The 115,343-nt window shown below is 63.9% G+C and carries 87 protein-coding genes, 4 tRNA genes, 2 other RNA genes and 1 pseudogene (2 of these 94 cut by a window edge); 25 read left to right on the forward strand and 69 right to left on the reverse strand.

The genetic code is table 11. The annotated features are described in order from the left end of the window. The 5 genes from FHY19_RS00890 to FHY19_RS00910 form a co-directional block, all read right to left on the reverse strand. A protein-coding gene (locus FHY19_RS00890) for a S9 family peptidase (protein WP_259160872.1) crosses the window boundary here: on the reverse strand, positions 1-1,118 show its beginning. Its footprint begins 1,177 nt before the window's first position; the window shows 1,118 of its 2,295 coding nt (coding positions 1-1,118); the start codon lies at positions 1,116-1,118; the stop codon falls past the left edge of the window. 169 nt (positions 1,119-1,287) lie between these two features. Further along, on the reverse strand, positions 1,288-2,871 hold the full coding sequence (locus tag FHY19_RS00895; protein ID WP_259160874.1) for a family 43 glycosylhydrolase: 1,584 nt from the start codon (positions 2,869-2,871) through the stop codon (positions 1,288-1,290). Beyond that, a complete protein-coding gene (locus FHY19_RS00900) occupies positions 2,868-7,202 on the reverse strand; it encodes an Ig-like domain-containing protein (protein ID WP_259163764.1) in 4,335 nt (1,444 codons plus the stop codon). The genes FHY19_RS00895 and FHY19_RS00900 overlap by 4 nt, the downstream gene beginning before the upstream one ends. Positions 7,203-7,554: 352 nt before the next feature. Continuing rightward, positions 7,555-10,374: a TonB-dependent receptor gene (locus FHY19_RS00905; RefSeq protein ID WP_259160876.1), complete on the reverse strand. Its 2,820-nt coding sequence runs from the start codon at positions 10,372-10,374 to the stop codon at positions 7,555-7,557. Between the two features lie 532 nt (positions 10,375-10,906). Continuing rightward, positions 10,907-13,270: a Tat pathway signal protein gene (locus FHY19_RS00910; protein ID WP_259160878.1), complete on the reverse strand. Its 2,364-nt coding sequence runs from the start codon at positions 13,268-13,270 to the stop codon at positions 10,907-10,909. A gap of 708 nt (positions 13,271-13,978) precedes the next feature. On the opposite strand from FHY19_RS00910, the gene FHY19_RS00915 reads away from it, so the two are divergent. Continuing rightward, positions 13,979-15,076 (forward strand): DUF5694 domain-containing protein, encoded by a 1,098-nt coding sequence (locus FHY19_RS00915; RefSeq protein ID WP_259160880.1) that lies wholly within the window; start codon positions 13,979-13,981, stop codon positions 15,074-15,076. Between the two features lie 1,106 nt (positions 15,077-16,182). Here FHY19_RS00915 and FHY19_RS00920 read toward each other — a convergent pair. The 13 genes from FHY19_RS00920 to FHY19_RS00980 all read right to left on the reverse strand — a co-directional run bounded on the left by FHY19_RS00920 (position 16,183) and on the right by FHY19_RS00980 (position 33,776). After that, on the reverse strand, positions 16,183-16,479 hold the full coding sequence (locus FHY19_RS00920; protein WP_259160883.1) for a hypothetical protein: 297 nt from the start codon (positions 16,477-16,479) through the stop codon (positions 16,183-16,185). A gap of 116 nt (positions 16,480-16,595) precedes the next feature. After that, positions 16,596-18,236 (reverse strand): DUF5597 domain-containing protein, encoded by a 1,641-nt coding sequence (locus FHY19_RS00925; RefSeq protein ID WP_259163772.1) that lies wholly within the window; start codon positions 18,234-18,236, stop codon positions 16,596-16,598. Then, a complete protein-coding gene (locus FHY19_RS00930; RefSeq protein ID WP_259160885.1) occupies positions 18,233-20,581 on the reverse strand; it encodes a S9 family peptidase in 2,349 nt (782 codons plus the stop codon). The genes FHY19_RS00925 and FHY19_RS00930 overlap by 4 nt, the downstream gene beginning before the upstream one ends. Next, positions 20,571-22,157, reverse strand: a complete 1,587-nt coding sequence (locus tag FHY19_RS00935; RefSeq protein WP_259160887.1) for an APC family permease — start codon at positions 22,155-22,157, stop codon at positions 20,571-20,573. Before FHY19_RS00935 ends, FHY19_RS00930 begins: the two co-directional genes overlap by 11 nt. A gap of 182 nt (positions 22,158-22,339) precedes the next feature. Further along, positions 22,340-24,211 carry a DUF885 family protein gene (locus tag FHY19_RS00940; RefSeq protein ID WP_259160888.1) on the reverse strand — a complete coding sequence of 624 codons (1,872 nt, stop codon included), beginning with the start codon at positions 24,209-24,211 and terminating at the stop codon, positions 22,340-22,342. Next, entirely contained in the window at positions 24,208-26,025 is a 1,818-nt protein-coding gene (locus FHY19_RS00945; RefSeq protein WP_259160891.1) for a DUF885 family protein, read from the reverse strand. The genes FHY19_RS00940 and FHY19_RS00945 overlap by 4 nt, the downstream gene beginning before the upstream one ends. Positions 26,026-26,176: 151 nt before the next feature. Next, a complete protein-coding gene (locus tag FHY19_RS00950) occupies positions 26,177-27,376 on the reverse strand; it encodes a Xaa-Pro peptidase family protein (RefSeq protein WP_259160893.1) in 1,200 nt (399 codons plus the stop codon). After that, complete coding sequence (locus FHY19_RS00955; protein ID WP_259160895.1) at positions 27,373-28,968, reverse strand: aldehyde dehydrogenase family protein; 1,596 nt, start codon at positions 28,966-28,968, stop codon at positions 27,373-27,375. Before FHY19_RS00955 ends, FHY19_RS00950 begins: the two co-directional genes overlap by 4 nt. A 190-nt stretch (positions 28,969-29,158) precedes the next feature. Beyond that, a complete protein-coding gene (locus FHY19_RS00960) occupies positions 29,159-30,067 on the reverse strand; it encodes a dihydrodipicolinate synthase family protein (protein ID WP_259150839.1) in 909 nt (302 codons plus the stop codon). Further along, positions 30,064-31,377 (reverse strand): FAD/NAD(P)-binding oxidoreductase, encoded by a 1,314-nt coding sequence (locus FHY19_RS00965; protein WP_259160897.1) that lies wholly within the window; start codon positions 31,375-31,377, stop codon positions 30,064-30,066. Before FHY19_RS00965 ends, FHY19_RS00960 begins: the two co-directional genes overlap by 4 nt. Beyond that, positions 31,370-31,615: a (2Fe-2S)-binding protein gene (locus FHY19_RS00970; protein ID WP_259150842.1), complete on the reverse strand. Its 246-nt coding sequence runs from the start codon at positions 31,613-31,615 to the stop codon at positions 31,370-31,372. The genes FHY19_RS00965 and FHY19_RS00970 overlap by 8 nt, the downstream gene beginning before the upstream one ends. Then, entirely contained in the window at positions 31,612-32,838 is a 1,227-nt protein-coding gene (locus FHY19_RS00975) for an FAD-dependent oxidoreductase (RefSeq protein WP_259160900.1), read from the reverse strand. Before FHY19_RS00975 ends, FHY19_RS00970 begins: the two co-directional genes overlap by 4 nt. Continuing rightward, positions 32,838-33,776 carry a proline racemase family protein gene (locus FHY19_RS00980; RefSeq protein ID WP_259160902.1) on the reverse strand — a complete coding sequence of 313 codons (939 nt, stop codon included), beginning with the start codon at positions 33,774-33,776 and terminating at the stop codon, positions 32,838-32,840. The genes FHY19_RS00975 and FHY19_RS00980 overlap by 1 nt, the downstream gene beginning before the upstream one ends. 160 nt (positions 33,777-33,936) lie before the next feature. Here FHY19_RS00980 and FHY19_RS00985 point away from each other — a divergent pair, with 160 nt between their 5' ends. The 9 genes from FHY19_RS00985 (at position 33,937) to FHY19_RS01025 (ending at position 40,151) form a co-directional block, all read left to right on the forward strand. Then, a complete protein-coding gene (locus FHY19_RS00985) occupies positions 33,937-34,653 on the forward strand; it encodes an AraC family transcriptional regulator (RefSeq protein ID WP_259150850.1) in 717 nt (238 codons plus the stop codon). A gap of 184 nt (positions 34,654-34,837) precedes the next feature. After that, the gene (gene ftsY / locus FHY19_RS00990; RefSeq protein WP_259160904.1) at positions 34,838-36,457 is read left to right on the forward strand and encodes a signal recognition particle-docking protein FtsY; all 1,620 of its coding nucleotides are present in this window, start codon (positions 34,838-34,840) and stop codon (positions 36,455-36,457) included. A 326-nt stretch (positions 36,458-36,783) separates the two neighbouring features. Beyond that, positions 36,784-37,857 (forward strand): A/G-specific adenine glycosylase, encoded by a 1,074-nt coding sequence (gene mutY, locus FHY19_RS00995; RefSeq protein ID WP_259160907.1) that lies wholly within the window; start codon positions 36,784-36,786, stop codon positions 37,855-37,857. Positions 37,858-37,878: 21 nt separating this feature from the next. After that, entirely contained in the window at positions 37,879-38,157 is a 279-nt protein-coding gene (locus tag FHY19_RS01000) for an oxidative damage protection protein (protein ID WP_259160910.1), read from the forward strand. Positions 38,158-38,277: 120 nt separating this feature from the next. Next, entirely contained in the window at positions 38,278-38,553 is a 276-nt protein-coding gene (locus FHY19_RS01005; protein WP_259160912.1) for a DUF3658 domain-containing protein, read from the forward strand. A 102-nt stretch (positions 38,554-38,655) separates the two neighbouring features. Next, positions 38,656-38,729: non-coding RNA, sX9 sRNA (locus FHY19_RS01010), on the forward strand. Between the two features lie 204 nt (positions 38,730-38,933). Further along, positions 38,934-39,290 (forward strand): metalloregulator ArsR/SmtB family transcription factor, encoded by a 357-nt coding sequence (locus tag FHY19_RS01015; RefSeq protein WP_259160913.1) that lies wholly within the window; start codon positions 38,934-38,936, stop codon positions 39,288-39,290. A gap of 1 nt (position 39,291) precedes the next feature. Further along, the gene (locus tag FHY19_RS01020; protein ID WP_259160917.1) at positions 39,292-39,732 is read left to right on the forward strand and encodes a YeeE/YedE thiosulfate transporter family protein; all 441 of its coding nucleotides are present in this window, start codon (positions 39,292-39,294) and stop codon (positions 39,730-39,732) included. After that, on the forward strand, positions 39,729-40,151 hold the full coding sequence (locus FHY19_RS01025; RefSeq protein WP_259160919.1) for a DUF6691 family protein: 423 nt from the start codon (positions 39,729-39,731) through the stop codon (positions 40,149-40,151). The genes FHY19_RS01020 and FHY19_RS01025 overlap by 4 nt, the downstream gene beginning before the upstream one ends. A 241-nt stretch (positions 40,152-40,392) precedes the next feature. Here the strand turns inward: FHY19_RS01025 and FHY19_RS01030 are convergent, their stop codons facing one another. Next, the gene (locus tag FHY19_RS01030) at positions 40,393-42,018 is read right to left on the reverse strand and encodes a hybrid sensor histidine kinase/response regulator (protein WP_259150861.1); all 1,626 of its coding nucleotides are present in this window, start codon (positions 42,016-42,018) and stop codon (positions 40,393-40,395) included. Positions 42,019-42,343: 325 nt separating this feature from the next. Between FHY19_RS01030 and FHY19_RS01035 the strand changes: the two genes are divergently transcribed. Continuing rightward, positions 42,344-43,003: a methyltransferase domain-containing protein gene (locus FHY19_RS01035; RefSeq protein WP_259160921.1), complete on the forward strand. Its 660-nt coding sequence runs from the start codon at positions 42,344-42,346 to the stop codon at positions 43,001-43,003. 27 nt (positions 43,004-43,030) lie between these two features. Here the strand turns inward: FHY19_RS01035 and FHY19_RS01040 are convergent, their stop codons facing one another. Further along, positions 43,031-43,630: a hypothetical protein gene (locus FHY19_RS01040; protein WP_259163774.1), complete on the reverse strand. Its 600-nt coding sequence runs from the start codon at positions 43,628-43,630 to the stop codon at positions 43,031-43,033. 372 nt (positions 43,631-44,002) lie between these two features. Between FHY19_RS01040 and FHY19_RS01045 the strand changes: the two genes are divergently transcribed. Beyond that, positions 44,003-45,466 (forward strand): S41 family peptidase, encoded by a 1,464-nt coding sequence (locus FHY19_RS01045; RefSeq protein WP_259160922.1) that lies wholly within the window; start codon positions 44,003-44,005, stop codon positions 45,464-45,466. Positions 45,467-46,075: 609 nt separating this feature from the next. On the opposite strand, the gene FHY19_RS01050 is transcribed toward FHY19_RS01045, so the two are convergent. Beyond that, positions 46,076-46,351, reverse strand: a complete 276-nt coding sequence (locus FHY19_RS01050; RefSeq protein ID WP_259150871.1) for a hypothetical protein — start codon at positions 46,349-46,351, stop codon at positions 46,076-46,078. A 270-nt stretch (positions 46,352-46,621) separates the two neighbouring features. After that, positions 46,622-46,697, reverse strand: a tRNA-Phe gene (locus tag FHY19_RS01055). A 180-nt stretch (positions 46,698-46,877) separates the two neighbouring features. On the opposite strand from FHY19_RS01055, the gene FHY19_RS01060 reads away from it, so the two are divergent. The 5 genes from FHY19_RS01060 to dxs all read left to right on the forward strand — a co-directional run bounded on the left by FHY19_RS01060 (position 46,878) and on the right by dxs (position 53,237). After that, the gene (locus tag FHY19_RS01060) at positions 46,878-47,414 is read left to right on the forward strand and encodes a lipocalin family protein (protein WP_259150872.1); all 537 of its coding nucleotides are present in this window, start codon (positions 46,878-46,880) and stop codon (positions 47,412-47,414) included. 108 nt (positions 47,415-47,522) lie between these two features. Beyond that, positions 47,523-47,996, forward strand: a complete 474-nt coding sequence (locus FHY19_RS01065; RefSeq protein ID WP_259150874.1) for an LEA type 2 family protein — start codon at positions 47,523-47,525, stop codon at positions 47,994-47,996. A 38-nt stretch (positions 47,997-48,034) separates the two neighbouring features. Continuing rightward, positions 48,035-49,828: an acyl-CoA dehydrogenase C-terminal domain-containing protein gene (locus tag FHY19_RS01070; protein ID WP_259160924.1), complete on the forward strand. Its 1,794-nt coding sequence runs from the start codon at positions 48,035-48,037 to the stop codon at positions 49,826-49,828. 355 nt (positions 49,829-50,183) lie between these two features. Then, on the forward strand, positions 50,184-50,840 hold the full coding sequence (locus FHY19_RS01075) for an HNH endonuclease (protein ID WP_259150877.1): 657 nt from the start codon (positions 50,184-50,186) through the stop codon (positions 50,838-50,840). Between the two features lie 480 nt (positions 50,841-51,320). After that, positions 51,321-53,237, forward strand: a complete 1,917-nt coding sequence (dxs, locus tag FHY19_RS01080) for a 1-deoxy-D-xylulose-5-phosphate synthase (protein WP_259152465.1) — start codon at positions 51,321-51,323, stop codon at positions 53,235-53,237. A gap of 375 nt (positions 53,238-53,612) precedes the next feature. Here the strand turns inward: dxs and FHY19_RS01085 are convergent, their stop codons facing one another. From FHY19_RS01085 to thrS, 29 genes are all read right to left on the reverse strand, one after another. Then, positions 53,613-54,887 carry a glycosyltransferase gene (locus tag FHY19_RS01085; protein ID WP_259160925.1) on the reverse strand — a complete coding sequence of 425 codons (1,275 nt, stop codon included), beginning with the start codon at positions 54,885-54,887 and terminating at the stop codon, positions 53,613-53,615. Then, entirely contained in the window at positions 54,877-55,488 is a 612-nt protein-coding gene (locus FHY19_RS01090) for a hypothetical protein (protein WP_259160926.1), read from the reverse strand. Before FHY19_RS01090 ends, FHY19_RS01085 begins: the two co-directional genes overlap by 11 nt. Next, positions 55,466-56,620: a glycosyltransferase gene (locus tag FHY19_RS01095; protein WP_259160928.1), complete on the reverse strand. Its 1,155-nt coding sequence runs from the start codon at positions 56,618-56,620 to the stop codon at positions 55,466-55,468. Before FHY19_RS01095 ends, FHY19_RS01090 begins: the two co-directional genes overlap by 23 nt. Beyond that, on the reverse strand, positions 56,611-57,570 hold the full coding sequence (locus FHY19_RS01100; protein ID WP_259160929.1) for an NAD(P)-dependent oxidoreductase: 960 nt from the start codon (positions 57,568-57,570) through the stop codon (positions 56,611-56,613). Before FHY19_RS01100 ends, FHY19_RS01095 begins: the two co-directional genes overlap by 10 nt. Further along, the gene (locus FHY19_RS01105; RefSeq protein ID WP_259160931.1) at positions 57,567-58,415 is read right to left on the reverse strand and encodes an MBL fold metallo-hydrolase; all 849 of its coding nucleotides are present in this window, start codon (positions 58,413-58,415) and stop codon (positions 57,567-57,569) included. Before FHY19_RS01105 ends, FHY19_RS01100 begins: the two co-directional genes overlap by 4 nt. Beyond that, positions 58,415-59,446 carry a 3-oxoacyl-[acyl-carrier-protein] synthase III C-terminal domain-containing protein gene (locus tag FHY19_RS01110; RefSeq protein ID WP_259163776.1) on the reverse strand — a complete coding sequence of 344 codons (1,032 nt, stop codon included), beginning with the start codon at positions 59,444-59,446 and terminating at the stop codon, positions 58,415-58,417. The genes FHY19_RS01105 and FHY19_RS01110 overlap by 1 nt, the downstream gene beginning before the upstream one ends. A gap of 219 nt (positions 59,447-59,665) precedes the next feature. Continuing rightward, positions 59,666-60,682: a TraB/GumN family protein gene (locus tag FHY19_RS01115; RefSeq protein ID WP_259160933.1), complete on the reverse strand. Its 1,017-nt coding sequence runs from the start codon at positions 60,680-60,682 to the stop codon at positions 59,666-59,668. Between the two features lie 95 nt (positions 60,683-60,777). Further along, positions 60,778-61,239, reverse strand: coding sequence for a cupin domain-containing protein (locus FHY19_RS01120; RefSeq protein WP_259160935.1), 462 nt, complete (start codon positions 61,237-61,239; stop codon positions 60,778-60,780). A gap of 36 nt (positions 61,240-61,275) precedes the next feature. Continuing rightward, positions 61,276-62,070 (reverse strand): WecB/TagA/CpsF family glycosyltransferase, encoded by a 795-nt coding sequence (locus tag FHY19_RS01125; protein WP_259160937.1) that lies wholly within the window; start codon positions 62,068-62,070, stop codon positions 61,276-61,278. Positions 62,071-62,074: 4 nt separating this feature from the next. Next, positions 62,075-62,869 carry a polysaccharide pyruvyl transferase family protein gene (locus tag FHY19_RS01130; RefSeq protein ID WP_259150900.1) on the reverse strand — a complete coding sequence of 265 codons (795 nt, stop codon included), beginning with the start codon at positions 62,867-62,869 and terminating at the stop codon, positions 62,075-62,077. Between the two features lie 41 nt (positions 62,870-62,910). Further along, complete coding sequence (locus tag FHY19_RS01135) at positions 62,911-64,116, reverse strand: glycosyltransferase family 1 protein (protein ID WP_259160938.1); 1,206 nt, start codon at positions 64,114-64,116, stop codon at positions 62,911-62,913. A 64-nt stretch (positions 64,117-64,180) separates the two neighbouring features. Next, positions 64,181-65,686: a lipopolysaccharide biosynthesis protein gene (locus tag FHY19_RS01140; protein WP_259150903.1), complete on the reverse strand. Its 1,506-nt coding sequence runs from the start codon at positions 65,684-65,686 to the stop codon at positions 64,181-64,183. After that, positions 65,683-66,732: a glycosyltransferase gene (locus FHY19_RS01145; RefSeq protein WP_259160940.1), complete on the reverse strand. Its 1,050-nt coding sequence runs from the start codon at positions 66,730-66,732 to the stop codon at positions 65,683-65,685. The genes FHY19_RS01140 and FHY19_RS01145 overlap by 4 nt, the downstream gene beginning before the upstream one ends. Beyond that, positions 66,729-67,871: a glycosyltransferase family 4 protein gene (locus FHY19_RS01150; RefSeq protein WP_259160942.1), complete on the reverse strand. Its 1,143-nt coding sequence runs from the start codon at positions 67,869-67,871 to the stop codon at positions 66,729-66,731. The genes FHY19_RS01145 and FHY19_RS01150 overlap by 4 nt, the downstream gene beginning before the upstream one ends. A gap of 67 nt (positions 67,872-67,938) precedes the next feature. After that, positions 67,939-69,063 carry an acyltransferase family protein gene (locus tag FHY19_RS01155; RefSeq protein WP_259160943.1) on the reverse strand — a complete coding sequence of 375 codons (1,125 nt, stop codon included), beginning with the start codon at positions 69,061-69,063 and terminating at the stop codon, positions 67,939-67,941. Next, complete coding sequence (locus FHY19_RS01160; protein ID WP_259160945.1) at positions 69,041-70,129, reverse strand: acyltransferase family protein; 1,089 nt, start codon at positions 70,127-70,129, stop codon at positions 69,041-69,043. Before FHY19_RS01160 ends, FHY19_RS01155 begins: the two co-directional genes overlap by 23 nt. Further along, the gene (locus FHY19_RS01165; RefSeq protein WP_259160946.1) at positions 70,126-71,415 is read right to left on the reverse strand and encodes a polysaccharide biosynthesis protein GumE; all 1,290 of its coding nucleotides are present in this window, start codon (positions 71,413-71,415) and stop codon (positions 70,126-70,128) included. The genes FHY19_RS01160 and FHY19_RS01165 overlap by 4 nt, the downstream gene beginning before the upstream one ends. Positions 71,416-71,509: 94 nt before the next feature. Further along, entirely contained in the window at positions 71,510-72,964 is a 1,455-nt protein-coding gene (locus FHY19_RS01170; RefSeq protein ID WP_259150914.1) for an undecaprenyl-phosphate glucose phosphotransferase, read from the reverse strand. 244 nt (positions 72,965-73,208) lie between these two features. Continuing rightward, a complete protein-coding gene (locus tag FHY19_RS01175; protein ID WP_259160948.1) occupies positions 73,209-74,648 on the reverse strand; it encodes a GumC family protein in 1,440 nt (479 codons plus the stop codon). Further along, complete coding sequence (locus FHY19_RS01180; protein WP_259150916.1) at positions 74,630-75,328, reverse strand: polysaccharide biosynthesis/export family protein; 699 nt, start codon at positions 75,326-75,328, stop codon at positions 74,630-74,632. Before FHY19_RS01180 ends, FHY19_RS01175 begins: the two co-directional genes overlap by 19 nt. 470 nt (positions 75,329-75,798) lie before the next feature. After that, a tRNA-Pro gene (locus FHY19_RS01185) sits at positions 75,799-75,875 on the reverse strand. 61 nt (positions 75,876-75,936) lie between these two features. Beyond that, the gene (locus FHY19_RS01190; RefSeq protein WP_005995911.1) at positions 75,937-76,293 is read right to left on the reverse strand and encodes a MerR family transcriptional regulator; all 357 of its coding nucleotides are present in this window, start codon (positions 76,291-76,293) and stop codon (positions 75,937-75,939) included. Next, positions 76,274-76,573, reverse strand: a complete 300-nt coding sequence (locus FHY19_RS01195) for an integration host factor subunit alpha (RefSeq protein ID WP_002811076.1) — start codon at positions 76,571-76,573, stop codon at positions 76,274-76,276. Before FHY19_RS01195 ends, FHY19_RS01190 begins: the two co-directional genes overlap by 20 nt. Before the next feature lie 21 nt (positions 76,574-76,594). Continuing rightward, positions 76,595-78,973 (reverse strand): phenylalanine--tRNA ligase subunit beta, encoded by a 2,379-nt coding sequence (gene pheT / locus FHY19_RS01200; protein ID WP_259160951.1) that lies wholly within the window; start codon positions 78,971-78,973, stop codon positions 76,595-76,597. A gap of 126 nt (positions 78,974-79,099) precedes the next feature. Beyond that, entirely contained in the window at positions 79,100-80,095 is a 996-nt protein-coding gene (gene pheS, locus FHY19_RS01205) for a phenylalanine--tRNA ligase subunit alpha (protein ID WP_259160954.1), read from the reverse strand. 262 nt (positions 80,096-80,357) lie between these two features. Then, entirely contained in the window at positions 80,358-80,717 is a 360-nt protein-coding gene (gene rplT, locus FHY19_RS01210) for a 50S ribosomal protein L20 (protein WP_003484828.1), read from the reverse strand. Between the two features lie 10 nt (positions 80,718-80,727). Further along, positions 80,728-80,925 (reverse strand): 50S ribosomal protein L35, encoded by a 198-nt coding sequence (gene rpmI, locus FHY19_RS01215; protein WP_002811096.1) that lies wholly within the window; start codon positions 80,923-80,925, stop codon positions 80,728-80,730. A gap of 238 nt (positions 80,926-81,163) precedes the next feature. Next, positions 81,164-81,691, reverse strand: coding sequence for a translation initiation factor IF-3 (gene infC / locus FHY19_RS01220; protein WP_074052463.1), 528 nt, complete (start codon positions 81,689-81,691; stop codon positions 81,164-81,166). Positions 81,692-81,754: 63 nt separating this feature from the next. Next, entirely contained in the window at positions 81,755-83,659 is a 1,905-nt protein-coding gene (gene thrS / locus FHY19_RS01225) for a threonine--tRNA ligase (RefSeq protein WP_259160956.1), read from the reverse strand. A 326-nt stretch (positions 83,660-83,985) separates the two neighbouring features. Between thrS and FHY19_RS01230 the strand changes: the two genes are divergently transcribed. After that, positions 83,986-85,110 carry a LacI family DNA-binding transcriptional regulator gene (locus FHY19_RS01230; protein WP_259160957.1) on the forward strand — a complete coding sequence of 375 codons (1,125 nt, stop codon included), beginning with the start codon at positions 83,986-83,988 and terminating at the stop codon, positions 85,108-85,110. Between the two features lie 368 nt (positions 85,111-85,478). Here FHY19_RS01230 and FHY19_RS01235 read toward each other — a convergent pair whose 3' ends face one another. Genes FHY19_RS01235 through FHY19_RS01245 form a run of 3 tightly spaced genes read right to left on the reverse strand, consistent with a single transcriptional unit; the run spans position 85,479 to position 90,813 of the window. Next, positions 85,479-87,152, reverse strand: a complete 1,674-nt coding sequence (locus FHY19_RS01235) for an alpha-amylase family glycosyl hydrolase (RefSeq protein ID WP_259160959.1) — start codon at positions 87,150-87,152, stop codon at positions 85,479-85,481. Continuing rightward, positions 87,152-88,630 carry an MFS transporter gene (locus tag FHY19_RS01240; RefSeq protein WP_259160961.1) on the reverse strand — a complete coding sequence of 493 codons (1,479 nt, stop codon included), beginning with the start codon at positions 88,628-88,630 and terminating at the stop codon, positions 87,152-87,154. The genes FHY19_RS01235 and FHY19_RS01240 overlap by 1 nt, the downstream gene beginning before the upstream one ends. Next, on the reverse strand, positions 88,627-90,813 hold the full coding sequence (locus FHY19_RS01245; RefSeq protein WP_259160963.1) for a Six-hairpin glycosidase-like protein: 2,187 nt from the start codon (positions 90,811-90,813) through the stop codon (positions 88,627-88,629). Before FHY19_RS01245 ends, FHY19_RS01240 begins: the two co-directional genes overlap by 4 nt. A 241-nt stretch (positions 90,814-91,054) precedes the next feature. Between FHY19_RS01245 and FHY19_RS01250 the strand changes: the two genes are divergently transcribed. The 3 genes from FHY19_RS01250 (at position 91,055) to FHY19_RS01260 (ending at position 96,641) form a co-directional block, all read left to right on the forward strand. After that, positions 91,055-93,178 (forward strand): glycoside hydrolase family 97 protein, encoded by a 2,124-nt coding sequence (locus FHY19_RS01250; protein WP_259160965.1) that lies wholly within the window; start codon positions 91,055-91,057, stop codon positions 93,176-93,178. A gap of 269 nt (positions 93,179-93,447) precedes the next feature. Continuing rightward, a complete protein-coding gene (locus FHY19_RS01255) occupies positions 93,448-96,222 on the forward strand; it encodes a TonB-dependent receptor (protein WP_259160968.1) in 2,775 nt (924 codons plus the stop codon). 343 nt (positions 96,223-96,565) lie between these two features. Continuing rightward, a non-coding RNA gene (locus tag FHY19_RS01260) (sX9 sRNA) lies at positions 96,566-96,641 on the forward strand. A 352-nt stretch (positions 96,642-96,993) separates the two neighbouring features. Here the strand turns inward: FHY19_RS01260 and FHY19_RS01265 are convergent. The 14 genes and pseudogenes from FHY19_RS01265 to uvrB form a co-directional block, all read right to left on the reverse strand. Next, a complete protein-coding gene (locus tag FHY19_RS01265; protein ID WP_259160970.1) occupies positions 96,994-98,613 on the reverse strand; it encodes an alpha-glucosidase in 1,620 nt (539 codons plus the stop codon). 302 nt (positions 98,614-98,915) lie between these two features. Further along, the gene (locus FHY19_RS01270; RefSeq protein ID WP_259160972.1) at positions 98,916-101,372 is read right to left on the reverse strand and encodes a VirB4 family type IV secretion/conjugal transfer ATPase; all 2,457 of its coding nucleotides are present in this window, start codon (positions 101,370-101,372) and stop codon (positions 98,916-98,918) included. A 99-nt stretch (positions 101,373-101,471) separates the two neighbouring features. Beyond that, positions 101,472-101,780, reverse strand: a complete 309-nt coding sequence (locus FHY19_RS01275; protein WP_259160974.1) for a VirB3 family type IV secretion system protein — start codon at positions 101,778-101,780, stop codon at positions 101,472-101,474. Beyond that, positions 101,773-102,177, reverse strand: a complete 405-nt coding sequence (locus tag FHY19_RS01280; RefSeq protein WP_259160975.1) for a TrbC/VirB2 family protein — start codon at positions 102,175-102,177, stop codon at positions 101,773-101,775. Before FHY19_RS01280 ends, FHY19_RS01275 begins: the two co-directional genes overlap by 8 nt. 166 nt (positions 102,178-102,343) lie before the next feature. After that, positions 102,344-103,060 (reverse strand): annotated as a pseudogene (locus FHY19_RS01285) (lytic transglycosylase domain-containing protein); the annotation flags it as partial. Between the two features lie 52 nt (positions 103,061-103,112). Continuing rightward, positions 103,113-104,153, reverse strand: a complete 1,041-nt coding sequence (gene virB11 / locus FHY19_RS01290; protein WP_259160976.1) for a P-type DNA transfer ATPase VirB11 — start codon at positions 104,151-104,153, stop codon at positions 103,113-103,115. A 14-nt stretch (positions 104,154-104,167) separates the two neighbouring features. Further along, the gene (locus FHY19_RS01295) at positions 104,168-105,349 is read right to left on the reverse strand and encodes a TrbI/VirB10 family protein (protein ID WP_326521098.1); all 1,182 of its coding nucleotides are present in this window, start codon (positions 105,347-105,349) and stop codon (positions 104,168-104,170) included. After that, the gene (locus FHY19_RS01300) at positions 105,346-106,113 is read right to left on the reverse strand and encodes a TrbG/VirB9 family P-type conjugative transfer protein (RefSeq protein ID WP_259160977.1); all 768 of its coding nucleotides are present in this window, start codon (positions 106,111-106,113) and stop codon (positions 105,346-105,348) included. The genes FHY19_RS01295 and FHY19_RS01300 overlap by 4 nt, the downstream gene beginning before the upstream one ends. Next, on the reverse strand, positions 106,110-107,123 hold the full coding sequence (locus FHY19_RS01305; RefSeq protein ID WP_259160979.1) for a type IV secretion system protein: 1,014 nt from the start codon (positions 107,121-107,123) through the stop codon (positions 106,110-106,112). Before FHY19_RS01305 ends, FHY19_RS01300 begins: the two co-directional genes overlap by 4 nt. Positions 107,124-107,251: 128 nt before the next feature. Then, positions 107,252-107,662 (reverse strand): toxin co-regulated pilus biosynthesis Q family protein, encoded by a 411-nt coding sequence (locus FHY19_RS01310; RefSeq protein WP_259163780.1) that lies wholly within the window; start codon positions 107,660-107,662, stop codon positions 107,252-107,254. 349 nt (positions 107,663-108,011) lie between these two features. Continuing rightward, on the reverse strand, positions 108,012-109,685 hold the full coding sequence (locus FHY19_RS01315) for a type IV secretory system conjugative DNA transfer family protein (RefSeq protein WP_259160981.1): 1,674 nt from the start codon (positions 109,683-109,685) through the stop codon (positions 108,012-108,014). 36 nt (positions 109,686-109,721) lie between these two features. Further along, entirely contained in the window at positions 109,722-109,964 is a 243-nt protein-coding gene (locus FHY19_RS01320; RefSeq protein WP_259160982.1) for a hypothetical protein, read from the reverse strand. 616 nt (positions 109,965-110,580) lie between these two features. Then, positions 110,581-110,655, reverse strand: a tRNA-Val gene (locus FHY19_RS01325). A gap of 95 nt (positions 110,656-110,750) precedes the next feature. Further along, positions 110,751-112,772 (reverse strand): excinuclease ABC subunit UvrB, encoded by a 2,022-nt coding sequence (gene uvrB, locus FHY19_RS01330; RefSeq protein ID WP_259160984.1) that lies wholly within the window; start codon positions 112,770-112,772, stop codon positions 110,751-110,753. Between the two features lie 149 nt (positions 112,773-112,921). Here uvrB and FHY19_RS01335 point away from each other — a divergent pair, with 149 nt between their 5' ends. From FHY19_RS01335 to FHY19_RS01350, 4 genes are all read left to right on the forward strand, one after another. After that, on the forward strand, positions 112,922-113,458 hold the full coding sequence (locus tag FHY19_RS01335; RefSeq protein WP_259160985.1) for a GspH/FimT family pseudopilin: 537 nt from the start codon (positions 112,922-112,924) through the stop codon (positions 113,456-113,458). A 55-nt stretch (positions 113,459-113,513) separates the two neighbouring features. Next, positions 113,514-113,590: transfer RNA gene (locus FHY19_RS01340), tRNA-Asn, on the forward strand. 238 nt (positions 113,591-113,828) lie between these two features. Next, positions 113,829-113,951 carry a transposase gene (locus FHY19_RS01345; protein WP_259160988.1) on the forward strand — a complete coding sequence of 41 codons (123 nt, stop codon included), beginning with the start codon at positions 113,829-113,831 and terminating at the stop codon, positions 113,949-113,951. A gap of 568 nt (positions 113,952-114,519) precedes the next feature. Continuing rightward, entirely contained in the window at positions 114,520-114,789 is a 270-nt protein-coding gene (locus FHY19_RS01350; protein WP_259160989.1) for a hypothetical protein, read from the forward strand. 264 nt (positions 114,790-115,053) lie between these two features. On the opposite strand, the gene FHY19_RS01355 is transcribed toward FHY19_RS01350, so the two are convergent. Next, on the reverse strand, positions 115,054-115,343 hold the 3' portion of the coding sequence (locus tag FHY19_RS01355) for a type IV pilin protein (RefSeq protein WP_326521099.1). The gene runs 151 nt beyond the window's last position; 290 of the gene's 441 nt are visible here — the last part of the coding sequence; the start codon falls outside the window, past its right edge — the gene reads right to left on this strand; the stop codon is at positions 115,054-115,056.

The following is a 115,343-nucleotide window of genomic DNA, read 5'->3' on the forward strand; positions in this document are numbered from 1 at the left end:
TACAGATGCTCCCAGCCATCGCGCTCGGAGGCCCATACGATCTGCGCGCCATCGGCCAGATCGCGCCGCGCATGCTTGCCGCCGTCCTCGTGCTCGCCGCTGAGCTCGGAGTATTCGATGAAGGTCGGCGAGGTTTCTTCGATCAGCGTGCGCGCGGCGGCGCTGCGTGCATCCACCTCGATGACGCGGTACAGCTGATGCCCGCGTGCGTTGTACTCGAAGGTGAGACCGCGGCTGTCCTTCCACCACACCATCTCGCTCAAGCTGAAGGCATCGGGCAGCAGCGTCATCGCCACCGGATGCGCCGCGCGCGTGGCGATGTCGAACAGTACCGGCTGCATCACCGGCAACACATCGCCGGGCTTGGGATAGACCTGCTGGTGCAACTTGGGCTGCACCTGATCGGCCGGTGCCGATTCGATGTAGTAGACCATGCGCGGCGGTGGCGCCTTGACCCGATAGACGGCCAGATGCTGCGAATCCGGCGACCACACCAGGCTGTCCAGCGCGTAGTAGTCCTGCGCACTGCCATCGCGACTGAGCACGCTGCGCTCGCCGCCGCTCGCCGGGGCGATCACCACGTTGGCCTGCTCCACCCAGGCACGCCAGCGCCCATCCGGCGACAGCTTGGCATCGCGCTCGCCCTGTTTGAGCGGAAGCCGCATATCCATCGACTCCGGCGGCGCATCGCGGTCGTGCAGATGCACGCAGGAATAACGCGACAACGTGCACTGCCAGCCGACGTCGGCGAGCTGGAACGCCAGACGGTCCTGCTGCAGGGTTGGTGCCTGCAGCGCCAGCGCTGCCGCATCCACCTTCTGCGCGCCGGCCTGGGTCAGTGCCGCCGCCAGGCGTGCATGGTCGAAGGCCAGCGTATTGCGGCCGCTGGCGGCCTCCACCATGCGGTACTCGATGGCCGGCGGCCGACCGCTGCGCGCAACCCCACGCCTATAAAGGAAGCGCCCGGCATCGACCCAGGTCGGCGCACTGGGCGCATGCTCGACCAGCGCGGCGTAGTGCTGCGACAGGCCGAGCGCACGCGTGTAGTCCGCGACAGTGGGAGCCGCTGCGGCTGAGGAGGTGGGACTGGCCGTCGACGTCGCTGCGGCAGCGGGCATCGCTGCGGATGCAGGCGCGGATGCTGCAGCCGCCGGCATGACCGATGCGGCAGCCAACGCCAACTGCAACGGCCAGCGCACGACGACAAGCCGCAACAGCGCGCGGCAACGGAGGGACAACGCGGGGTTCGTACGCACGACATGCCTCATTCTGGTTGGGTCACTACGCTCACGGCGCATCGCAGCGGCTGCTGTCGGTGTCGCCGGCAGCCGGCAAAGGTTGCGGGTGCGGTGCCAGCACTTCCCACTCCTGCACGGCCAGCGCGGCGTAACTGCCGGGTTGACCGGAGGCATCCATCAGCAGGCGCACGCAGCGCGTGCTGACTGCCGCAAACGACACCGCCTGGTAGCGATCGGTGCGGGTACCGTAGCGCTCGCGCGTCTGCACCGGATGCCATTGCCCGCCCTGGCGGTATTCCAGGTGCCAGCGCGCCGGCGGCGCCACACCGACCTGCGCGCCGGCCGGGTGATCGGCCCAGAACATCACGCGGCTGCTGTCCAGCGTGACCGGCTGCGCCCAGCTGTACTGGAGCCAGTGTCGTGGCGGATTGTCGGGCGTCCAGCTGCCCCACAGCTGCGGCGGCAGCGGATTGGCCTTGACCACCCCATCGTTGAGCGCGGCCATCCAGTACTGCAGCGGAATATCCGGGCCGTTGGACGCGGTGGCCACGGCGGACGGCGCCTGATTGCGCTGTGGCGGCAGCGCTGGCTGCGTGCGCTGGCTCGGGATGACGGTGCGGATGCCGGCCGGCTGGGTGCTGTCGTCCCACTGCAGCGGATCGATCGCCACGCTGCGGCGGAAATGCCCGCCGCCGCGCGCATCGGCGGTGTGGTAGACCAGATACCACTGCCCCTTGAAGGCGACGATGCCCGGATGCGAGGTGGTCGAGGACACCGGCGGCAGCACGATGCCGCGATAGGTCCACGGCCCCAGCGGCGTGGGTGCGCTCGCATAGGCGATGCACGCGTGATACAGCGTGGGCGTACACGCCGACTCGCGGCCGGCAGTGTTGGCCGCGTAGGCCAGGTAATAGACACCGTTGCGCTTGAACAGCCATGGCGCTTCGAAATAGCCCTTGAGCGTGTCCACCGCGACAGGCGTGCCCTTGAAGCTCACCATGTCGCGCTCCAGCTCCACCCCGAACAACGCACCGAAGGTGCCCCAGTACAGATACACGCGGCCATCGTCGTCGACCAGCACCGTGGGGTCGATGTTCTGGATGGTGTTGCAGTTGGGCACCGACTGCGACACCACCGGCCCTTGCGGATGCGCATCGGTCCACGGGCCGAGCGGGCTGTCGGCCACCGCCACGCCGATCGCGAAGGGATCCGGACTGGATGCGTTGCGCTGCTGCACCGGCGCATACAGGTAGTAGCGGCCATCCGGCCCGCGCACGATCTGCGCTGCGTAGGCATGGCGCTGGTCGGCCCAGGCGAACACCTGTTGCGGGCGCAGCAGATCACGGTAATGCGTCCACTGGCCGCCGGCCGGGTCGCTGCTGACGAACATCTGCCAGCCGGGCATGACGAAGGCGTTGCGATCCGGTGGCGCGGTGTCGCGCCCGGCCAGGATGTACAGCTTGCCATCGGCCACCAACGGCGCTGGGTCGGCCGAATAGGTGCTGCCATCGGCGAGGATCGGGTTGCCCGGCGCATGCAGCGGCACACCCCGCGGCGGCACCGCATAGGCGGCCAATGCGGCCAACCACAACCCGCCGGCCAGCGCCAAGGTGCGCGCCAGGCTGCCGATCACCGGGTCGATCCCTGGCGCCGGATCGGCGTGCTGGCTGGCTTGATCTGCACCTTGAGGGGAACCGACACCGTCCCGGTGGGCGCCCGCCCCTGCGCGGTGCCGGTCAGGCCGATCTGCCCGGGTTGCGCGTAACGCACCGGCGCCAGCGCCGGCCATTGCACCGGCAGGCGCTCGCGCGAGCCGTCGTTGTATTGCACGCTCACAAAGCCCGGCAGCGTGGGCGCCTGCCCTGCGACTGCGCTCACCTCGGGCAAGGCCTGCACGGTATTGATCTGCCCCGGCGGCGTGGCGCGTACCCAGACCATGGCCTTGACCGGAACCACGCCCTCCACCAGCCCCTGCACCTCCACCGTACCCTCGCTGCCCAACCGCTCGACCGCCAACTCCGGCCACTGCACCGCCACCGGCAGCACGCTGCCATCGGCGAAGAAGGCATCGACCTGCGGCGGGAACACCGGCAGCTGGCCGGGCGCGGTACGCAGGTCGATCGCTTCCACGCGCGTGGGCAACTCCGAGTGCACCTGCCATTCGTCTACGCCGATGGGCATGCGCCCGTCGGCGCCGGGCTGGGTGGCGAGCACCGCACGCACCGCGGTGGCGACCACCGGCGCAAAGCGGGCGGTGCTGGCGGCACTGCTGGCAGCGGCGGCAATCGGATAGCCGCCGTCGGCGACGATGTCCTGCCAGCGGCCGTCGTGCAGTGCCTGCAACGTCCAGCTGGCGGGCGCGGCCACCCCGCCGCGGGGCTGGTCGTTCCAGAAGTACAGCGTGCTGGACGACAGCCGCACCGGCCGCGGCCACTGGTACTGCAGCCAGAGCGTGGCCGGTTGTTCGCTCCCGTAACTGCCCCAGCGCCGGCTGCCCTTCGGCTGGCTGCCCGCTGCGGGAACGAACCCGTCGTTGAGCGCCTGCACGCGGTACTGCGAGCCGGTCAGTTGCGCGCTGACCGTGGCCAGCGCGTGCAGGGGCACGCTCTGCAGCGCTGGCGCGGCGGGCGCGAGCAGCTGCACGTCGGCGTGGCCGTCCAACGCACCGTCGTTGGCGGCCAGCCGCACCGTGTACGCGCCCGGACGCGTGAAGCGCACCGCCGTATGCACTGCGGCAGGATCTTCGAACACCGCATCGCCACCCTGCGGGCCTTGCAGCATCTGCCAGCGCACCTGCAACGCGCCGTTGGGCAAGCCGTCATCGCCCACCCGGCCGTTCACCATCACCGCGCCATCGGCACCGGGATCGTCCAGCTGCCATGCCTGCACCTGCGGCGGTGCATTGCCGGCAACCGCAGGCGCGGCCAGGCCACTGTCGAAGACCTGGAGTTCCTTGATGCCGGTGCGTGCACTGCCGGCATGGGTCACCACCACGCGCAGCGCCTGCGCACGCAGCGCCGGAAAGCGCACCCGGTTGCGGTTGCCCACCGCGATCGCCGCATCGCGCACCTGCCCGGGAACGGTCTTCCAGTTGCCGGCGCCGTCCTGGTATTGCACGGCATAGATCCACGGCGCGGCGTAGCCGGGATGGGTGCCCGACGGAAAACCATGCTGCACGCCTGCCGGGGCGGAGCTGCGGTAGAAATACAGCACCACCTGATCCACCTGCCGCGGCTGGCCCAGCTCCAGCGCGATCCAGTCGCTGGCAGACAGCGAACCGGCGGTGCCCCAGAACGGGGTATTCGCGGTACTGCCATCCACCGCCGCGGTGGCGGCAAACCCTGGGGTGGCAAAACTGGCGGTGACCTGTGCGCCTTCTGCCAGATTCGTGGTGGCGGTGGCCGGCAGCGTCGCATCCACGCCGGCCTTGTCCAGCAGTCGGGCAAGGCGCGAATCGGCAGCGATCGGCACCTGCGCCATCGACGCCAGTTGCGCCGGATGCGCCTCCAGCACCTGCACCGCGCCGTTACCATTGACCGCGTCCGGCGCTGCGCTCACCTGCCCGCTGGCCGGGTCGTAGATCACATGCGCAAGCCGGTCCACGCGAAACGCCAGCGTGCCATCCAGATACACGCTATAGCCCTGCGCGGCCCTGCCGTTGTAATGGCGCCCGTCGCGGTCCCAGACGATGCTCAGATTGCGATCGCGGTAGCGCAGGTTGTCGGCGGCGAAATGGTCCCAACCGATGTCGATGGGATACAGCTCGATCCTGTCGTCGTTGCGTGGGCGCAGGCCCATCGCGTCCTCGATCATCGTGAAGTTGGTCGCCCCCAGCTGGGTGTGGTGAATCCACGAGCGGTACCCGATCTTGCCGCCATCGCCGGCACTGCCCCTGGCCCAGAATTCGTTCTGGTCCGGGTAGCGGTTGTCGCCGTCGATATAGGGCGCCCATGCATTCCAGTACAGCAGCTTGCGGTAGCTGCGCGCGCTCAGGAACGGGCTGGGGTAATCGCGCAGCGCCTCGCCGAACAGGCGGAACGCCACGGTGGCGTTGATGGTGGAAAAGTTGTTACTGCCCGAATCGGCGCCGCTGCCGCGCGCCTGCAGATCGACCTGGTTGGCGGTATAGAACGGAAACAGCGGGTAATGCGCCGCATCGGCAAACAGCCGCAATGCGCGCACGTACTTGGGGTCGTAGTCCGGCTCCCCCTGCTTGGGCATCAGGCCCACGCTGAAAGGGTAATAGTTGTTGGTTTCCTTCCAGTCCACCGGCAGGCGCGGCCCTTTGGCCTGGCGATGCTTGAGCAGCTCGCCGTGCAAGCCCACCGAGTCGGCGCTGTCGCTGTGGTCCTGCCACAGCACGTCCAGCACCGCCTGGCGGATGCGTTTTGCGGTCGCCTGCATGCGCTGCGCGGTTGCGCTGTCGCCGGCCAGTTGCGCTGCCTGCGCCGCGGCCTGCGCATTGGCGTACACATAGGCGCTTTCGGTGCGATCCATGCGGATTTCGCCGTGCTTGGCCGCCCAGTCGAACGACACCGCATCGGCATCGTTGCCGGTCATCGCTGCCCAGTCGTATTCGATCAGGCCGTTGTGGTTGAGATCGTAGGCAGCCAGTACGCCGTCCACATCGCCGCTGCCGTAGCGGGCCAGTTTTGCGGCCAGTGCGCGCGGGCCGCCATGCAGCTGCATCGAGCGCCAGGCAGCGGCGGTGATGTATTGCGCGTAGGAGTTGGACCAGTTTTCCGGCGAACCGGGGTTGTCGGTGTACTTGCCGCCGCCCGCGGTCTCGCCTGCGCTGAGCCAGCTGCCGTAGGCGTAGCTCGGGTCTCGCAGGTATTTCAGATCGTCCAGGAACATCCCGGTGGTCAGCACGATGGCGTTGTTGTAGCCCAGTACGCCCTCGATGGCGACCGGAAACTGGTAGTCGTTGCCCGGCACGTTGGCATCGAGAAAGTTGAAGCGCAGCACCCACCAGCGATAGAACAGGCTCTTGGTGATGTTCTGCTCTGGCGTGTCCAGATACGGCACGTTGTCCACCCACCAGCGGTTGTAGCTGGCGACGTGCTGCCGGTAGGCCTGTTGCGGCGACTGCGCGGCGATGCGGGTGTACTCGGCCTGCGCCTGCGGCAGTTCGTGCGTGAGCAGGCCCAATTGCAGCTTCAGCGCTGGCGCCGGGCCGCTGGCAGGCACCGCCACCTCGCGTACCAGCTGGTTGCCGTCCACCCGGAAGCCATCGCCGGACAGGCGCGCAAACACCGTGGTGATGGCGTTGTAGGCATCGAACGCGCCGGTCAGCTCCGTGCCAGCGGCATGCGGGGCCAGCGGCGAGAGCGCCTGCACCGACAGCGTATGCGCCGCGCCGTCCAGGCTGGACAGCACAATGCTGGCCACCGCCACGTTCTGCTCGGTGATGTACTTGACCAGATGCATCCGTACGCCTGCCGCAGCATCCTCGAACACGGTGCTGAAATAGCTGGGCGTCTGGCGGCGCTGTTGCGGGCGCTCGGTCCATTGCACTGCACGGTCGCCTTGCTTGGAGAGGATGCGCAACAAGGCGTCGTAGTCGGTGGCATGCCAGTACGCCACCTGGCCGACGAAGCCGGGAATCTCGGGCTTGTGCGTGGCCAGAAAGGCCGCGCGGCCTCGGGTGAACAGCCAATCGTTCTTGTCATCGTAGCCGCCGCCGGTGCCTTCGCGGACCAGCATGCGGTCGATCCAGAAATCGTTGCCCGCAGCCTGCCCTGCCCCTCGCGCGAGATCGGCAGCGTAGATCCTGGCAAGTTGCCCACCGGGTGCGAAGGCCACGCCGCTGTCGGGCACCGGATGCGCCAGCCCATGGAAATGCGGGTAGCCGATGTCCGCATTGGCGACAGCCATGAGCGCGTCCTGTGCCGGCTTTGCGATCGCCACCGCCATCCCTGCCACCGCGCCGGCCCAGAGCAACCCGGCCAAACCCGCACGCATGCCGCGCCCGTTGCGACACGGCGACATCAACACACGCAACGTGCGCATGCAATGGCTTCGTAGAAGGCACTGTGCAACTGATTGGCCTGTCGTTGGGAACGCTGCGCTAACCACCACGCCCATGCGATGACCACCTGCCCGACCCTGCTTGCGCAGGGTCCTGGGCACGCAACCTCAGGCCCGATCTGGCGACGACGGCCCCGGCTAAAGTCGCGCGTACTCCCACGCTGGCCGGATGTCGGGCGTGGCAGCCACAAGCGCTGTCCGCAGGGCCACTGCCTGCGCTCGGCCTTGCGCACCAAAGCAGCACTGCTCGCCTTCCAGCATGCTCGGAATGCAGCTCCCATCCGGCTCAAAATTCCACCCGCAGCCGCGCCCAGAACGAGCGTCCCAGGGTGTCGTAGGTCGTGGCATCGGTATTGGCAGCGTTGGAGTAGCTGTAGAACCGCGGCGGCGCGCGATTGCCCAGGTTGTCCACGCCCATCGCCAGCGTGCTGTGCAGGGTTTCCAGCTTTCGGCTCAGCGACGCATCGTGATAGACCATCGAGCCGATCCGGAAATAGCGGCAGCTGCCGTCGGCATTGGTATCCAGGCAGAAATCCTCGTACTGGCTTCCGTTGACGGTGTGGCCCAGGTAACGGGTGCTCCAGCTTGCGTGCCACGGCCCCTGGTCCCAGGCAAGATTGGCCACCGCGCGCCAGCGCGGCATGTTGCCCCAGCTGGAATTTTCGCCGACGTAATTGTGCGCATCGCCAGCGAAGCGATAATCGGAAAAGAACGTCGCATCCAGACCGGCAGCGAAACTGCCCCACGCCGTGCCGGGCAGCGTGTAGTGGATGCCGGCATCGTAGCCGCGAATATCGACCTTGCCGGTGTTATAGGCGAACGGCACCGACACGCGCGTCAGCTGCCCGGTCGCATCGCGCTGGATCAGCGGACAAAACGCTGCTTCTCGCCCTTCGAAACAATCGCTGACCACTTGCTGCAGGCTCACGCCGGTCAGCATGTCCTCCAGCACCACGCGCCAGCTGTCCACGTTGAGCGACAGGCCGCGCACCTGGTCCGGGTCGTACACTGCCCCGACGTTGTAGGAGCGGCCACGCTCGGGCTTGAGCTGGAAGCCGACATTGTTGGCGCCGGAAGTCACCACGTTGAACTGCGCAGTGTTGCTGAAGCTGCCATCGTTGGGCACGTTGGCGCAGGCCGGATTGGGTGCAGCGCCGGCATAGCCGTTGCAGGGGTCCTCGAAATCGCCGGTGGTGTCGATCACCGCGTTATAGGGCGAGCCGTACAGATCGCCCAGCGCGGGGGCGCGGAAGACCTGCGAGCCGGTGGCGCGCACCAGCAGATTGGCGATCGGCCGCCACTCGATTGCCACCTTGCTATTGGTCGTGTTGCCCCAGGCATCGTATTTGGAATAACGCGAGCCCAGATTGAGATTCAAGCTGCTGGCAAACGGCACGTCCTTGAGCAACGGCACCAACAACTCGGCGTAGGCCTCGCGCACCGATTCGTCGCGTCCTTGCTTGAGGATGCAGCCATCGTTGTAATCGCAGTTGCCATCGGCGTCGGCGGCGGCCACCTCGCTGCTGGTGCCCTGCGCGAATTTGTTGCTGCGATAGACCAGACCCACCGCTGCCTGCACCGCGCCGGCAGGAAGCTTGAACAGATCGCCGTTGGCGCTGATGTCGACAAACCGCATCTGGCTCTCGTCGATCAGGTCCACCGGCCGCTGGGTGCCGCGCAGCGCGGCGATGGTGGCCGGGTCGTTGGGGTTGAAGATGTTGATCGGCGTGCAGCCGGCGATCACTGCGCCGGGCGTGCCGCACTTGACCACACCATCGCTGTCCAGGAACGAGGCACCGGTGGCGTTGTTCAATGCCGAGGTGATGGAGAAGCCGGTGCGCACCAGCGTGTCCTTGTAGCGTGCATACCCCGCCGCCGCATCCCACTGCCAACTGGTGCCTTGCACGCGCCCACGCAGGCCGGCCACGATGTTGGTCTGGAACATCGTGGCGGTATAGACGCGCGTGTTGGCCTGGGTGGAGCGCAGCACGTAGCGGTCTAGCTGATCGCCGAACGGGTTGTAGTAATTGTCGACCGCCCCCTCCATTTCCATGCCGAACGCAGGCAGCTGCGAGGTGGTCTTGCTGCGCGTCCAAAACACGTCGGTGTATGCCTGGATGTCCGGGGTGATGTCGAAGCTGCCGTGCAAGGATGCGTTGGTGCGCTTGATCGGCGTGATCAGATACTGCCCGTCGTAGGCGTTGTAGCTGTCGGTCGCCGGATCGTAGGGGCGGAACGCGGTTTGGTCGACCGGGCCGGGCGGCACCCCGTCGGCCGGCGTCACGCGACGCCCATCGTTGAGGAATGCACGGGTATTGCCGCCGCGGACCTCGCTGACCTGCCCGTTGAAGAACTCCACCAACTTGGCGGCGTAGCGGCGGTCGCCGTTGAACACCGGGTTCATCGAGTTTTGCGAGAGCCCCACGATCAGCCCGCCGCGGTCCCAGGTCTTGCCCCACTCCACGCCCAGCGTGCGGCTGTTGGCATCGCCGTGCGTGCTCTGCGCGTAATCGGCCGTCGCCGCAAAGCCGTCGTACTTGTCCTTGAGGATGATGTTGACCACCCCGCCGATCGCATCGGAGCCATACACCGACGAGGCACCGTCGGTGAGCACCTCCACCCGCTCCACCATCGCCACCGGGATCGCGTTGACATCCACGCCCGGTGCGGACGCCACGCTGCTGGCCGGCCCGGCCATGCGATGGCCGTTGACCAGCACCAGGGTGCGCTCGGGTCCCAGGTTGCGCAGCGACACCAGCGCGCGGCCATGGCTGAAGCCGGAGTTGAGCGCCGGGCCCGGCATGAAGCCGGACATCGCCGGGAGCTGCTGCAGCAACTGGCCGAGCGTGTTTTGCCCGCTGTCTTCGATGCGCTGGCGGTCGATCACGATGACCGGGCTGGCGGTTTCCGCATCCACACGACGCAGGTGGGTGCCGGTGACATTGACGCGGTCCAGCGTCTGGGTGGCATCGTCGTCGGTCTGGCCGACTTGCTGCGCGAACGCCGGCGCGGTAGCGATGGACAAGACCAGCACGATCGCATCGATCAACGGACGACGCCTGGAGACACGGCACTGCGACAACAGGGCGGAGCGGCGTGGCGACATCGGAATTCCTTGTGCTTTAGGGGAAAACGGCAACCTGCGCGCACGGTCACGCCGCACTGCAGCAGCGCAAGACCAGAGACGAATCACGACACGGACGACATCAGTGAATTGCCGCGCGACGCGGCAACCGGCAAGGCAGGACGACGATGCTGCTGCTCTCCCCCTGAGAGCACGTAACCAATGCAGCGCAAGCCACGCAAAAAAATCTTGCAGCAACGACGCGCCAGCGTCTTGACGAATTTATCCGGCACGCGTGCGGAAATTCACGTGCTTTTGCCACACTGTCGACATAAAGCGCGGCGACGCAGGGGAAGCGGTTGTCGCTTATAACCGACAACTGCCGGATCGACCATGCGCGCCTGATGGCAGCGCAGTGGCGGTATCGATCGCTACAGGGCGAGCGTTATGGCATGCCCCCTGCAGACACCATGAAAAGTAACCTTGTTACCGACCGCGCAGGATCCGGCATTCGATGCCGAGCGCCGCACTCAGCAAGCGCCGCGCCTGGATGTCGGCACGGCAACGCCGTGCATCACCCGTACCAGGCCTGCACCTGCACCTGCACCGCTGCAGCGCTGTGCGACAACCCAACCCGATCCGCATGCGGGCCCTGCAGACGGGCTGGTTGGCCATCGACCAGCACGCGTTGCAGCCGCGTACCGGCTGGCGCGCGCAGCGTCAGCCAGGTGCGCTCTGGAGCGCGCTCGGGCAGTTGCACCTGGGCATCGATGCGGCGTGCGGCGGTATCGGTGCGCAAGCGCAGCGTGACGGCACCCCAGCGCGTCGGTGCCGCCGTCATGCCCACCGCTTCGCCGCTAGCCAGCCATGCACGCGGCACGGCGCGCGCCAGAAACAATTGCTCGCCCGCGCTATCGTCGCTGACCAGCATCCAGCGCAACAGCAGCGGGATGGTCATCTGCGCCGGCATGCAGAACAGCGGCATGCCACCGGTGATACCGCTGACCTCGCCTGCCGTCCAACTGCCACGCGTATGCACCTGGTACCGGTGCGCGTAGACGAACAACAGATACTCTTCGATGCGATCCAGGCGCAACAGCTGCTGCGCATACCCGTAGGAAATGAAGCCCAGCAGATCGCGGCTGCCCGGCTCCGGTGGCGCGATGTTGGCCACCACGCCGATGCTGGTGCCGCCATGGCCGCGCAGGCAGTCGATCACCAGGTGAGCCAGATCGTCGGGCAGCACATCGGCCTGCAGCAACTCGGCATAGGCGCGATGCGGCCACTGCTGCTCGCTGGGTTTTTCCTGCAGCAACGATTGGCGAAACGTCAGTCGGGTGCCCGGCAACGGGCCGACATACGGTGGCGACATATCGCGCCGTACATTGGCGCGCAGGCTGGCGTGCAGCCGTGTGCGCAGTTGCTTTGCGCGGCGCTGCCATTGCGTTGCCACCGCCGCATCGCCACCCAGCGTGCCCCAGACCTGCGCGATGTCTTCCCACCCGCGAATGGTCAGCGCGCTGTTGGCGTAGTACGGCTTCCACCACAGCGACGGATCGGGGAACAGGCAGGCATCGGATTCGTTCCAGCCATGCAACAAGCCGTGACCATGCGCGTTGCGCGGCAACGCCAAGGCCTGGTCGTGCAACGTGCACAACACCTGCGCAGTGGCCGCGATCTTGGGCAGCAATCGACGCAAGCGCGCCGCATCGCCGGTGTAGCGCAGGTAGCGCGCCAACAGCGACAAGGTCAGGCCGAATTGCCCCACCTCCGGCCCACGCATGTTCGGCAGGCCGTCGTCCTGCACGAACGCATCGAAATAGTTGTCCAGCACCGCAGCGGCCTGGGCAAAACGGCCCCATTCCAGATTGGCGTAGAGCGAGCTGGTAAAGGTGTCCTGGAAGCCGTCGTACTCGTTGCCGTAATAGTCGCGCTCCACCGCACCGTACTTCGGGTAGTCGCCACCCGGGCGCACCACCAGTTCGCGCGCGAAGGCGAACTGCGCCATGGCGTTCCAGCTGGCATCGGGGAGTTGCGCCTGCACCGTGCCCTCCATGGCCTGCTGCCAATACGCGGCGAAATCGATCAACGCTGCGTAGAAGTGCTCGGCAGTGGCCGCGGTGCGCACGCCGCCGAATGCGGGATAGCTGTGCGTGTAGTGCACCGCCACGATCTGCCCGCTGCGGACCTGCATGGTGCGGTGCCAGGTCTGCACCACGAAGCGGTCGCTGGCACGCACATCGGCAAACACCAGCACGTCGTACCAGGCATCGCCCTCGCCTTCGCGACGCATCACCTTGCGCACCGCCGGCATCCAACCGCCCAACATGCCTTCTTCGCGCCGTTTGATCAGCGCCTCTTCGCCAAGTTCGGTGAAGGCATGTTCCGGCCGCGAAGTACGGCTACGGCCGTTGGGCAGGATCGGCATGGTGTCCAGGCTTTCGCGCGTGCCGACGAAGGTGGTCCACGGCCAGCGCCCGCCATTGTCCTTGGGGTCGAGCAACGAGGCCGGCGGTGGCGCGACATCGCGCACCTGCGCCTCGTCCGGGTCGCCATCGCGCAGCAAGCGATCGGCGAGCAGGTCGGCATCGGCCATCGCCACCTGTGCCAGCGGCATGCCGAAGTACGGCTTGCCCTCGGCCGGGTAGGCCGGCTCGGTGCGCTTGTCCAGGCGCAGCATGCCGCTGTCGGTCCATAGCGTCAGCTGGCCCTGCGGGTCGTCGAGATGCTCGTAGACGGTCCACTGCTGCTGCAGGTGTTCAAAACTGCACAGCTTGCTGCCCACGTGCGCGGCTGAAGGCAAGGCCTCCAGCCGCGGTCGCAATGCTGCGGGCGATGCGGCCACGTTGGCCGACACCGCATGACCCGCCAGCGCCGCGCCTGCACCCACGGCCGCGGTCGCTGCCATGCCCTGCCGCAGAAAGGTTCTCCGGTCCATCGTCGCGCCCTTGAATGGTCTTGACGCATCCTGCGCGCCCGCGCCCGCGACGTCTTGTGGCAGCGCTCCGACGCAGGTGCGGAAATCTGCATACCGACCAAGCCGTTGGCGGGTACTGGGGTGCCTGCTACGACCTTGCGGCATGCGGGCAACGTTGGCCTCAGTCACATGGTCTGAGGCGTGCATGGACGCCGCTGGACTGGCTACGTTGATGGGCTCACCGGCATCTCCCAATGCCGCACAGCCGCTGAGTTCGTACTGCAGTGCATGGCACATCGATCCTGCCTGCCGGCGATGGATGGACCTTGGCGGTCACTGCAAACAGCATGTGCTGCGTTGCCGTTCGCCCACATGCGCGATGCACGACGCACTAGCAGTCGGCACGTGGTTGGGAGCAAGTCATCCAGACTTGCCTGACGTAGCCACCGACCTGTTGCACGCGGTGCTTGAAGCGCGCCGCGGTCGATGCTCCGGCACCGGGCAGGCACGACCGAAGGATGCGCCCGCGCTATCCCTGCCATTTGGCTGCATGACTTTCCGGCCGGGTTCGGTGCGGCGGTATCGGCCACACTCGCCGCACGTTTACTGCCGCAGGGTGGGCCTGCGGCGGCGCAAATACGATTACCCGCAAGGACCGTCATGCAGCCCCGAGCACCCCGCAAGTCGAACCGCGTCGACGCGGCAGCGTCGCGTTCTGCTACAGCATCCATGTCGACCACGTTGCTGCACTCCCGCCGGTTGTGCATCGCGTTGCTGGCGCTCATCGCACCCGGTATCGCGCAAGCGCAGGTGGACCTGTCGCAGCTGGATGCCGAGATGGCCGCGCCACGCACCCAGGTGCTGGTCCTCGGCAGCGTGCACCTGTCGCAGTTGCCCGCCGGTAGCGACATCAGTGCAGCGCGGCTGCAACCGGTGCTGGACCGGTTGGCGGCCTACAAGCCGACCATCATCACCATCGAAAACCTGTCCGGGGAAACCTGCGACCTGATGCGACGGCATCCTGCGGTGTATCTGCCCGAGGACACCGCAAGCTATTGCCCGGACACCAGCGAGGCAGCGCACGCGACCGGGCTGGATGCTCCCGCCGCCATCGGCAAGGTGCGTGCAATGCTCAAGACCTGGCCGCGCCTGCCCACAGCGGCGCAACGCCGACAACTCACCGCGCTGTTCCTGGCCTCGGGCGACCCGGCGTCTGCGTTGGTGCAGTGGTTGCAGCTTGCGCAGGCCGAGCAGCGGGCCGGCGACGGATTGGATGTCGCGCTGGTGGCACAGCTGCGCAGCGCAGAGAAACGCCCAAACGAAAGTCAGCAGATTGCTGCACGCCTGGCGGCACGCCTTGGCCTGCAGCGCGTCTACCCGGTGGACGATCACACCGGCGACAACGTGGACCTGGATGATCCTGTCGCCTATGGCAAGGCGATCCAGGCCGCGTGGGACAAAGCTGCGCCGCGTGCGCAGGCCATGCGTGAGCGCGAAGACCAACTTGCCAGCGAAGGCAAGTTGCTGGAGCTCTATCGCGCAATCAACCTGCCGGCCAGTCAGCAGTTGGCGATTGCGGTGGATTTTCGCGCCGCATTGAGCGAAAACTCGCCGCAACACTACGGCTATCGCTACGTATCCGGCTGGGAAATCCGCAACCTGCGCATGGTGTCGAATATCCGCGCCAGCTTTGCCGAGCAACCCGGTGCGCGCGTGCGGGCAGTCGTCGGCGCCATGCACAAGCCCTGGTTAGACAATCTGCTGGGGCAACTGCAGGGCGTGGATACTGTCGACGCGGAAAAGGTACTGGGCACCGACGGGAAGTGACCGGCAGTGCGTACAACGAACACAGCGTGAGGCCCTGAATCAAGCACCTGGTCGGTAGAGCGTGCGCTGCCCTCGCCGCTTGCGGGAGCAGCGTGTCCCGTGACGGCGGGCGGGCAAGGGCCCGGCAGCCAAGCGCCAGATCGACTGCTCTACCGCTAATCCATCCGCACTTCCAAGCCCTCGATACACAACCCACAACGCAGGCGAGACCTGCAATGGTGGCGTTGTTTGGCCGCGCTCGGATGTTTGAATCAACAGCTCGGTGCGTCGAGTGCGCGGTGCCCTCGCCGCTCGCGGGACACGCCGTGAAACCGTCCCTGGGGGCTGTGTGGCGGCATCCATGCCGCCACACGGTCCCACAACCAGCAGGACACCGCAGCTAAGAGTCGCTTGGCTGCCTTGTTGGAAACCATGCACGCCGACCATCGTGACTGGTCCTTGCCCGCTCACCGTCGCGGGACCTTACGCGGCATGGATGCCGCGTAAGAGCTTACATGGACGTACTTGCAGCGTGTCCCGCGATTGTGGGCGGGCAAGGGCCCGGCAGCCAAGCACCAGATCGACTGCTCTACCGCTGATCCATCCGCACTTCCAAGCCCTCGATACGCAACCCACAACGCAGTCGAGACCTGGAATGGTGGCGTTGTTTGGCCGCGCTCGGATGTTTGAATCAACAGCTCGGTGCGGCGAGGACACCGCGCCAGACAGTTTGCTGGCTGCTTTACTGAAAACCATGCACACCGACCCTCTCGACTGGCCCTTGCCCGCCCACCGTCGCGGGACCTTACGCGGCATGGATGCCGCGTAAGAGCCTCCATGGACGGATTCATGGCGTGTCCCGCGATGGTGGGCGGGCAAGGGCCCTGCAGCCAGGTGACAGATCAGCCGCTCTACGTTTGCAGGCTATCCGCATAGTCCGTTCGTCCGCAGACAAGACAAGCGCACTATTGAGTCGTTTCTCGATACCCGCATCAGCAGCAGCCATCAATCTGCTGACTCAGACATGCAGAGCGTGCATCTAACCAGGTGTCACCAGGCGGGACTAGCTCGCCGGCCGTGTACCCCAAGCACCAGATCGACAACCGGCGTTTGTCCCATCCAGCTGCTCAGGTCAGCACGTCCAGCAGGCTGCCCAGCATCTGGTCGGAGCGCCGCAATACAGTGGCATTGGCCTGGAAATCGTTGCGCGCCGACAGCCCGTCGACCAGATCGGTGACCGGCGCCGACGGATCGGACGCGGCATCGACCACGCTGGCCGCCACACCGCCATTGGCCTGCGTGCTGGCGGTCACGGACTGACGCGGGCTGCCATCCACCGGTTGGCGGGCGACATTGCTGGCGGCCACCTGCTGACGCAACGCGGCGACCTGCATTCCGGAACTGGCGATGCTGCTGATGCTCATGGTGGCTCCGGTACGCAAGTGAGTGAGGGACCGCGGGAAATTCAATGGAGTGAGGCACTACGGGCAAGGGCATGCTGGCAAACCTACGAACGGAGTCGCCGTAGCGCCCGCATCCGTCAATAGGCTCCAACCCGCACCCGCAACACCACCGGTTCGGGACTGCTGGAACCACCGCGGCCGAAGTTGAGCCCGTAGTCGGTCTGGTCGCCGTTGAGCTGTTTTTCCGCCTGCCAGCGCCCGTCCACATACCGCCCCTGCTCCACCCGCAACAGTTGCCCATGACGGGTATCGGCTGCCTCGCGGAAAAATTCAATGCGCGCGGCCATGCCGGTGACCAGAAACTCCTCCGGCCCCAGCTGCGCCACCAGCAGCCGCCCGGCGTGGTCGTCGTTGCCCGGCAGGATCGCCGGCGCATCGCCCCACATCGGCGCCCCGAACGACACCTTGGCCTGCCAATCGCCAAAGCGCAGCGTGCGCTGCGGCATGCCAGGCTGCTCGGCCACGCCTTGCAGGCGGCCTTCGAATGCGGCCTGCGCCAACACGCGCTGCAACGGCGCCAGCAACTGGAAGTTGGCCGCATGCGCGGCGGTGGCGGCCCGATTGGCCTCGCTGTCCGGGTTGCCGTCCATGCCGAAGATCGAGAAGCCTACCCCGCCCTGCCCCAGTACATGAAACAGGTATGGCGCCGTCGCCGCCTCGAAGCCAGTCTCCGACACCCAGGCCGGATTGTCCGGCCGCGCGTACTGGCCGATGACCTTGGTGTATTCGTTGTAATCGCTGGTGTAGATGTCGGTGCCGATGAAGTCGATCGCCGGGGTGGCCGCACGCCAAAGCGCGAACACATTCACCGTGGCGCCGCCGGACGGGTAATCCATGCCCGGGTAACGCTTGCCCTTGTAGCGCAGCCAGGTGTTGACGTAGAGCGGCAGCGGATACGCACGCTTGCCGGCCGCGGCCACCTGTTCGATATACGCGGCGGTGGCATGCGCGTTGAAGGCTTCTGCCGCCTCGGCACCGAACACCTGCTGCCAGCTGCCCTGCGGCTTGCCCAGCGCCTGCGCGATCGCCGCGGGCACCGGTTGTGCGAACGCCGCCTCGCCGGCCGGGCCGTGGTCGCGTACCGTGCCGATCGCACCGGGTTCGTTTTCCACCTGCACCAGGATCACCGTGTGGCGCTCGCCATCGACCTTGCGCAGATGCTGCATCAACGCGGTGAACGCACGCGCATCGGCCTGCACGTTGGCATCCACATGCGGCGACAGCACATCCACCGGCTCGCCATTGGCATCGCGCATGCGCGGGTAGGTGGCGTCGTCGCGCTTGATCCACTCCGGCACGTAATGCATCTGGCCGTTCTTCCAGCTGCCGAACCACAGCAAGGCCACGCGCAGGCCGCGCTTGCGTGCGCCGGCGATCAACGCATCCACATTGGTGGTGTCGAAGCGGCCTGGCGCTGGCTCGAACTGCTCCCAGTACACCGGCGCTTCCACGGTGTTGGCATGCAGCGCCACCACCTCGTCCAGCGCCTTGGGCAGCACCGCCGGCCACGCGCTGGAGTTGTGCAGCTGCGCGGCCAGGATGGTGTACGGCGCTCCGTCGACGAAGACCGCGTGGCGGCCGTTCTGGCTGACGAAGCGCGGCATTTCTTCTGCGCACGCTGCCGGTGCCATCGCGGCTGTCAGCAACGACAGCACAAACAGGCAGACAACCGCGCGGCCACGCCGGCGCAAGGCGAATAAACGGGAAAACAGCATCAGCGAGCCTCCGGGGCGGATGAATTCCAGTGCGGCGTGGGCTGCCCGAGCAGGTGGCGCACGAAGAAGTCGTACTGGCGACGCTGCACGTAGTCGATCGGCCCGCTGGAGCGGCCCACCGAATGTTCGCCGCCCGGCACATTGAGCAGGTCGAAGTCCTTGCCGGCCTTGACCAAGGCGTCCACCACCTGCGCAGTGGACGCCGGGTCCACGTTGCTGTCCTGCTCGCCGACGATCAGCAGCAGGTCGCCCTGCAGCCTGGCCGCGTTCACCACGCCCGAGGCAGCGGCATAGCTGGCGTCCACCGGCCAGCCCATCCACTGCTCGTTCCAGCTGATCTTGTCCATGCGGTTGTCGTAGCACCCGGCAAACGCCACGCCCACCTTGTAGAAGTCCGGGTGACGTTCCAGCGCGCCCAAGGTGCTTTGCCCGCCAGCCGAGGCGCCGTAGATGCCGACCCGGCTGATGTCGTAGGACGGGTCCTTTGCAGCGAGCGCACGATGCCAGGCAATACGATCGGGAAATCCGGAATCGCCCAGGTTCTTCCACGCCACGTCATGAAAGGCCTTGGAACGGTTGGCGGTGCCCATGCCGTCGATCATCACCACGATAAAGCCGAGATCGGCCTGCGCCTGCATGCCGATCTGCTTGTCGCCGCCGGAGTGATAGCCGAACGGCCAGAACGTCTTCGGCACGAAGGAGTCGTGCGGGCCGGCGTAGATGTTTTCGATCACCGGATACTTTTTGCGCGGGTCGTAATCGCGCGGCCGCACCACCATGCCCCAGATGTCGGTGCTGCCGTCGCGGCCCTTGGCAACGAAGGTTTCCGGCGCACGCCAGCCGGCGGCAAGCAAGCGCTCGATGTTGCCGCGCTCCACCTGCTGCAACAGCCGGCCATCGATGGCATGCAGCTCCATCACCGGCGGCAGGTCCGGGCGCGAATAGACATCGACGTAATGCCGCCCATCGTCTGCAATGGCCACATCGTGATCGGCATCGGTGGTGGTCAATCGGTGAAGGTTCCGCCCATCGAAATCCACGCTGTAGAGCTGCCGGTAGTACGGGTCCTTGCCCGCATCCATGCCACTGGCAGTGAACCAGATGCGGCGCTGTGCATCGTCTACCTTCAGCACATCGCGCACCACCCAGGGTCCGCGGGTCAGTTGGCGCCTGGGCTTGCCACTGCGTCCATCGAACAGATACAGATGCCGCCAGCCATCGCGCTCGGAGATCCACACGATCTCGTTGCCATGCGCGTCCACATCGTGACGAAAGCTGCGGTCCGCATACACGAAGGTACGCGCGTCTTCGGCCACGGCCACATGCGCCCGCCCGCTGCGGGCATCCACCGCAATCACGCGCATGTGCTGAAAGCCGCGCTGCACATACTCAAAGCTCACGCTGCGCCCATCTGCCCGCCATTGCAGCGGCGACAACGAATACGGCGTGGCAAACAGCGCGTTGTCCACCACGCGCCGCGTGCCATTCATCGCCAGCAGCGCCGGCCGTTCCACATCCACCGCATCGCCCGGCTTGGGATACAGCTGGGTATGCACCATCGGCTGAAGGCGTCCGGCCGGCGCGGCCTCCACACGCGTCACCCGGCGCGCAATGCCCGGCCGCACCCGATATACCGCCAGCTGTTGCGAATCGGGCGACCAGGCAATGCTGTCCGGATCGAAATAATCCTCGGCGCGGCCATCGTCGGTGCGCTGCACGAGTCGGCCATCGGCCACCCGGCGCACGATCAGGTTCCAGCCATCGGCCAGCGCCTCCCACTGCCCGTCGGGCGAGCGGCGCGGGGTGGTATCGGCCGCCACGTCCGGGTCGCGCACCACGCCGAAGCCGCGCGGTCGCTGCGGCAGCTGCGGCTGCCGGCTGGGGGCATCGGGCGCGCACTGATACGTGGTCAACGTGCAGCGCCAGGGAGCATCGTCGATGGCGAACACGATCGCGCCGTCTTCGCGCGCGCCTTCCTGCGAGTAAGCAAACCGCTCGAACGGCAACGCCAACGCCGCATAGGCGGTGCCGGTGGCGGCCTGCAGCGCCTGCGCCACGCGCGCCTGGTCGAAGGCCGGTTGCTTGTGCAGCGTGGCCACGTCCACGCGGACGAAGGCGAAGCCGCCAAGCACGGTCTTGCGGTAATAGAACGTGCCATCGTCCTGCCATTGCGCCGGCCAGGCGACGTTTTCGGTCAGCGTGCTCCAGTGCGCGCGCAGGCCGAGCGAGCGTTGGTAGTCGGCCACCGTTGGCGCGGCTTGCGCATTGGCGGTGAGCCACAGCATGCATGCGGCCATGACGCGCGCCGCCTGCATGACCCGTGCAGCACGCCGCGCCTCATTCGCCATCGTCTTCTTCCAATGCCAGTTCATCGCTGCGCAGGCCGCTGCGTGCGCCCCAGTGATAGATGAAGAACGCAATCACCGCCACGCTCAGCGTATCGAACGGATGCGCGATCCAGCCGTGGCCGCCGAACGTACCGGCCCAGGACACCGCCATCACCAGCACGAAGAACACGATCAACCACAGCGATGCGCGCACCTGGCGCAGCAAGCGCGCCCTGCCCTCGCGCGCAGGCAGCCGATACAGCACGTACAGGACAAAGGCGAGCACTTGCAGGCCAAGCAGCCACGACAAGGTCGGCCAGGTGGACCAGTACACGATCAACGCGGCCACCATGAACGACAGCGGCCCCAGCACGCTCAGCCCGCGCACGAAGAAAGGCCGCGGCAAGTCCGGCGCGCTGCGACGTAACGCAGCCACCGTCACCGGCGCCACCGCATAGCTCAGCACCAGGGCCGCCGACACCACACCGATCAGCGTCTCCCATGAGGGGAACGGCAGCGTCCAGAAGATCGACAGGCCCAGGCTCAACCACAATGCCGGACGCGGGATCCCCGATTGCGGATCCACCCGCGTCAGCACCGGCAGGAACCCGCCGCTACGCGCCCAGCCATACACCACGCGCGGCGTGGCATTCATGTAGATGTTGCCGGTGCCGCTGGGCGAAACCATCGCATCGCAGATTACCAGCGCCGCCAGCCAAGCCATGCCCAACGCCAGCGCGATATCGTGATAAGGCAACGAAAACGCCTTGTCGATGCCGCTCCAGCCCTGCGCCAGTTGCGCCGCCGGGATGCTGCCCAGAAAGGCCAGCTGCAGCAGCACGTAGATCACCGTGGACAGCGCCACCGACAGGATCAGCGCGATGGGAATATTGCGCTGCGGGTCGCGCACCTCGCTGGCCACCGACACGATCGGGGTCAGCCCCAGGTAGGCAAAGATGATGCCGCCGGCGGAGATCGCCGCTTCCACCCCGGCCATGCCCGACGGCGCGAAACCATGCACGCTCAGGTTGCCTGCATTGAAGTGCTTCATCAGCAGCACGATCACCAGGATCGGCACCAGAAACTTGAAGATGCTGACGATGTTGTTGGCCAGCGCAAACGTCTTGACGCTGAAGTAGTTCAGCACGAAGAACAGCAACAGCAAGGCCAGTTGCGCCAACCAGCCCCAGACGCTGGGATGGCTGCTGCCTGGCTGACTCAGCCACGGGAACCACGCCGCCGCATATTGCCGCGCCGCTTCCACTTCGATCGCAATCAGGCTCGAAAACGCGATCAGGGTGATGAAGCCGGTCAACGAGCCCAGCAAGCCACCGTGCGAATATTCCGGATAGCGCACCACCCCGCCGGCGCGCGGCAGCGCGGCACCGAGTTCGCAATACACCAGCCCCAGCAACAACACCGCAATGCCGCCAAGTATCCACGACAGGATGCCGGCCGGGCCGGCGATAGAAGACACATGGCTTGCGGAAAACAACCACCCCGAGCCGAAGATGGAACCCAGGCCGATGAAGGTCAGGTCGGTCAGGCTCAGTCGCTTGTGGAACTTGCCTTGCGTGGTCGCACCGTGTGTGGTCATAGCTGGCCCCGAACGAATGGAAAGTGCGCGTGCTGCCGAAGATGGCGTGGTCGTGCGTGCCGTGTGGCGGTCAATGGGTTTGCACTGTGCTCAGCACTGCACGGTGGTCTTGCGCAGGCGGGCGCATGCCGGCAACAGCCACACGCGCCTGGCACCTGGGTGAAGACAGTCGTGGAGAAAACTCAATCATCGGCAGCGGCCCCTGCCCCTGCCCCTGCATCGGCCGTGTCTGCCGCAGCGTCCTCCGGATACGGCGACACGCCGCCATCGGCGATGAAGCGATCAATACGCGCTTCCAGCACTGGCAGAGGCACCGAGCCGGTCTGCAGCACCGCATCGTGGAAATGGCGCAGGTCGAATTTTTCGCCCAACGCCGCTTCGGCCTTGCGGCGCAGCTCCAGGATCTTCAACTCGCCCAGGTAATACGACAGTGCCTGCCCGGGCCAGGCGATATAGCGGTCCACCTCGGTGGTGACTTCGTGCTCGCTCAGCGCGGTGTTGTCGCGCAGATAGGCTTGCGCCTGTTCGCGCGTCCAGCCCTTGTGGTGGATGCCGGTGTCGATCACCAGCCGGCAGGCGCGCCACATCTGGTAGGTGAGATAGCCGAAGCGGTCGTAGGGCGTGTCGTACATGCCCATTTCCTGCCCCAGGTACTCCGAATACAGCGCCCAGCCTTCGCCGTAGGCGGAGATGTAGGCGTAGCGGCGAAACTCCGGCAGCCCCCGCGTTTCTGCGGCCAGCGGCATCTGCAGCGCGTGGCCGGGCGAGGATTCGTGCAAGGTCAACGCAGTGAGGTTGTAGAACGGCCGCGATGGCAGGTTGTAGGTGTTGACCAGGTAGATGCCCGGACCGCCACGGCCCCCGGTGTAGAACGGCGCCAGTTCCGGTGGCACCGGCTTGATCGCGAAACGCCGGCGCGGCAGGCGGCCGATGTAATCGCCCACCTTGGCATCCACCCGCTTGGCGATCCACGCGGCCTGCTTGAGCAGCTCTTCCGGCGTCTTGGCATAAAACTGCGGGTCGGTCCGCAGAAAGTGCAGAAACGCCGGAAACACCGCCTGCCCCGCCGGCGGCTTGAAGCCGCTCTCGGCGATGGTGGCATCCATCTGCTTGCGCAGCTTGGCGACTTCTTCCAGGCCGATCTGGTGGATCTGCTCGGGGCTCAGGTCCAGCGTGGTGAATTCGCGGATCTGCGCGCGGTAGTAGGCCTGGCCATCGGGCAAGGCCTCACCGGCAAGCGTGGGACGTGCGCGCGGCTGGTACTCGGAGCGGATGAAGTCCAGCAATCGCGCATAGGCCGGCACCACCTGCGCGTCGATGGTCTGCACTGCCTGCTGCCGCAATTGCGCCTGCACATCGGCAGGCAGCGTCGCCGGCATCTGTTTGAACGGCGCGTAGAACGGATTGGCCTCGCCCTTGGCCTGCGCCACATCGGCGATGGACGCATCGCGCCCGGTCAGCGTGACCTTGGGTTGGCTGAATCCCCGCGCAAGTCCGGCACGCATATTGTCGGTGTGCTCGGCGAAGTAACGCGGGATATCGGCCAGCATCGTCAGATAACGCTGGTAGTCCTCGCGCGTGCGCAGCTTGGCTTCGGCACTGAAGCCCAGGTCGCTCCAGAACGCCGAGTCGCTGTTGAACGGCATTTCCCAGGCGCGAAAGCGTTGCTGATCCAGCAGCACCTGCAGTTGCTGGCGGTACACCTGGTAGCTCACCTGATCTTCGGCCGGCAACTGCGCTGCCGGAATCGCATCCAGCTCGGCCAAGGCCTTTTGCCAGTACGCGGTGCGCAGGTTTTGCGTGGCCACGTCCACCTTGGGCAGATGATCGGCCTGCTGCTCCTGCGTGGCCTGATTGTCTTCGTCCACCGCGCCGGAGAGCTGCGCCTGGCGCCAGCGCCATTCGCGCGTGTACAGCGCCTTGAAGCGTGCCGCTGCACTGTCTTGCGCGGTGGCTGCGGGCGCTGCGGCCTGCGCCTGCACTGCGGTGCCGCCCAGGCTGGCAGCGATCAACACACTCAATGCGCTCGCGCGCCAGACGCTGCTGGTCTTCATTCGCGTGCCTCCGGCGCCGCCTTGGCCTGTGCGATCCACTGGCGCACGCGCTGCTGCAGCATCGCCAGCGGCATCGCGCCGCCGCCAAGCACCGCATCGTGGAAGGCGCGCACGTCGAAGCGATCGCCGAGTTCTTTTTCCGCCTCCGCACGCAGTGCCAGGATCTGCAGCTGCCCCAGTTTGTAACCCAGCGCCTGCCCCGGCCAGACGATGTAGCGATCGGTTTCGGACTGGATGCTGGGCTCATCGTCGGATGGATGGGCGTGGAAGAAATCCACCATCTGCTGGCGATTCCAGCGCTTGTAATGCACACCGGTGTCGAGCACCAGCCGATTGGCGCGCAGCAACTCGCCGGACAGCCGGCCGTAGTCGTTGTACGGGTCCTTGAAGAAACCTATCTCCTTGCCCAGGCGTTCGGCGTACAGCGCCCAGCCTTCGATATAGGCGTTGTAGCCGGCCTGCTGGCGGAACGGCGGCAACGGCAGCGTCTGCGCAAGCGAGATCTGCAGGTGATGGCCGGGCACGCCCTCGTGATAGGCGGTGGTTTCGATATTGACCAGCGTGCGGCTGGCGTAGTCGCTGGTATTGACCTTCACGATCGCCGGCTTGGTGCCTTCCGGATTGCTTTGCCAGTATTCGGCGCCGGGCGCAGCCCGCCGGAACGCCGGCATCGCCTGTACCTCCAGCGCGGTCTTGGGCAGATGGCCGAACAGCTTGGGCAACTCCGGCTCCATCGCGGCGATGTACTGGCGGTACTGCTGCAGGATCTGTTCGCCGGAGCTGGCGAAGTGGCGCTTGTCGGTGTCCACCGCCTTGCGGAAGCTGGCCAGGTCTGCAAAGCCCTGCGCCTTGGCAATCACCGCCATCTCGCCTTCGATACGCGCCACTTCCTGCAGGCCGATCTGATGGATCTGCTCCGGCGCCATGTCGGTGGTGGTCTGGGTATGGATGGCGTAGCGATAACGGCGTTCGCCGTCGGGCAGCGACCAGATGCCTTCGGAACTGCGGCCTTGAGCGGCGTATTCGTCGCGCACGAACGCCGCCAGCCTGGCGTAGGCCGGACGCACCTGTTGCTCGATCGCCGCAAGCAGCTGCGTGCGCAGCGCAGCGCGCTGGTCGGCCGGCACGGCGGCATCGAGCTTTTTCAGCGGCGAAGCGAACGGGCTCTGCTCGCCGGTCAGCGCGGCGATTTTGTCGATCTGCTCTGGCAGGCGCTCCAGCAGGTACCGCGGCTGCACCAGTCCCTCCTTCGCACCCTGCCGCGACACCGCGATCACCTGATCGATCACCGTCGGAATCGTCTGCAGGCGCTTGATGTAGTCCTGGTAATCCTTGGGGTTTTCGAACGGAAACGCGTCGCCGTAGCCGGCCAGCCCCAGCTGGACGCCACCGATCGGCTCCAGCGGCATCGCGTAGGTTTTCAGGTCGATGCCTTCGAGCTTGTCGCGCAACTGGCCGAGCATCATCTGCAGGCTGAGCTGGCGTTGCGCGTCCAGCGTCTTGCTGTCGATCGCTTCGAATTGCTTGAGCAGCTCGGCGGTGGCGCTGCGGTCCGCCTGTACGGCCTCCAGCGAGTAATCGCTCCAGCGGTCGTTATAGCGCTTGTCGCCGATGATGCTGGCGAACTCGGGGTTGTGCTGCAGCTGGTATTGCCACTGTGTGTCCAGCAGCGCATCGAAGGCTGTGGCGGCCTGTTCGCCGGTCGGCGCGGAGGTGGCCGCAACCGCCGTTTCCGTTGCCGGCGGCGCCGGCTTGCAGGCAGTGAACAAGGCGGCGGCCAGCAGGCCGATGGCGACAGGACGCAGGTGGTTCATGCAGTTGCTCCAAGATGCAATGGCGGCCGTAGGAGCGCGCTGGCGCGCGATGAGGCTTTATCGGTAACGCCAATCGCGCGCAAGCGCGCTCCTACTGATTGGTGGGATCGCGCGCAAGCGCGCTCCTACGCGTGCGTGGGCCCATACAGGTTCACGCAAACGGTTGATCGATCGCCGGCGACGGTGGCGTAAACCACTGCGCGCCGGCATCGGTGACATGAAAGTGGTCTTCCAGGCGCACGCCGAACTCGCCGGGCACCACGATCATCGGTTCGTTGCTGGCGCACATGCCCGGCCGCAGCGGCTGCGCATTGCCGCGCACCAGGTACGGCGCTTCATGGATCGCCAGGCCGCAGCCATGGCCGGTGCGATGCGGCAACCCCGGCAAGCGATAGTCGGGGCCGAGCCCGGCCGCCTCCAGCACCGTGCGTGCGGCCTGGTCCACTGCCTCGCAGGCCAGGCCTGGGCGGATCGCCGCAAACGCCGCCGCCTGCGCGGCCTGCTCCAGGTCCCAGATACGCCGTTGCGCATCGCTGGGCGTGCCGTAGCTCCAGGTGCGGGTGATATCGGAGTGGTAGCCCTGCACGGTGCAACCGGTGTCGATCAGCACCAGCTCGCCTTCGCGCAGCTGCTGCACGCCGGGAATGCCGTGCGGAAATGCGGTGGCATGGCCGAACTGCACGATGCAGAAGGTCGAGCCGTTGTCCGCGCCCAGCGCGCGATGCGCCTGATCGATGAAGTGCACCAGCTGATCGGTACCGATCCCCTCATGCGCGATGCCGGCGGCCAGCCGCTGCACCAGCAAGGTCATGTCGCAGGCCTGCTGCATCAGCGCCAGTTCGGCCGGCGACTTGCACATGCGGCAGCCGTCGATGATGGCGCCGGCATCGCGGATGGCCGTGCCCAGATGCGCACGCAAACCGGTATGCACGGCGAAGGCGATGCCCGGGTCCAGCGCCAGTGCGTGCGCATGGCGATCGTCCATCGCCTGCACCACCAGCGCGTAGGGGTCTTCGTGTTCTTCCCACAGGTATTTGGCCACCGGAACCTGCAGCACCGCATCCAGCGAGCCTTCCTCGAATGCCGGGCAGAGCAGCACCGGGTCGCCCTGCAGGGTCAGCAACGCGGCGACCAGCCGCTCGCTGGCGCCCCATGGCACGCCGGTGAAATACCGTAATGAGGTGCCGGCGCCGATCAACAACGCATCCACGCCGTGCGCGCGCATCAGCGCACGTGCGCGTTCGATGCGCTGCGCGTACTCGGCCGCGGCGATCGGCGCGGCGCGCTGCGCCCACGGCACCAGTTGCGCATGCGCCTGTTCCAGCGACAGGCCACCGATCTGCGCGCTCATGTGCCCGCTCCAAGATCGGCCGTGCTCCACTGCCCATCGACCAGCCGCGCGACGCCGCCCGGATTGCGCTGGCGCAGTTCCGGCGGCAGCAAGGCATCGGGCACGGCGTCGTAGCTGTGCAAGGCGGCAAAGCGGCGGATCGCGCCCGGCATGCCCACTGCGGTGAATCCCGGATGCCCGGTGCTCGGGAACGGGCCACCGTGGTTTTGCGCCGCGCTCACCGCCACGCCGGTCGGCATCTTGCTGTTGATCAACCGCCCCACCCGCGCACGCAGCGCGGGGGCGATGGCCTGCCATGCCGCATCGTCGCTGCCGTCGACGGCGCGATACAGCGTGCCGGTCAGGTTGCCTTCGAATGCGGCGGCCAGCTGCGCCATCTGCGCGCCATCCTGCGCACGCACCAGCAGGCTCACCGGGCCGAATGCCTCGGTCTGCAGCGCGTGCGGGTTGGCCAGAAACACCGGTGCCTCCACGCTCAGCAAGGTTGGCGCATAGCGGTAGCCGTCCTCGCCGGTGTGCCCCCCCGCCAGCACCGCCGCGCCGGCGGCGCGCAAGCTCGCCATGCCACGTTGCACGCCATCCACCCCTGCGGCCGAGAACAGCACCATCGGCAGGGCCGCTTCGAAATGCGCCTTGGTGGCCGCGACGAATGCATCGCCCGCCGCGCCGTGCGGCACCACCACCACGCCGGGATTGGTGCAGAACTGGCCGCTGCCCAAGGTGCATGAGGCAAAAAATTCCTGCGCCAGGGCTTCGCCGCGCTCGGCCAGTGCGCCCGGCAACAGGAACACCGGGTTGACACTCGAGAGCTCGGCATAGAACGGCACGCCAGCCGCATCGGCAGCAGCCTTCAACGCCAGGCCGCCCGCGCGGCTACCGGTAAACCCGATCGCGCCCAGGCGCGCATCGCCGGCTAGCCGAACGCCGACCGCGTTGTCGAAGTGATACAGCAACTGCACTGCCGCTGCCGGCAGGCCCGCCGCAAGCAAGGCTGTGTGCGCAAGCTGCGCCATGCGCTGGCTGGTGGCCGGATGCAGCGGGTGCGCCTTGGCGATCACCGGGTTGCGCGCGGCAATGGCCGAGGCGAAATCGCTGCCGGCGATCGCATTGAACGCGAACGGGAAATTGTTGGGGCCAAACACCAGCACCGGTTTGCCCAGCGGCGCCAGATGCGAGCGCAGATCGGCGCTGCTGTCGATGATGGGGGTGGTCCAGCTGTAGCTGCGCACCGCGTTTGCGGCCTGGCGCAACTGACCGCTGGTGCGCGGCAGCTCGTTGCCGCGCAGGCGCGTGGGCGCTGGCAATGCGGTTTCTGCATGCGCGAGTGCGACCAGGGTGTCGGCATCGGCATCCAGCGCATCGGCGTACGCGTCCAGAAACGCGGCAATGCGCTCGACCGGTGCGGCAGCCAGCTCGGCGGCGACCGCTTGCGCGGCGGTGAGCGCGGTTTCGATGTCCTCGGCACTGCTGACCGGAAACAGCGGCCCGATCGGCTCGCCCGTCGCCGGGTTGGCGGCGCGGAAACTGCCCGTCGCAGCGTGGCTGGGCTGCCATTGGCCGGCCAGCAGAATGGGTTGGATCGTCTCGTTCATTGCGGCACCTTCATTGCATGGAATCGGCCTGCGCGCAGCATGCGACAGCGGCCGACCAAGGGGCCGATGCGGATGCCGCAGCAAACGCGACATCCGCATCGATCAGCGCACGTCGCTGCGCACACGGCGACGTGGTTGCGCGACACGCTGACAGATCGGCGTGTCGCGCAGCGTCATGGTGCCTGCGTGATCAGGACAACGTAGGCGCGGTGGCGATCGCATGGTCGATCACCTTGAGCGCAGCCTCGCGCTCGGCGCCGGCCACCACCAGCCGCGGTGCGCGCACATGCTCGCTCCCCAGGCCGACCTTTGCCTGCACCAGTTTGATCAGCTGCACGAAGGTGGGCACGGTATCCAGGCGCAGCAGCGGCAGGAACCAGTTGTACAACTCCTTGGCGGCCGGGTAACCGCCATCGCGTGCCAGCTCGAACAGCCGTACCGATTCAGCGGGATAGGCGTTGACCAGGCCGGCGATCCAGCCCTTGGCGCCCATGCTCAGGCCTTCGACGATGGCATCGTCCATGCCGACCAGCAGCGCCAGCCGATCGCCCAGCAATTCCTGCAACGCCGCGAAACGGCGCACATCGCCTGAAGATTCCTTTACCGCCTGCAGGTTGGGGAATTCGGCCGCCAGCTCGGCGATCTGCGCCGGGCCGAAATCGGTCTTGTAGGCGACCGGGTTGTTGTACAGGATCACCGGCAGATCGGTCGCGCCGATCACCGCGCGCACGTGCGCGCCCATCTCGCGCCAGTCGGTGGAGTAGACGTAGGGCGGCAGCACCATCAAGCCGCCGCATCCGATCTCCTTGGCGGCCTTGGCCAGCGCCACCGCTTCGCCGGTCGCCAGGCTGGCGATGCCCGGCACCACCGGCACGCGGCCGTTCAAGGCAGCGACCAGGGTGCGCAGGATCGCCAGCTTGTCGTCCACGCTCAGGGTGGCCGCTTCGCCCAACGAGCCCAACGGCACGATCGCGGTGCAGCCGGCATCCACCAGCTGGTTGGCGTGCTTGCCGAGGAAGTCGTGATCGATCTCACCGGAGGCGGTGAACGGGGTGGTGATGGCCGGCAACACGCCGTGCCAGAACGTAGCGATGCTCATGGATGATTCCCTTGCGAGTCGGAAGTGAACGAGTCGGCCAGCGCCGCGAGGCGGACCGGGAACAACGGCGGCCGGCGGCCGGCGTCGGTGGAAAGATCGGGCGGGCAACGGCCGAGTTCGGCCAGTGCGCTGCCGCAGATGCGGCCCTGACAGGCGCCCATGCCGCAGCGCGAGGCCAGCTTGGCATCGCGAGCATCGTCGAACGCGTCCAGCGCGCCCAGCGGCACGTCTTCGCAGCGGCAGACCAGCGTGTCCGGTTGCGCCAGCGCGCGGATGCGTGGATGCAGCGCGAACTGCTGTTGCAGCAGCTGCGCAAACGCGCGAACGGCGCGCCGACGCGGCTGCAGCCGCAGTGCATGATCGGGTGCGCCGGCGGCCATGTGCCCGGCCATCGCACCTTCGACCAGCGCGCAATCGCGCCCGCCGATGCCGCAGGCTTCGCCGGCTGCGAAGATCTGCACGACACTGGTGCGCAGCAACGCATCGACCTGCACCTGCTGATGCGCACCGCACGGCTCCAGCTGGCAACCCAGCAACTGCGCCAGTTCGACATTCGGCACCAGCCCGTACCCCACGGCGAGCTGATCGCAGGCCACGCGGGTACGCCCGGCAGGGCCGTCGATCTCGACCTCGCGCAGCTGCGTATCGCCATAGGCGGCCACCACCACGCTGCCGGCGCGATAGGCAACGCGATGCAATTGCAGCCGCAGCGCCACCGCCTGCGCAGCCTTGCCTGGCCAGCGCCACAACTGCGCGGCGAAGGCGCGCAACGCTGCAGCGCCGGTCTGCTCGTGGATGCCGAGCACCTGCGCGCCATGTCGCTGCAAGGTGGCCGCACTGGCCAGCAGCAACGGCCCGCTGCCGGCCACCAGCACCCGCTTGCCGCGCAATGGCCAGCCTTGTTTGGCCAGCGCCTGCGCCGCGCCTGCGCCGGTAACGCCGGGCAAGGTCCAGCCCGGAAACGGCAACAGCAATTCGCGTGCGCCGGTGGCCAGCACCAGCGCGGCGTAATGCAGTTGCAGCGCGCCATCCGGGCCATCGGCCAAGAGCCAGCCTGGCTGGGCAAGCAGGATCTGCGTGCGGGTCAGCAGGCTGATCGCGGCATTGCCCTGCACCTGCCGTAACAGCGCACGCGCATCGGCCGGCGCACCGTGGTGCACGTCGCTGCGCCACACCTGCCCGCCCGCGCGCGGCTGCATGTCCACCACGCCCACGCGCGCGCCATGGCCGGCGGCGGCCTGCGCCGCCGCCAGACCGGCTGGTCCAGCGCCGATCACCAGCACATCGAAATGCAGCACGCGCTCAGCCATCGGTACGCACCTGCATGCCCTCGTGCACATCCACCAGGCATGCGCGTTGCTGCGCAACGCCGTCGATGCGGACGCGGCATTCAAAGCACACGCCCATGCCGCATAACGGTGCCCGCGGCTGACCGCTGCTGGACTGGCGAAACTGCAGCGTCGCCTGCGCCACCGCGGCTGCCACGCTGGCGCCGGCGGGCACGTCCACCGGCTGCGCATCCACGTACAGGCGGACCATGGCACTCATGCCACGGCCCCCTGCACGGCGCGCGCCGGGGCATACGGCGCCGGGTCGATGGCCGGCGTGCGCCCGAGCAGGCTATCCACGATCACCCGTGCGCTCCCCAGCGCCGTGGTGACCCCCAGCCCTTCATGCCCCGCTGCCACCCATACATCGGCCCGGCCGGGCACCGCCCCGAGATACGGGCGCCCGTCCGGGGTGGCCGGACGCAGACCCGTCCACACCCGGATCGCCTGCAGCTCGCGCAACACCGGCAGATACGCAAATGCCCGCTGCAGCATCCGCTGCAGCACCGGCATCGACAGCGCGCGATCGTGTTCGCCGAACTGGCGCGAGGAGCCGATCAGGATCTGCCCGGTCGGCCGCGGCTGCACATTGAAGGCCACGCTGGTGGCGTCGGCCCCATGCGCCGAATCGGCATAGCCAAGCTCCAGCAATTGATGCCGGATCAAACCGGGATGCCGGTCGGTGATGACCAGATGGCCCTTGCGCGGGCGCAACGCCAGCTCGGGCAGCAACCCCGGCAACGCGACACCGCTGGCGACCAGCACCGGCCCGGACAGCAGCTGGCCATCGTCCAGGCACACGCCCCGGGTTTGCAGTTGGGTCACCCGACGGCCGGCAAACAGTTGCGCACCGGCCTTGCAGGCCAGGCCCACCAGGTGGCGCGCCACCCGCGGCGGATACACCACCGCCTCGTTGGGCACCCGCATGCCGCCGGCCAGCCCGGCCACCAGCTGCGGCTCCAGGGCATACAACTGCTGGGCATCGATGGCTTCTGCGTGCAGGTCGGCCGCCGCCAGCCGCGCGATCTTGGCCGGCACCGCCGCCAGTTCGCGCGCATCGCGCGCCACCCACAGCGTGCCGCAGCGACTGAATTCGGCCTCGCTCAACTGCGCGAAGCGCTCCCACAAGCGCAGCGAATACGCCGATAACGCCAGCTCGGCCGGGTCGTCATCCATCGCCACCAGATGCCCCATCGCCGCGGCGGTCGAACCGCCGCCGATCGGTCCCGGCTCGACGATCGCCACACGCAGGCCCTCGCCTGCCGCGGCTTCGGCACAGGCAGCGCCGACGATGCCGGCGCCGATCACGATCAGGTCGTAGCTGCGTCGCGTGGAGGCGGCAGATGGCTTGCAATCCGCACCGGCAGCGCGATGCGGTGCAGCCGCCGCCGAACCGTTCGACGGCGCAGCCAACGCATCCGGCGCGGGCGGCGACGCCCGCATCAGGCCACGATGCCCCAGGCGAACGGATCGGCCGGATCGACGATCAGCTGCGAGCGCGCGGTGATGTACGCCTGCCCGCTGATGCGTGGCGCGATGCCGCGGCCGCTCAGGCGATAGCTACCCTCGAACGCGCTGCCCAGAATGCCTTGCTGCACCCAGCGCTCGCCTTCGCCCAGCTTGCCGTCTGCGGCCAGGCAGGCCAGCTTGGCGCTGGTGCCGGTGCCGCAGGGCGAACGGTCGTACGCCAGCCCGGGGCATAGCACGAAGTTGCGCGCCACGCCGCTGCCGTCCGGGGCGGCGCCATTGACTTCGATATGGTCGATTTCGCCACCCGCCTCACCCGTGATCCCGGCCGCTTCCAGCGCCAGCCGGATCGCTTCGGTATAGGCGGTGAGCTCGCGCTGATGCGCCAGGTCGAGCGCACACGGCGCCTGCTCGGTGATGAAGAACCAGTTGCCGCCCCAGGCCACATCGCCGCGCACCCGGCCGTGGCCGGGCACGTCCACTTCCACACCGGCGGCCGCGCGGTAACTCTCGACATTGTCCACCGACACCGTGCCATCTTCGGCCAGTTCCACCCCGACGGTGCCCACCGGGGTTTCGATACGGTGCTGGCCCGGCGCGATGCGCCCCAGTTCGGCCAGCGTGCGCACCACCCCGATGGTGCCGTGGCCGCACATACCCAGGTAGCCGACGTTGTTGAAGAAGATCACCCCGGTGCAGGCGGCAGGGTCGCGCGCCGGCAACAGCAAGGCGCCGACCATGGTGTCCGAGCCGCGCGGCTCGCAGGCGACCGCGCTGCGCCAGTGGTCGAAGTCCTGGCGGAAGCGTTCGCGGCACTGCGCCAGGTCGCCATCGCCCAGATCGGGGAAGCCGGCCAGGACCACGCGGGTGGGTTCGCCGGCCGTATGGGAGTCGATGACGTCGATGGTGTGCATGGCTCATGCTCCCATTGCCGGCCCGCGGACGACTAGCGTTCAATGCGAAGTGAAAATGCGGAAATCTGCACAATCGCCAACCCGCTTCACGGCCGCGCGTTTACGCTAGGATCAAGCCTGGGTTGCACCACCGTGCAGCCGTCAAATCGTGATCGCTACCATGACCCTGATGGACCTCAACCTTCCCGCACTGGAAATGCAGACGCTGTTCGATGCACTGCCGGACGTGGTGTTCTTCATCAAGGACAGCGAGGGCCGCTACACCCATTGCAACCTCACCCTGGTACGGCGGCTCGGGCGCAAGCTGCGCAGCGAGATCATCGGCCGCTCGCCGCTGGAAGTGTTTCCGTTGCCGCTGGGCGGCAGCTACATGATGCAGGACCGCCGCGTACTGCAGGGCGAGCTCATCGACAACCAGTTGGAGGTGCATCTGTATCCCAACCGCTTGCCGGGCTGGTGTCTGACCTTCAAACGCCCGCTGTGCGAGGCCAACGAGGTGATTGGCGTGGTGGGTATTTCGCGCGATCTGGGTCAGCCCGATAGCCGGCATTCGGCGTATGAGCGGCTGAGCCAGGTCATGGAACACATGCAGTCCAACTTCGGCGACAACCTGCGCGTGCAGGCGCTGGCCGATCTTGCCGGGCTCTCGGTCGCGCAGCTGGAGCGGCACTTCCGTCGCGTGTTCCAGGTCACCCCGCAGCAACTGCTGACCAAGCTGCGCATCGAGTCGGCGATGCGCCTGCTGTACGGCGACGACAGCATCGCCAGCATCGGCCAACGCTGCGGGTTCGCCGACCAGAGCGCGTTCGCCCGCCAGTTCAAGGCCACCGTCGGCATGACCCCGCGCGATTACCGTGCGCTCAAGGGTCAGCTGTGAAGAGCTGGTTGCACGCTGCAATCGGACGCTGACACATAGCTGGCACAAATGCCGAATTCGGCAGGATTGGGAGCGCCCTCGCAGCGCGTTGCTGTCGCCCTGGAGCAGTGCATCGCTGAAGGACGCGTCAAGGTGATCCGGGACCCGGATGGTAGAATTCCGGGTTTCCCCTACTGCGTTGCCAATGGCCAGTTTTTTCCGCCGCAACAAGCCCACCGCGCCCGACAGCTCGCGCACCTCGCGCTATAGCCTGGAAGAACTGGCAGCCGCATTCCCCACCGCACCCTCGGCCGCCACGCCCGCAGCGCCGGTCGAGTCCACGCCGCCTGCGCAGTCCGGCACAGTGCCTGCCGCAGCGCCGCCCATGACGCCTGCCCCGGCAGCAGAAACCGCCGCACCGGCGGCACCAGCCGATACGCTTGCACGCGACATTGCAGCCCGTACCGGCCAGGCGCAGAGCATCGCCGCCGTGCCGAGCGCGCCGGCCGCACCCACACCTGCCGCGCCGTCTGCGTTGCAGGCATTGCCGGACCCGGCCCCGGCTGCCGCGCCCACCGCACCGACCCCGGTGGTGGTGGCGCCCGTCGTTGTGCAGCCTCAGGGCGCACCGACGACGCCTGTCGCTCCCCCCACGCACCCTGCAACGCCATCGCAGGCGACCACGCCGTCGGCGCCGGCACCGGTGACTGCCGCGCCGGTCGCCGCCCCGCCGGTGGTGGTGCCGCCTGCCGCAACGCCGACCGCGCCCACGCCGCCCGCCGCAGTCCCTACGGCAAGCGCGACACCGACCGTGACCGCACCGGTCATCGTCGGCAGCCCGACGCCTGCGACGCAGGACACCGACAGCATCGTCGGCCAGCACGACGCACTACCTGCCGCACCCGCCGGCAAACCGGGCTGGCGCGAGCGGCTGCGCAACAGCACCTTCGCACGCAGCTTCGGCGGCCTGTTTTCGCGCAACCCCAAGCTCGACGACGATCTGCTCGACGAGATCGAAACCGCGCTGATCACCGCCGACGTCGGCATCGGCGCCACCACCGCCTTGATCGAAGGCCTGCGCAAGCGCATGAAGTCGCGCGAATTCGTCGACGCGCAGGCCATGTTCAAGGCGCTGCGCACCGATCTCATCGCGTTGCTGCAGCCGGTGTCACAACCGCTGGTGATCGACCGCTCGGTCAAGCCGTTCGTGGTGCTCACCGTCGGCGTCAACGGCGTCGGCAAGACCACCACCATCGGCAAGCTGGCCAAGCGCTTCAAGGATGAGGGCAATAGCCTGATGCTGGCCGCCGGCGACACCTTCCGCGCCGCCGCGGTGGCGCAGCTGCAGGCCTGGGGCGATCGCAATGGCGTGGCGGTGATCGCGCAGGGGCAGAACGCCGATGCCGCCTCGGTGGCCTTCGATGCGCTGCAGGCGGCCAAGGCGCGCGGTACGGATGTGCTGATCGCCGACACCGCCGGCCGCCTGCATACCCAGACCGGGCTGATGAACGAGCTGGGCAAGATCCGCCGCGTGCTCGGCAAGATCGACCCCGCCGCACCGCACGAAGTGCTGATGGTCATCGACGGCACCACCGGCCAGAACGCCATTTCGCAGCTGCGCCAGTTCCATGCCGCCGTCGGCGTCACCGGCCTGGTGGTGACCAAGCTCGATGGTACCGCCAAGGGCGGCGTGGTCTTCGCACTGGCGCGCGAGTTCAACATTCCGATCCGGTTTGCCGGCATCGGCGAACGCCCGGAAGATCTGCGCGTGTTCGACCCGGTCGCCTTCGTCGACGCCTTGCTGCCGGACGCCTTGGGCAGCTGAGTGGCTGACGCCTGCCCGCATCTGCAGCCCCTGTACGCAAGCGCGTGGCAGGCCGGCTGCACGGCGCAGCAGGTGTCGCACGGCTGGTCGCGCGCCAAACGCGTGCTGGAGTTTGCGCACGACATGCCCGCCTCGCTACGTGCAACGCAGTGCAGCGATGTGGCGGTGTCTGACTCCCATGCACCTCGGGCCACGCTTTGGGCTGGTGATGCAGGCTTGTTCTGCCGGCGGTGCCGGGTGGGTATGGCGTTTCCACTGCACTGAGCTCGCCACCGCACGACCGCGCGTGTGCCCCGCACCGCCCTCCTTCACCGCCAGCAGACCTCATGCCCGCAGATCTTGCCACTTCATCCGTCGACGCTTTCGTCGCCCCGTTGCTGCACTGGTTCGACGGCCACGGGCGTCACGATCTGCCCTGGCAACATCCACGGGCGCCGTATCGGGTCTGGCTGTCGGAAATCATGCTGCAGCAGACCCAGGTTGCAGTGGTCATTCCCTACTTCCAGAAGTTTGTCGCACGCTTCCCGACACTTGCCGACCTGGCGGCAGCCGACAACGACACGGTGATGGCTCACTGGGCAGGGCTGGGTTACTACGCACGCGCACGCAATCTGCATTCGGCCGCCAAGCAATGCGTCGCCTTGCACGATGGCGAGCTGCCACGCGACCTCGATGCACTGCTCGCGCTGCCCGGCATCGGCCGCAGCACCGCCGGTGCGATCCTGAGCCAGGCGTGGAACGACCGTTTTCCCATCATGGATGGCAACGTCAAACGCGTCATGACGCGCTTCCACGGCATTGCCGGCTACCCCGGCCTGCCGGCCGTCGAAAAGCAGCTGTGGCAGCTGGCGGCAACGCATGTCGCGCATGTGCCCGACGGCCGCCTGGCCGACTACACGCAGGCGCAGATGGATTTCGGCGCCACGCTGTGCACACGCGCCAAACCGGCCTGCGTGCTGTGCCCGTTGCAGGATGCCTGCGTTGCCCGCCGCGAGGGCCTGGTGGAGGCGCTGCCCACGCCCAAACCGGGCAAGGTCCTGCCCGAGCGCGAAGCGACCGCCCTACTGCTGGAAAACGCGCAAGGCCAGATCCTGCTGCAGCGCCGCCCACCCACCGGCATCTGGGCCTCGCTGTGGACGCTGCCGCAGGCCGACACCGACAGCGGCATGCGCGCCTGGTTCGCCACGCATCTCGATGGCGACTACGAGCGCGCCGACGAGATGGCGCCGCTCGTGCACACCTTCAGCCATTACCGCCTGCATCTGCAGCCGTTGCGCCTGCGCAAGGTCGCACTGCGCGCGGCGGTGCGCGACAATGACGATCTGCGGTGGGTCGCCCGCGCCGATCTCGGCTCGCTGGGCTTGCCGGCGCCGATCCGCAAATTGCTCGACACGCTTTAAGCACGCCTCAAAGGAATTCGCATGTCCCGCACCGTGTTCTGCCAGTACCAGCAATGCGATACCGAAGGCCTGGATTTTGTGCCCTATCCCGGCGAACTCGGCCAGCGCATCTTCGCGCAGATCGGCAAGAGCGCTTGGCAGGCATGGCTTGCGCACCAGACCATGCTGATCAACGAAAACCGGCTATCGCCGCGCGACCCCAAGCATCGCGCCTTTCTCGAAGCCGAACTGCAGAAGTTCCTGTTCGAGCGCAATGCCGATAAGCCCGAGGGCTATGTGGCGCCGCTTGGCGAAGAATAGTTGGCGCGCGGACTGGGATGTTGCGGGTGGGGGTCGGCAGCGAGGCAGCGAGTCGATCGCCGCAACGCGGGATCACGCATTTTGTGGCCATGCCCCGGGAATAGGAAGTGGTGATTCACGATGACGAGCACTGGCCCATCCGGCATTGAGCCGCGCGCAATCGATGCGTTTATCACCGGGGCGATCGACGCGCAGTGGCAAAAGGTCGCGATGGTCATTGCGAAAGCCCTCACCGACGAGCGGTTGAATCTGGCCGACGTCGCGGACGCGGCCGACCAGGTTGCGCAGCGCATTGCCGGCCTTGTTCGCGACGGTCGGCTCGAGGCTGCGGGCGATATGACCGACTGGCGACACGGCGAAGTGCGCCTTGCCACGCCTGCGCCACACGCACGCTGAAGCACCCGCCTTGACAACTGTGTCATGCAGCGCGCGGCTTCCAGCGCCCAAGCGCTGCTGACAACAGGACTGCACTCACCGCCAGACGGCGCGACCTGCGCGCGGTGCGGCACGCACCCGGCGTTCTACGCACCGCCCACACTCACCTGACGACTGCTCGCCACGCCTTGTAAGCCGCGTCAGGTCCCCAAGCCCGAGTTGCGGCACAGCTCATTCGCCCGCTGCGCTGCGCGCGTACCGAGCGGTTGAGCGCCTGCGTGCATTGCCGACCTGCGCTGGTGTGGCAGCGCGGGGGTCGAGATTCCGGTACGCGGCCGGCCACATCCTCCGCCTCTCACATTCTATTGCCACACATTATATTTTTAAGTAGATTGAATGGCATGCCGACCCATGCCACGCCTGCACTGCCACGTTTTCGCGCCGATCCTGCCAGCATGCAGCGCCTGCGCGCGTCGGCCGGGCGCGCCTGTGGCTTGCTCAGGGCCATGGCCAACGAGGATCGCCTGCTGTTGCTCTGCCAGCTGGCCCAGGGCGAGCGCAATGTCGGCGAACTGCAGGCAGCCACGGCCATTGTGCAGCCCACGCTGTCGCAGCAACTGGGCGTGCTGCGCGACGAAGGTCTGGTCAGTACTCGTCGCGCGGGCAAATACATCTATTACCAACTCGCCAGCGCCGACGTGCTTGCGGTGATGCAGGCCCTGTATGCCAGCGTCTGCGGCACAGCGGAGCCAGATTGACATGGTCGTCGACTGGAGCAATTTCACCCCCTTGAGCGCAGTGGCCGGGGGCGGCCTGATCGGCCTTGCCGCCGCGTGGCTACTGGTGTTTGAAGGACGCATTGCCGGCGTCAGTGGCATCGTCGGCGGCTTGCTGCAGCGCCAGGGTCGCGATGAACGCAATTGGCGGGGCGCGTTCGTGCTCGGGTTGCTCGGTGCCGTGCCGCTGTGGGCCGTCGTGCGGCCGCTGCCTTCCATGCAGTCGCAAGCGACATGGTGGTGGTTGATCGGCGCAGGCTTGCTGGTTGGATTCGGTGCGCGCATGGGCGGTGGCTGTACCAGCGGGCATGGGGTGTGCGGCATCGCGCGTGGCGCACGGCGCTCGCTGATCGCCACCGCCGTGTTCATGGGCGCGGCGATCGCCACCCATGCCCTGCTCGCCACGTTGCGGGGCGTCTGGTGAATCGGGTTCTCAGCAGCGCGATCGCCGGGCTGATCTTCGGGACCGGCCTGTTGCTCTCAGGCATGGCCGATCCGGACAAAGTCCTGGGTTTTCTGGATGTCGCCGGCCGCTGGGACCCGTCGCTTGCGTTGGTGATGCTCGGCGCCATCGGCGTCGCGGCGCCTGCGTTCTGGTGGGCGCGGCGACGTGGTCGAACACTGCGTGGTGCATCGCTGCAGTTGCCCAGCCACCGGCAGATCGACGGCCGACTGCTATGGGGCAGCGCGCTGTTCGGCATCGGCTGGGGATTGGTGGGGCTGTGCCCGGCGCCGGCACTGCTGGGCGCGGCTGCACTGCAGCCGTCCAGTCTGGTGTTTGTGTCGGCGATGTTGATCGGCATGCGGGCTGCACCTGCTGTATCGACGGCGCGCCGAACCTGATCCGCCTCGCAGATCGCACCGCTAACCGCTGCAACTGCATCGCCGGTCATCGGCAGTGCAAACCACGGCCAAGCCTTGCGTGCATTCGCACACCATCCAACGCAGGTTTACCGATGTTCGCGGGGTTTCCACGGTCACGCTGCGCGATCACTGCGGTCTTGCAGCAGCAGCCAATCGGCCACCCCGACCGCATCGGCGACGCTGCCGCAGCGCGGTAGCGTCACCGGGTACGAGGACGTCCTCAGCCCACGCCGGTCGGCCCATCCAGCAACATGCGGATGCGCTTGAGCAATTCCTTCTGCGTGTAGGGCTTGTTTACCACATCGAATTCCGCCCCGCCCACGTCGGTGCGCTGGATGCTGGCATCGGCATAACCGGTGGTGAGCAACACCTTGATCCTGGGCAGCAGGCGGCGCGCTTCGCGCGCGAGCACTACGCCGTTCATGCCGCCGGGCATGATCAGATCGGTGAACAACGCATCCACGTCCGGGTGCTGCTCGAGCAACTCGATCGCTTCGCGCCCACTGGCTGCGGAGAGGATGTGGTAACCGGCGTTTTCCAGGAACATCCTGGCCACCACCGCCACGTCCTGTTTGTCTTCCACCACCAGGATGGTTTCGTTGCCGCCTTTGTCGATGGCACGGCTCTTGACGGCCTGCAGGTCGTTTTCGAACTCGCTGGATGCCGGGAAATACAGCCGCACCGTGGTGCCTTCGCCCATTTCGCTGTAGATGCGCACGGTGCCGCCGGACTGTTTGACGAAGCCGTACACCATCGACAGCCCCAGTCCCGTGCCCTGCCCCTCGTCCTTGGTGGTAAAGAACGGCTCCATGACGCGGCTGGCGACCTCCGGCGGCATGCCCGAACCGGTGTCGCTGACGGCAATGCTCACATAGCGGCCAGGCGCCAGCTGGTGGTGCATGGCCAGATCGTGGCTGGTGATTTCCACATTCTGGGTCTGCACCGTCACTTCCTTGCGCTCGGACTGCGCCATCGCATCGCGTGCATTGATCAGCACGTTCAACAGCGCCACTTCGGCCTGGGTGGTGTCGATCTGACAGTTCCACAGCCCCTCTTCCAGCGACTGCCGCAGGCTGATGCCGCCCCCGAGCGCGCGCTCGGCCATGTTGTTCATGCCCGACACCAGGCCATTGAGATTGACCACCCGGCCCCGCAATTTCTGCTTGCGCGAAAACGCCAGCAATTGCTGCGTCAGGGTGGCCGCCTTTGCCGCAGCGGTTGCGGCATGTTCGGCGCTGAAGGCGATGCGCTCGGCGTTTTTGGCGGCATCGCCGGTGACCATCATCTGGATCACTTCCAGATGACCGGACATCACCTGCAGCAGATTGTTGAAATCGTGCGCGATGCCGCCGGTCAACTGCCCCAGCGCTTCCATCTTCTGCGCCTGACGCAGGGCGTCCTCGGCATCGCGGCGACGGCTTACGTCCAGCTGCGAACCGAAGAAGTAGACCAGGTTGCCTTGCTCGTCGAACACCGGCGAGACGAACAGCGCGTTCCAGAACGACGAACCATCCTTGCGGTAATTCAGCACCTCGGTGGCAAATTCGCGGCGTTGTTCGATGGACTCGCGCACGTCCTGCACGCTGGCCGGATCGGTATCCGGGCCCTGCAGAAAACGGCAGTTGTTGCCGATGATCTCATCGGCCGAATACCCGGTCATTTCCAGGAACGCACGGTTGGCGAACACGATCGGGTTATCGGGCAGGTGCGGGTCGGTGACCGTCATCGGCATCCGCGTGGTTTCCACCGCGGCAAAAAAGATATCCGAGCGATGCTTCTCCACAGGCAGGCTGCGAGATTCGCTGATATGAGGCGCCCGTAGCTCTCCGTGACGGGTATCGTTCAAGTGATGTTCTCCGCGGGGCCATTCCCGTGATGACAGTTTAGTTGGGTCCGGTGAGCTAATCCCTCACATCAATGAGCCTTTCCAGTACGGCTGCGCGCGCCCATGCAACCAAATGCAGCCCTCCCGCGTAGCGGCGCATTGCGGGCAACGCAGCTGCTTAACGCAGCACGTCGGTGCCGCCAGGCACGTGCGTGCGCCCACCCTGCTTTGCCGTAGCATGCCCATGCAGTTCGCAGCTCCTGCGCCGTCGTCCCGCCGTGTCGGATGCGTCGCGCGCGCCTTCTCCCACGCCGGCGTGCGCGCCAGGCGACCAGGCGACGCCACCATGCCGGGCTATCAGACCCAGATCCACGAGCTGACCTTCGGGCAGCAGACCTACGTCATCCGCGCGTTGACGGACAAGCAGCAATTTGCCGACCCCGACGACGCAGCCGCCGACGCCGGCATTTCCTCGGCGCAGTGGAGCCTGTTCGGCCAGGTGTGGCCGGCAGGCCGGTTGCTGGCCGAAGCGATGGCGACGCGGCCGGTGGAAGGCCGGCGCATTCTCGAGCTCGGCTGCGGCCTGGGTTTGGCGAGCCTGGTCTTGCGCAAACGCGGCGCCGACGTGGTGGCCAGCGATCACCACCCGCTGGCAGAGGTGTTTCTGGCGTACAACGCCGCGCTGAACGCGCTGGATTCGGTGCCGTACCGCCGGCTCGACTGGGACGCGGGCGCCTCGAACATGGGCCAGTTCGACATGATCATTGCCAGCGACGTGCTCTACGAAACCCGCCACGCCACCATGCTGGCCAAGCTGATCCCGGGGCTGGCCAGGCCCTCGTGCGAGATCGTGGTGAGCGACCCTGGCCGCGGCAACGCCAACGCGCTTTCGCGCATGCTGGCCGATATCGGGTTCTCGCTGATCGCCGGCGAACGCCAGGCCTCGGCACAGGTGGCCAAGGCCCCGCGCCTGTTCGTCTACCGCCGCAAGATGGACAACTGGTGACCGGCAGGCGGCCGAGGGCACCGTGCCTCAGGGCGCAGGCGTGTAGTCAGACAACAGCACCGGCTTGCGCGGATCGGCCTTGATTTCCTTGTGCTCGCTCAGGCGCAGCGCATCGGCGTCGGGCGTGTCGTCGGTATTCAGTTCCCAGGCCTCGATCACGCGCTTGTGGAACAGGAATGCACGGCGCGTGCGGTCGTAGCGGAAGGTGATGTAGTCGGTCCAGTGCTGGCCGCAGGCCACTCCATTTTGCACGGTGAAGTATGCGCCCTTGGCCACCAGGCCTTGTTCGTCATCCAGAAACGGATCGCACTGGCCGCCCTCGTCGGCCTTGAAGATCACCCGCGTATTGCGTGCAGCTTCGACAACGCCACCGTCCGCGGTCGCAACCAGAACCAGCAAGGTCCGCGCCGGCGCCGCGCGGCCATCCGCACGCAGCGTCTGTTCTGCGGATGCACGCAACGCGACCACATAATCCTGCCGGCCGTCGCCAGTGAGATCTGCGCTGGCAACACGCATCACTGACTGCCCGGCAGGCAATACTTTGGCAGCACCTGCAGGCAGCGTGGCGGCGCCAGCTGGCAGCGCCATTGCCATTGCCGCCGTCCACCACCAGCATCGCATTGTCATGGCCGTTCCCTCATCTGGTCTGCGTCGAGCGCGCAAGCATAGCCGGCCATGCTTGCAGTCGCGCGATGCCTGCGGTTCGACCACACGTTCGATGACGATGCCCACCTGGACACCGCTCAGGAGCGGACAGTAACGCCCACCCTCCCAACGACCGACGGCGACCACCACTGCACGACAGCGCTCAGTCGCGTCTTGTAAGACCCGCTCAGTGGAAGCCTTCGACATCGTGCGCCAGAGGTCACCGTGCCGTATAGCACCCCATCACTACGCAACAGCGCCTTATCATCGACGCAGGCAAAGCCGCGCTGCAGGCGCGCCAAGCTCGCATCGCCCGACCGGGCAACAGCCCTGCACCGCACTTTTTGGAACTCCATGAAACGATTCTTCGCCTGTCTCGTACTGGCCACATGCTGCCTTTGCGCCACAGCGTCGGCCGAAGAGCTCGGCGCGTATCTGCGTACCCACTATCCCTCGTTGAGCTATGTCGAGCGCTACCGCGCCACGCATCCGGAAGACGCGCTTGGCAGCGCTGACGCATGGGCGGCAGGCACCAGACTTCCGCCCGAAACCACAGCAAGCGATGTTTCGCGGCGCCTTATCGGCCTCGCCGATCAGCACGTCGCGCTCGCCGGGGCCAAGGCCGGCAAGACTGAGACCTTGGGCGTTCTGTTCAGAACCTCAAGCGATGGTCACATGATCGTGTGGCGCATCCTCGATGCGCGCATCACCGGCCTCGCGCAAGGCGACAAGGTTCTGCAGATCAACGGAATACCCACGGCGGCATGGCTGAAAAGTGCGGCGGACCTGACGTTCGGCGGCAACGCGCGCGCGCGGCAAGCCGAAGCTGCCCTGTCGCTCGCACTCGGCACCCCAGCGGCGCATCAGGTGGCCGGTGCCGGCAAGACGGTTGCACTGCGCGTGCAGAGGTTCGCGCAGGCGCCGCGCCAGGTTGCGCTGCACTATCAGCCCATGACGCAGGAGCTTGCGCGCACGCTGGCATCGGCGGTCGACGTACCCGATCTGCCGGAGGTTGCGCAAATCGGCAACACCAGGGTGGGAAGCATTCGCCTGGGCGCGTTTGCGCCGCAGTACAACGCCACGTTCACTCAGGCGGCGGAAGCCAGTGAGACCGCAGCGCCGCAGACCAACGACCCGGACGCCCCCATGCTGGCCGGGTTTTGTGCGGTAACCCGGGAGCTGATCGGTCGCTACGATGCCATTGCCGCACGCTCGGATGTCATGCTGATCGACTTGCGCGGAAACATGGGCGGGTTCGCACGCGAAGTGCGCGGATTTTCCTGGGCGCTCACCGGACGCAAGCCGTTGAAGACTTACGAGATGCGCGCGTCGGGAATGCCGGGAAGCGTGCGCCTGGAAGCGCTGCAGGACGATGCCAGCTGCGGCAGCGTCGCTTCGCACAAGCCGCTCATCGTGCTGGTGGATGCAGGTACCCGATCGGCCGGTGAATTGCTGGCCACCTACCTCTGGGCCAGCGGCGCCACGATCATGGGCGAGCGCACCATCGGTGCCGGAGGCGGCCGGGATTCGGAAAGCCAGGGTGTTGCGTTGGGCGATTCCGGATATCGCGCGCTTGTCAGCGAAAATTTTTATATTTTCGATCCGACGGAAGACCTGCGCATTGGCGAGATGGACGAAGCGACGCTCGTTGATCGCGTGGCGGCAGACGGTTTTCGCCCGAGCCGAACGCACCCGTTCGCCACCCAGTCCATCGGCGTCGTGCCTGATGTGCCGCTTGCGATCGATGCGGCTGACTTGAACGATGGCGGTCATGGCCTCTTGCTGCGCGGTCTGGTCGCCGCCGGATTGACCAAGTGATTCTCCGCCGCTCCAACGCAGGATTGTGCGTACATACACGCTGATCGCGACCATGCAGCGTTGCATCGTTCGACGGATGCAGCCACTCCACAGGCTATGGCAAGGCAATCGCGCGGCTACAACTGCCCAGCGGCCGCCAGGGCCTTGCAGCCTGCGCTCTTGGCGCGGTCGTCCTGGCGAGGTTGCGATCGCGTACAGGCAAGCGGGCATGTTGCAACCCAGCCATGCAAAGCGCGCGGACCAATCAACCAACCACCGCGTGACGTAAACCAGAATGCATTCCGTCGCCAGCACGGACAACGCCTGCGCGCGGCGCTTCAACATTTCGAGCGGCGGTGACTACTGCCGGTGCGATGGCGCTGGCGGAACCCGGCGCATCCGACCCAGGCCCGTGTCTGCGCGACCGGCATTACCTGGGCAACACCGCACCGCCAAGGCTGATGGCCGCGCGCAACTCATGCTCGCGCCTGGCGCGTCGGCTACGACAGCCACCGCATCCTGCAAAAAGAACGGGAAACGCAACTGCATTGCGTGGTGCTGCTCTAGCGGAACGCCAAGCGACGGACCGCAGCGACGGCTGGGTACATCGACGTACTGCCCGAAAATGCGCTACTGCCCATCCAGTTCGCAGGCGCGGTACTCCTTCGGGTCGAGAAAATCCGCCAGACAGGACCCCACCCGCAATGCCTGTTCGCGCGCATCGCCACGATAGTCGCCCTCGCCCGCCCCTTCGATGGTGGCGATCGGTGCCGCGCGGTCGCGGTGATAGACGAATGCGGTCGACAACCAGCGCGTCTGCCCGGGCGCCTGGCTTTCCATCGTCTCCACGCGGAACTCGCCGCAATACCCGTGGATCAATGTGCGTCGAAGTGTCTTGTGCGTCATGCGCGAAGTATCGCCATGCAGAGTTGAAGATGACGTGGAAACAGGCGCCAACCGCCCTGCGCATCCACCGCGCCTGTCACTGCACGACGCGTCAAAAGACACAAGGAACCCCTACCGGTATTCGCATCGTCTGGCGTCGAAACAGCCAGCAACCGGCGCAGCCAGCTGCCAGTGCTGGCAACCAGTACACAATCAATCAAATCGCAGGGAGGTGTTACCGTCATCAACAGCGCGAAGGAACGACCCACTTGCGCTGCGAGACTGAAGAAATGGTGGCCGAGGACGGAATCGAACCGCCGACACGGGGATTTTCAATCCCCTGCTCTACCAACTGAGCTACTCGGCCACTAACCCAACACTGCTGCCAGCGTTGCGAGGACGCGCATCATAGCGAGCAGGCGCAGTTTGGGCAAGCGTTGTGACGAACTTTGTTGCAGCATGGCGTCAGGGCCTGCGTTTCTTGCGCCGGTTCACGCTGCGCGGCGGGAGCGATGGCCTAGCCTGCGCGCATCGACCGGAGATCGCCATGCGCCTGCCTCGCCTGCTGTTGTCGCTCCTCGTCCTGCTGCCGGCTGCTGCGTTTGCGCGGCAACCGGTGCGTGCGGTGACGCAACTGGATATCTCGCGCTATGCCGGGCAATGGCACGAAATCGCGCATCTGCCGGTATCGTTCCAGAAGAAGTGCCGCAGCGACATCACCGCCAGCTACACCTTGCGCGACGACGGCCTGATCGGCGTGCGCAATGGCTGCCGCACTGCCGATGGCAGCCTGGCTCAGGCCGACGGGGTGGCAAAACCGGTCGCCGGCCACGCCGGGCAATTGCAGGTGCGCTTTGCGCCGGAATGGTTGAGTTGGTTGCCCCTGGTCTGGGCAGACTATTGGGTGATCGCCCTCGACCCGGACTATCAGTGGGCGGTGGTCGGCGAGCCGGATCGTAAATACCTGTGGATCCTGTCGCGCTCGCCACAGATGCCGCGCGCGCAGCTCGATCAGCTCAAGGCGCAGGCCACGCAGATGGGCTATGACCTGTCGCCACTGATCGTGGCAGCGCCCTTGCCGTGAGTCCGGGCATCGGCTGACCGGCAGCGCAGCGTCCGCGCCGACGGCAAGGCAGCGTCCGTACTGCGTAGTATTCTTGGCGCCGCCTTACACCCGCCAAGGACCACTTACATGCGTGCCTATCGCCTTCTGATCGTGTCGCTGGCCTGCGGCCTGCTGCTGAGCGCCTGCGGTGGCGCGGTCCGCCGCGTGTCCGAGCCGGCGGCCAGCATCCAGCAGCTCACCGTGCGTGCCGACGGCTCCTGGTCGGTGGACTTGCGCCTGCAGAACTACAGCAGCATCCCGATGCAGTTCGAGCGCGTGGCGCTGGAGATCTCTGCCGGCGAAGAGCTGGCCGGCAAGCTCGACCAGGCGGTGGGGATGTCGATCGGCCCGGAAACCGCCGACGTGGTGACCGTCACCCTGCAGCCGACCTCCCTGGGCCGCATCACCGTCGCCGACGTGCTTGCCGGCGGCCGCTCGCTGCCGTACTCGCTCAAGGGTACGGTGTGGGCCACCCCGCAGGACAAGAAACAACGCGAGTTCGCGGTGCAATCGCGCAACACGCTCAGCCCCGCCCCCGGCCTCAACGGCGTGCTGCGCTGACGCGCACGCCTCCTGCACCCTCTTTGCAAGGATCCCGCATGAGCAGCTACATCGCCCCGCTGACCGATTTCCGCTTCGCCCTGCACGATGTGCTCGGCGCCGAAGCCTTGTTCGCCCGGCTCGGCTACGGCGACGCCAGCGCCGACATCATCGACGCCGTGCTTGAAGAAGCCGGCCGCTTCACCACCCAGGTGCTGGCACCGCTCAACAGCGTGGGCGATGAGATCGGCTGCGCCTTCGACAAGAGCACCCACGCGGTGACCACCCCGCCGGGGTTTCGTGCGGCCTACGACCAGTTCGTGGCCGGCGGCTGGAACGGCCTGACCGCCGAGCCGGAGTTCGGTGGCCAGGGCATGCCGCACACCCTGGGCGTGCCGCTGAGCGAAATGATCAACTCGGCCAACCTGGCGTGGGGCAACTTCCCGCTGCTCTCGCACGGCGCCAGCGAAGCGCTGCGCCAGCACGGCGAGGCCTGGCAGCAGGAAGCGTTCCTCAAGCCGCTGACCGACGGCCGCTGGACCGGCACCATGTGCCTGACCGAGCCGCATTGCGGCACCGACCTGGGTCTGCTCAAGACCCGCGCCGAGCCCAATGCCGACGGCAGCTACGCCATCACCGGCACCAAGATCTTCATCACCGCCGGCGAGCACGACCTCACCGACAACATCGTGCATCTGGTACTGGCCAAGTTGCCGGACGCACCGGCCGGCGCCAAGGGCATCTCGCTGTTCGTCACCCCCAAGTTCAAGGTGGATCGCGACGGCAACATGGGCGAGCGCAACGCGCTGCATTGCGGCTCGATCGAGCACAAGATGGGCATCAAGGGCTCGGTGACCTGCGTGATGAATTTCGAAGGCGCGCAGGGCTACCTGGTCGGCAAGCCGCACAAGGGCCTGCAGGCGATGTTTACCATGATGAATACCGCGCGCCTGAGCGTGGGGCTGCAGGGCATCGGCCTGTCCGAGCGGGCGTATCAGAACGCCCTGCGCTACACCCGCGAGCGCCTGCAATCGCGCGCGCTCAGCGGCGCCAAATTCCCCGACAAGCCGGCCGACCCGATCATCGTGCACCCGGACGTGCGCCGCATGCTGCTGACCATCAAGTCGCTGACCGAAGGCAGCCGCCTGCTGGCGCTGCACGCGGCCAGCCTGGTCGACGTGGCGCACCGCGGGGCCAGCGAGCAGGAACGCGCCGATGCCGAGACCCTGGTGAGCTTCCTCACCCCGATCTCCAAGGCCTGCCAGACCGAATGGTCGATCGAAAACACCTACCACGCGCTGCAGTGCTTCGGCGGCCACGGCTACATCCGCGAATACGGCATGGAGCAGCTGGCCCGCGACGCGCGCATCACCACCATCTACGAAGGCACCACCGGCATCCAGGCGCTGGACCTGATCGGCCGCAAGACCGCCGCCAGCCAGGCCGCCGGACTCAAGCTGTTCCTGGCCGATGTGGAAACCCTCGCCAATGCACAGGAAGGCAACGTCGCGCTGGCCGAGTTCATCAAGCCCTTGCGCGACAAGTGCAGCGAATGGGCCATGTTGACCCGCGATGTGCTGGACCGCGCCGCACGCAATCCGGACGAACTAGGCGCCGCCAGCTACGACTATCTGTTCTATTCCGGCTACGTGGTGCTGGCGTACTGGTGGGCGCGCAGCGTGGCCGCTGCCGATGCCTCCACGCACAGCGAGGACTTCAAGCGCGCCAAACGTGAAACCGCACGTTTTTACTTCGCCCGCATCCTGCCGCGCACCTTGACCCACGCCGCCACCATCCGCAGCGGCGCGGCGCCGTTGATGACACTGGAAGCGGAGCTGTTCGGCGACGCCTGAGCAAGCGCCATCATCGCGGGCTGCCGCTGCCGTAGCAGCGGCCCTGGCCGCGACGAGGCGGTACCGATCAGCAAGGCGTCGCGCCCGGGTGCGCTCCTACGGAAACATCGCAGGATTCGCCGCCGTCGTAGGAGCGGCCTTGGCCGCGACGAGGCGGTACCGACCCGCAAGACCTCGCGCCCCGGCGCGCCGCTACGGGTAAACAAGGCCTTTAACGCGCCCGCAGACTGCTCACGCAGCACGGCGGCATCGCGGCCGAACCAGGCCTTGCTGACCGATTGATTGCAAGACACGCGCCAAAGCCGTTCGCTGCGATACACAAACTGTCAACGATCGGGTATAAGCTGTTTTCCCGATGGAGACAGACACGCACGTAGGTGATGTGATCGTCCCCGGAGGCATCCCTGCCCCGGTCGCGGGCAGCGCTGTCGCTGCGATCCAGCAACTTCCCACCTTGCGCCTGCTGTCTCTCGATGCGCACGGCCGCGTGCTGGACTGGATCAACTGGCAGGATGCCGCCTGCCTCTACGCGCGCGATGCGGTGTCCTGGACGCTGGGCGAGCCCTGCATGCAGATCCACGGCGGCATTTCGCGGCTCACAGGCGAGCGCAGCACACTGGAACTGCACCCGATCATCGCCGCACGCGGCCACGCCCGCTCGCGGGCGCTGGACCCCACCCCAACCCTCAGCAACACGGCGTTGTTCGCACGCGATTCGCAGCTGTGCATGTATTGCGGCCAGCACTTCAGCCGCCCGCACCTGACCCGCGACCATGTCATGCCGGTCTCCAAGGGCGGGCGCGACAGCTGGGAGAACGTGGTCACCGCCTGCTTCCAGTGCAACTCGCGCAAGGCCAACCGCACGCCGCAGCAGGCGCACATGCCGTTGCTGGCGGTGCCCTACCGGCCGAGCTGGATCGAGCACCTGATCCTGTCCAACCGCAACATCCTGTCCGATCAGATGGCCTTCCTGCGCGCACAGTTGCCCAAGCGTTCGAAGTTGTCGCTGTAAGGCTGCCTGGTGCGCGCACGCACAACGACGCAGCGAACGACCCGCGCAACGGCAGCCCCCTGCAGCTGATGGCTGCATGATCGGGCGAGCGCCTTGCGCGCCTGCAACCGATGTGGTCACCAGTCGATGACTCGCCTGACCCGGCTTGCCTTGCATTCCACCTGCGGCGTCTTCGCCGATTACGGCGCAGAGCAGAAGCCGCCGCTTCGACCTCTACCATCCACGCCCGCCTGAGCGCCCAACCCGCGAGTGATGCCAACGACGGCATCGGCACTCCCCACGATGTGCCGCCTGCGCAGTGCCCGATGCGCGGTCATGCCGTCTCCAGGGTGCGGCAGATTGCCGCAGCCCCCGGCAACGCCCGCGCAGGCCAGCAGCGACGGCACGTCCGACCATCACCGCCCGCTGACAGCTGAACCGGTTTGCTTGCCGGGCCTTCGCATGGGGAGGACAATATGGCTTCAGAACATTGACACGATGATGATCGACTCCACCCGCTACCCGCGTCTGTCCCGCATCCAGACCCCCGACGACCTGCGCAGCTTCGACGAAGCCGAGCTTGCGGCAATCGCCGAGGAGCTGCGTGCCTATCTCATCGAATCGGTCGGCAAGAGCGGCGGGCACTTCGCAGCCGGCCTGGGCGTGATCGAACTCACCGTCGCCCTGCACTACCTGTATCAGACCCCGGTCGATCAGCTGGTGTGGGACGTCGGCCATCAAACCTATCCGCACAAGATCCTCACCGGTCGGCGCGACCAGATCCACACGGTCAAGCAGAAAGACGGCGTGGCGCCGTTTCCCAAGCGCGAAGAAAGCATCTACGACACCTTCGGCGTGGGCCATTCGTCCACCTCGATCTCGGCCGCACTCGGCATGGCGATCGCCGCGCAGCGCAACGGCGACGACCGCAAGGTGGTCGCGGTGATCGGCGATGGCGCGATGACTGCGGGCATGGTCTACGAGGCGCTCAACCACGCCGGCGGCATGGACCCGGAGCCGAACCTGCTGGTGATCCTCAACGACAACCGCATGTCGATCTCCGAAGCGGTCGGCGGGCTGACCAAGATGCTGGGCCGCGCCAGCGGCAGCCGCACCCTCAACGCCATTCGCGAGGGCGGCAAGAAGATCCTCGGCGACAAGAAGAACAACCCCACCGCGCGCTTCGTGCGGCGCTGGGAAGAACACTGGAAAGGCATGTTCGTGCCGTCCACGCTGTTCGAGGAAATGGGCTTTCACTACACCGGCCCGATCGACGGCCATGACCTGCCCGGCCTGGTCGGCGCGCTCAAGACGCTGAAGACCCTCAAGGGTCCGCAGCTGCTGCACGTCATCACCACCAAGGGCAAGGGATACGAGCTGGCCGAAGGCGACCAGATCGGCTATCACGCCGTCGGCCCGTTCGACCCCAGCAAGGGCCTGGTGGCCAAGACCGGCGCCAAGAAGCCGACCTACACCGATGTCTTCAGCGACTGGGTCTGCGACATGGCCGCCGCCGAGCCCAGGCTGCTGGTGATCACCCCGGCCATGCGCGAAGGCTCGGGCCTGGTGCGTTTCAGCAAGGAATACCCGCAGCGCTACTTCGATGTGGCGATCGCCGAGCAGCACGCGGTGACGTTGGCAGCCGGCATGGCGACCCAGGGCGCCAAGCCCGTGGTGGCGATCTATTCCACCTTCCTGCAACGCGGTTACGACCAGCTGGTGCACGACGTGGCGGTGCAGAAGCTCGACGTGCTGTTCGCGATCGACCGCGGTGGCGTGGTCGGCCCCGATGGCGCCACCCACGCCGGCAACCTGGATCTGAGCTTCCTGCGCTGCGTACCGCACATGGTGGTGATGGCACCGGCCGACGAAGCCGAATGCCGTCAGATGCTGAGCACCGGTGTGCATTATCAAGGTCCGGCTGCGGTGCGCTATCCGCGCGGCACCGGCCCCGGCGCTGCACTGGACACCACGCTGACCACGCTGCCGATCGGCAAGGCGCAGTTGCGACACGGCGGCACGCGCATCGCACTGCTGGGTTTCGGCGCAAGCGTGGACGCCGCAGAAGCGGTCGGCCGCGAGCTCGGGCTGACGGTCGTCAACATGCGCTTCGTCAAACCGCTGGACAAGGCCATGCTGCTGGAACTGGCCAAAAGCCACGAAGGCTTCGTCACCATCGAAGACAACGTCGTTGCCGGTGGCGCCGGCTCGGGCGTGGCCGAACTGCTCAATGCCGAAGCCATCACCATGCCCATGCTGCACCTGGGCCTGCCGGACAGCTTCCAGCACCACGCCAGCCGCGAAGACCTGCTGGCCGAAGCCGGCATCGACCAGGCAGGCATCCGCGCCGCCGTGCTCAAGCGTTGGCCGCAACTGATGGCCGGCACCACCGCACCACGCAACGCCGCTGCTGGTTAAGCGCGGCGCCATCCACGCGACCGGGTTCGCCGGTCGATGGACACGCTGGGTCAGCGGGATTTCAGACGATCCAAACGCGCGACGCGCTCGCGCGGCGTCTTGATTCAATGACGACTGCTCGCTGCGCCTGACTCGCCACGCCGTGCGCGCGATCGGCCCTGCCTGCGCTGTGTCCTGTGTGCGCCAGGCGATCTCGATGGCATGCCTGCGCGGTGACGGGTATGCGCTGGCCCGCCGTGCAGGCGCAAGGCTGCCCGCAGGCCTACCCGACCCGGTCAATCAGCGACAGCACCAAGTGCCATGCCTTGCAGGCAGATCGCTACTCAGCAGCTGCGCCGTTGCGCATTGCAGCCGCAAATCAACGCACGCGATGCCTTACGACCGCGCTGGCAGGTCGCCGACGCTCGGCACAGTCCCCGTCTGCGCGAAGGTCTCCACCAGCCCCACGATGCGGGCTTGTGCGGCGATGTGCTGCAACTCCGCCTGCAGACGCAGCACATCCGAAGATGCTCCCGCAGCCAGCGCTTCGCGCATCACGTCCGGCAACGCACTCAGCTCACGCAGCCAGCGTGCAGCACCTGCGGCATGCAGACGCGCCGCGTGATCGAATTGATCGTAATCCAGCGGGTACACGATCGACGGCAGTCCAGCCGCCAGGCAGGCATACAGGATGCCGGCACCGCCGTGATGCACGACCAGCGCGTAACGATGCAGATGCTGCGCGTAATCCACATAGGGCAGGCGCCGATAATTGCCCTGCCCTGGCTGGTACGGCGCAGTCGTATCGCCATCGCTGAAATGAAAGATCACCTCGGGAAATTGCGGCGCCAGCGCGCGTAGCACGCCATCCATGCGCTGCTTGACCCATTGCAGATGCGTGCCCAGCGTGACCAGCACATGCCGATGGCCTGGAACGAATTCGGGTGCTGCCACCGTGGAAGGCGGCGTGCACAGCTGCGGCCCGACAAAGCGCAGTGCCGCCGGCCAGCGCTGCGCGAATTCGAAAGAAGGCAACCCCAACGCCAGAATGCACTGCGGCGAATACACCGCCTCGCTGTGATCGCTGCGGTATAGCGCCGGCAAGCCGCAGGCCCGCATCTGGCGCCGATAGCAGGCATGCAGGCTGCGCTTGAAGCCGCGTGTGAGCCGCCGCGCCAGCGCATGCCAGGCACGCTGGTGGGCGCGGGTTGCAGGCAGCAACCCACCGAAATAAGCGGGTGGGCCGTCGGCGGTTTCGATCACGCAGGGCGACGGCATGCTGGTCCACCACGCGATCCCCATCGCCTGTGCCGTGAGCCCGGCGCTGGGCAGGGTGAAATCGGCGATCACCAGATCCGGCCGTCGTGCGTTCCAGCGCTCCTGCAGTGCGGTGCCCACGCGTCCCATCAGGCCGAGCGCATCGTGCAGCTGTCGGCGTAGACGCAGCGGGTGATGGCCCACTGCGTGCGGCGGGTTGGCGATCTCCAGCAACACGCGGTCGGCTTGCGCGTCCAGGACGCCTGCACCACGCAATCCACATGCCTGGATACGCGCCTGCGCAGCTGGCGTGCTGATCACGTGCACATCGTAATGCGGCGCGAGCTGCCGGGCGATGGCCAGAATCGGATGCAGATGCCCGCTGTACGGCGGGGCGACCAGATCAATGCGCATGCACCCTGCCCCGTAGCGTCTGCTGGATCGCGGCGACGAACGCCTGGCACTCGGACAGCACGTCCGCGGTGGTCAGATAATCCATATGCCCGCACGCCGGCGCCAGCTGCACCGGCCCGCGAAACAGCGCACGCGAAATCCAGTCGCTGCGCCCCTGCACGCTATGCAGATGCGCGAACGTGGCCGGCTCACGGCACACCGGGCCGTAGGCGAACACGGCCAGACGCGCGCGCAGGTTCTGCGGCAGCTGCAGCGCGGTGAGCAACTGCAACCCGCAACTGCCGGCCAGCAGCACCGTCATCGGCGCTTGCGCAAGCAAGGCCTGCACTCTCATGCGATCGCTGTGCGGCACGCGCGCAATACGCGCAGTCAGGTATTGGCGTGCATTGGAAACACTGGCGCGCCACAGCGCAACGCGACGGTGCGGCGCCAGGTCGCTACGGTATGGGTAATTGCATGCAATCAACTGCCGGCCATCGCCGTGCAGCTGCTGCAGAAAATCGCGTTGCTGCGCGCTCAATGCACAGCTTGCCGGATCGCTCTGCCCGGTGAGAAAGGCGATCTGCACTGCCGGCGCGTCACTGCGCACGGAAGCGACCATCCGCCAAAACGCGGTAACGCCGCGTGCGCCAGGCGATGCGGCGTACGCAGGCCGCGTGCAGCAGGTGCAGCGGCTGCAGGCATTCGGCCAGGACCGACAGCACCGGCCGGTGGTGTACCGCACCGGTGCTGCGCCACTGCACCACACACAGCAGCAGCGCGCGCAGCAGCAAGATCGTCGCCCCGCACGCGATGGACCAGCCACCGGGCTGCACGCAGATGCCGAGCAACAGGGCCACCAGCAACACCGGCGGCAACCCCTGCAGCACCGAGATGGCACCGGCAAGACCGCTGCGCTGACGGCGCAGCAGAATCAAGGCGAACAGCATCCACCGGTGCATCTGACGGGCATAGCTGCGCAGATCCGGCATTGCGGTGCGCATCACCACCGGCGCCGTGGATTGCCACAGGCGCCCGCCGCGTTCGCGAACCAGCGTGGCAACCGCCAGATCGTCGGTCAGTTGCTCCAGCAATGCGGCAAAGCCGCCCCAGGTACGCAGTTGCGCCGTGCGCGCGGCGTAGCACATGCCATTGATGGTCAACGGCGCCGCGAACGGCAGCCAGCCCAGATAGGTGAGCGCCGCATTGTTGTTGACGAACTGCGACAGCAGGCGGCCAGCGAAAGTGTCGCTGTCGCAGTAATAAGGCAATGCGGTCACCACGTCGGCGTGGCTCAGATCCTGCAACAGCTGCGACAGCGCCGGCTCGCTCAGCTGCGCATCGTCATCCAGGATCAGACAGATCGGCGCCTGCACCTGGGCCAGGGCGTATTCGAGCTTCCACGCCTTGGGATTGATGTTGGCTGGCGCCGCGGGCACCAGCACCCGCGTGATACGCACCTGCGGATACTGCATCACCAGCGCGTCTGCGACCGTGTTCCCCGCCGCATCGTCCGCATCCAGCAGCCACCAGAACTGCGCGAACGGCAGCGCCTGCAGATTGGCCGCCAGCACGCCATGCAAATGCGCGTCACCACCAAGGATCGGCTGCAGGATCGCCACCTCGGCCGGGCTGCCGGCAAGAGCGCGTGCTGGCCGCGCGCGCGCCTCACGCATGACCCACAGCACAGCTGCCGACTTGCACAGCAGCAGGCTCAGGTACAGCGCTGCCAAAGCCAGCAGGGCTACGCCCACTGCGCCGCCTGCCAGCGCACGAAGGCCTCGACGCCCTCTTCCACGCCGACGCTGGGCGCCCCAAGATCGGCAAGCGTGCGTTGCGGGTTGAAGGTCTTGGAGTAGGCAAACGCACCGACGCCAAACCGCGTGATCGGCGGCTCGCCGCGCAACCGCAGCACACGATAAAGACCCTCCACCACGCTGGCCATGCGCAGCGCGGTGCCGATGCGCACCTGTCGGTGCGGCAACGGCAGCTGCAGGCGCGCCAGCACATCCAGCACCAACTGCTGCAGATCCACCGGCTGCGCATTGGTGAGGTTGTAGGCGCGCTGCAGCTGCGGTGCGGTGGCCGCGCGGTAGAGGTAATCGCAGAGCGTGTCGATATAGATCAGATCGCCGATCACCGGCCGGGTCTGGCCGACAAAGCGCGGCAACACCCCCTTGCGCGCAGCGGCGATCACGCGCGGGAACAACACCGTATCGCCCGGCCCGAACACCGCGCGCGGGCGCAGCACCGATGCCTGACCTGGATAGCCCTCCAGCAAGGTCTCGCCGAGGAATTTGGTGCGTGCGTACATGTTGACGAAGTCCGGTCCGATGGGGCTGTCTTCATCCAGATCGTATTGATGCGCCTCGCGGTAGAACACCGAGCTGGACGACACATACAGCAAGCGAGGGCAGCCGTTGCGCAGGCAGAAATCGACGACATTGGCGGTGGCCTGCACGTTGTGCAGCTGGAACTGCGCACGGCTCCCCCACGGGGACGCCAATGCCGCCGCGTGGATGACCACATCCGGGCGCCAATCCAGCGAAAATGGTTGGCTCAGATCGATGCGGTGATAGTTGGGCAATTCGCTGGCACGCCGCCCGATGCCGTGAATCTCCACGCCGGCTTGCCCTTGGAACCGGCGCAGGAACGCGCCGCCCACAAAACCGGATGCGCCGGTCACGAGAATACGCAGGCTCATCGCCACTCCGGTTGGTAACGGTCAAGACTGGGTTGGCAGTGCGAGGGCAGGATCGCCAGCTCCGGGTGCGCCTGCGACAACCCGTGCAACTGCTGCACGGTGCGTCGGAACGCGCTCCAATCGTGCATCAGCAAGCGGGTGGGCCACGCCGGCCACTGCAGCGTCGCCCAGGTGGCCGACGACCACACCGCATCTGCGCAGAGCAGCACCTCGCGGTCATGCTGGTCGCGTAACCACACGCCCATTTGCCCGGGGACGTGGCCGGGCAGCGGCACGGCGAGCACGCTGCCATCTTCGAACAGGTCGTACGCCGTGCCCAGGCCCTTCCAGGCGCCGCTCAGCTCGCGCTGCGGCGCCTGCTCGGCAAAGTGCAGGCGTCGATCGAAATCCGCCGGAAGCAGTTGCGGCAGCAAGGCACGGCGCAATCCCCCCAGGCGCGAGCAATTGCGCAGTTGCGCGTAGTCCGCACGCAGACAGCTGAATCGCGCGTTCGGCAGGTCGCGCAGGCCGCCCACATGGTCGGCATGGAAATGCGAAATCAGGCACCAGCCGATCTCGTCCAGCTGCACGTCGCGACGTGCCAGCTGCGCGCGCAGGGTTTCATGCGCAGGCAGGGTCACCGGGGTGGTCCAGCGATACAGCCGCTCCGGCCAGGGATCGGTGGCCTGGAAAAAATGCGTGGCGTAGCCGGTGTCGTAGAGCATCGCTCCACGCTGCGGGTGCCGGATCAACACGCTCAACGCGGGAAATTCCACCGCATGCCAATGGCCGTCTGCACGCACCATGCGCTCGCAATGGCGGCAGTGGCCAACCCGCAACAGCTCGAGAGAAACGCGCACGCGCATCAGTAGCGCAACACCATGCCGCCGATCGCCAGACCGGCGCCGGTGCCGAGAAGCGCGAACACCTCGCCGCGGCGCAGTTGCCCATCGACGCAGGCGTGATGCAAGGCACGCGGGAGCGAAGCGGCTACCTGGTTGCCGGTGGCGTGCAGGATGCGCACAACCTGATCGCTGCGTAGCCCCAGCGCCTGCACCACATGATCCAGGCCGCCGCCGGAAGCCTGATGCGGCACAAGGTAGCGCAGCTGCGCCGCGGTGAGGCCGGCATCGTGCAGCAGTTGTTCCCAGAACACCGGCAGATGACGCGCCGCAAAGCGATAGGCGCTGCGCCCATCCATCCAGAACGCGCGCGACGCATCGGCTGCGCCGTGCTGGTCATGCGCTGCGCGGGTACCGCCGCCGCGAATGCGGCAAACGTCCGCGCCGTTGCCGTAGCTGGACAGGCGACTGGACAGCAATGCTGAGCCGTCATCGGCGCTGCTGCGCCCGACCACCACGGCCGCGGCACCATCGCCGAACAAACCGGCGGTGGCCGGTACGGCATCGTCCAGCCCGGCCGATGCCACTTCGCTGGAGACGATCAACACGCGCCGATAGCGGCCCAGCGCCAGCGCATTGGCGGCCATGTCCAGCGCCACCAGGAAGCTCAGGCAGGTGGCATTGACATCGAATGCGGGAATGCCGGAATCGCCCAACCCCAATGCGCGCTGGATCAGCACCGCCTGGCAGGGAATCGGTTGCTCCATGACTGCACAGGCCGAGATCAGGCAGTCGATCTGGCTGCCGTCGATGCCGGCGTTGTCCAACGCCTGGCGCGCCGCGGCCGCTCCCATCGACGATGCGGTTTCGCCCTCGCCCACGTAGTAGCGGGTGACAACACCCAGGCGTGCGGCCGTGGTGCCGGCCGGCAACTGCCAGCGTGCGTCCAGCTCGCCGGAGGTGACTTCGCGCGCCGGGACATGGCGTCCGGTGCCCAGGATGCGCAGCGGCAATGCGTTCAACACGGAGCTCTCGGCAAAGAAGGCGCGCAGGATACCTTGGCAGGAACGGCCGGCCTAACCCCCGCGCGGACCGTCGCCCTGCTCGACCGCAGTGTCCTCCGTGCGGCGCGCGACATGGCTCCGGCGACCGGGCGCGGCAAGCACCGCTTCAAACGGCTGCAAGCACTGCACAATCCAAATCGCGAGCGACCGCGGCAGCCACTGGCGTGTGCAGACGTGGCTGGGACGCGTGCCGCCCCATGCGTCAGGCGATCAAGGCGCCTCCACCTCATAGCCGAGCGCCTGCAAGCGCGCCAGATAGCCGTCGGACGCGGTCAAGCGACTGATCGGCAGCACCGCGAAGGTGTTGCGATTGCGTTGCAGCGCAGTGGTGGCGATGCCGAGCCAATGCTCGCGCATGCGCCGCTCCAGATCGTCGATACCGCGCTTTCTGGCCGCATCGGAACTGGCCATCGCACTCATGCACGCCGCCTGCGGATCTTCGCGCGGCAGTTGGCGCAGCGCCTCGATGTCGCCCACCGACCAGGCATTGGCGCGTTCGACCATGGTGGGGAGATCGCGCTCCACCGTCACCAGGATGCTGCGAAAGCAGGCAATGTCGTCCATGCCGCCGGCGCGAAACTCCTTGAGCGCCTGCCGCGGGTCGGTGATCTTGTAGTCCAGCGCGGTCGGCGTCGGCTTGATGCCTGCGCGCTTGGCGGCGCGCTCCACCACCGACCAGATCACCGGCGAGCGGGCCAGGCCCGACCGTTTCAGCGCCGCCTGGTACAACTCGCCAGCGGCCAGCATCGGGCGCTTGCGCTCCACGCCGCGATCGTTGCCGATGTAGCGGGACTTGGCCACGCTCCAGCGTGCGTAGAGATCGGGCGGCAGCAGCTCGCGCAGTTCGCGGCCGTCGGCGTTCTTCATCGCCTTCATCGCCGACGGCAACAAGGTCAGCCTGCCGAAGAACCCCATATCGACATCGAGCTGTACGGTCGGCGCCATCAGTACCTGTTGGGACTGGCCGATGATGGTTTCCACTTCACTCGCCTGCCATTGCAGGCGCTTGGGCAACGGCGACTGCGTGCCCAGGATCCACAAGACATGCTCGCCCTTGCGGACCTTCCACAGGCCGGGCCCGGGCTGCACGCCGCGTACCACCATCGCTTCCAGATCCACTACCGGCGGTGGTACCGGCGCCGTCATCGGCGGCGCCGTTTCGCTGGCCGCCGCCAGCAGCGACACCAACATCAACCCCACGCCCCACCCCACTGCCCTGTGTCGCATCGTGCATCGCCCCCTGTGTGAGGCGGACATTACGTGAAGCCGGCACCCGCCGCGTTAGGGAAGCGTTGCGCTGGGGCAGGAGCGCATGACTGGCATCAGCGCGGGGCCAACGTGGCCAGATGCGCGGCCAACGGCGAAGCGGCATCGAGGAGCGCAAACCCTTCCCAGACGAAGCCCGGCGAGACCGTGCATCCCACCAGGGTGAAGTCGCCCAGCGAGCGTGCCGCCTGCCACTGTCCTGCGGGAACCACCTGCATCGGCTCGCCGCGTTCGGCCGCGTCCAGGATCAGCCGCTGCAGTTGTCCGCTGGCTTCGTCGTAGAGCAGCAACTCCAGGGCGTCGCCCTGCTGCCACTGCCAGGTTTCCTCGGCATCGACGCGATGCCAGGCGCTGCATTCGCCTGCGGCCAGCAGAAAACGGATGGCCGTCAGCGCCGGCCGGACGCGTCCATCGTCGATCACCTGACGGGCAGAGGCGTAGACGCGGCGGAAATGCCCGCCTTCCGGGTGCGGGGCCAGGTCGAGCGAGCGGATCAGGGCAGCGGCGGTCGGATGCATGCATGACATGCTAAGCCCGGAGGCCGCCGCGATGCATCAAGGCAGATGCTTGCCTGCGCGCAGACAGGTGCGGAAAAACACCAGCAAGTCCCAGCTATAGCGCTTGAGCAGGCGACGCGGCTCGTTGAGCAACCGGTACATCCACTCCATGTGCAGGCGGCGCACCCAGTCCGGCGCGCGCCGCGCCGTGCCGGACAGGAAGTCGAGCAGCGCACCGACGCCGAACACCAATGGGACACGCAGCGCGTGGCTGTGGTCCAGAATCCAGCGCTCCTGCAAGGGGTTGCCGAACGCCACCAGCAGCACATCGGCGCCGGAGCGGTTGATGCGCTCGGCCAGGCCATCGCCGGCGGCGGCAAACTCGCCGTAGCCGTCGCACATGCCCACCACCTGCTGCCCCAACGTGCCGGTCAAGGTGGCAGCGGCGGTCTTGCCCACGCCGGGCCGTCCGCCAAGCAGGAAGAACTTGAGCGGTTGCGCGCTGTGGCGGCACAGATACGGAATCAGATCGGTGCCGTTGAGATTGCCGGCAAAGCGGCGGCCATGAATCAGCCGCGCTGCCAGATCCATCCCGATGCCGTCGTTGACGATGCGCACGCTGGGTTCGCGCATGCGCATCCGCAACGCCTGACACTGCACCACGAAGTTGGTGTTGGCGAAGAACACCCGACGCGGCTGTTGCGCTGCAAGTGCGTGAAACAGATCCAGCGCGAAGGCTTCCTGGGTGGTGGACAACACCGGGAACCCGCCCAGCGGAATCACCACGCCCGGCGGTGTGTCGACAGCTGAGACGGTCGCTGTTTCGCTGTCCAAGTGCTGGCCCTGCGTCATCGAATCACCAAAGGTCGTAGGGGAATGCAGCCAGCAGACCGGCCTGCAGCTTTTCCAGATCGAATGCGCCGTTGCCACCCAGTGCCAGACATTCTTCGACGTTGTTGCCCGCATGCCACTGCATGCGCCCGGTCCCGTGGTAGTAATCGTCGTACTTGAAACGGTCTTCGCCATTGCCCCAGTCCAGATACACCGCCGGGATGCCGTACGCCTCGGCAAGGATGAGGCCGTGCAGCGAACTGCTGACCACCAGTTCGGCACCCAGCAGCTGGCTCATGAAGGTTGCCGGCTTGACGTTGGGAAACACCAGGTGGTCTGCGTAGGCGCTGTACTTCTCGACCGGTTCGTTGAAATGCGGAACGATGGCGAACGGACGCTTCTCAGCCGTGCCCAATGCCTCGGCCGGGAAAAACATCGGGGTCAGCAGACCCGGGTCGCCATAGACTTCCGGCACCGCGATGCCGCGGTCCAGCAGAAATTGACGGGTCTTGGGCCCGCGCACCGCCCGCACGTCGAGCGTGCTGAAGGTATTGCGCTCGGCCGGAATCTTGCCGTTGATGCCGCTGCCCCAGACGGTGTCGCCATCCTTGGCAAAGTGCAGCACCGAACCGATCGCGATCAGCTTTTTGCTGAGATCGCGCTTCTCGATCAGCGTCTTGTCCTGCAGGGAAAGTACACAGGACACGATCACCTTGGATAGGTGATCCCCCATGTTGACGCCAGCGTTCTTCGGCTGCCACCAGAACAATGCGCGACGTTCTGCGTGTTCTATCCACTTCTGCAGCAAAGCGTTGGCCATAAAGGGAGGTCTCCTGTCTTGAACGGGCGAGGTGCGCTGCATCAATGCGAGAGCGCGGCCTCCGAGGAAGCACGCGCGGCTGCGCCGGTGTGCTGCGGATACAAACGGGTTTCCGGATACGCGGCTGGATCCAGTACACGGTCGGTGGTGTCGGACCAGTTCAGACACTGGCGGTAACGCACATGCGGCGCGTCCAGCGCCTGCCCGATTGCAGCGACGATCGAATCGGCATTGCCGGGCGTATAACCAAAGCGCGACTGCTGGTACGGCCCGACCACTGCATTCGGACACACCGCAGGCAAACCGAAAAAGTCGTACTGCAACAGCTTCATCGAGCTATCAGCCAGATACACCGGCACTTGTTCCGACGCGTACGGCGCGATGCCGAACCGCGCGTGCTTGATATAGCCGATCGTCTCGACGTGCTTCATTTCACCATAGACCACGACATTGTCGCCATAGCCCGGGTGGCGCCCCATGCCCGACCCGATCACATGAAACGTGACCTGCGGAAACGCCTTGCTGGCAACGACGAAGAAGTCCGGATCGAACAGCATCGACCCCACCGCCACCGCATGGATTCCTTCGCCATACGGCGACGGATCGCCCAGCTGATCCAGGTTGTGATCCACACCATGCCCGACGTGATAGACGTTATCGCGGCTTGCGATCTCTTCGGCCATGGCCGGCGACACCAGCGCGATGACGTCCAGGGTGGGCGCAACCCGGTCGAACTCGCGTTCGATATAGGACGCAACATTGATCGTGCTCAATCCATCGGAGGCGCGATACACCAGCTTGGCGGTGGGATTGGTGCGCTTGGCCAGTTCGATGAAGGCCACGGCAATGCCGCTTTCGAACACGATGACATCCGCCTCGCGCATCCAGTCCAGCAGTTGCCTGGGGGGATGTGCGGCATACCAGCGGAACATCGCGTCTTCGACAGACTGCAGCCACGTCCGACGCGTATTGAACGGATGCACCGTGGTGCGCCAGAGATAGCATTCCACGCCCTTGTGCGACACCACGGTGTTGGCGGTGTCGTCCAGCGGCAGCCGCATATCGCCCTTCATCCGCGACAACCGGCTGTAACGCAGCGAGAAAAATCGCGTCGTCCCGCGCAGCGCAAGCTGATCGGTGATGAAGTGGATGTTGGCGCGGCGCGGGGTGCGGTAATCGTGTGCGGACAAGACCAGATAGCAAGGCCGGCGAATGCCGGAAGCAGCGGCGGCGGGTGTGTCGCTCATGGGCCGTGTCCTATGAATGAGTGAGAGAAAGCATGCCCGAATGCAGGCGAAGACGATGTCGATCTCATCGACGCGCCTTGGCCTGACTCAACAACTTGCGGATGTTGACGATGGAGATCACGTCGCGACGGAACGACGGCCAGATACCCAGCATCAGCAGGCAGACTGCAGCCATCGCCGCTGCACCGGCGGCCAATTGCTGCCATAGCGGGCCGCCGACGCTGATCGAGGCGTAATACGCGCAGGCGCCGGCGACGCCGTAAGCCACCATCGCGCGTACTGCATTGGTGAACAGCATGCCCACCGGCGTATCGGAAATCTTGCCGACCCAGACCAGCGACATCGGCCAGGTCACCAGCAACCCGAACGAATAGCCGATGGCCACCCCCATCGCCCCCCAGCGCGAACCGACGAAGATGCAGGCGATCAGCACGATGCGGCTGACCAGCGAGAACAGCAATTGCTCGCGCATCAAACCGCGCGCCAGGAACACCCAATACGTGGCGTAGGACGCAGTCTGGAAAATACCGCCCAACGCGAGCACCTGGAACAAGGGCACTGCCTCGCGCCATTGTTCGCCCAGTACCAGAACGATCAACGGCATCGCCACCGCACAGGCGAACGAGAACAGCGCCACGATCAGATGCACCATCACCGTCTGCCCGCGCAGCAGAAACGCACTGAAACGCTCGCGATCGTCCTGCAACTGCGACAGCACCGGCAACGCCACGCTGGTCGCCGGTGCATTGATCTGGTTCAACGGCATCATCAGCAGCTGGAATGCGCGGTTGTACAGACCCAGCGCATCGGGCCCGGCGCGCCAGCCGATGATCACCTGCCCCACATTGCGGCTGGCATATCCCAGCAACTGCGCCGCCATCAGGTTCCAGCCGAAACTCATGAAATCGCGCATCGGTGCGGAACGTTGATAGCCGCCGGGCAGCCAGCGTGCGCAGCTGCCCGCGATCACCAGGTTGACCACCGCCTGCACCACCTGTTGCACCACCAGCGCCCAATAGCCCCAGCCCAGCAGCGCGGCGGCCACGGCCGCACCCAGCCCCAACACCTGCGAGCCCACATCGCTCAGTGCCACCTGCCCAAAGCGCAGCCCGCGGCTCAGATGCGCGCGGTATTGGGTGGTCATGCCGTTGATCAGGAACGTCACCGCAAGCGCTTGCGAGATCGTGACCAGCGCCGGCTCTTTGTAGAAGTTGGCGATCAGATGCGCCGATGCGAACACCACCACCGACAACGCCAGGCCGATACCGCTATTGATCCAGAACAGGTTGTCGCGTTGTTCGCGGCTGACGTGCTTGGCCTGCACGGCGGCGGCAGACAGCCCGAAATCGCGCAGGATCTCGGCGGCACCGACAATCGCGGTGACCATCGCCATCAAGCCGTAGTCGTATGGCGTCAGCAGCCGCGCCAGCAGGATGATGCCGCCGAACTGCACGACCATCTTGGCCGACTGGCCGAGCATGGTCACCGCGGCCCCGCCGGCAGCGCGCGAGCCGAGGCTGCGCTGCGGAGGCGGTGTCGGAGAGGACGTCGTGGGGGGCTGGGCGGTCACAGTGCAGCGTCCCCATCCTTGCCCAGCGCGTCGAGGTAGGCGCGGTAGTGCAGCTGCCCGATGCGCGGCCAATCGCGTTGCGACAGATCCGGCGCCGGCCCGCGCGGTGCGCAGCGCACCGTATCCAGCATGCCGGTCAACAGCGCCGCGTCGAACTCGCCTTGGTAGAGAAACACCCAGCCTGGCCCCACTTCTTCGGCAATCGCCGCGTTGGATTCGCTCCACGGCGCCAGCACCGGGCGCGCCAACGACAACGCCAGCAGCAGCGTGCCGGAGTTGTGCATCTGCCGGTATGGCAACACCACCAGCTCGGCTTGGCTGACCTCGCGCGCCAGCACCGGCTCTTCGACATAGGCGAGCAATGCGCTGATGCGCGGATCCTGCGCGCTGGCCTCTTCTACCAGCGTGCGCATCTGCGGCGTGGCCGGGTTACCGACGATGCGCAGGCTCAAGCGTGGGTCGCCCACCTCGCGCATGACCTCCAGCAGCGTTTCCACGCCCTTGTACGGACGGATCAGCCCGAAATGCAACAGCCGCCCCGGTACCGTGCTGCCTTGGGGCATCGTCGCGAACCAGTCGCGGTAGTGGCCGTGCAGGATGGTGTCGGTAAACGGCGGGCGCGCCGGCGTGGTGGCGTTGATGCGGATCCAGCGACGCGTCAGGCGATCGACCCAGCGCAACAGGCTGCGCTCGCGCCAACCGCGATCTTCGTGCGGGGCCAGGTTGTGCAAGGTGCGCACCACCGGCGTGCCGGTGAGCTGCAACTTCAACAGCAGCAACGCCGCGCAAAACTGCTTGGCCAGCGTGCCCACGGCGCTGGGATGGCGCAGCAGGTATTCGGGCCAGTGCAGATGCAGCACGTCGTAGCGCGACAGCAAGGCAGCGCGCATCGAGAAGAAGCGCGGGTGCACCGCGTCGGGCAGCGCGTCGTAGAGCTGGGTCAGGTACGGGTTGGTGCTGGCGTTGGGCTTTTCGGTGGAAAACAACACCGTGACCTGCGGCCTTGCGGCCGCGCGTGTCGTCGGTGCGGATGCAAGCGCGCTCATCGCAGCGTCTCCTGCGGGCGCGGCGTGCCAAGTGCACTGTGGTACTCGTCGATGTAGCGACCCACCACATGCTTCCAGTCGTAGCGGCTCACATAGGCCATCGATGCCGCACGACGCGCTGCGAAGTCGCCATCGGCCGTCAGTGCGAGCGCCTGCACCTGGTCGGCCGCCGCCTCGATCCTGTCGCGGTTGACGATCACCCCCTGCCCCGACTCGCTGGCCAGCCGCACGAACGGCGGGATATCGCTGAGGATCGGAATCAGGCCCGCACTCATCGCCTCCACCGCAGCAATGCCAAACCCTTCATGGCGCGACAGACAGACGAAGAACTGCGCCTGCTGCATCAACGCGCGCAGCTGTTCCTGCGACGGCGACATGCTCAGCTGCACCTTGTCCTGCAACCCGCGCTCGGCGATCGCCTTGCGCAAGTCGGCCTCGTTCAAATCGTATTCGCGGCCGGCGACGATCAGTTGCCACTGCGGATCGCGCGCGAGCATGGCCTTCAGCAGCTCCAGCGTCTCGATCAGCCCCTTGTTGACCGACCAGCGTCCGAAGTAAAGCATCGTCCGCCCCGGCGCGGCCGCGCCCTGCCCCGCATATTTCTCCACGTCCACGCCGTTTTCGATCACCCGCAAGCGGGCCGGCGATACCACCTTGGCAAACAGGTCGCCATCGTTTTCGCTGGTTGCGATCACCCGCGCATACGCCAATGCAGAGGTGCGCGTGAGGGTCTGGAACCACATCTGTTTCATGCGCGACGCATACGCGGTGTGGAAGAACCCACCGTGCGTGGACACCACCATCGGCTTGCCGTGCAGCGGCTTGGTCAACGCCAGATAATCGTAGAAAAAATCGATCCCGTGCAGATGCACCACATCTGCCGAACCAATCGCGCCCAGCACCGACGGTGCAAACGGATAGCGCGACGAACCGCGATAGCCGATCCGCCGGATCGGCAGACCTTGATGGGTCTCCTGCGACGCAAGCTGCGCGTCCGGATCGGTGAACACCCGATCCAGCGTCACCACTTCCACCGTATCGGCGCTATTGGCCTGATGCTGGCGGGCAACGTTGAGGACGACCTCTTCCATGCCTCCGATCGAGGGATGGAATTGGCGGACGACATGCACCACTTTCATTACGCCAATCTCCTGTACCAGCCGCGCGCACGCAGGTGCCGCGACAGCTGATGATTCTTGAACTGCGTCATTGACTCTTCAACCCCAACATCCATGGCGCGCTACGTACCAGCACAGCGCGCATCGGCACCGCGCAGGCGATCGCAACTGCGCTGAGCCCCATCGCCCACATCGGGGTTCCGACAAGGCCGCGATCGATCACCCCGGTGCGTGCAACCACGCTGGTGACCACCAGGAACACCAGCGTATGCGTGCACAAGATCAGCAAGGTATTGGTGCCGATCCATTGCACCCACTGCCAGTCCCGGACGAAGTACGCGACGCACAGCGTCATCGCAGTCCCCAGCAGACTCACCAGCAGGAACAGCGCGGCCGATTGCCCGAACAGCAGGTTATTCACGTCCACCTGCCCGTTCACTGAGGCCAGCAGCCACCATGCCGTTGCGACGACGGGCAGCCCCAGTGCCCACACCCATGCCCCGAGCGCGCGTACCGTATCGGCAAAGCGCGACAACCAGCCACCCACCGCGATGAAGAACAAGGCGATCGGCAACACGTCCAACGCAAGCGGCAAGCGCAACTGCAACGAGGGAAACCATCCCGCCCATGCCAATGCGATCGGCAAGCTGAGCGCCGCTACCACCGTCGTGCTCAAACGCGCACGCAATGCAATGTAGGCCAGCGTTGTGACAAACAAGGCCGGTAAAAACCACAACGCCGGCAACACGTAGAGGCGCGTGCCGTTGGCCCAGAACACGCCGAGAAACGGATCCCACCACGCGCGCTCGCCGGGCTGCCCGAACGCATGGTTGAGCACCGCCGTCAGCAGCCAGAGCCCATAGGCCACCAGGAAAAACGCCAGATACGGGATCAACAGCGTCCGCGCCAGCTTTTTCACCGTCGACACATTCAACCCGCGACGCCCGAAACGTTCGCCGACCCAGCCGGAGAGCACGAAAAACAACGGGACATGGAAACTGTAGGCAAACAGCTTGTAGGCCGGCGGCATGCCGCTTGCGTGCCCCAGCACCACCAGCACGATGGCCAACGCCTTGGCCGCATCGATCTGCCAATCGCGGGCCAGCGCCGGCGCCCGACCGGGGGTTGCCACGCTCGTGTCGTGCTCGGCGCGCGGGAAAGAAGGAGCAGTCGTCATGCCGCGGCGCCGGTCATGCCGCCACCGTGCGCGCACCCAGGGCCCAGGGGGCAAAACGCATCAACACCCAGCGCATGGGCACGCAGGCGACCAGCGCAAAGACCGTCACGAAAAGCGCCCAACCCAGGCCCGGCCGCCCTGCACCGAATCCACCGGCTACTGCCGCAACGCCGGACAGAACGAAGAACACCAGCATATGCGTGCACAGGATCAGCAAGGTGTTGCGGCCGATCCACTGCACCCACGCCCAACTCTGCACCAGCCGCGCCGCGCAGATCACCATCAACGACCCCAGCACCGCACTGAGCAGGAATACCGCATGATCGCGCCCGAAGCCGAGCATGTTGACGTCGACACGCCCGTTGCGTTGCGCCAACCACGCAACCGCAACCGCCAATGCCAAGGTCACCAGCGCACTGACCGGCAACGAGGTCGGCAGACGCGGCGACACGTAGATCAACAAGGCACCGAGCGCGTAGAAGCACAACGACACCGGTAGCACATCGAGACCGAAAAAAAACCGCACTCCCTGCGCCGGGAACCAGTTCATCCAGAACCACGCCAGCACCAGCGATACAGCCGCAATCGCCAACGGGGGCAGTACGCGCCGCAGCACCACATAGCTCACCACGGTTACCAGCATCACCGGCAAAAACCACAGCGGCGGCTGCACATACAGGTCCGGACCGATTCCGGTGAACAGCGAGACGATCGGCTCCCACCACGGATGACTTCCCCAGCGCGCGGCCTTCTCGCCGATATTGCGGGTCAACAGCCAGTACGCGTAGCCCAGCAGATAGAACGTGACATACGGCAGCAGCAGGCTGCGCGCCTGTTTGGTGATGGTCTGCGTCATGCTGGTGGTACGCGACGCATAGCCGGCTGCCAACCAACCCGACACCAGGAAAAACAGCGGCACGTGGAAGCTGTATGCAAACAAGGTCATGCCATGCGGCACGCCCTTGGCATGGCAGAACACCACCAGCAAGATCGCGATCGCCTTGGCCGCATCGATCCGTGGATCGCGTGCGCGCCCACCGGCCGCGATCCGCACGCCTGCATCAGTCGCAACCGACGACGACACCGTCGCCGCCGAGTTCATCGCCCCGCTCCCGCAGGCAATGGCAACTGCGCGCCATCAGCCGTTGGATCATCCTTGATCGAAGTAGTGGAGAGCGCCGACGCAGACCAGGTCGGACGCATATGCCACAGGCAGCCGCACACAAACCACCACAGCGCCGAGGTCTTGATCGAGAAGTAACCGTTGGACACCAGCAAGCTCAGCGCAAACGCGAAGATGGCCAGGTTCTTGAACAGTTGGCCTTCCTTGCTCGGCATCAGCAACAGGAAGGAATACGACAACAGGAACGCCAGCACCCCGACGATCGACTGCGATGCGATGAAATACGAAATGCCGCTATCGAAGTAACGGTAGGCCTGCGCAAAATCCAGCCCCAGCCACGACTCGAACGACAGGTTGTTCATCGAGTAAACCGTGAAGAATATCCGGCCCATGGTGGTGTCCTGGTATGCCGTGATCCCGGTGATCCACACCAGCAGCCAAGCACTCATGATCACCAGCAAGAACACCAGGAACGCCAATCGCTGATCCAGCCGTTTCAATAGCGGCGTCAGCAACACCATCAGCACGCAGGTGCCGGCCGCCAATCGTCCATCCGAGGCGACGATCATGAACCCGATCAAGCCCACCGACAGCACCAGCGCCGCCGGCCGCATCCAACGCCAGAACACCAGCAGGATGGCGGTGAAGAAACAGATGTAGTTGCCCATCGTCACCGGCTCGATGAACATCGAGGAGGCACGCGGGAGATTGGAACCGGGCAGGAAGTTGCGCTCGCCCGGACGCGTGGCGCTGACGAACAGGTTGCTGTCTTCGTTCCAGAACCCTTCGGCGCTCATGCCGCGCGCATTGACGAAAAAGCTCTTGGGATTGACCAGATCGCCATACGCACTTGGCATTGCCAGCTCGAAGGCGGCAACCAGCGAGACGATGATGGTCATGCGGATGAACAACTTGGGCACCGAGCCGGTATAGGCAGAGCCCAGCACCACGAACGCGAACACCACCAGGGCATCGCGGAAGAATTTCGGATCGATCTGCCAGTTCACCAGGAACCGCACGAACATGAGCAGGACGATCAACCCGAGCCCGCTGACGATCAGGGCAATGCGCTTGCGGCTCAGCGAACCGAGGCCCAGCACGAAGCAGGCCGCGTAGACGATGAACTCCACTGCGTAGGTGATCACCGGACGCACGGTGAACACGTTCGCATTGATCAGTGCCAACACCAGGTTGTAGCCCACGCCGACCAGCAGCGTCAGTTCGATCAGCAGGTTATGCCAGCGAACGCGGGTTTCCTCGCTCATTCGAATCAGCATGCACATGCCTGCCTGAGAAGGGCGGCTGCGATGCAGCCGCCCGCGACGCCTGACGCGCCAGGTCGCACGCTCCCCGCCATCATCAGTACGCGGTCTTCTGTCCGAGCACGCGCACCGCCGTCAGCACGATGATGCGGATATCCAACCACAGCGACCAGCGACGGATGTAATCCAGGTCGTACTGAATACGCTTCTTCATCGTCCGCAGCTCCGGGGTCTCGCCACGGAAGCCATTGACCTGCGCCCAACCGGTGATGCCCGGCTTGACGTAGTGGCGCTGCATGTAATGGTTGATCAGCTTTTCATAGTGCGTGTTGTGCTGCGCCGCGTGCGGGCGCGGGCCCACGATCGACATGCTGCCGCCCAGCACGTTGAAGATCTGCGGCAACTCGTCCAGGCTGCTGCGACGCAGGAACGCACCGAAACGGGTGATGCGGGTGTCGTTCTTGGTCGCCTGCTGGATCGTGGTGCCATGATCGTCATGCACGCGCATCGAGCGGAACTTGAACATGTAGAACTCGCGACCGCCCAAGCCGTGACGGCGCTGGCGGAAGAACACCGGGCCCGGCGAGCTCATCTTGACGCCGACGGCAATCGCAGCCATCAGCGGCCACAGGCCCATCAGCGCGATCACGGCCAGGATCTTGTCCTGCAGCGCCTTGGCAACCACGAAGTAATTGTCGCGGTCGACCCCGCCCTGGCGCAGGTTGATCACCGGCGTATTGCCGATCTGCTCACCGGACTGGTTCAACAAGCCGAAGTCGAACAGATCGGGCACCAGCTTCACGTTGATCGGGTAACGATCCAGACGCTGCAGCAGCTGCTTGATGTGATCGCGCTCGCCCAGCGGCAGCGAAATCCACACCTGCTCGACCTGGTTCTCCTTCAGGTAGTCGATCAGCGCTTCCGGCTCGCCCAGGCACGGCAGCGACTGGCGCTGTTCGGTCACGGCGATGTCGTAAGGCGTGCGGAAGTAGCCGACCAGATTCATGCCGACCCACGGATTGCGGCTCAGGTAGTGATTGATCTTCATCACCGGATGACGCAGGCCGACCACCACCACGCGCTGGACGTCCACGCCCTGCGCACGCAGGTGGTTCAGGAAGCCGCGCAGCAAGGTACGCGCCGCCACCAGCGAAGCCAGCCCGCCGACGAACCACAGGCCGATCCAGCCGCGCGAGACCTGCTCGCCCACCTGCACGATCAGCGCATGCACCGCAAACAGCGCAAACACGCCGCCGAAGGCACCACCCAGCACCATCAACTCGCTCAACAGTCCGCGACCGCGCCAGCTGCGATACAGCGGGAACAGCGCGAAGCAGATCACCGAATACAACAGCGTCGTGGCGATCGCGACCCGATACGGCGCAGCAGGCACCCAGGAGCCGAACACGATGCGGTAGGCGATCAGGCCCGATACGACCACCATGGTCAGGTCGAACACACGCAGGACCAGGTCGGCGGCCGCCGAGTACTTGGACAACAATCGCGGCGAGGATGTCGTGTAGGTCGCGCTACTCAAGTCTGCCAAAAGCATGGGGATGTCCTCCAAACTCGATACGGCGCATGCGGGGGAACATACGAATCGCACGCGAGCTTTCAATCATCTCCGTCGAACGATCACCGCGGTAATACCTACCGACCCCAGATCGCACGACAGCCCTTTGTTTCAACAGAGACAAACTTTCAAAACGAGGGAGCCCGAAACATACGGGATCCCACTTTTTCTACGCTGAATCGGTTGTCACTTTAATTAACCACTGTTTTGCAACATCACGATGTCAGTTCAATCGTGTTTCCGGCCCAGTGCCCCCCAGGAAGTAACGCACAAGCGCCACAGCCAACCCAAGGAATACGCCAAAGATGAAGCCCAAAGCGAGGTTCAATTTGAGTTTCGGCGAAGTCTTCGACGTAGGCACATCTGCAGTGTCGACGATGGTCACGTTGTTGGCGCCGACATTGCTTGCCACACCGATTTCCTTGTAGCGCTGCAGGAGCGCATCGTAGAGCTGACGGTTGGTGTCGACGTCGCGCTTGAGCATGTTGTAGCGGATGCTGCGGCTCTGCAGGTCCAGTTCGTTGGTACGCAGACCGGCGATGCGTTCGTTGAGCAACTGCTCCTGATGTACCGACGCGTCATAGGTCGCCTTGAGCGACTGGCGGACGTTGACCACCTCACCATTGATCTGGCGGCGCGACTCTTCGATCTGCGCCTTCAGGCGCTGCATTTCCGGGTAATCCGGCTTGAAGGTCGACAGCTTCTGCTGATATTCGCTGGTCAAACGCACCTGCTCGCCGCGCAAGGTCTGGATCAGCGGGCTGCTCAGCACCTGCGGCAACGACATGGCATCGCCGCTAGCGGCCTGACGCCAGGCGGCCTCGGCCTTGATGCGCGCATCCTGTGCCGACGCCAGCATCGCGTTGAGGTCGGTCAGGTTCTGCGCGGGCAACGACGGCTTGTCGTCGCCCACCGATACGATCTGCTCATCGGTCGAGTACGCAACCAGCGTCTTTTCCGAATCTTCCACCTTGTCGCGCAACTGCTCCAGGCGCTCCGCGAGGAACTTGGTCGCGAACGAAGACGCCTTCATGCGGCGCTCCTGCGTGCTCACGATGAACACCTTCGGATAGGTGTTGGCGATCTTGGCCGCAAGTACCGGGTCCGGCGAGTCGTAGTTGACGTAGACCAGGCGCGAATTGAGGATCGGCTCGACGACCAGGCCTGCCAGCAAGGTGTCGGTCAGGCTGCGCTCGATGATCGCCTGACGCGAATCCACCGACTTGCCTGCTTCCGGATTCTTGGCCGCCGCCTTTTCCAGCGCTTCTTCGACCTGCTGCTTGAACGCCGGCTCCTGATCGAGCTTGGCTTCACGAATCACCGCACGTGCCAGCGAACGGCTCTGCAGCAACTGGTACTGAGTCTGGTAGAAGTCGCGATCCTGCGGCGACTCGACCGGCATCAGGTTGTCGACGTTCACCACATTGAGCGAATCGCGCTCGATCTGCAGCGTGCTGGTGGCGCGATACTTTTCCGGCATCAGAAAGGTGATCACCAGCGCCAGCAGCACGGCGGCAATGGTGATCAGGATGATTAGCCAGCGTTGCGACACCAGGGCACGCCAGTAGTCGAGCAAGCTGACGTCGGCCAGTTCGAGATGCCCGTGACGCTGCGACGGCGAGGAACGATTGTCGGAATTCATACTCATCGGTAAGCGCGCCACACCATCACTAAGGGGGTCAGTTCCAGCATGGTGCGCAACCAGACGCGCGCATCCGAGCGATACACCACGACGATATCGCCGCCATAGATCTCAGGGTCCGGATTGGTGCCCTTCTCGATCTCGGTCAGGTCGAAGCGGGCGATCATCTTCTGCCCGTTGACCATGCGGAACACGATGACGTTGCCGCGGCTTGCCACGGTGCTGACGCCCTTGGCCTGTGCCACGGCCTGTTGCAGCGTCAGATTGGCACCGATCACCGGGTAGATGCCGGGCTCGGTGACGGCGCCGGTCACGGTCACCCGACGGCCATTGGATTCCTGCACGAACACCGACACCTGCGGATTCTGCAGGTAGCCGCTGCGGTAGCGATCGGCAACCATCTTTTCCAGCTCGCCGACACCCATGCCGGCGGCGTTGACGTCGCCGATCAACGGCAGCGAGATGTGGCCGTTCTGATCGATGCGGACCTGCCGTTCCAGATCGTCGACCTGAAACACCTTCACCAGCAACAGGTCGCCTGGGGAGAGTCGATACTCGGGCTGCACCGCGGACATTGCCAGCGGATCGGGAAGCGGCAATGACCTCGCCATGTCCTTCCCGGTGCTGCAGGCACCCAGTGTCATCGAGCAGATCAACGCCAGGCTGAGGCCTTGGCAAAATCGTCCGATCAGTTTCTTCATGCGTGTGGCTGGCTGCCTCGGTTGGGTGGGACAGGAGCTCGCGCAGCATTCAACCGGCCAAACACGCCAGCACGAACGTACGACAGAGGGTTCATCCCGGGACACCGGGATCACGACGGGTATGACGTGTTGCACTGCACTATGGCACAGAACGATCGCATCGCAAGACGCGGCACGCCATTTTTTTGACGGCGTTGGCCTATTGATTCAAGTTCGTCGTTACCGCGTTAACAAACCGTGATCCACGTTCTAATCCGTTGCTAATGATTTGGAGCGTTTCCGGATACTTAGCATCGTTGTGTGACCTTCGTCCATAGCGAACTGAACCGAAAAAACTGACCGCTAGCCTTCGGTTCATGCTGCACTGCGATATGCCGATCTGCATATCGAGCGAACGCTGCCAGGACACAAAAGTGCAATGGTGCGGCGCAACAAAAAAGCCCATGTCGAACCGACATGGGCTTGATGTTTGGTCGGGGTAGCCGGATTCGAACCGACGACCACTAGTCCCCCAGACTAGTGCGCTACCAGGCTGCGCTATACCCCGAAGATGCTGCATCCCGTCGCGAGGACGGCCTGCGATTATAGCGGCTTTGTGAAACGTTTTCCTAGCGGCGCAGCAGTTGCAGCACTTCTTCCAGTTCCATGCGCACCTGCTTGATGATCTGATTGCTCAGCGCCGACTCGCTTTTGGCGCCATCGCCCTCCAAGCGCAGACGCGCCCCGCCAATGGTATAGCCCTGCTCATAGAGCAGGCCGCGGATCTGCCGAACCATCAGCACATCGTGGCGCTGGTAGTAACGGCGGTTGCCGCGCCGCTTGACCGGCTCCAGGCTCGGAAACTCAGTTTCCCAGTACCGCAGCACATGCGGCTTGACGTCGCACAGTTCGCTGACCTCACCGATGGTGAAATAGCGCTTGGCCGGAATCGGCGGTAGTTCGCGATTACTGCCCGGATCCAGCATAAGCCTCCACCCGCTCCTTGAGCTTCTGGCCAGGACGGAAGGTCACCACCGTCCGGGCCGAGATCGGAATTTCCTCGCCGGTCTTGGGATTGCGACCGGGCCGTTGGTTCTTGCGCCGCAAATCGAAGTTGCCGAACCCCGACAGCTTGACCTGACGCCCCTGCTCCAGCGCATCGCGCAGCACATCGAAAAACGCGTCGACAAATTCCTTCGCCTCACGCTTGTTCAGGCCGACCTCGTCGAACAGACGCTCGGCCATCTCCGCTTTCGTCAATGCCATGCCAATCCCCTGGTTACCGCCTCAACTCCGGATCCGGGCGCGGTGCTCGCGCTCGATCACGGCCACCACATCGGTAACGACCGCATCCACGTCCCGGTCGGTGAGAGTGCGCGAGTTATCCTGCAAAATCAAGCCCATAGCAAGACTCTTGAAACCTGGCTCGACCCCCTGCCCGACATAGCGGTCGAACAGCTGCACCTCGCGCAGCAACGGGCCAACCGTGGTCTGCACGCTGGCCGACAGCGCCGCCCAACTGACCGCCTCCGGCACCAGGAAGGCCAGATCGCGACGCACCGACGGGTACCGCGACAGCTCGCCGGCACGCGGCAGCGCCCGTCGCACCAGCGGCTCCAGCTGCAGTTCGAACGCGATCACATCGACGTCGATCTCCAGCGCCTTGGTCAGCCGCGGATGCACCTGGCCGATCCAGCCGATGCACACGCCATCGCGACAGATATCGGCCGACCGGCCTGGATGCCCGAATGGCTGACTGGAAGGCTGGAACTCCAGCGCCGCGCCGCTGGCTGCTGCCAGTGCCATCAGGTCGCCTTTCACATCGTGAAAGTCCACCTTGCGCGCGGGCTCGCCCCATTGCAACGCCAGCGCATCGCCACAGACCGCGGCAGCGACATGCTGGGATTCCCGAGGGGCAGCGCCTGCCTGCGCGGCGGCGGCAAACACCTTGCCCAGCTCGAACAGCCGCACTCGGCCTGCCTGACGGGCAGCGTTGCGGCCCAATGTGGCGACCAGGCCAGGCAACAGGCGCGGGCGCATGATGGCCAGCTCGGCACTGAGCGGATTGGCCAACGGCACCAGGCCGTCGGTCAACTGCCAGCGCTCCAGCAAGGCGGCATCGACAAAGGCGTAATTGATGGTTTCCTGCAGCTCGCGCGCCACCAGCTGGCGACGCACGCTGAGCTCGTCGAGCTGGGTTTCGCTCGGCATCGCAATCCGGCTTGCCCCGCCCGGCAGCGTGGTCGGCACGCGGTCGTAACCGTGGATACGCGCCAACTCTTCGATCAGGTCTTCTTCGATGGCAATATCGAAGCGACGGCTCGGCGCCATCACCTGCCAGCCTTCGGCAACTGCCTCGATCCGCATGCCGAGCGCGCCCAGGATGCGCACGACCTCGGCGTCATCGATCCGGATGCCCAGCACGCGCGCGATCCGCGCACGCCGCAGCAGGATGTTTGCAGGCTGCGGCAGATGTTGCGGCAGTTGCGCATGCACGACCGGGCCCGGCGTGCCACCGGCCAGTTCCAGCACCAGCCGCGTCGCGACTTCAATCGCCTGCGGCGCCAGCGCCGGGTCCACGCCACGCTCGAAGCGATGACCAGCATCGGTATGCAGCCCGAGCTTGCGGCCACGGCCCATGATCGCGGCCGGATCGAAGTACGCCGACTCCAGGAACACGTTGTGCGTGGTCTCGGTGACGCGCGTGTCCAGCCCACCCATCAGACCGGCCAACGCCACCGGGCGATCGGCATCGGTGATGGTCAGGAAGCTATCGTCCAGCGTGACCTGCCGCCCATCCAGCAGCGCCAGCTGCTCGCCACCGCGCGAACGGCGCACCCCGATCGGGCCCTGCAAGGTATCCAGATCGAAGGCATGCATCGGCTGGCCCAGCTCCAGCATCACGTACTGGGTGATATCCACCAGCAACGACACCGGGCGCACGCCGCTGCGGCGCAGCCGCTCGGCCAGCCATACCGGCGTTTTCGCGGCCGGGTCGATGCCCTCGATCACCCGCCCGCAGTAGCGCGGCGCTTCCTTGCCGGCATTCAACTCCACCGCGAGCGTGCGTGTGGACGCCGACGCGACGGCCCCGGCATCGAATGCCACCACTTCGCTGGCGCACGCTGCGGCCACGTCGAAGGCGATGCCACGCACGCTGAAACAATCGGCACGATTGGGGGTGAGCTTGATTTCGATGCTGGCATCCGGCAAGCCCAGGTAGTCCGCCAGGGCCTGCCCCACCGGCGCATCGTCCGGCAACTCGAACAGCCCGGACGCATCGCCATCCAGGCCCAGCTCCTTGGCCGAGCACAACATGCCGTTGGACGGCACGCCGCGCAAGGTTGCGGCCTTGATCGTCAGCTCGCCGATCTGCGCGCCAACCAGCGCCAGCGGCGCCACCAGACCGGCACGCGCATTGGGCGCGCCACACACGATCTGCAGCAACTCGCCCTGCCCTGCATCGACACTGCAGACCTGCAGGCGATCGGCTTCCGGGTGTCGCACGGCGTCGACGATGCGCGCCACCACCACCTGACCAAGTGCCTCGCCCAACGGCGTGACGTCTTCGACTTCCAGGCCGATCGCCGTCAGCGTGGCGGCAAGTTCCTCGCGCGAGGCCTGGATCGGAACGTGGCTACGCAGCCAATTTTCAGAGAATTTCATGAGGGGCCGGGAATCGGGAATGGAGAATGGGGAATTGCACAAGCAGGGATGCCGGGCCTTCGGAACGGGACCTGCAGAGCGCGTGGCCGCTGCGATTCCCCATTCCCAATTCCCGATTCCCCGCCGTCAGGCGAACTGCCGGAGAAAACGCACGTCGTTTTCGAAGAACGCGCGCAGGTCGTTGACGCCATAGCGCAGCATCGCAAAGCGCTCCACGCCCAGGCCGAAGGCAAAGCCGGTGTAGCGCTCCGGGTCGATGCCGACGCTGCGCAACACGTTAGGGTGCACCATGCCGCAGCCCAGCACTTCCAGCCAACGCGTGCTGCCATCGGGCTGCTGCCAGGCGATGTCCACTTCCGCACCCGGCTCGACGAACGGAAAATAGCTGGGACGAAAACGCATCTCGAAATCGCGCTCGAAGAACGCACGCACGAACTCGGACAAGGTGCCCTTGAGATCGGCGAAAGTCGAATGCTCGTCCACCAGCAACCCCTCGACCTGATGGAACATCGGCGAGTGGGTCTGGTCCGAATCGGAGCGATACACCTTGCCGGCTGCGATCATGCGCAGCGGCGGTGTGTGCGCATCCATGTAACGCACCTGCACACCGGACGTATGCGTACGCAGCAGGCGCCCGTCACCGAAATAGAACGTGTCGTGCATCGCACGCGCCGGATGGTGCGGCGGGAAGTTCAGCGCCTCGAAGTTGTGCCAGTCGTCCTCGATTTCCGGGCCATCGGACAACTCATACCCCAGCCGCGCGAAGATTTCGACGATGCGCTCGAGCGTGCGCGTGACAGGATGCAGACCGCCACGTTCGCTGCGGCGGCCTGGCAGGGTGACGTCGATGCGCTCCCCGGCAAGACGCGCGTCCAGCGCTGCGGTTTCCAGGGTCGCCTTGCGCTCCGACAACGCTGCGGTCAGCGTATCGCGGGTCTGGTTGATCGCCTCGCCGGCGGCCTTGCGCTGGTCGGGCGGCAACGTACCGAGCTGCTTGAGCTGGGCAGTGACGCTGCCGCTCTTGCCCAGCAAGGCGACCCGCAGGGCTTCCAGCTGGTCCGGCGTCTGCGCGGCGGCGACATCGGCCAGCGCGCGCTCGGTCAGGGATTGAATCTCACTCATTGCACTCGCGCCTCAACTGCTCAGCCGAACGGTGTTTCCGGATGCACCGGAATGCATTGCTACTCAAATCGCGTCCTGCCAGGCATCAACTCAACGATGCCGGCCATCTAAAAACGCAAAAGGGGAAGGACTCGCGCCCTTCCCCCTGCATATCTGCTTGCCCTCGCCGGAGGCCTGCACACGAATGCGCAAACCCCGACAAGAAACTACCCTTTCAAAAGTCCGCATATGGATGTGCGGGCTCTTGCAGAGGGACCTGCATTTACGCCGCCAGCGCGCCCTTTGCCTTCTCGGCCAGCGCGGCAAAGCCGGCGGCGTCGTGCACGGCGATATCAGCCAGCACCTTACGGTCCAGGGTGATGCCAGCCTTGAGCAGGCCGTTCATGAAACGGCTGTAGCTCAAGCCGTTGATGCGGGCAGCTGCGTTGATGCGGGTGATCCACAGCGAACGGAAATTACGCTTCTTCTGCTTACGACCAATATAGGCGTACTGCTGCGCCTTGATGACCGCCTGCTTGGCAACGCGGAACACCTTGCGGCGAGCGTTGTAGTAACCCTTTGCCAGGGTCAGAATTTTCTTGTGGCGGCGACGCGCCTGTACGCCACGCTTTACTCGTGCCATGGGTCAGTCCTCAGAGGTAGGGAAGCATACGATCGAGACGGCCAGCGTCCTCGGCACGGACGTGATTCGTCTGCCGCAGGTTGCGCTTCCGCTTGGTCGCTTTCTTCGTGAGGATGTGGCTACGGTTGGCGTGGCCGCACTTGTACTTGCCGGAGGCGGTCTTGCGGAAACGCTTGGCCGCCGCCCGGTTGGTCTTGATCTTGGGCATTGCAATGTCCTTGATGGTGTTTTGTCACTGACACGGGCGGCAGTCTTGCGACCACACTTTCCATCCTTGCCCTTGCCTGCTTGTAAGTCCTTGATCGAACACGATCCGGACAGGTCCTGTACCGCTTGCGCGGCGCCCCGGCAAAACCGGGCCGCGCAGTCTACCCGTTGCCGGGACTTCTTGCAAATCGCTGCTGTCGCCAGCCGGACCGACCCCACCAGGGCCGGTCGCGGTGGAATCAGATCTTCTTCTTGGGCGCGATCATCATGACCATCTGCCGCCCTTCCAGGCGCGGACGGGACTCGATGACGATGTCTTCGCCCAGGTCGGCCTCGATGCGTGCTGCCATCTCGCGACCCAGCTCCTGGTGGCTCATTTCGCGGCCACGGAAGCGGATGTTGACCTTGACCTTGTCGCCCTCTTCCAGGAAGCGGCGCATGTTGCGCAGCTTGATCTGGTAGTCGCCCTCGTCCGTGACCGGACGGAACTTGAGTTCCTTGATCTCGACCTGCTTGGTCTTCTTCTTGGCCTCGTTGGCCTTTTTCTGCTGCTCGAACTTGAACTTGCCGAAATCCATGATCTTGCAGACCGGCGGATCGGCCTGCGGCTGGATTTCGACCAGATCCAGGCCTTCTTCCTCGGCCTTGGCGAGCGCTTCGTCGCGCGACAACACGCCGACCATCTCACCGTCACTGCCGATCACGCGGACGCGCGGCACACGGATTTCTTGGTTCTTGCGGTTCTGTTTGTTGTCAGGGGTACTGATATTGCAATCTCCCAGGGGAATCGAACCGGCGCATCCGGATCATCCAGACCGGCCGGGGTTGGCTCACGCTGCCTGCTCTGCCTGCAGACGCTCGATGAAGGCGGAGACCGACATGGTCCCGAGGTCCTCCCCCGAACGCGTCCGCACGGCGACCGCGCCATTTTCCTTCTCGCGGTCACCGACCACGAGCAGGTAAGGCACGCGTTGCAGCGTATGCTCGCGAATCTTATAACCGATCTTCTCATTACGCAAATCGGCGTTGACACGGAAGCCTTGATTTGCAAGGGTTTTCCGAACCGAGTCCACATATTCAGCCTGAGCGTCGGTGATATTGGCGACAACGACCTGGACCGGGGCGAGCCAGGACGGGAAGGCGCCGGCATGGTGCTCGATCAGAATGCCGATGAAACGCTCCATCGAACCGACGATGGCCCGGTGCAGCATCACCGGATGCTTCTTCTGGCTGTGCTCGTCCACGTACTCGGCGCCGAGGCGGCCGGGCATCATGAAATCGACCTGCATCGTCCCCAGCTGCCAGGTGCGGCCGATGGCGTCCTTGAGGTGGTACTCAATCTTGGGGCCGTAGAAGGCGCCCTCGCCCGGCAGCTCCTGCCACTCCACCCCGCACACGCCTAGCGCGCTGCGCAGCGCGGCTTCGGCCTTGTCCCAGGTGACGTCGTCGCCCAGGCGCTTTTCCGGGCGCAGCGCGATCTTGATCTCGATGTCGTCGAAGCCGAACGCGGTGTAGACCGCCAGTGCCTGCTGGTGGAAGGCGGTGACTTCGGCTTCGATCTGCGATTCCAGGCAGAACACATGCCCGTCGTCCTGGGTGAAGCCGCGCACGCGCAGGATGCCGTGCAGCGCGCCGGAGGGCTCGTTGCGGTGACAGGCGCCGAACTCGCCGTAGCGGATCGGCAGGTCGCGGTAGCTGTGCAGGCCCTGGTTGAACACCTGCACGTGGCCGGGGCAGTTCATCGGCTTGACCGCGTAGGTGCGCTTTTCCGACTCGGTGAAGAACATCGCGTCCTGGTAGTTGTCCCAGTGGCCGGACTTCTGCCACAGCGACACGTCCAGGATCTGCGGGCAACGCACTTCGCCGTAGCCGCTGTCGCGGTAGACCTTGCGCATGTACTGCTCGACCACCTGCCACAGCGACCAGCCCTTGGGATGCCAGAACACCAGGCCGGGCGCCTCTTCCTGCAGATGGAACAGGTCCTGCTGCTTGCCGATGCGGCGATGGTCGCGCTTGTCGGCCTCTTCCATGCGCAGGATGTAGGCGTCCAGCTGCTTCTTGTCGGCCCAGGCGGTGCCGTAGATGCGCTGCAGCTGCTCGTTCTTGGCATCGCCGCGCCAGTAGGCACCGGAAATGCGGGTCAGCTTGAAGGCCTTGAGGAAGCGCGTATTGGGTACGTGCGGGCCGCGGCACATGTCCACGTATTCCTGGTGGTAGTACAGGCCCATCGCGGTGATGTCCTCGGACATGTCCTCGATCAGGCGCAGCTTGTACTCCTCGCCGCGCTGGGCGAACACCTCGATCACCTCGGCGCGCGGGGTGACCTTCTTGATCACGTCGTAATCCTGCGCGATCAGTTCCTGCATGCGCTGCTCGATCGCGGCCATGTCGTCCGGCGTGAATGGGCGCTCGCTGTAGATGTCGTAGTAGAAGCCTTCGGCGATGACCGGGCCGATCACCATCTTGACCTCCGGGTACAGCTGCTTGACCGCATGCCCGACCAGATGCGCGCAGGAGTGGCGGATGATCTCCACGCCTTCGGCGTCCTTGGCGGTGATGATGCGCAGGCTCGCGTCATGGTCGATGAGGTCGCTGGCGTCGACCAGCTGGCCATCGACCTGGCCGGCGATGGTGGCCTTGGCCAGGCCGGCGCCGATCGACTGGGCGACCTGCATCACCGAGACGGGGGATTCGAATTCGCGGCGGCTGCCGTCGGGGAGCGTGATATTGATCATGGGCAAGAATGGGGTCTGGGCTGGCTGCAGCGGTCCGCTGCCATGGGAGATCTGCCCACTGCTGGACAGGCTCGGAAAGAGAAGAACGAGAAGTGCTGCGGAAGACAACGGCACGCGGGCGCTAGCTGCGCAGGGGCCGGTCCCGGTCAACGGTGGGCGGTGGTAGTGCTCATGTCGCACGCTGGGCCGGCGCGGAGCGCGGGCCACCTTCTCGCAAGGGGTCTTGGGCATGAATGGTAAACCAATCAGGCGACCACTGTGCAGGGCGGCACGGCGCCGCCGGGCGCGTGGCATGATGCCGGCCACTTGTCCTGCCGTTGCCGACCATGACCATCAAGGGTAAAGCCACCTCGCTGGATATCGCCTATCTGGCCGGTGTATCGCAGCCGACCGTCTCGCGCGCGTTGCGCGGCAGCCCGATGGTCAACGAGGAAACGCGCAAGCGCATCCTGCGCATCGCGCGCGAACTGAACTACAAGGTCGACAAGAACGCCTCCTCGCTGCGGCTGCGCAACGCCGGCACGCTGGCGCTGCTGTTCTTCGAAGACCCCACCGCCGACGATTCGCTGATCAACCCGTTCTTCCACTCGATGCTGGGCTCGATCACCCGCGCCTGCGCGCTGCAGGGCTACGACCTGCTGGTATCGTTCCAGCAGCTGTCCAAGGACTGGCAGGCCGATTACGAAGACAGCAACAAGGCCGACGGCATCATCTTGCTGGGCTATGGCGACTACCAGCAATCGCGCCAGCGGTTGCAGCTGCTGGTCGAGCAAGGCACGCATTTCGTCCGCTGGGGCGCGGCGCTGCCGGGCCAGCCGGGCATTTCGATCGGCAGCGACAATTATCAGGGCGGCCTGGACATCACCGAGCACCTGTTGGCGCAGGGGTGTCGACGGATCGCGTTTCTGGGCCACGCGTCCAACCACTATCCCGAATTCGAAGAACGCTACCGGGGCCATGTCGCGGCACTGGCGCAGCAGGATCTGGTCGCCGATGCCGGGCTGCAGTTCGATGCGATCACCACCGAGTCGTCCGGGCATGCGGCCTGCCTGGCGCTGCTGGACAGCGGCAAGGCATTCGACGCGGTCTGCGCGGCCAGCGACCTGATCGCGATCGGTGCGATGCGTGCCCTGCGCGAGCGCGGCCTGCGCGTGCCGCAGGACGTGGCGATCAGCGGTTTTGACGATATTGCATTGGCGGCTTCGGTTGCGCCTGCCTTGTCCACCGTGCAGCAGGACACCAAGCAGGCCGGCACGCTGTTGGTGGAAAGCCTGGTCGCGCTGATCCGTGGCGAAGCGGCGCAGAGCCGCACGATCCCGGTGCGCCTGGCATTGCGCGATTCCTCGCGCAGCAGCGGGCTGCAGCCGCCGCTGGGTTGGACGCCGTCGCCGGCAACGGAGTCCGGTGACGCGATGTGCGGACAGGCAGCCAGCGGAGTTGCTGGGCGCTGAGGATAGGGAATCGGGAATCGGAATTCGGAATTCGGAATTCGGAATTCGGAATTCGGGATTCGGGATTCGGGATTCGTTAGAGCATGCATGGCCGGCTGCAGGATCGATCGCGATCCGCCGAACCCGTTGTAGGAGCGCGCTGGCGCGCGATGAAGCACTACCGGTGACGCCCCATCGCGCGCCAGCGCGCTCCTACCGGTTGCGAAGGTTGCGCGCAGCTTGCTCGTTGATCGGCGTATCCAAAGAAGATACGCCAATGCATGCGTGGCGGGCTGCAAATCTCGTCGCGGCCATCGAATGCTTCGCAGGAGCGCACCCGGGCGCGACGGGGCGTTCCCGGCAAGCCCAAGTCGCGCCCGGGTGCGCTCCTACCTGTTGCGGGCGTCGCGCGCGGCTTGATCGGCCATCTGCGCGTCGAGTTGCTTGCGCAATGCGGGATCGGTGATCGGCGCATCCGACAGCAGTACGCGCACGCCGTGCGCGGGCACCGGAAGCCGCAAGCGCCCCTGCACCGGCACCTGCTCGCCGCTCATCGCGTCGCGCCAGGTACCAGGCTGCAGAAAGCGCGTCACTTCGATGTTCGCCGCCGCATCCTCCTTGTTCAGTAGCACCAGCGCGGTCTGGCTGGTACCCACGTGCTGGTAGACGCGAAAGAACGCCGCCTGGTTTCCGCGCAGCAGCACATCCACCTGCACGCCGCGCTGCAGTGCCGGAGTGTCGCGGCGCAGGCGGGCGATCTGTTGCAGCGGGCCGAAGATCGGGCTTTGCGGTGCGGCCTTGATGCGCTCCACGCCGAAGTAATTACGGTTGCCCGCATGCTCGGCGCGTCCACGCATGAAGCCGATTTCCGAGCCGTAATAGATCACCGGGATGCCGCGCGCGGTGAACAACCAGTTATGTGCATCGATAAAACCGGTGTCGCTGGCGTCCAGCCGCGCCATGTCGTGGTTGTCGTAAAAGCTCATCAGCTCGTACGGGTTGGCGTAAGGCCCCTGACGCAGAAACAACGGCCCGGCGAGCTGTTCGAAGCCCGCCTGCGCGTGGCCGAAGACGTCCGACAGCTGCTGCTTCAACGGAAAATCCAGCACGCTCACGCCGGCGTTGCGTGCCCAGGTGTGGCCGGCAATCTTGTCGGCGTCGTAATCGAACGCTTCGCCGAACATGAAAAATCCCGGGCGTTTTTCGCGGATGCGCGCAACGAAGGCATGCCAGAAGCGGTCCGGCATCCAGCCGATGGTGTCGATACGGAACGCATCGCCCCCCTGCTCCATCCATTGCAGATAGGCACCGGCCAGGTAATCCAGCACCGCCGGATTGTTCTCGTTGAGGTCGGACAATTCCGCCAGACCACCCCCGGTGTTGTAGAAGGCATGCAATGGGTTGTGCTGCGGGTCCAGTTGCGCAGGCGGCAGATTCTGATGGTCGGCAACCAGGCGGCCGCGCGCATCGTAGAGCTTGCCGAAACCTGGCTGCGCCACCGGCATGGTGTAAGCCGGCGAGCCATGATTGCCGACGATATCCAGCACCACCTTCAGCTGGTTGGCATGCATGGCGCGAGTGAAGCCGGCAAAATCCAGGCCCGGGCTAGGAAGATGCTCGTCGAGCTTATAGAAGTTCACGCCCCAGTAACCGTGATAGCCGGTCTTGCCGTGGTCGCTGAGCGTGCTGCCGCAGGTGATCGGCTTGCCGCCGGTAAATGCCTGGTCCGGGTTGTCGACGATCGGCGTGATCCAGACTGCGCCGAACCCCAGGTCGCGAATGTAGTCGGCGTGATCGACGATGCCTTTGAAATCGCCGCCAAGGTAGCCGATGTTGTCGTCGCTGCCATCGGCGCACGGCGTGGGCACATCGAAGGTGCGATATGCACCCCCCTGCTCGCGCTGATCGTTGCCCAGGTCGCCGTTGACGAAACGGTCGGTGACCACGAAGTACACCGCATCGGCGGCGAACGGCTCCAAGGTGCCGTAATACTCCCTGGAGGCAGGTGCGGCGCATGCCACGCCCGCATACATCGTCAACGCCACATAGATCGCACTACGCATCACTGCCCTCCCGAGGCGACGGGGACCCGCACCACGCATACGCCCGCGACCAACAGGCTGAGCCCGCCGATGGCCAATGCATAGATCGGCTGGCCGCCCAACCAGACGCGCAGCACAAAGCCCAGCGCACTGGCAGCGACCAACTGCGGAATCACGATAAAGAAATTGAAGATGCCCATGTACACGCCCATCTTGGCGGCGGGCACGCTGTCGGACAGCAAGGCGTAAGGCAGCGAGAGAATCGATGCCCAGGCAAAACCGACGCCCAGCATGGACAGCAGCAACCACTGCGGGTCACGAATCACCAACATCGACAGCAGGCCCGCAGCGCCCAGCCACAGATTGCACAGGTGGCTCCAGCGCAGGCCGACTGCACGCACCAACACGGGAATGACCAACGCTGCCAGCGCTGCAAATCCGTTGTAGGCGCCGAACAGCACACCTACCCAGTTCGCGCCATCGTTATAGGCCGCCGAGACCGTATCGGCGGCGCCGAAGTGCACCTGTGTGACCGCTGCCGTGGTGTAGATCCACATCGCAAACAGCGCAAACCACGAAAAAAACTGCACCCAGGCCAGGCGTCGCATGGTCGTCGGCATGCTGCGCAAGTCCTGCACGATGACGACCAGCATGCTGGCGCCCGGCAGCAGCCGCGTCAACGCGAGCAGCGCACCATAGGCGATGCACAGGCCGGCCAGCACGTACAGCATGCGATCGCCGTGCTGCCAGGCGATGGCCGAAGCCAGCAATACGCCAGCAACGCACCACGCCGCGCTTGATGCCCGCGACGGCAGCGCACCGCTGCCTGCGTGCGTTGCAGCAGGCGGGTGCGCGTCGTCGAAGCTGGACAGCTGCGCCGGGCTGTACTCGCGCGTGCGCAGCACTGTCCATGCGATCGAGAGGAACAACACCGCCGCGCCCAGGTAGAACGCGTAGCGCACGCTGTCGGGCAGTTGCCCCGGCGGTGCGGCGTTGGCAACGCCCCAGCGCGTGAGCAACCACGGCAGAAAGCTCGCCACGATCGCGCCGACACCGATGAAGAAGCTCTGCATCGCATAGCCGGTAGGGCGCTGCGCGGGTGGCAGCTGGTCGCCCACCAGCGCGCGGAATGGCTCCATCGAGATATTGATCGATGCATCCAGTACCCACAGCGTGCCGGCGGCAATCCACAGCAAGGGCGCGTTGGGCATCACCAGCAGCGCCAGCGTAGTGAACACCGCGCCCACCATGAAATACGGGCGCCTCCGGCCCCAGGGCGTCCAGGTACGATCGGACAGATACCCGATGATGGGCTGCACGACCAGCCCGGTGAGCGGCGCGGCAATCCATAGCCCCGGTACATCGTCGACTTGCGCGCCGAGGGTCTGGAAAATGCGGCTGGCATTGGCGTTCTGCAGCGCAAACCCGAACTGGATGCCGAGAAAGCCGAAGCACATGTTCCAGATCTGCCAGAAGCTCAGGCGTGGTTTGGCGGTCACGGTGCGATCTCCCCGATGGCTGCCGGCCCGACGATCAACGCGCTGATCTGTGCCGTGTTGACCACCCCGTCGCGACCGCCACGGCCGCCGTTGTACTGCGCAAAGTGCGCCAGTGCGCTCATGTTGAAGCCATCGTCCAGCCGAAACGCGCAGGCCTGCCCGGCCACCACATCGAACGTCGCCTGCGTGGACACCTGCTCGCCCACGCTATGCGGCATCACGATGACGTGCGATTGCGCGGGTTTGCCCGGGCATTCCAGCACCAGCCGTTTCACCGCCGCAGTGACGCCGGTATTGATCGGGCCATTGTCGTTGCGATAGCGCAGCGACACCCGATGCGGGCCGCTACGCGATGGCTTCCATTTCCAGGCTTGGTTACCGCGCAGTTCCTGCGCCGGCCCGAGCGTCAACGAAGGACCGTGCAGCGATTCGATGCCTGCCGCACGTCGGGTCAGGCTGAGCACATGCAACACGCCGTCACCGGCAAGATCCCAGTGTTCACTTGCATCCAACGCACGGCCATCCATGTACAGCGTCGTGCCTGCGGGAATGGCGATGCGATGACCGCCGCCCTGCCGTAGCGCAACCGGCAACGCAGGCGTTTGCGGTGCAAACACCTGCACCGGCTGCGGCGGTGCGGCCAGATCGGCCTTGCGACCGACCAACTGCACCTGCGTTGTCTGGCCCTGCCGGGTAACGCGACCGGCCACCAGCAAGTCGCCTTCTTCGTTGATGGGGCGCTGCAAGACATAGCGCCGTGCGCCCTGCTCCAGCACGATCTGCTGGCGCTCGCCGAACAGCAGCGGCAGCAGACTACCCGGCAATTTCGGGGTGACGCTGCCATCGGCAGAGACACCGAACACGCCTTCCAGCACTGCGGAGAGATAACCCGCAACCGACCACAGCTGACGCGGCGAATTCACCACCGGGCCGCTGCGTGCGCCATCTTCCACATGCACGGCCAAGCTTTGCATCTCGTAGTTTTCCATGTTGGAGCCGGCCAGCGCACTGCCGCGCATCAGCGATTGCAGCTCCACTGCGATGCGTGGCGCATCGTCCAGCGCACGCGCTGCACGCAAGGCGTAGGCGCTGACGAATGGCCAGATGGCGCGATTGTGATAAATCGGTTGCGCCGCCTCCTGCGGCCACACCACCGGGCTGCCACCGGCAACCACCGGATAATTGCGCAGCGCCGTGCGTGCCCGCTCTGCGGGGAACACATCGGCCAGCACGCCCAGCGACACACCCAGCAGATCGACCTTGGCGTAGCGCACCGGATGCGCCGCGGTGCCGAGATAACTCACATACTGGCTGCTGTCTGCATCCCAGAAGCGTGCATCGATGGCCCGACGCAAGGCATCGGCCCACTGCGCGTAATCGGCAGCGCGTGCGTCGCCATGCTGGCGTGCCAGCTGCTCGACCAGACGTAGCGCCTGGTAATGCAACACATTGGTCGATAGCGCAAACGAGTCGGCGATGAAGCCTACGTTCTCGCGCGTCCACTCCGGATAGGTTTGCTCGCGCCAGTCCAGAAACGAGGTTTCTCCACGGTAGAGGCCGATCTGCGCATCGAACACTGCATCGCGATCCTGCGCAAGGGTGGCCTGCAGCGCCTGCCAGACGTCTTGCGCAAAGTCCTTGTCGTCCAGCAATCCGCGCGCGGCCAGAAACCACACCACCCGGTCGCTGCTGATCGGCCAGCTGCCACCGGAGCCGGTATCCTGCGCAACGAACACGCCAGGCGTGCGTCCGTCGCGTGCGGCCGACAGCTTGAAGCGCAGTGCATTGCGTGTGCGCTCCGGCTCCAGCCGCGCCAGCGCAAGATCGGCGGCAAAACTGACATCGCGGGTCCACACATACGGCCAGCGTTCGCCGGTCTCGAAGCACTTGCATGGCACCGGCTTGCCAGCGTTGAAGGCCGGATCGCGGATCGCATCGACACGGTCGTCGGCCAACTCCTGCTGGGCCAACGCGAACAAGGCGTCGAACATCGGGCTGGCGGTGTGCGTGCGCATCGGCTGCGCCGCAATGCGGCGCTCGCCCTGCGGCCATCGCAACACGAAACCGCCATCGTCCAGCGCCTGCGCCTGGGCGCGGCGCCCCTGAAATTCCAACTCATCGGCCAATACCGGCGAGCTTGCCGCAACGCCGAACGTTGCAGCCATGCAGATCATCTTCAGCATCGAAGCGGCGAGACGGCTCGCGCCGTCGGCCTTCCTCCCTCGTTGCACGCGTTGTGGTGCGCGGCACGGGCGTGCCACGGTCGCGGACCCTCCCAGGTGCCGTACGCCATGGTAGACGCGCACCCTGCCCCGGCGCACCACTGCATACGTATTCATGGCAGCAACGGGCATGCAGCACGGCGCTTGGACGGCGTAGCGCTGCATAGTCGCCGCTTCTGCATCGGCCGCCTTGGGAGGGGATATGCCGCTGTCTTCATGTCGAGCACGCTCGACGCTGGGCGCGCGCTGGATCGCGCGCCTGCTGTTGCTCGCCTGCATCGCGAGCGTGGCGCCAATGCTGCATGCCGAGGTCACCACGATCGATGTCGCCTCGCCCGGCAAGATCCTGCAGGTGAGCCTGGAGCTGGATGGCGGCACGCCGTACTACCGCGTGCAACGCCTGGGCCAGCCGGTGCTGCAGCGTTCACGGCTGGGTTTCAATCTGCGCGACGGACGCCTGGACCGCGGACTGGTGGTGCTGTCGCAGACACGCCAGAGTCATGACGACACCTGGGAGCAACCCTGGGGCGAAACCCGCCTGGTCCGCAACCACTACAACGAATTGCGTGTTCGCCTGGGCGAGCGTGACGGTGCGCAGCGTAGCTTCGAGGTCGTCTTTCGCGTCTACGACGATGGGCTGGGCCTGCGCTATCACTTTCCCGAACAAGCCGGCCTGCGCGAAGCGATCGTCGACGACGAACTCACCGAATTCGCCATTGCTCAACACGCCGATGCATGGTGGATTCCGGCGGGCGAACCGATCCATTACGAGTATCTCTACAACCGCACGCCACTGAATCAACTCACCCTGGCCCACACGCCGCTCACGCTACGTACCGACAGCGGGCTGCATCTCGCACTGCACGAAGCGGCGTTGGTGGACTACGCGGGAATGTGGCTGCGTCGCACCGACGACCAGCGCCTGCGCGCACAGTTATCGCCCGCAGCCGAAGGCTGGAAGGTGCGCCGCACCCTGCCGTTCGATACGCCGTGGCGCACGCTACAGATCGCCGATCAGGCCACCGGCCTGGTGGAATCGAACCTGATCCTCAACCTCAACGAGCCCAATGCGCTGGGCAATGTGGACTGGGTCAAGCCGTCCAAGTACGTCGGTGTGTGGTGGTCGATGCATCTCAACCAACAGACCTGGGCCACCGGGCCCAAACACGCGGCCACCACCGCCACGACCCGGCGCTACATCGACTTTGCCGCCGCACACGGATTTCGTGGTGTGCTGGTCGAAGGCTGGAACCCGGGCTGGGACGGCGAATGGTTCGGCAACGGAGGTAGCTTCGATTTCACAAGATCCACGCCGGACTTCGACCTTCCCGCGTTGAGCACGTACGCCGCGGGCAAAGGCGTGCATCTGATCGGCCATCATGAAACGGGGTGCGCAGTGGACCATTACGAGGAGCAGATCGCCGAGGCGATGGACCTGTACGCACGCTTCGGCGTGGACTCGGTCAAGACCGGCTATGTCTGCGACGACGGCCAGGTGGAGCGACGCAACCCTGCAGGCGGCGTGCCGCTGCGCGAGTGGCACGACGGCCAGTGGATGGCACGCCACCACCTGCGCGTGGTGCGCGAGGCAGCCGAGCAGCATATCGCCGTCAACGCACATGAACCGATCAAGGACACCGGCCTGCGCCGCACCTATCCTAACTGGATCTCGCGCGAAGGCGCGCGCGGCATGGAATACAACGCCTGGGGGCAGCCGCCCAATCCGCCGGAACACGAGGTCAACCTGGTGTTTACGCGCCTGCTCGCCGGGCCGATGGATTACACGCCGGGTATCGTCAGCCTGCAGGGCCGCAACGGCCAGGCCATCCCCAGCACGTTGGCGCGGCAACTGGCGCTGTATGTGACGCTGTATAGCCCGATCCAGATGGCCGCCGACCTGCCCGAGCATTATCTGCAGCATCGCGACGCATTCCGCTTCATCGAAGACGTCGCAGTGGACTGGGACCAGACCCGCGCATTGAATGGCGAAGTGGGCGACTACGTGACCATCGCGCGCAAGGACCGGCATAGCCGCGAATGGTTCCTGGGCAGCATCACCGACGAATACGGTCGCCTGCTGCAGGTGCCGCTGGGCTTTCTCGAACCCGGCGTGCGCTATACCGCGCAGATCTATCGCGATGGCGACGGCGCCGATTACGTGAGCAACCCGTTCGCCTTCGTGCGCGAAGAGCGCCAGGTCGGCAGCACCGACACTCTCGAGGTGCGCCTGGCCCCCGGTGGAGGCCAGGCTGTCCGCTTCGTACCGATGGATGGCAACCGTTGCGTGATGCGTCGCAACACGTTGCTTCGCATCCACCGCCATTGATTGCATGTCGCTGCGACATCCGACTGCTGTAGATCCCGTATCGCACCGATGGGCACCCGGCAGCGACCGTTTCGTGCGCGGGATATGCCATGTGGAATCGATTTCATTGCCGTTGTGCGGGTTGAATACGTATGCAGCAGCCGTTTGCATGCGGGTGCGGTGTCTACCATACGTTGCAGTCGTGACGTCCGTCCGGGCGTGCGACGCATGACATCCAGGCGTCTGCCGGATCAAAAAATCAAAGAACAACATGTACCTGGGAGGGGAAAATGTTGAAGCACAAGCGCTCCGCGCTGAGTATCGCCCTGGCCGTTGCCATGGCACCGACGCTGGCTGCCGCGCAATCGGCAACGCCTGCACAAGCCACCGGCACCGAACAACCCGCGTCCGAGCAAGCAACCGGCGCAGTCACCGAGTTGGACAAGGTCCAGGTCACCGGCCTGCGCCGCGCGATAGAAGGCGCCATCTCGGTTAAGCGTGATTCCACCTCGATCGTGGAAGCCATTTCGGCCGAAGACATCGGCCGCCTGCCCGACGTCAGCATCGCCGAATCGCTTGCGCGCCTGCCTGGCTTGGCCGCGCAGCGCGTGGCCGGTCGCGCGCAGGTGATCAGCGTGCGCGGCCTGTCGCCGGACTTTTCCACCACCCTGCTCAATGGCCGCGAAGTGGTCAGCACCGGCGATAACCGCAGCGTGGAATTCGACCAGTATCCGTCCGAGCTGGTCAGCGGCGTCACCGTCTACAAGACCCCGGACGCCGGCCTGGTCGGCCAGGGCCTGTCCGGCACCGTCGACATGCAGACCGCACGCCCGCTCAGCTACAACGAGCGGGTGATCGCCATCGGCGGCCGTTACCAGCGCAATTCGCTGGGCAAGGCTGCCAATGTCGACCCCTACGGCAACCGCTTCAATGTCAGCTACATCGACCAGTTCGCCGACCGCACCATCGGCCTGACCATCGGCTACGCCCACACCGACATGCCGATCCAGGAGAACCAGGTGGGTTTGTACGAACCCTGGCAGCCGGTCAACGCACAGCGCCAGCGTCCCGGCGTCGCCGACGGCGTGTATTTCTCCGACGGCATCAAGGCGCTGCGACGCACAGGCAACCAGAAGCGCGATGGCGTCATGGCCACGCTGCAGTATCGCCCGTCCAATGCCTGGACCAGCACGCTCGATGCCTTCCATACCGAGGCCGAGCAGATCGACACGGCCAACCAGTTCGAGCTCAACCTGAGCAACTACAACGGCGGCTATACGCCGGGCCTGAACATCACCGATGTGCGCGTCAACGACAACGGCAGCTTCATCGGCGGCACCGCCAGTGGCGTCTATCCGCTGGTGCGCGGCATGTACAACAAGCGCGAAGACAAGATCGAAGCATTTGGCTGGAACAACGAAATCACTGCCGGTGCGGTCAAGATCATCGCCGACCTGAACTACTCCAAGGCCACCCGCGACGAACTGAACCTGGAGAACAACCTCCAGCGGGCGCCCATGCCGCAACTGGACACGGTGGGAGTGTCGGTCGCCGGCAACGGCTTCTCGCGGCTGGCGCCGGGCATGAATTATTCCAATCCGGACGAGCTGTTCCTCACCAACACCATCTACGGCTCCGGCTACGGCAAGGTGCCACGCGTGGAAGACGTGCTGAAGGGCGCGCGCCTGCAGGCAAGCTTCCCCATGCCCGAAGCGCTGAGCTGGTTTTCCGATCTGGACGTGGGCGTCAACTACGCAAATCGCGAAAAGCAGAAGACCCAGCCGGAGGGCAACATCACGCTGGGCGCGCAGGGCGAAGCCACGGTGGCGGCGGATCTGCAATACGCCCCGGTCAATCTCGGCTTTGCCGGTCTCGGATCTCTGCCTGCCTGGAACGTACCGGCCGCAGTATCGCGCTACATGCTATTCAACCCCAGCGACGATGCCTCGTTCCTGGTGTCCAAGGCCTGGACGGTCGAAGAGAAGATCACCACCGCCTGGCTACGCGCCAACATCGATACCGAATGGGGCGAAGTGGGTGTTCGCGGCAATATCGGCGTGCAGCTGCAGAGCGCCGACCAATCCTCGCAAGCCAATTACTGGGATGCCTCGCAACCGCCTGGCAGCGAAGTGCGCCCGATCGACGACGGCAAGAAGTACCGCGACTGGTTGCCCAGCCTGAATCTGGCCTTCCAGTTCCCGTACGAGCAGACGCTGCGCTTTGCGATGGCCAAACAGGTCGCACGCCCGCGGGTGGACCAGCTACGCGCCTCGCTGGAGTTCGGCGTGGACACCTCCACCGGCCGGCCAGGCGCAAGCGGCGGCAACCCGATGCTCGACCCCTGGCGTGCAAACGCCATCGACCTCTCGTACGAAAAATATTTCGCCGAGCGCGCCTATGTGGCAGCTGCGTTCTTCTACAAGGACCTGAAGAGCTACATCTACACCCAGAGCCGCGACAACTACGACTTCTCCGCACTGGTTGCCGGCTACGTGCCGCCGCCGGGCTCGGCGCCGGTGCTCACCACCGGCACCTTCAGCGCACCGTTCAATGGCAAGGGCGGCACGTTGCGCGGCGTCGAGCTCACTGCATCGCTGCCCCTGGACCTGCTGTTCGCACCGCTGGAAGGCTTCGGCATCCAGGCCAGCGCCACCTTCAACGACAGCGACGTCAAGATCCGCGACCCGGAAAGCGCCTCCAGCGTGGGCGATGGCGAAATCAGCCTGCCCGGCCTGTCCGAACGCGTGTACAACCTCACCGCGTATTACGAGCACAAGGGCTTCGAAGCGCGCGTCAGCCAACGTCGCCGCTCGGACTTCATCGGCGAGATCGGCAACTTCAACGGCAACCGCACCCTGCGCTACGTGGTCGGCGAAAACATCACCGACGCGCAGATCAGCTACAACTTCAGCGACAACAGCAGCCTGACCGGCCTGACCCTGCTGCTGCAGGCCAGCAACCTCAGCAACTCGCCGTATCGCACCTATGCAGAAACCAAGGACCGCCCGCTCGAATACATCGAATGGGGCCGCACCTTCGTGCTGGGTGTGAACTACAAGTTCTGATCTGCTGCAGCACCAAACAGTGGCGCTATAGCCCTTCTCCCCCGGGAGAGGGGTTGGGGCGAGGGTACGGGGTTCAGGGAAACACAATCAGCTCCAGGTGTACTGCTTTCATAATTCTCTAGATTATTCAGAAGTGGCTGCTCTCCAATCCGCGCAATGCAACCCAAAGCGCGCCGCTCCAGAACCTCCAGATGGTGCCTACTCAGAAGCCGCCGGTCAAAGACCCGCGGCTTTTCTTTTGAATGAGTACCACCGCCATTCGGGTAAACGCGATCACCACGGGAGCAGCTAGTAACAAGACCATGCATACGCCAAACGGGCGATACCGGAGCTCAAGAGGGGTATGTGCCGCTCGTGCACTCCGATTCAGAGTGCCCCACCCACACCAATTGACGACTGCTGGCTGCGTTCTGTCAGCCGCTTTCAATCGAGGAGATCGGGTGCTGAGCGCCATATGCGCACCTGACTTCTCGACATTCCCATGCGCACCAGACGCCGTGACACGCGAGCCAGTGCGTCGACTGGCGATGTCGCGATCACACTCAGCTTCATCAGGCACCCGGCTCCTGCAGCTTGATCGGGCCGGCGCGCACGCATTGCCGTTTCCTGCAACAGCACCACCCATGTGACGCATCTTGAGTCGCTTGCCGGGCACAGCGCTCGGCGCAAGCACTGATTGGTAGCAGACACCGCATACAAAAAAAACGAGGCATCACGATGGAATGCCTCGCCTGTCTCACTCAATCACAGCTAACCGCCTGTGAAACGGTGCTATCGGCCCTCGCCCGTGGCGCACACCACCGCGTGCCCAGGCAAGCTCACGCGTCCATCCTCGATCACGCCCCGCGCCCCCCCCGGGACATCGAGCTGTACCCATGCGCCTTCAGGCAGCGCAAGCTCGGCAACAGCGGACGACAAATTGAAGGCCAACAGCATGACCTGGCCTGCATGCTCACGACGAAACATCAGCACCGGCTCGGCGGTGTCGTAGAACGTAATCGCTCCTTCGCACAAGGCCGGCATGCGCTTGCGCCAGGCAAGAAACGCACGCACCGCGCTCAACACCGACTGCGCGTCGCCCTGCTGCACACTTACCGCGGCCAGGCGATGCGGCTCGGCCAACGGCAGCCACGGCTTGCCACTGGTGAAACCCGCTGACGGCGCATCGGTCCACGGCATCGGCGTGCGGCACCCGTCGCGCCCCTTGAAGGTTGGCCAGAACGTAATGCCATACGGGTCCTGCAGATCCTCGAATGCCACATCCGCCTCACCCAGCCCAAGCTCCTCGCCCTGGTACAGGCAGACCGAACCACGCAGCGAACACAGCAGCGCCACCACCATCCGCGCCAATGCGGGCGACGCATCTTCGCCGCCCCAACGCGTCACTGCACGCACCACGTCATGATTGGAAATCGCCCAGCACGGCCAGCCTTCCAGCATGGTCGCCTCGAGCCGGCTGACCGTCTCGCGGATATAGGCAGCGCTGTAATCCTGCACCAACAGCTCGAAGCTATAGCCCATGTGCAAACGGCCCTTGGCGGTGTACTCGGCCGTGGTTGCCAACGAATCTTCCGAAGAAATCTCGCCCAGGCTTACCGCATTCGGGTAGCGATCGAGCAACGCGCGCAGGCGCTCCAGGAACGGCAGATTCTCCGGCTGCGTGTTGTTGAAGTAGTGGTATTGGTACGCGTACGGATTGTCCGCACTGAAGCCACGCCCCACCCGCTTGTCCGCCGGCTTGGCCGGGTTGTCGCGCAGCTGCGCATCGTGGAAGCAGAAGTTGATCGCATCCAGACGGAAGCCATCGACCCCGCGATCCAGCCAGAACCGCACATTGTCCAGGGTCGCCTGCTGCACATCGGTGTTGTGGAAATTGAGATCCGGCTGATCCACCAAAAAGTTATGCAGGTAGTACTGCTCGCGCCGCGGCTCCCACTGCCACGCCACCCCGCCGAAGATCGATAGCCAATTATTGGGCGGCGTGCCGTCCTCGCGCGGATCGGCCCACACGTACCAGTCCGCCTTTGCGTTGGTCTTGTCCTGCCGGCTCTCCTGAAACCACGCATGTTCGATCGAGGTATGGCTCAGCACCTGGTCGATCATCACCTTCAGCCCGAGCGCATGCGCCTTGTCGAGCAGGCGATCGAAATCTTCCAGCGTGCCGAACAGCGGATCCACCGCCCGGTAGTCCGCGATGTCATAGCCGAAATCGGCCATCGGTGACTTGAAGAACGGCGAGATCCAGATCGCATCCACGCCCAAGCCGGCGATGTAGTCGAGCTTGGCGATGATGCCCGGCAGATCGCCCACCCCGTCGCCATTGGAATCGAGAAAACTCCGCGGATAGATCTGATAGATGACGGCCCCGCGCCACCATGGTGTCTGCGACATATACGCCCCTCCCGGGCCAATGCGGGCGCGAGAATGAGCGCCCTGCCAAGGTTGCTAGCGTAGCTCCGCACAACTCTAAGAGCGCACATGTGCATACGTATTCATGTCATCTAAAAATACGCTATCAAAATCCCAAAAACCCCTCTGAACTCTAATATTCGAGGTAGCAAAGCATGTCGCGCCAAAAAAAATCCAGATAATGCGGAATCGAAACCGATAGATCCCTAAAGCTACAAAAATCCGCGAAAACAGATGGCATTTAGCCGGTGCATGGCACGCATACGCGGGCCATGCACCGCATGCTAGGCATGATCTTCCGCTTGCTTATCAGCACTCGATTTCCGTCTACCGGAACCTTTACGGTTTGCATAAAACTCTTCCAACCATTGCTCGGGCGTCAACTGATCGACGCTAACACCAAGCTTGTTGGCTTGTCGCGACAAAACCTGCTGCATAATCTCAATATTATCAGTCGACGACGAAATCACTGAAAGCGCGTCATCCATTCCACGCAGATTGAGCTGACATACAGCGGACGCATGACCTTGCTTCACTAAAAAACAACGCGAACGTTCATCAAGGGACACCACCACCTGATATTCCGCGTCAGTAAGCTTAAGCCCTTCCATGTAATCGTCACGACTGGCATTTGGGTTAGGCAGCAATATCATTGTCGCCGTCTGCTCAATCAAAGCTGCCGCAATATCACTGGCCAACGCATCCTCAGGGCTCTGCGTCGCAAAAATGCCCATGCCATTCTGCTTTCTGATGGTCTTCTGCTTGTTCTTTGCAAACTCTTTCAAGCCACCCTTGCCATCCAGAATTTTCCAGAACTCATCCATAACATAGATCAGCGGGCGCCCATCGATCAAAGACTCCAGGCGATGCAGTAAATAATTAATCACTGGCACACGCACTTCAGCATTATCAATCACATCGGTATAGTCAAAGCCGATGATGGAGGCCCTTTGAAGATCGACTGTGTCCACTGGATTATCGAACACCCAGCCCAGCGAATTCCCTGCCGTCCAGCGCCGCAGTCTTGCATAAAGCCCATCGTCCCCCATATTAGGCAGGCTTTTGCGGAAATTACTCATGCTGCGCAGATGCATCGGAGTGTCTAACATGCCCTCCACAGCACGAAAAATATCCTCCTCTTCGCGCGAGCTGTATTCTACCTTACCGCCCAACACCTTGATGAGCTCTGAAAGAAACTGCGTATTCGCCTCGTTTCTCTCGCATTGAAAAGGGTTGAATCCAGTGGGAGCGCCATTTTCAAGCGCCAGATAATTACCTCCACAAGCACGCACGAATATCTCGGCCCCACGATCCTTGTCGAAGAAAAATATCGTGGGTATAGGATCAAATTTTTGCACTTGACTCAACAAAAAGTTGATTAGCGCCGTTTTACCTGTACCGGACTTTCCAATCACCATCGTATTGGCGATAGCTTTCTCACCCAGAGAATTTTCTGCAGGATGTGTGGCATGAAAATTAAAGTAGTAAGGCTGACCATTGGTGGTCTGCAGCGTCGTAACGCATTCGCCCCAAGGATTATTGTTCTGCTTCCCCTGGGCAAAGTTATGCAGAGGAGAAAGCCCAAGGAAATTAAGAGAACTGAGATTCGCGATACGCGTACGGAAGCGCCAGTTTCCCGGCAGCTGGGCATAGAAAGAGGATGCTACGGCCAGATCTTCCTTAGATGAGACAAAGCCTGCATTAGACAACTCGGCCCTGGTCGTTGCTATCTGCCGTGCCAACTTCTCCTGGCTATCAGCGTAAATCGCAATAGTGAAGTGATATTCACCTAGAACGAAATTTCCCGAAGCAACGTCGTCCATTGCCACGTCCAAATCACGAATCTGGCTTGAAGACTTGTCACCTGACGAAATCATCATCCCTTTGGTTCGCTCAAGCACCTTAAGTGCGTCGTGGCGACCGACCGGACTAAAAGAATGGGTTACAACATATTCAAAATCAAGATATTTTAAACCATTCAGAATTCCCGGATATGTACCATCCGAATATTCCTTAACGTTCAAGATAGCGCCAAAATGATTAATCCCATCCGGTGTACGGATGACAAAATCACCTGTCTTGTTTGCAAACATATGTTTACTAACAGGCAAATACGCTTGTACCGGGGCCTGCAATACCGGAACGGGCTCGTCAATTCTATTTAGCAAATAACCTAGAAACTCTAAAGTCTCTGAAAAAACAACTCCATTTTTAGCCTCATACATACCCAAACGATAAGGCGAATAATCTTTCAGCACAGCCTCGACATTCGTGGCCAGCTCGATCACTTTCGCCACTGCTTGATCTTCTTCCGACTTGAGCCGCTCAGGGTCTGCTGATTTTTCTACTAGGCGCCGTCCGGTGACTACAGGACGGTAGATCATGCTGAAATAGAGCTCGTTTTGCATGATCTTTTGCGAAGACAGTGCCGCATAGTACTCGTCAGACAACGCCTGATTAAACGACTGCTTGAAGCGACTGCCGTTACCGATCTTACGACGCCGTCGGACATCGTGAACCCAAAACGCAACGTTGGCAAAATCAGGCGCACGTAAAGTCTGCAACAACCGATTAAAGGTGTTATGCCGTTGCTCAAGCTCGAACTCATCCCTGCCAACAAATGGCAAACCGGCGAGATGCCAGATCAAAAGATAATCGCCACCAGTTGTCTTCAGCACCGAAGGTGCCACGTGTGTCGAAATAGATACAAACTCACTGATTGGACTATCTGGGCTGAACATGGCAATACCAATAAGAAGGATTCACTGCAAGACTAGGCTCTGAAAGACCAACCCCATGCAGATTCAATGCATGGGGTTGGTCGAGTTATCGCCTGTACGCTAAGGCTTCCCGGGGGGATTTTTACGATATTCGTTTGGACTAAACACCCACATTCCTGAATAACGCTGCAGATTACGAACGCGAAATCGAAATAACCATCTCAACGCCAGCAACCTGAAAATCATCTCATCGCGCTTTGCCATCTGCTGCATTATAAAAATGAATACAGGAATGGTCAGGAGATACCACAGATTGAGATACATGCCCATCATCAGGCCTCCACCGGCGCCAATGAAAAAGGGGATGTATGGAACCCCCAAGAACATTGCAGGGCGGGTGCACCCGCGAAAGAGCACGTCTTTATGCATAATGATGCAGCGCTTGGAGTAATGCCATTGCCGATTCACCCTGGCACTGGCTGTCACGCTTACCGATAACCATGTTAGCAATCTGTCCCGCAGCGCCAATCAAGACACCGCCGATAAGAATTGGAGAGACTTCCGAAATTCGCTTATGAGCAAACGCGATCTGGTAACCGGCCACAATCACGGCGATCGTTACGACAGCTACAGAACCCATGGTGAGGAGCGAATTTACATTATCGAGAAATCCACAGACTTTTTCGTCAGTTTTCGCCAGATCGCCTACTTGCGCACCGGCGCCACCGGCAACGAATAGAGCTGAAGTGAAAACCAAAGCTTTCAATGCCTGAATACCGACCATCTTAGCGTCGGCGACCAACTGCTTGTTATTCATCATTTGCATTTTCTATCTCCTTTAAACAGGGGGGCTTGCAGCCGTCCTATGGCAACATTCTTCCTTGTTAAAACACGAAAGCACTATCCACTGGAACTTGCCTTTGAAGCTGCGGATTGGTGGGCGCAGCAGATGGGGACCCGGCACTCAACGTAACCGACTGAGATGGCGCAACAGCCGGGACAGCAACTCCGCGCCCTTGGCCCGTTGCCTTAATTATATAAAGGTCGTTGGGTTCAGTCGGCGTGACGGGCGTCGGACCATTTGTACTTGCAAGGGCTGAGGAATTTTCGAGTGGAGCCGCAGGTTGCGAATTCACCTGTGGCGACTGTGCCATGCCCTGCACTCGCCTAGAAACAATTGCATCGGCCAATTCTGCTGCTGCCTGACGCAACGGACTCCTGACACCAACCTTGATTGGTTGATTAGGAATAACTCCGATCGGCTCGACGTTATCTACTCGTGCCGCCGACTGCCGAATGGATGCATAAATTTTTTGTACATACCCATGCTTAAACCCCGTCTCGAAATTACCGGAGTAATAGCAGCTGAAAGACTTGCCCCAGTTAGCACCTGACCGAGAATGGCATTCTGCAAGGATCCTCGAAGCAGCCACGAGGTTTGGACATTTTTCGAAAGCCATTTCGTAACTGGTCAAGCCATACTTCGCTAAATTATAGCGATTCACCTGGCCAAGCCCGAGAGAAAAGTTGTATCCCTTTTGCTCCAGCATCTTTGCCGTGGCAACTGCTTCTTGCAGCCCTCTCGGCTCACGAACAAGTCTCCCACCGACCACGCCAATTGCGTAAGGATTCCGCGAAGACTCCACACGGACGACATGCTGCATCACCTCGCCGGGGACAGCTAGTCCGGTGCAGCCCATTAGTTCCATACCTGGCAACATAGCGGCTCCTTAAACAAGATCAATAGCGATAGACGACAACTCAACCACCACGCAAGGTTCGAATTGGATCAAAGTCAATACCAGTGATGTAGCGCCGTCCCGCATGCGCTTTGATATGCACTACTATATCAATGGTCATACGCAGCAGACGTTTTATTACTTCAAATTCTAACCCAGAACCTTCGTTAGAGGCTTTGACCATAAGCGCAAGTTGGTCCCAGGTTTGCTCAACGCTACCAGCATGGCAACTGGTGATTGAGCCAGGGTGGCCAGACGCACAATTACGAATGAAATAGAACGATTCATCGCCTCGCAACTCGGCTAATATGATTCGATCGGGCTTCATTCGAAGGCAGGCCTCCATGCAGCTTTTAGCTGTCACGTTACTCGCGCTCTGCCCGCCCTTAGAATATAAGAGATGAACGGAGTTAGGCTGACTTATAAAGAGTTCTCTTGCGTCTTCAATGGTAACAAGTCTCTCTTCATTTGGAATGTGGTTGACGAGAGCCTTCATGAACGTGGTTTTACCACTGCCTGTCGCGCCCGCAACAACAACATTTTTCTTGTAGAGAACCGATTTTTTGAAAAACTCAGAGTAATCTCTGTTACGGCGTAGCTCCAGCAATTCGCGATCTTGATCGCTAACGTCAGCAGCCTGCTCTAGTACTTGATCAAAAAATCCATCGTGTTTGTATTGCTCCAAAGTCTTGGTGTGCTTTGAGGGCAGACGGATGGTAATCGAAACTTTTCCAGCGTCACAAGCAGGTGGAATTACAAATTGCGCACGCTGCCCCGTTGGAAAAGTCAATGAAACAACAGGGTCAGCGTCCGTGATCCGCTGACCGGTGTTGCTTTCATTAACAACCGCAGTGCAAAACTGCCTAGCACGATCAAATGTCAGTGAAGGCACATCTACACGCTGCCAGCCATTGATGGTCTCGAGATACAGCTCGCCCGGACGATTGATGCAAATTTCAGTGACCTCTGGAGAGTTCAAGTAATCCAAAATTCCCAAGACGGAATACTGATAATCCAAAAAATCATTCGAGATTTTTGCGAGTGGTGAGTCTTCAATCGTCACGGAGTAACCTTCGTTCACTTTGGCAGCACAGCCGAAAAATCAACATCTTTGGCCACATACACATTCAGTACGGTGCCCTGATTGATTGTCACCGTCGATGGACGACGGCCGGATTTTGCCACTGCTTGCTCGGCAATATCCTGAATGCTGCGCGCAGTATTACTCTCGAATGGCTGCTGAGTGATCACTCCGCTACCTACTCCGACCGTTGTCGTCTGGGGGCCGTATTCTGCCGCAGCATATTTAAATGCATCACTCAGCATACTAATGAACAACGCAGAGGCTATTTTATTTCCCCAATGTGCATCATATTGGCCCGGATGCCCCGCGCTGCCAAGGTTATCAATGCCTGGCCCCTCCAGCATTACATCAATACCCGTGGGCGTTGTGATGCGATCCCAAACCACCTGCATGCGAGGCGAAGTCGGCTCCTTGGCAGCATATTGGCCCAACATCTTTGACCCCTTCGGCAGCAGGAGTTTATGGCCATTTATTGAATAAACAGGCTCGGTAACAATGCAGGACGTAAAGCCATCAAAGTCACTGATGATGCGGGTTTCCAGTATGCAACGAATATATGTACCTCGGACAAGCAAACCATCGGGATTACTAATCGGCTTTGCCAGCGTAATTTGCTTATCTAGTTGATCTTCAGGAGTTCTTGCAGCGCTAGCACCGCTTGCAGGTCGCAAATCAGCATCAGCACCCTGTTCTGCAAGAATGCGCCGCTCCAGAAGCGTGGGACCACGTTCCCGCTCAGGAGCGACAACAGGAGGGGGGGCATCGTTATACTCCGGCGGCTCACTCGGGAGCGCCAGCGGACTCTGCTGCTGGACGAGCGGCACTGGTTCTGGCGCGGTTGGTGCACCCAAGTTTTGAGGCAGAGCTGGCGCAATAACGGTTTCTGCGCGAGGCTTAACCACCTCTGGTTTTTCTGAGTTACGCGATACCAGCCAAAAAATGGCGAGTACTAAGAGCAACGCGATGCCAGCCAAGAACATCAAAGCTTTGCGATTAAGCCGCTTCATGTCATTAGATTGCAAAACAGGTTCGTTTGCATCTAGGTCTGGGGATTCGGCGGACCGATGACGTGCAAAATAGGGGTTACTGCCATGCTCGTCATGTTCAGAACGCGACTGCGCATCCATTTCTCCGGGAATGCGCTCATCAGAATTATTTGGAGGGTTTGAGTTCACTTTTGCTTATTCCTTCGCAGACCTACCACATTGCTCCCATGGCGCACTACCAGATATGGGTAGGTGCCGTGCACGATCAATGTATTCCCCTCAACCGTCGTGTTGACCAAGAAATCCTCACTATGCTCTTTCTCGCGGCCAAAGACTGCCGGAAAATTTCCAGTAGGAAAACGCGTCAAATCCATATTTATGTAGGTAAACTTGCCGTCGTCATACACCCGACTCGGGATCAACCACGATTTCTTAGTGCGCGTCGAATAGTCGTAATCATAATAATAACGACGATCCTTGAGGATCTTTGCATTCAACTGCGGCCCATCTTTTGCAGCAATCAGATCCTCGGCACCATTGAAGCTCGTGTCCTTGGGATAAGTGAAGACAATTTTGTACTGAACACCGGCCTGTTTGGCTTGTTCCAGGCGCTGCCAATCAGTTGCGACGACCTTCAGCTCCAGAATGTATGAATGGGTTGCGGTACGAATCATCATATTCGTATCGACATCGACATTCTTCGGCTTTAAGTAAAAAACATTTTCGCGACGCGTCAGCTCCCATCCACCAGTAAAACCCGTACTGTAATCGAGGATTTTCTCATTGGGGCTGAGTTCAATCTGGGTAGTAATACCCAGACCCGTACGAACTTGGTATATTCGATCCGACTCATACTCATATTCTTGTACCACCTGCGCAGCGACAGGGAAGGCGCATAACCCAAGAGGAAGCAACGCTAGTAGCGCCATTTTGTATCGGCTAAAGAGTTTCATCTACCGCTCGCTCCATTGACATTATTTTGTGCTCCCTGGGGTTGAATGGCGGGCTGGGCCTGGTTTGGATACATTTGCGGTGCCTGTTGCGGTGCCGGAGAGACACCGGGTGCTGCTGGTGCACCCTGCTGCATCGGCACTGTTCCAGGTAGCGCTCCGCCTTGAGTAGCAGTGTTAGCCATATCACTGGTGGCCCCTGGCTGCACAGCAGGCACCCCCGAAGCGGTTACGGTCGTCGGCGCTGCCAGCGGTGCGCCCGATGCCGGAACCGCAGGCAGCGCAGAGTAATCATTATCAACCCGGTAATCTGTCACTCTGAAACCGAGCGGATTTTCCACCCTAAGGTCGTCGCTCATTTCAAGATTGTCTTGATAAGCAAACTCCATCGTCGCAATTTTATTATCAAGCAACGTAGTTACAGTGGAGCTTTTATCATAGATATTGCGCTGAAATCGAACGGTCGCACCCGTATATGCCTTACCCCTACCCCCGATAAGCGTAATGCTCAATATATTGATACGTATCGAGCGATTCCTACCGTAAATGTTAAAAGGCCTAGAAGCATTGTTCGCCGCATGCAGCGCTCGATATTCCGCCAACACACTCGTAGCCGCCATTGAAACTACGGTATTCCAATCTCGATCGCTGATATTGGATGCATCGTACGATTCACGTGAGATAATGAACCTTGCGATATTGCTGCGTGCTAATGCTTCGCTGGTACTCACCGAACGCCCGCCGAAATTGGCTTCGAGTTTGGCGATCGTGCTCGTACCTGAATAGGCATCCGCCATTACAAGATAGGGAACTTTTTCCTTCAGAGGCAGCATGTAGTAGTAGCCGCCAGCGGTCAGCACGGTGACGAGCGTGGACATCATCGCCACCATCCAAGCACGTTTTTCACTACGGCGGGCAAGGTCAGCGATGCTGACCTCATAATTCACCGCTTTCTGGACTGCCGCGCCCACTTGGGCGGATCCGTCCTTCTCATTGACTTTCTTACGCAACATGTCTAGATCCGTCACCGTGGGGCCTTGTCAGGCCTGAAACTGTTGCCGCGATGGGTTGCGGGCACTTGGGAAGCATGGACGTGCTTGAAAATGTGATGCTCAGGTGCAGCACATCGGTCGACGCTCCCTTAGAGCTTGGAACCCGTTGACACTGGTACCGGCTGCACGAGCAATTTATTGGCAGAGACTGAGACCGAGACTCCCTGCGCGGCATACACCGCACTGAGTTCAGTTGCGGCTTGCTGCACGCTGGTGGTGCTGATGTTCGAAACCGGCGCGATAAGGGTGTAGTCCGACGGCAGGTTGTAGGACAACTGCATGTTGGAGTCCGCGGCCCAACGCTCAAGCATCGTCTTCAGCGTGCCATCCATCGGCGTAGCCTGATACGTGTAGGAGGTATAAAGAGGAATTTCGGTTGGAGCCTCGTCAAAGTGATTGACGTGCTTCCAGCGCCCACCAAAGTCAGGAGCAGGCTTGGTCGCGCAGGCGCCAGCCAACATGGCAGCCGCTAACACCAACGACAGCTTGGACACATACATCGGATTCACTCTGACTTCTCCAACTCATGAAATTTCGGGCTTAATGACGGACAGCACTACGGCCCCACACACCTAAAGGTGACGGAGCGTCGAGAGCTTTGAGAAACCGGCTGGAAACGCGAGGCGCACATGATCCGCCCAGGCAGGCGGAGCAGTGCAGCGCAGACGCGCGGGCAAGCGACACGAACATACCGAAGAACCATCCATAGCTTTACTCCTGTACGACCCCGTCCGGCGCCGTCCCCTTAACAAAAAATCAACAATGCAGGAATTCTGGATAACTTTGCCCTTAACGGACACATGAGTCAAGAATTACCCACACATATCTACCACCAATCCGTGATGGATATCACACTCCCATGGAAAGCGTTTTCACATCTGTTTTGGGCAGCAATCGCGCGGTGAAGTAGCGATCTTCGTAGTAGCGGATCTTGTCGCACTTCACAGGATGCGGAATGCCTTCATACAGGAAGACTTCCTTCTCGTTCCCCATTGCCTTCAGCTCCTGCGGCAACATCAATGCACGCCGCTCCTCCGACACGCTGCGCGTTGTTTCGCGCCCCCTTGTGATGTTTTTCTTCTTGATCGTCGTGTAGCCCAACATCTCCGAGTAGTCGTTCGCGTCCTGTTGTTCGCGCGGTGCGTACAGGATCTGCAGGGCGTGGTTGGTGATGATGGTGCGCGACAGGTCCTTGCCATAGGTCGCGTCCAGCTGCGCCATGCTCTGGATGATGGGCAACAGACGGATGTTGTAGCCCGCCATGTAGGCTACTGCCGTCGCGATGATGTCCACTTTGCCGATCGAGGTGAATTCGTCCATGAGCAGCAAGCACTGGTACTTGAGCTCGGGGTTGGACTTCGGCAGTTCGCGGGTGTTGAGGTTGATGATCTGGCTGAAGAGCAGGTTGATGATCAGGCGGCTCTCGGCCAGCTTGTTGGGCTGGATGCCGATGTAGATCGTCATCTTCTTCTTGCGTAGATCCGTCAACATGAAGTCGTCGGCGCTGGTGGCCGCATCCAGCACGGGGTTGATCCACGCGTTGAGCGGTTCTTTCAGGGTCCCCATGATGGACGCGAAGGTCTCATCCGCCTGTGACAGCATGTTGGCAAAAGCCGACTTGGCGTTGCTGCTCAGGAACCTGCGCTCGGACAGCGACTTCAGGTATTTCTTGAGGTCGGTACCGTCGCCCGAAGACAGGCGGTAAATTCCGCCCAGCGTGGGCGCCCCTGCCCCGCCCGGGAAGCCAAGCGACAGCTCCTCATCCCAGTTTTCAAACAAGTACAGAGCAAAAGCCAAGAATGCATTACGCGCCTGGCTGACCCAGAATTTTTGATCGTCCGAGCCGTCCGGATACAGCATGGCTGCGATGCTCATCAGGTCCGACACGCGGAATGCGGGATCGTTCGACACGTAGGTCAGTGGATTCCAGCGATGGGTACGCCGATCTTCCGCAAACGGATTGAAGAGAAAGACCTCGTGCCCCTGGCTGGCGCGCCAGCCGCTGGTCAGATCGAAGTTTTCCTGCTTGATGTCCAGGACGACGATCGACTCCTGGTACTCAAGCAGGTTGGGGATGACAACACCCACGCCTTTACCTGAGCGCGTCGGCGCAGCGAGGATCACGAATTGCTGCCCGCTCAGACGCACCAGCTTGCCGTTGAATTTACCGACGACGATGCCGTTTCCGCTTGGCTTGAACAGGCCGTGCTTGGCGAGATCGGAAGCCCCGGCGAAGCGCGCGTCGCCGTGCAATGCAGGCGCCTTGGGCTTAAGTGCCAGAGCAATACCGATGATCCAGATGAGCGCCGGAAAACCGAAGCCGATGCCACCTGCCATCTTGATCTTGGTTGCATAGGGAGCAACCTCGGGCAGTCCCAGCGCGCTGTAGTAGCGGTAATAGGTGTCCCAGCTATACAGGCCCGTATCCAGCCGCAGCAGCAGCAAGGTCACGTAGCCGGACAGCAGATATCCGGCAAGCAGCGCCACCGCAGTGGCAATCGCGATAATTTTGGCTTTGGACATGCGCCCTTCTCCCTAGGCTTGCAGCTGGACTGCGGTCTAACGGCGGACGACAGGCTTGTGGTCGATCAGGCCCGCTTTGCGGCCTCCGCTCTCGCTCTCGACAAGCGAGTCGATCCACACCTTGGCTTGATCCAAGGAAAGATCCGGCGTGATTCGCGTTCCAGCATCGGTCACGACCGCATACGCCACCACCGCATCGGGTGCATACACCTCGTCGCGCGTGATCGCCACAACGCGATACCCCCCCCTGGTCAGCACGGTGTGCTGATACTCGTCCATCGCCAGCCTTCCTTTCCGTCAGCGCGGAGGCGATGCTAAAGCAAGACGTGTGATGGAGAAAGCGGTTTCGGAGGCGCCCGTGACTGTACGCGTCGCGCCGCCCCATCTCTGAGCCCGATTCGGCGAGCTTGGTTTGGCCCTTCCGACGGTGCAGCGGCAGACAGATACGCGCTGGCCGATAGCTCCGCTGCTGCCAGCACTGGATCCTTCATCGCCTGCGCCGAGCTATTGAGTGATGTCGCGAGCCAACGGCTGCCTGGGGCATGACGTGGGGTCGCGTGGCGAAAGGTGCGCCTTGGCTGGCGCTGCAGGCGACAGGGTTCGTGCCCAGAACATTCCGACACACCATCGCCACGTGGCTACGCAAGCGCGGTGGGGCCGCATGAGAGTGTCCGACTTGCTCGGTCACCGTGCAGCAGGCACAACTGACCGCTAAGCGAAGTTCGATCCGACGTATCCGGACCAAGCGAATGAAGGGGTTGGCGTTGATCGCCGAGAACTTGGCCAAGCACGCACCCAGGTTGAGGAGCTCCTCATTGGGGCCACTTTGATTTATTGGCAGACATCGCTGCCGACCATGTAACCACTCAAGTCGCCGTGCCATCTGGACTTGGAGTGGTGGGCGGTACAGGGTTCGAACCTGTGACCCCTACCATGTCAAGGTAGTGCTCTACCGCTGAGCTAACCGCCCGAATCCTGCGCCAGCATTGCGCTGTGCAGGGCGCGCATTCTAGCGCAGGGTTTTGCCAATCACAAGCCCTCCCGCGCTTCGTGCGCCACTTCGCCCTACCCCAGGCTTGCGGCCTTCAACTTCTGGATCTGGTCGCGAATCTGCGCCGCTGCCTCGAACTCCAGATCCTTGGCATGCTGATACATCTTCTGCTCCAGGCTCTTGAGCTTGCCGGCAATTTCAGCGGGCTTCATGGCGCGATAATCGGGGGTGTCTTCGGCGACCTGGCGCGACTTCGAGCGCCCCTTGCCCGCCTTCTTCTCGGCCGCATCCTCGCGCGCACCTTCCATGATGTCGGAGATCGGACGCGCCACCGACTTGGGGGTGATGCCGTGCTCAAGGTTGTACTCCACCTGTTTCTCGCGACGGCGGTCGGTTTCGTCGATCGCGGCCTGCATCGAACGCGTCATCTTGTCGGCATACAGGATCGCCTTGCCGCGCAGATTGCGTGCGGCGCGGCCGATGGTCTGGATCAACGAGCCGGTTGAACGCAGGAAACCTTCTTTGTCCGCATCCAGGATCGCCACCAACGACACTTCCGGCATGTCCAGACCCTCGCGAAGCAGGTTGATGCCAACCAGCACATCGAACTTGCCCAGGCGCAGATCGCGGATGATCTCCACACGCTCGACCGTGTCGATATCAGAGTGCAGATAGCGCACGCGAATGCCATGCTCACCGAGGTACTCGGTCAGGTTCTCGGCCATGCGCTTGGTCAGCGTCGTGACCAGCACGCGGTCGCCGAGCTTGATGCGCTCGTGCACCTCAGACATCAAGTCGTCGACCTGGGTACCGACCGGGCGAATCTCCACGACCGGATCGATTAGCCCCGTGGGACGCACCACCAGTTCGGTGATTTCGCCGGCAGACTCGCGCAATTCATAAGGCCCCGGCGTTGCGGAGACATAGATGCTGCGCGGCGAACGCGCCTCCCACTCCTCGAAGCGCAGCGGCCGGTTGTCCAGCGCCGACGGCAGCCGGAAACCGAACTCCACCAACGTTTCCTTGCGTGAGCGGTCGCCTTTGTACATCGCACCGATTTGCGGAATGGTCACGTGCGACTCATCGATGACCAGCAGCGCATCCGGCGGCAGGTAGTCGAACAGCGTCGGCGGCGGCTCGCCGGGCGCTTTGCCGGTGAGATGCCGCGAATAGTTTTCGATACCGTTGCAGAAGCCCACTTCGGCCATCATCTCCAGATCGAACTGGGTGCGCTGCGCCAGACGCTGCGCCTCGACCAATTTGTTCTGCGAATACAACTGCTCCAGCCGATCTTTCAGCTCTTCCTTGATCGTATCCACCGCGCTGAGCGTACGCTCGCGCGTGGTGGCGTAATGGGTCTTGGGATACACGGTGTACCGCTGCAGCTTGCGCAGGGTTTCGCCGGTCAACGGGTCGAACAAGGTCAGCTGCTCGACGTCGCCATCGAACAACTCGATCCGCAACGCCTCGGTATCCGACTCGGCCGGAAACACGTCCACCACCTCGCCGCGCACCCGGAATGCGCCGCGTGTGAGCTCGAACTCATTGCGGGTGTACTGCAGATCGGTCAGATGGCGGATCAACTGGCGTTGATCGATGTGCTCGCCCACCGACAGGATCAGGCGCAGCGAAAGATAGTCCTCCGGCGCACCGAGACCATAGATCGCCGACACCGTCGCAACCACCAGCGAATCGCGCCGCGACAACAAGGTCTTGGTCGCCGAAAGGCGCATCTGCTCGATGTGTTCGTTGATCGAACTGTCCTTCTCGATGAAGGTGTCCGAGGACGGCACGTAGGCTTCGGGCTGGTAGTAGTCGTAATAGCTGACGAAGTACTCGACCGCGTTGTTCGGGAAGAACGACTTGAACTCGCCGTACAACTGGGCCGCCAGCGTCTTGTTGGGCGCCATCACCAGGGTCGGCTTTTGCACCTGCTGCACGACATTGGCGATGGTGTAGGTCTTACCCGAGCCGGTCACCCCCAGCAGGGTCTGCTTGGCCAGGCCGGCCTCGAAGTTGGCCACCAGCTTGTCGATGGCCGCTGGCTGGTCACCAGCTGGGGAATACGGGGATACGAGCTGAAAACGGTCGGTCATGCAGCGGTGCCCTCAATCGGCCGGTCAGTATACCGACGGCAGATGATGGCAATGTTTGTGGTTTTCCTACGGTCTATTCGGAAGCATGCTGATGGCCTTTAAGGATCAGGCGTTAGACGCTTAAGCTCCCGCAAGGTGGTGCAGCTGCCATGGACAGGAACCATCATCAGCAAGCAGGCTTCACGTTGACAGAGAGCACTATCACAACCGCAGTACTCGCCATCCTTCTAGCAGTTGCCTGGCCGTCTTTGTCGGAGCTACGTCAAGCGCAACAGGTACGCGCCCTTATGTTTGAAATCTCTGCCCACCTGGCAATGACCCGATCGGCCGCAATTTCGCGTGGAAGCGCCGTGGCAATGTGTCCAAGCGCTTCCTACGACAGCTGCGATGACAACAACGATTGGACGAAAGGCTGGTTGATATACGCCGATCCTGACGGCAATCGGAAGCCTGACAGCACTCACCTTATCATCGGCGTGCGTACGTCAAGTGCTGCTTCCAGGCTCAGCATTCACACCTCGTCAGGACGTGAACAGGCCCGCTACAATTCGCTGGGCAGAACAGCCGGAAGCAATCTAACGTTCCACATCTGTAGCCGCGGGCTTCTGAAGGGCCAGGTGATCGTCAATGCCGCAGGCAGACAGCGATCCAGATTGCTCACAGCCCAGCAGCAGTGCCCCTTCTGAAATTTTTTCAAAGGGGTTGCGTACGCGGCGGCTGGTCCCTATAATTTGCCTCCCCGCCCGAATAGCTCAGCCGGTTAGAGCACTTGACTGTTAATCAGGGGGTCGTTGGTTCGAGTCCAACTTCGGGCGCCAAAAACATCAAGGACTTGCGAGTTTCGCAAGTCCTTTTCTGTCGTTAGTCGAGAAAAAGCAGGCCGCGCGCGCTTCGGCCTTGCGCAACATTGACTTGGCCATAGCCAGCGGTCTTCAGGCAACCCAATCATCGGGAAGACGTGTCCAGGAGCAGCTCTCCAGTGACCTCATTCCTATGATTTAGACCAGCCAGAACGAGAAAATTCGGCGGCACTCAGGCCCCGGGAGGCCCGCCGCCATGAAGAAATCGAAGTTCACCGAAGAGCAGACCGCATTCGCCCTGAAGCAGACTGATATCGGCACGACGGACGAGGAGATTTGCCGCCAGATTGGCGCCAGCCGGGCTACGTTCTACGCGTAGCGCAAGAATTTCGGGGATCGGCGTTGCCGGCCTGCGTCGACTACGCCACTTTGAGGAAGAGAGCTGCAAGCTCAAGCAGCTAGTCGGCGATCTAAACCTGGGCAAGGTGATGTTGCAGGACGTGTGGTCGACAAAGCTCTGATGCCACGCAGTGCAAGACGCTTGTGGGCCATCTGCGATCGGTATCAGGCTGGACTCGACGGGCTTGCGCGGTCGTCAAGCAAAGTCGATTGGCGTGGTATTACTAGCCTTTTGACAACGGTGATGCGCCACTGCTTCGAAAGATAGTAGAGATCGCGCCCGTACGGGTCCGCCATGGTTTATGGCGATCCCACGTGCAATTGCAGAGAGAAGGCCGGAAATGCAACCACACGTGTCTGTCTCGGCCGTACTGCCAAGCAAGCCTCAACCTGCGGCACAACCCTCCGCGCAGATACAAGGCCGCAGCACATCGCATGGAGCGGACTGAACTGACCGCCCCTAACCAAGTTTGAAGCATGGACTTCGTTGCCGACGCTTGCTCCACTGCCGCCGCTTCCGGGCAGTGAACATCTCGGACAACTTCACCATGGAAAGCCTGACCATCGAAGCGAATCAGAACCTCGAGGGCGCAGACCTGGTGATGACAGCGATGCAATTCCCACGTCCTCAATGCCCTCCCCTTGCGGCGCATTCAGAGGGCAACGAATTCATCTCGATGGTGGTGGATTTCTGGGCCCACGACAACGACGTGAGCATGGCGTATTCACCGCCGGACAGACCGGCACACCGCTCGTCGAATCGCCCCACGGCAGCTACCTCGATCGGCGATGTCCCGCAGGCCAAGTTCGCCACCTAATTCGCCTCCCACCCCGGAGCCGAACTGTTCAGCTCTGCGGAGGCATGCCTAGCGCGGAGAGAAGGTCACTGCTTGACCACTGCCTGCAGATATCACACAACAGCTTGGGACCACGCCCGCTAAGTTCTATATTTCAAAAAGTCGACATATGAAACTCAACTGCCGCCAAGAAAAGCTGTCAATTCGCAAATCCCATCTCCTTCTTCAAAAACCTTAAAACACACCAAAAAATCAAACAACCAACTTACTACCGCAACTTAAAGATCACCAGCATTCCGCAGCCGAAGCCGCAGTACCAGACGCGCCTCGCTCGCCCTTCTGGTTAAGAGACAGCGTGCCGCATTTGGGATCCTTCTGCGAGGTAGACGGAGTTGCTGTCAGCACAAACGCCTTAGCCGTAGGCGTCGATTCAAATGCTATTGCATAAGAGTTGATGATCCCGTCGCAAGCTGCAGGCGCAGGTGCATCGACGTAGGTCAACTTGGTCGTGTAATAACGCTCCATGAGCTGTGCTCGCTCCTGCAAGCAAACTGTAGCTGCGGATCTACGCGTTT

It is taken from the genome of Xanthomonas sp. 4461, from assembly GCF_024806475.1.
Classification (GTDB): domain Bacteria; phylum Pseudomonadota; class Gammaproteobacteria; order Xanthomonadales; family Xanthomonadaceae; genus Xanthomonas; species Xanthomonas arboricola_F.

Excerpts from the sequence above, each read along its gene's own strand:
- ftsY (WP_259160904.1), top strand. The coding sequence starts at position 34,838 with ATGGCCAGTTTTTTCCGCCGCAACAAGCCCACCGCGCCCGACAGCTCG.
- FHY19_RS00900 (WP_259163764.1), bottom strand. The coding sequence starts at position 7,202 with ATGCGTGCGGGTTTGGCCGGGTTGCTCTGGGCCGGCGCGGTGGCAGGG.
- FHY19_RS01190 (WP_005995911.1), bottom strand. The coding sequence starts at position 76,293 with ATGCTGGATCCGGGCAGTAATCGCGAACTACCGCCGATTCCGGCCAAG.
- FHY19_RS01125 (WP_259160937.1), bottom strand. The coding sequence starts at position 62,070 with ATGACGCAGGGCCAGCACTTGGACAGCGAAACAGCGACCGTCTCAGCT.
- FHY19_RS00985 (WP_259150850.1), top strand. The coding sequence starts at position 33,937 with ATGACCCTGATGGACCTCAACCTTCCCGCACTGGAAATGCAGACGCTG.
- mutY (WP_259160907.1), top strand. The coding sequence starts at position 36,784 with ATGCCCGCAGATCTTGCCACTTCATCCGTCGACGCTTTCGTCGCCCCG.
- FHY19_RS01255 (WP_259160968.1), top strand. The coding sequence starts at position 93,448 with ATGTTGAAGCACAAGCGCTCCGCGCTGAGTATCGCCCTGGCCGTTGCC.
- FHY19_RS01165 (WP_259160946.1), bottom strand. The coding sequence starts at position 71,415 with ATGAGCGAGGAAACCCGCGTTCGCTGGCATAACCTGCTGATCGAACTG.
- FHY19_RS00950 (WP_259160893.1), bottom strand. The coding sequence starts at position 27,376 with ATGAGCGCGCAGATCGGTGGCCTGTCGCTGGAACAGGCGCATGCGCAA.
- FHY19_RS01350 (WP_259160989.1), top strand. The coding sequence starts at position 114,520 with ATGGAAAGCCTGACCATCGAAGCGAATCAGAACCTCGAGGGCGCAGAC.
- rplT (WP_003484828.1), bottom strand. The coding sequence starts at position 80,717 with ATGGCACGAGTAAAGCGTGGCGTACAGGCGCGTCGCCGCCACAAGAAA.
- FHY19_RS01250 (WP_259160965.1), top strand. The coding sequence starts at position 91,055 with ATGCCGCTGTCTTCATGTCGAGCACGCTCGACGCTGGGCGCGCGCTGG.
- FHY19_RS01120 (WP_259160935.1), bottom strand. The coding sequence starts at position 61,239 with ATGCATCCGACCGCCGCTGCCCTGATCCGCTCGCTCGACCTGGCCCCG.
- FHY19_RS01100 (WP_259160929.1), bottom strand. The coding sequence starts at position 57,570 with ATGAGCCTGCGTATTCTCGTGACCGGCGCATCCGGTTTTGTGGGCGGC.
- pheS (WP_259160954.1), bottom strand. The coding sequence starts at position 80,095 with ATGAGTGAGATTCAATCCCTGACCGAGCGCGCGCTGGCCGATGTCGCC.
- FHY19_RS01160 (WP_259160945.1), bottom strand. The coding sequence starts at position 70,129 with ATGAACTCGGCGGCGACGGTGTCGTCGTCGGTTGCGACTGATGCAGGC.
- dxs (WP_259152465.1), top strand. The coding sequence starts at position 51,321 with ATGATCGACTCCACCCGCTACCCGCGTCTGTCCCGCATCCAGACCCCC.
- FHY19_RS01315 (WP_259160981.1), bottom strand. The coding sequence starts at position 109,685 with ATGTCCAAAGCCAAAATTATCGCGATTGCCACTGCGGTGGCGCTGCTT.
- FHY19_RS01090 (WP_259160926.1), bottom strand. The coding sequence starts at position 55,488 with ATGGTCGCTTCCGTGCGCAGTGACGCGCCGGCAGTGCAGATCGCCTTT.
- FHY19_RS01305 (WP_259160979.1), bottom strand. The coding sequence starts at position 107,123 with ATGTTGCGTAAGAAAGTCAATGAGAAGGACGGATCCGCCCAAGTGGGC.
- FHY19_RS01310 (WP_259163780.1), bottom strand. The coding sequence starts at position 107,662 with ATGTATGTGTCCAAGCTGTCGTTGGTGTTAGCGGCTGCCATGTTGGCT.
- FHY19_RS00955 (WP_259160895.1), bottom strand. The coding sequence starts at position 28,968 with ATGAACGAGACGATCCAACCCATTCTGCTGGCCGGCCAATGGCAGCCC.
- FHY19_RS01335 (WP_259160985.1), top strand. The coding sequence starts at position 112,922 with ATGGACAGGAACCATCATCAGCAAGCAGGCTTCACGTTGACAGAGAGC.
- FHY19_RS01150 (WP_259160942.1), bottom strand. The coding sequence starts at position 67,871 with ATGAAAGTGGTGCATGTCGTCCGCCAATTCCATCCCTCGATCGGAGGC.
- pheT (WP_259160951.1), bottom strand. The coding sequence starts at position 78,973 with ATGAAATTCTCTGAAAATTGGCTGCGTAGCCACGTTCCGATCCAGGCC.
- FHY19_RS00935 (WP_259160887.1), bottom strand. The coding sequence starts at position 22,157 with ATGACCACACACGGTGCGACCACGCAAGGCAAGTTCCACAAGCGACTG.
- FHY19_RS01135 (WP_259160938.1), bottom strand. The coding sequence starts at position 64,116 with ATGAGCGACACACCCGCCGCCGCTGCTTCCGGCATTCGCCGGCCTTGC.
- FHY19_RS00930 (WP_259160885.1), bottom strand. The coding sequence starts at position 20,581 with ATGGCGAATGAGGCGCGGCGTGCTGCACGGGTCATGCAGGCGGCGCGC.
- FHY19_RS01045 (WP_259160922.1), top strand. The coding sequence starts at position 44,003 with ATGAAACGATTCTTCGCCTGTCTCGTACTGGCCACATGCTGCCTTTGC.
- FHY19_RS01050 (WP_259150871.1), bottom strand. The coding sequence starts at position 46,351 with ATGACGCACAAGACACTTCGACGCACATTGATCCACGGGTATTGCGGC.
- FHY19_RS01060 (WP_259150872.1), top strand. The coding sequence starts at position 46,878 with ATGCGCCTGCCTCGCCTGCTGTTGTCGCTCCTCGTCCTGCTGCCGGCT.
- thrS (WP_259160956.1), bottom strand. The coding sequence starts at position 83,659 with ATGATCAATATCACGCTCCCCGACGGCAGCCGCCGCGAATTCGAATCC.
- FHY19_RS01065 (WP_259150874.1), top strand. The coding sequence starts at position 47,523 with ATGCGTGCCTATCGCCTTCTGATCGTGTCGCTGGCCTGCGGCCTGCTG.
- FHY19_RS01015 (WP_259160913.1), top strand. The coding sequence starts at position 38,934 with ATGCCGACCCATGCCACGCCTGCACTGCCACGTTTTCGCGCCGATCCT.
- FHY19_RS01270 (WP_259160972.1), bottom strand. The coding sequence starts at position 101,372 with ATGTTCAGCCCAGATAGTCCAATCAGTGAGTTTGTATCTATTTCGACA.
- FHY19_RS01130 (WP_259150900.1), bottom strand. The coding sequence starts at position 62,869 with ATGGCCAACGCTTTGCTGCAGAAGTGGATAGAACACGCAGAACGTCGC.
- FHY19_RS01320 (WP_259160982.1), bottom strand. The coding sequence starts at position 109,964 with ATGGACGAGTATCAGCACACCGTGCTGACCAGGGGGGGGTATCGCGTT.
- FHY19_RS01020 (WP_259160917.1), top strand. The coding sequence starts at position 39,292 with ATGGTCGTCGACTGGAGCAATTTCACCCCCTTGAGCGCAGTGGCCGGG.
- FHY19_RS01345 (WP_259160988.1), top strand. The coding sequence starts at position 113,829 with ATGAAGAAATCGAAGTTCACCGAAGAGCAGACCGCATTCGCCCTGAAG.
- FHY19_RS00970 (WP_259150842.1), bottom strand. The coding sequence starts at position 31,615 with ATGAGTGCCATGGTCCGCCTGTACGTGGATGCGCAGCCGGTGGACGTG.
- FHY19_RS00910 (WP_259160878.1), bottom strand. The coding sequence starts at position 13,270 with ATGGACCGGAGAACCTTTCTGCGGCAGGGCATGGCAGCGACCGCGGCC.
- FHY19_RS01195 (WP_002811076.1), bottom strand. The coding sequence starts at position 76,573 with ATGGCATTGACGAAAGCGGAGATGGCCGAGCGTCTGTTCGACGAGGTC.
- FHY19_RS01035 (WP_259160921.1), top strand. The coding sequence starts at position 42,344 with ATGCCGGGCTATCAGACCCAGATCCACGAGCTGACCTTCGGGCAGCAG.
- FHY19_RS00940 (WP_259160888.1), bottom strand. The coding sequence starts at position 24,211 with ATGAAGACCAGCAGCGTCTGGCGCGCGAGCGCATTGAGTGTGTTGATC.
- FHY19_RS01245 (WP_259160963.1), bottom strand. The coding sequence starts at position 90,813 with ATGCTGAAGATGATCTGCATGGCTGCAACGTTCGGCGTTGCGGCAAGC.
- FHY19_RS01075 (WP_259150877.1), top strand. The coding sequence starts at position 50,184 with ATGGAGACAGACACGCACGTAGGTGATGTGATCGTCCCCGGAGGCATC.
- FHY19_RS00975 (WP_259160900.1), bottom strand. The coding sequence starts at position 32,838 with ATGCGGGCGTCGCCGCCCGCGCCGGATGCGTTGGCTGCGCCGTCGAAC.
- FHY19_RS00905 (WP_259160876.1), bottom strand. The coding sequence starts at position 10,374 with ATGTCGCCACGCCGCTCCGCCCTGTTGTCGCAGTGCCGTGTCTCCAGG.
- FHY19_RS00915 (WP_259160880.1), top strand. The coding sequence starts at position 13,979 with ATGTCGACCACGTTGCTGCACTCCCGCCGGTTGTGCATCGCGTTGCTG.
- FHY19_RS01005 (WP_259160912.1), top strand. The coding sequence starts at position 38,278 with ATGACGAGCACTGGCCCATCCGGCATTGAGCCGCGCGCAATCGATGCG.
- FHY19_RS00960 (WP_259150839.1), bottom strand. The coding sequence starts at position 30,067 with ATGAGCATCGCTACGTTCTGGCACGGCGTGTTGCCGGCCATCACCACC.
- FHY19_RS00980 (WP_259160902.1), bottom strand. The coding sequence starts at position 33,776 with ATGCACACCATCGACGTCATCGACTCCCATACGGCCGGCGAACCCACC.
- FHY19_RS01105 (WP_259160931.1), bottom strand. The coding sequence starts at position 58,415 with ATGCGCGTGCGCGTTTCTCTCGAGCTGTTGCGGGTTGGCCACTGCCGC.
- FHY19_RS01300 (WP_259160977.1), bottom strand. The coding sequence starts at position 106,113 with ATGAAACTCTTTAGCCGATACAAAATGGCGCTACTAGCGTTGCTTCCT.
- FHY19_RS00920 (WP_259160883.1), bottom strand. The coding sequence starts at position 16,479 with ATGAGCATCAGCAGCATCGCCAGTTCCGGAATGCAGGTCGCCGCGTTG.
- FHY19_RS01145 (WP_259160940.1), bottom strand. The coding sequence starts at position 66,732 with ATGAGCGCGCTTGCATCCGCACCGACGACACGCGCGGCCGCAAGGCCG.
- FHY19_RS01230 (WP_259160957.1), top strand. The coding sequence starts at position 83,986 with ATGACCATCAAGGGTAAAGCCACCTCGCTGGATATCGCCTATCTGGCC.
- FHY19_RS01085 (WP_259160925.1), bottom strand. The coding sequence starts at position 54,887 with ATGCGCATTGATCTGGTCGCCCCGCCGTACAGCGGGCATCTGCATCCG.
- FHY19_RS01265 (WP_259160970.1), bottom strand. The coding sequence starts at position 98,613 with ATGTCGCAGACACCATGGTGGCGCGGGGCCGTCATCTATCAGATCTAT.
- FHY19_RS01280 (WP_259160975.1), bottom strand. The coding sequence starts at position 102,177 with ATGCAAATGATGAATAACAAGCAGTTGGTCGCCGACGCTAAGATGGTC.
- FHY19_RS01070 (WP_259160924.1), top strand. The coding sequence starts at position 48,035 with ATGAGCAGCTACATCGCCCCGCTGACCGATTTCCGCTTCGCCCTGCAC.
- FHY19_RS01000 (WP_259160910.1), top strand. The coding sequence starts at position 37,879 with ATGTCCCGCACCGTGTTCTGCCAGTACCAGCAATGCGATACCGAAGGC.
- FHY19_RS01180 (WP_259150916.1), bottom strand. The coding sequence starts at position 75,328 with ATGAAGAAACTGATCGGACGATTTTGCCAAGGCCTCAGCCTGGCGTTG.
- FHY19_RS01235 (WP_259160959.1), bottom strand. The coding sequence starts at position 87,152 with ATGCGTAGTGCGATCTATGTGGCGTTGACGATGTATGCGGGCGTGGCA.
- FHY19_RS00965 (WP_259160897.1), bottom strand. The coding sequence starts at position 31,377 with ATGGCTGAGCGCGTGCTGCATTTCGATGTGCTGGTGATCGGCGCTGGA.
- FHY19_RS00945 (WP_259160891.1), bottom strand. The coding sequence starts at position 26,025 with ATGAACCACCTGCGTCCTGTCGCCATCGGCCTGCTGGCCGCCGCCTTG.
- uvrB (WP_259160984.1), bottom strand. The coding sequence starts at position 112,772 with ATGACCGACCGTTTTCAGCTCGTATCCCCGTATTCCCCAGCTGGTGAC.
- FHY19_RS01115 (WP_259160933.1), bottom strand. The coding sequence starts at position 60,682 with ATGCGACACAGGGCAGTGGGGTGGGGCGTGGGGTTGATGTTGGTGTCG.
- FHY19_RS01275 (WP_259160974.1), bottom strand. The coding sequence starts at position 101,780 with ATGCATAAAGACGTGCTCTTTCGCGGGTGCACCCGCCCTGCAATGTTC.
- rpmI (WP_002811096.1), bottom strand. The coding sequence starts at position 80,925 with ATGCCCAAGATCAAGACCAACCGGGCGGCGGCCAAGCGTTTCCGCAAG.
- FHY19_RS01170 (WP_259150914.1), bottom strand. The coding sequence starts at position 72,964 with ATGCTTTTGGCAGACTTGAGTAGCGCGACCTACACGACATCCTCGCCG.
- FHY19_RS01040 (WP_259163774.1), bottom strand. The coding sequence starts at position 43,630 with ATGACAATGCGATGCTGGTGGTGGACGGCGGCAATGGCAATGGCGCTG.